A 114,704-nucleotide genomic window follows, 5' to 3' on the forward strand; every position below is an offset into this window, starting at 1 on the left:
TTCGCCGTCAACACCGCCCAGTTGCAGCGCTACATCAAGGCCGATCTGGTGTCGCCGATCGACGTGACGAAACTGGCCAACCAGAAAGAGGTGCTGCCGCGCTTCCGCGATCTGACGGCGGTGAGTGGCGTCACCAAGGACGGCAAGGTCTACGGCATTCCGTTCTGCTTCGACTCGATCGGCCTGATCTACGACACCGACAAGGTCAAGCCGGCACCGACATCGATGTCGGTGCTGTGGGATCCGGCCTACAAGGGCAAAGTCCTGGCCTATGACAATGGCGAGCACAATTTCTCGTTCACCGCACTGACGCTCGGCTACAAGGATCCGTTCAATCTGAATGAAGAACAGATGGCGGCGGTCAAGGCCAAGTTGGTCGAACTCAAGCGCAACGTGCTGAGCTTCTACACCACCGCCGACGAGGCGCAGCAGATCTATCAGAACAATGACGTGGCACTGATCTGGGCCAATTACGGCCAGCAGCAGGTCAAGGCGCTGCAGAAGATCGGCGCCCATGTCGCCTACGTCAATCCAAGCGAGGGCGCGCTTGCCTGGCTCGACAACTGGGTCATCTCCAAGGGCGTCCGCGACAATGCGGCGGCCGAGAAATGGATCGACTTCATGCTGAGCAAGAAGGTCAGCGGCGAGCTTTCCGAGCGCACCGGTTTCGGCAACACGGTGACGGAGACCGGTAGCGCCGGCGGCAATGACAAGCTGGTCTGGCTCAACAATGTCGAGGACCCGCTGAAGCGGTCGGACATGTGGAACGAGATCAAAGCCACGCCCTGATCTTTCCGCACGAAGACTTCGAAGGACCCGGCGGTCCGGACGTTCCGGACCGCCGAAGCGTATGCGAGAATATCTTATGAACCAGAACACCGACCTGCTGACGCTGCGGTCCGTCTCGAAATCCTACGGCACCGTTCCGGTGCTGCACGACATCGACCTGTCGATCAAGGACGGTGAGTTCCTGACCGTTCTTGGACCGTCGGGCTCGGGCAAGACCACGGTGCTGCGGCTGATCGGCGGGCTGGAGCCACTGACGTCGGGCGAGATCCGGCTCGACGGCCAGGACATCAGCCGCATGCCGATCAACCGGCGGCCATTCAACACCGTGTTCCAGGACTATGCGCTGTTCCCGCATCTGACCGTTTCCGGCAATGTCGGCTACGGGCTCTCGGTTCGGCACGTGCCGCGCAAGGAGATTGCGCGCCGCGTCGCGGAGGCGCTGGAGCTTGTCCAGCTCGGGCGTTTCACCGACCGCTTTCCAGCCCAGCTCTCCGGTGGCCAGCGCCAGCGCGTCGCCTTGGCCCGCGCGCTGATCTGCCAGCCACGCCTGATCCTGCTCGACGAGCCGCTGGCGGCGCTCGACCTGGAGCTGCGCCGGCAAATGCAGGAGTTCCTGAAATCCATCCAGCGCGAAATCAAAACCACCTTCCTGTTCGTCACCCACGACCAGGAGGAAGCGATCGGCATGGCCGATCGGATCTGCGTCATGCAGGCCGGCCATATCCGCCAGCTCGGCACGCCGCACGAGCTTTACTACAAGCCGAATTGCGAGTTCGTGGCGCGCTTCTTCGGCGAAAACAATCTGGTGGCCGGAAAGCTTGGATCCGTCCAGGGCGAACTGCGATCGATCGAGACGACGCTCGGACGCCTGGTCTGTTCGATCCGTGACCAGCCGCATTTGAAGTCCGCGGCGGATGGCGCCAGTGCCTTCGCTGCCTTCCGTCCCGAGGCCTTGCACCTTGCCGACGCAAAGGACACCGACAACCGCCTTTCCGGCACGATCGCCGACATGGCCTTCGCCGGCTCGTCGACCGTAGCCACCATCACGGCCGGCGCCGACCATGCTGCGCAACGCTTGCGGCTGCGCATGCCGAGCCGGGTCGACGGCAGCACGCTGAAATCCGGCGCGACGATCCCCCTGGCGTTTGCGCCGCATGAAGGCCACCTGGTGCTGGCATGAGCGGAGCCGGCACGATACCGCTGGCGGAACGGCGATGGTCGCTGCTGGTGACGATGCTGGCTTTCGCCTTGCCGGTGGTCTTCGTCCTCGTGCCGCTGGCGATCTTCCTCGGCTATAGCTTCTTCAGCGTCGACCAGGGCACGATCGTTCATACGCTGTCACTGGGCAACTATGTCCGCTTTTTCACCGATCCGATCTTCCTTCCGGTGTTCTGGAACACCATCGTTTTGTGTCTTTCGGTGGCGGCAATCTGCATTCTGCTCGCCTATCCCGCCGCCTACTTCCTGACGACCCTGAAGGGGCGCTGGCGCTATGCCTTGCTGATGCTGCTGCTGGTGCCGCTGCTGATGAGCTACGTCATCAAGATCTATGCGATCCGCAGCATCCTCGGCCTTAACGGCTTTCTCAACAAGGCGCTGGTCAGCCTCGGCATCTTGCAGGAGCCATCGACGCTTTTCGTGTTCAACATCAACGCCATCCTGCTGACACTGACGCTGCTGCTGATCCCGTTCGCCATCCTGCCGATCTTCCTGTCGCTGGAGCGGATCCCGCAGGTGCTGCTGCGCGCCTCCGACGACCTGGGCGCAAGCGGCTGGCAGACATTCCTGCGCATCACCTTGCCGCTCAGCCTGCCCGGCGTCGCCTCGGCGGCAAGCTTCGTGTTCGTGCTGGCGATCGGCGATTTCCTGACGCCGCAGATGGTTGGCGGGATCAGCGGCTTCACCTTCGGCCGCATCCTCTACAGCCAGTTCGGCACGGCCTACAATTGGCCGTTCGGTGCGGCGCTGTCAGTGGCGCTGGCTGTCGTGGTGATCGCGGCAATTCTTATCGGCGAGCGCTTCGGCCGCAACCGGGGGACAGCGATATGACCGCCCTGCCCCGGCTATCCACTGTCTTTCTGGCTGCGATCACGACATTGGTCGCGGTGCTGCTCTACAGCCCGCTGGCCGTGCCGATCGTGTCGTCGTTCTTCACCATTGCGCATGGCAATGTCGACTGGTCTTCGCCGACGCTTGCGACCTATGTCGCTCTGGCCGAAAACCACGACATTCTGGCCGCCCTGCGCACCACGCTGATCGTCGGTGTCTGCACCGTCATCCTGTCGGTGGTCAGCGGAACGCTGCTGGCGCTCTACTATCACAGCCGCCGTTCCGGGCGTACGCTGCTGCAGTTCATCATCTTCCTGCCGTTCCTGATGCCGCCGATCATCAGCGGTCTGGCGTTGCTGATCTTCTTCCGCGAGATCGGCCTTGAACGCTCGCTGCTGACGGTGGTCATCGGGCATACGGTTTTCGTGCTGGCAATCGTCTATCGCACAGTGCTGATGCGGCTGCAGTCGATGAGCCGCACACTGGTCGAAGCGTCCTACGATCTCGGCGCCACGGGCTGGCAAACGTTCTGGCGCATCGTCCTGCCGAACCTCTCGAGCGCCATGGTCGGCGGCGCCATCCTGGCTTTCGCGCTGTCGTTCGACGAGACCATGATCACCATCCTGGTCACCGGCACCCAAAGCACGCTGCCGGTGAGGCTGTGGGCGATGATGCGGCTTGGCTTTTCACCCGACATCAATGCGCTGGTGGCGCTGATCCTGATGTTCACCGTCCTGCTCTGCGTGCTCGCCGCACGTTTTCTTATCCCCAGGCAAGTCGCGACGGAACGAACCTGAGTGCGCGGCAACCACGGCCGACGGATGTCGCGGTATCGCGTGGATTAAAGGCTGGCCGCTATAATTCTGCGAAGGCAGGCGGGACCAGGTCGAAGACCCGGCCCGGATTGAGGATGTTTCTGGGGTCAAGGGCTGCCTTCAGCCGCCGCATCGTGGCGATCTCGGCATCGCTGCGGACCAGATGCAGCCACCTCTTCTTGTCGAGGCCGATGCCATGTTCGGCCGAAACGCCGCCGCCGGCTGCCGCCACGCCGCGATAGACGATATCGTATGCCGCCGCCGGATCCACCGTGCGGACCTGGTAGTGCAGATTGCCGTCACCGAGATGGCCGAAGACATAGATGTCGGCGCCGGGATCCATGGCATGGATGGCAGCGTCCGCTTCCCGCAGGAAAATACCCATCCGCGCCAGCGGGATGCTGATGTCGACGCCGACCAGACCCTTGATCGAAAACAGGACGCGATTAGCGTCCTCGCGCACCGCCCACAGCGCCCTGACTTCGCGCGGCGACTGCGAGACGACCACATCGTCGACCACGCCATCCTCGACCGCTTGCATCAAGACCTCGGCGAAGCGCTCGCCGTCACGGTCGGGTTCGCTGCCCTGGATCTCGGCCAGCACATAGACAGGCGAACCCGCCGGCAGCGGCGCCGGCATGTCCATGCTGGCGACCATCGCGTCATAGAGCGGCGCGAAGTTGACCTCATAGGCGGACAAAAGTGGGCCGAGCTTTTGCCGCAGCAGTCCGAGCAAGGCGATCGCCGCATCGAGCGAAGACAGCGCGCAGAAGGCGTTCACCTCGGACACCGGTTTCGGATACAGCCTGAGCGACGCGCGTGTGACGACGCCAAGCGTCCCTTCCGTGCCGATGAAGAGCTGGCCGAGGTCGTAGCCGGAATTGTCCTTGGGCAGGCCCTTCAGCGAGGTCAGCACGCTGCCATCGGCAAGCACCGCCTCCAGCCCCAGAACCTGTGCCCGGTACATGCCGTAGCGCAGCACCCGGATGCCACCGGCATTGGTGGCGACATTGCCGCCGATAGTGGCCGAACCGCGTGCGCCGATATCGACCCCGAACATCAGACCGGCACCGTCGGCTGCCTCCTGCACCGCCTGCAGCGTTGCGCCGGCCTCGGCGACGATGCTGGCAGCTTGACGATCCGGTGCATCGAGACCTGTCATGCGTTCCAGCGACAGCACGATTTCGCCCGGCTGCACGCGCGCGGCGCCGGTCAGCCCGGTGCGTCCGCCCTGCACGACAACTGGCTGGCCGAGATCGTTGCATGCGGCCAGCGCGGCAGCGACACCCTGGGTGTCGCGCGGGCGCAGCACTGCTTCGGGCAGAGCGCCGAGCTTGCCATCGGGATCGTCGCGATAGCGCTGGTCCACGTCGGAGCCGGCGAGCACACCGCCCGCACCCAGCCGGTCGCCGAGAGCAGATAGAAGTTTTTCAGTTTCAGGCGACATTGGCCAATCCTGTTGATTGGCCAATCCTATTAGTGATCGCCTGCCGATCAAACCCTTGTCCGTGCAAACGATATGGTTCTCACGGCCATCCATGTGCGAGTCAAACTGACCGGCCGGCGTCGATCGCGATGAGATCGGATCGACGCCGGGCGAGAAGTTGTCCTACTGAAGTTTGGCCTGCAGCGCGTTGACGTCGTCGGTGGTCATTTCGCCGTCGGTCGTCACCTTGCCGTCGACGATCTTCCAGAGCCGGAAGGGGCCGGTGATGTCGCCATATTTGTCGAAGGCGACGGGACCGATGACGCCTTCGTAGCGGATCGGCTTGCCATCCTTGATCAGGCCGAGCGCCTTGGCGAACTCGTCCTTGCCGGCAAAGATCGGCGTGCCGGCCGGGTCGACCGCCTTGTACATCGCGTCCTTGATCTTGGCCGGATCCTCGGAGCCGGCAATGGCGATAGCGAGGCCGACGATGGCGCCCGCATCATAGGAACGGTCGGCCGCCGGATTGGACGGCTCGATGCCGGAAAATTCCTTGTAGTTCTTCGTGAAATAGTCGGTGGAGGCCGTCGGGCTGGTGCCGGACGACGTACCATAGGCGTCCTTCAGATAATCGGCGCCGACGGACTCGATGAAGTCCGGGCTGTTCATGCCGTCATTGAGCAGAAATTTCTGCACACCGCCCTGCGAAATCCAGGTGCGGGCAACCGTCGCGCCGTCGACCGGCGTGCTGACGAGATAGAGCCCGTCCGGCTCGCCGACCATCGCCGCGGTGACTTCCGAGGCATAGCTCGACTGCTTTTCGTTGTAGGGCGTGTCGGAAACGATGGTGCCGCCGAGCGCTTTGTAGGCACGCGAGAATTCGGCCACCATGTTGACGCCGAAGTCGTTGTTGACATGGATGATCGACAGTTTCTTGAAGCCCTTGTCGATGGCGTATTTGGCTGCAGCGACGCCCTGCAGCGCATCCGAGGTGATGGTACGGAAGAAGATGCCATTGGTCTTGCCGTCGCGGCCGAGCGCCGTCAGCGTCGGCGACGACGAAGCCGGCGACACCTGGACGATCTTGGCCGGTGCCGTGACCGAGGTCAGGATCGGGATCGACACCGACGAGATGATCCCGCCGATGATGACCGGCACCTTCTTGACCTGAACCAGCTGGGTGGCGGCGTCGACAGCGATGTTGCCCTGGCTCTGGCTGTCGCGCGTGTCGGTCGCCAGGTCGCACCCGCGCACGCCGCCGGCGGCGTTGATGTCGCGGAAGGCCATCTCGACCGACTTGGCGCCGGCCTGGCCGTATTCGCCGGCCGGGCCAGTCAGTTCCATGACGAGGCCGACGGTGATCTTGCAATCGGCCGCTTGCGCCGCACCGGCCATCGTTACGAGGGCGAGCGCCGTGGTGAGTTGGAGTATCGTCTTTCTCATTGTTGTTCCCCTTTGAGCTACACGAACTGGATTACATGTCTCTTTGTCTGCGCATCGGACTAACTCAAAAACCGCTTCGCACTCTTTTTCCGATGCTCCTGTTCAGCGTTCCGGCACCTGCAGCCAGGTTTCATGCAGATGTCGCCATAGGACGCCGTTGGGCGCCGATGAACTGGTGGTGAAGACGGCGCTCGACTGGCGGCGGCTGTGCTTGCCACCGCGCAGTTGCGCCTCGACGTAGAAAACGACGATCGTCTCGGCATCCTGCCAGCCGGGCCGGATGCCCTCGATGGAGATGGCGAAGCCGTCGTCACAAGTGGCGCGGCTGGTGCGGACATGGCCGACGACTGCGTCGCGATCGAGAATCTGGCCGTCCGGTGCGACCATGGCGAAGCCGTCGCCCATGACGCGCTCGAAGCGGCTGAAGTCGGCTCTATTGGCGCGCGCCGCAACGAACCAGTCGACGAAAAAGCGATGCAGGTCGACGATCTCGGCGCTGGCGCGTGAAAACAGGGAGGGCTCGCCGCTCATTGTTTCCCCGCATTGAGGTTGTAGTGCATGATCGAACCGTGGCGGCCGTGGCGGTCGCGCTCCAGCGTGTAGACATCGCCCTCGAGGCCGGTGCCCTGCGCGATGACGGCGRCAATCCGCGCCCGGTCCTCGGCATCGAGCGTGACGTCCATGATGCCGGCGTTGGCAAGCGCATGTGCCTGGTTGCGAGCACCGACGATGACGGCCGCCACGTGCGGCTGCTCCAGCACCCAGGCGCTGGCGATGGTGGCGATGTCGACGCCGTGGCGGTCGCCGACTGCCTTCAGCGCCTGAAGCAACTGCTGGAACAGGTCCCAGCCGCCGAAGTCGTCGATGATCAGCTTGTATTTGACCAGCGAGCGGTTTTCGAGCGGCGTGGCCGGCTCGGCCACGCCTAGCCATTTGTCGCTAAGGAAACCGCCGGCGACGGATCCGTAGCAAAGGAAGCTAACGCCGTTTTTCGCGGCGAGTGCCGCAAGGCTGTTGCCCGGCCTCTGGTCGAGCACGGAATATTGCAGCTGCTGACTGACCAGCGGGATGCCGGCGGCGAGGATTTCTGCCAGCCGCGGCGTGTCGAAATTGGTGGTGCCGAGATTGCGCACCTTGCCCTCAACGCGAAGCTCGTTGAGCCAACCCATCGCCTCGACATAGCGCGGCTGCGCATAGTCCCACCAGTGGAACTGCACGAGATCGAGCCGCTCGGTCTTCAGCCGCCGCAGCGACTGGTCGACAATACTCCTGATGTAGTCGCGGCTGATGCCGGCCAGCCGTTCGAGGTCGGGCACCAGTTTGGTGTGCACCTTCATCCTGGCGGCGGCGTCGAGGCCGCGCTCGCTGGCCAGCCGCAGACGCGCCGCGCCGATCAGCTCCTCGACGCCGGTGTAGATGTCGGCGCAATCATAGGTCCAGATGCCGGCATCGAAGGTGGCGATCAGATCGGTCACCGCCTGCTGGCGGTCGATGGCGCCGTGGCCGCCGGCCAGTTGCCAGCCGCCGCGGATGACGCGCGAGATGGTGTAGCCGGAGCCGAGTTCGAAAGTTTGAGTACTCATTTGTCGTCTCCCCGCTTCCGCAGCGGCACGGCCGTGGTCTCGGCATGGCTGAACCGCCGCTTGGCCACCCTGACGATCCTCAGCCGACTGGCGCAATTGGGATCGGGACAGGCGATCTCAGCGTCCGAGGTCATCCAGTCGTTCGGGTGGGTCGGGCGCTGCTTGGCTGCCAGCAACGGCAACACGGCCGATATCGAATAGATCGAAAAGCCCTGGCCAGCCGGCATCGACAGCATCTCGCCCTTGAGCTCGAAATAGTCGCCGGCCTTGGCGCCGCAATAGATCGGTTTGCCCTCCGGGATGACCGCCTCGACGCGAAGATCAAAGAGCTCGAAACTGTCGTCCGCCATTTAGCCCTCCACCAGGCTGAAGGTGACGTCGCAGGCGCCGTTGCGGCGGATGACGCCACAGGCGGCGGCGAACCGATCGCGCTCTTCGGCGCGCACTTGCGCCACCACGCTGCCGGCGAGCCAGCCGATCGGGAACAGCAGGCGCGCGCCCTGCCCGTAGTAGAGCCCGATGTCGAAGATCGGATTGGGATTGCCGCCCCACATGCGCGGCGGCACATAGGACAGCACGATGTCACCCGGCTGCGGCGTCAGCGTCGCGTTCTCGGCCGGCAAGGGCCTGGCATAGGCCTGGCCCTCGAGATCGGCAGCGGGAACCGGACAGGAGATTTCCGGCCCCGTCCACATCGCATGGATGCCCGGGACGACGCGTGGCGTGCCGAGATATGCCTTGAGGAAAGCAGCGTTTTCCGGCGCTTTCTGCGGCAGCAACAGCGCCGTCACGGAAAGCTGCGAGCGTGGCTCGGTGATCCTGATGGCGGTCATGTCTGGTCTTTCGCGGCGGCGGATTGCAGCTTGCTGCGCAGGAAGGTGAAGGGCCGGCTGATGTCGGCGGCCAGCGACTCGCGCGCGGCTTGTGCATCCTGGGTTGCCAGTGCCGTGACGATGCGGCGGTGATACTGGGCGGTGTCGACCTCACCGGCTTCCGAGAAGGCGTAGATGGCGACACGAATGCAGGGGCCCGATTGCAGCCACAGGCTTTCGATCATCGGGATCAGCACGGCCGAGCCGCATGAGCGGTAGATCTCGAAATGAAAGCTCTGGTTGAGCGTCACTTCGCGATCGACATCTTTCTTGTGTTTCAGAGCCCGCATCTCGTCCCATTCGCCGAGAATGGTCTCGATGGTGGCGATCTGGCGCGGCCCCATGCGGTCGGCGGCCAGTGCGATGGCCTCGCCCTCGATCAGGATGCGGGCACGCAAGAGATCGTCAAGGCGCTCCAACGTGATCGGCGGCACCCGCACCGAACGGTTGGGCAGCGCCTCCAGAGCCTTTTCGGTGATCAGCCGGCCGAGCGCCTCGCGCACCGGCATGGTCGAGGTGACCAGCGCGTCGGCCAGACCGCGGATGGTCAGCACCTGGCTTGGCTCGAACAGGCCGCCGATCAGGGCACGGCGTAATTCCGAATAGACGCGATCCTGCACGGTCTCGCGGCCGACCGGCGCAAGCTGGGCCGCGATGGCCTCATTGTTCTTTTCGATGGCAGCCTTTTGCATGGAATTCCGTTCTCGGCCGGTTTTCGGCTTGCGGACGAAATTAAAGCCGAATAGCGTGATCAAAGCAAGTGTGATCACAAATCAAAAATCAGCGGTGGCAGCGATCGTCTTCGGCCAGAGGGTTTGATGAGCGAGGCAGTGGAACAGCAGGGGCAAGAGACCCATGCGCCGGTTCTGACGGCAAGGAACGTCGTCAGGCGGTTCGGCGGCCTCGTCGCCGTCAACGATGTCTCGTTCGACGTCAGGGCAGGAGAAATCCTCGGCCTGATCGGGCCGAACGGCGCCGGCAAGACAACGATGTTCGATCTGCTGGCCGGCAGCATCCTGCCGACCAGCGGCGATATCCTGCTCAATGGCACGCGCGTTTCGGGCGAAGCCGCGCATCTGCGCATCGGTCGCGGCCTTGGCCGCACCTTCCAGATCCCACGCCCGCTGCCCAACCTGACGCTGATCGAAAACATCATGCTCGCGGCGCAAGGCCAGGCCGGCGAAAAGCTGCTTGCCAATTTCGTGACGCCATGGCGGGTGGCGGCGCAGGAGAAAGCTGCCAGGACCAAGGCGCTCGAACTGCTGGAGCTGGTCACCCTCACCCATCTCGCGCATGAACCGGCGCGCGTGCTTTCCGGCGGCCAGCGCAAGCTGCTCGAACTCGCCCGCGTCATGATGGCCGATCCGGCGATCATCCTGCTCGACGAACCGGCGGCCGGCGTCAACGCAACGCTGCTCGAAGTCATCATCGACCGTATCCGCGATATCAACGCGCGCGGCATCACCTTCCTGCTGATCGAGCACAACATCGACATGGTGACGCGGCTCTGCCATCGCGTCCTTGTCATGGCGAGCGGCCAGTTGCTGAGCGAAGGCACGGCGGAAGAGGTCGCCAGCGACCCGCGCGTCATCGAGGCTTATCTCGGAGGCGCGGCATGAGCGAGACGGTCCTAGATGTCCGCAATCTCGAGGCCGGCTACGAGCCCGGCGTGCCGATAGTGCGCGGCACCTCGATCACCGTTAGCAAAGGCGAGATTGTCGTCGTGCTCGGCCCCAATGGCGCCGGCAAGTCGAGCTTCATCAAGGCGATCGCCGGCCTCGTCCCGATCACCGGTGGTACTGTGTTTCTGGACGGCAAGGACATCACCGCCGCACCGGCGCACACCATGGTGCGGCTCGGCCTGGCCTTCGTGCCGCAGACCGAGAACATCTTCCCGCTGATGTCGGTCGAGGACAATCTGAAGGTCGCCTGCGGCATTCTCGAGCGGCGCGAAATCCCTGCCCGCATCGACGAAATGTATGCCGCCTTCCCCGACCTTGTCCGCCAGCGACGGACCGCCGCCGGCAATCTCTCGGGTGGGCAACGGCAGATGCTCGCCGTCGCGCGGGCGCTGATCGTCCATCCCAAGGTGCTGGTGCTAGACGAGCCGTCGGCCGGCCTGTCGCCGAAATTCGTGTCGATGGTGTTCGAGATGCTAGCCGGTATCCGCAAATCCGGTGTCACCATCCTTTTGGTCGAACAGAACGCCAAGGCAGCACTCGCCATCGGCGACCGCGCCTATGTGCTGGTCGAAGGCAAAGACCGGCACGAAGGCATTGCTTCCGAACTGTGGAACGACCCGGTCGTGGCCGAACTCTATCTTGGCCGGCGCCCCCTCAAGGCAGAAAAAGCGCTGCACGCCGATAGGGGAGGCGCGGCATGAGCCTGCAATTCATTGTCGACGGGCTTTTGACCGGCTCGATGATCGGCCTCGGCGCCATCGGCGTGACGCTCACCTATTCGATCCTGCGCTTTTCGAACTTCGCCCATGGCGACTTCATGGCCTGGGGCACCTATGCGACGCTGGCCGTCGTCAGCGCCATCGGCGCGACATTCGGCAAGGTAGCACCGATCGGGCCGCTGTCCTTCGGCTGGCCGCTGATCGTCGCACTGATCGTCGGCATGGCCTTCACCGCTTTGCTGGCGCTGCTGCTCGACAAGGTTCTGTTTGCGCGGCTGCGCTCGCAGGGCCAGGCAATCATCGTGGTGATGGCGAGCTTCGGCGCCTCGATGGCCCTCAGAAGCCTGCTCGAATTCACCTTCACCTCTCGGCCGACCTATTTCAGCCGGGCGATCCAGATCGCCATGCCGGTCGGCTTCGGCATCCGCATCACGCCCGACCAGATCGCGCTGCTACTGCTGACCGCCGTGCTGGTGCTCGGCGTGCATCTGTTGATGACGCGCACGCAGACCGGCCGCTCAATGCAGGCGCTCAGCCAGAATGCGGCACTGGCCCGCATCGTCGGCATTGACGTCGCCAGCGTGGTGCGCGTGACCTGGATCATCGGCGGCGCGCTGGCCTGTGTCGCCGGCGTGATGATCGGCATTCTGGTGCAAATTCGCCCGTTCATGGGCTTCGACATGCTGCTGCCGATGTTCGCCGCCGCCATTCTCGGGGGCATCGGCAGCATTCCCGGCGCCGTGCTCGGCGGCCTGATCATCGGGCTCGCCGAAGCTGGCGCGGTGCAGCTGATCGGCGCCGAATGGCGCGCCGCCGTCTCCTTCATCATCCTGATGGCGGTGCTGTTCGTGCGACCAATCGGCCTGTTCGGTGTGAGGGAACGCTGATGGATCTGCTCGGCTACGGCGCCTTCTTCCTGACCACCGCGCTGATCTTTTCGCTGGTCACGCTGGGGCTCAACCTGCAATGGGGGCTGACAGGGCTGTTCAATGTCGGCCTCGCCGGCTTCGTCGCCATCGGTGCCTACACCTCGGCGCTGCTGACCACACCTGACGATGCCGCGCGACTGGGTGGCTTCGGCCTGCCGATCCTTGTCGGCTGGCTCGGCGCCATGGCCGTCGGCGGCATCGCCGCGGCACTTACCGGCATGGCCACGCTGCGGCTGAGATCCGACTATCTGGCGATCACCACATTCGGCGTCGCCGTCGTCGTGCAGTTGGTCGCGCTCAATGCGCAGAGATTGACCGGCGGCCCGTTCGGCATCGGCTTCATCCCGCGCCCGTTCGGCAGCCTTGCCGAGACGCCGCTGCTGTTCAACCTGTCCAACCTTGCCGTCGTCTTGGCCGTGACGCTGGTCGCTTATCTCGCCCTGGAGCACCTGTCACGCAGCCCGTGGGGCCGCGTCTTGAAGGCGCTGCGCGAGGACGAACGGGCGGCGATCTCGCTGGGCAAGAGCGCGCGCTTCTATCGCGTCCAGGCCTTTGCCGTCGGTGGTGCCATCATGGCGCTGGCCGGCGCACTGCAGGCGCATTTCACCGGCTTCATCGCGCCGGACAATTACCTGCCGATCCTGACCTTCCAGGTTTGGGTGATGCTGATCGTCGGCGGCTCGGGCAGCAATCTCGGCGCCGTCATCGGCAGCATCCTGATCTGGGCGATATGGGCCGGATCGGGCACGTTGACCAGCGTACTTTTCCCGCCGGAACAGCAGGCCCGCGCCGCCGCGCTGCAGATCGCCGCCATCGGCGTCATGCTCTGCGTCATCCTGCTGATCCGGCCGAACGGCCTGTTCGGCGACCGGCCGCGGCGGCCATGGTTCGGCAAGCGGGCGAAGATGGTCGCGGGCAAGAGCAGTTCCGGGTCGTGAAGGCCGTGGTCCGGCAGGAAGCGCATGACGCTTCGCTCTGGCATGCCGTCAGCCGCGATCGTCGCGACCGGCCGGTGCTGCAAGGCGGGCTCGATGTCGATCTCGCCATCGTCGGCGGTGGCTTTTCCGGCCTCTCAACCGCGCTGCACGCCGCCGGGAAAGGTCTGTCGGTCGCCGTTCTCGAAGCCGAAATCATCGCCTGGGGCGCGACCGGCAGGAATGCCGGCTTCGTCGTGCCGAACTTCGCCAAGATGGACCCGGACAACATCATCGGCCATCTCGGCCCCGAGCGTGGTGAACGGCTGATCGATTTTGCCGCCGGCAGCGCCGACCTGGTCTTTGGCCTGATCCGCCGGCACGGCATCGACTGCGACGCCTTGCAGAGCGGATGGATCCAGCCTGCGCATTCGCCCGCCGCGTTCGAGAGGGTCAAATCACGCGCCGGGCAATGGGCGCAGCGCGGCCGGCCCGCCATTGCATTGGACCGTCAAAAAGTCGAAGCGCTGACCGGCGCGCGCGGCTATGTCGGCGGCTGGATGGATCGTTCGGGCGGCGTGCTCAATCCGGTGGACTATGCGCGTGGGCTGGCCGATGCGGCCGAGAAGACCGGCGCGCGCATCTTCGAGCATACGCGCGTCACCGCGCTCGATCGCACGACGGATTGCTGGGTGCTGAAAACGCCAGCGGGCTCGGTACGCGCCGGCAAGGTGCTGATCGCCACCAACGCCTATGGTGGAGCGCTCAATCCGCTGCTGCAACGAACCTATGTTCCGCTCAAGGTTTTCCAGATCGCCACCGCGCCGCTGCCCCGCGAAATCCGCACCCGTCTCCTGCCCGGCGGGCAAGGCGTCGGCGACACCAGGCGCAATCTCTTCACCTTCCGCTTCGACCCCGAGAACCGGCTGATCAGCGGCGGCATGCATATCCTTGGCGCCGGAGCCGATGCGCGCGTGCCGCAGACGATCTGGCGACGGCTCGCCAGGCATCTTGAATTGCCTGACCTGCCGCCGCTTGCCTATAGCTGGTCGGGAATGGCCGCGGTCGAGCCGGACTTCCTGCCGCACCTCCTGGACCTCGGGCCGGGGCTCATTGCCGGTCGCGCCTGCAACGGGCGGGGCATTGCCATGACGACGGCGATGGGCAAGGTGCTGGCCGACTGGGCGACTGGAACCGATGCCCGTGATCTGCCGCTGCCGTGTGCGCTGCCGGCGCCGATCCCGTTCCACGGCTTGTTGCGGCACGCACCCAACATGCTGCTCGGCTGGAGCATGCTGCGCGACCGGTTGGACGAAACGAGATAGGCGGACCTTCACCTGGCCGCGTCAAGGTTTGACGACAGAACAGCGGCTGCCATGGCGATGTCTTGTTCGATAAAGGTCCGGACGGCGGGACCGCTGCGCTGCTCCAGCGCGGCGACGATCTTGCGGTGCGCGTCGTTCGACTGTGGAACGTAACGATCAGCCTGCATCAGCAGCTTGAGATACGGCCCGACCCGACCCCAGAGGTCACGGATCATATTCAGCAGGATCGGCGCGCCGGCATGCTGGTAGATGGCGAAGTGGAAGGCCTCGTTCAACGTGAGATAGCCCCTGGCGTCGCCCGCCTCGATGGCGTGCTGCATGCCTGTGAGCGTAGCGTGGATATCGACCAGCCCGCTTTCGGTCATCCGCGATGCGGCCATCTCGCCCGCCAGACCCTCAACGGCGATGCGGATGCGCGTCAGTTCCTCGAAGGCGGGTGCGGACAGCAAGGGCACGATGACCGAGCGGTTGTTCTGCATCTCGAGCAGCCGCTCGGCGACCAGCCTTTGCAGCGCCTCGCGGATCGGCGTGGTCGATATGCCGAACGTCTCGGCGAGCTTGCGGATGACCAGTGTCTGGCCCGGGCTGAAGCCACCGGAAATCAATTCCTGCTTGAGCGCGCCATAGGCGCGGTCGTTCAAGGTTTGATGTTCAAGCTTCAGCATGCGCGGCCCGCTCCGGTCACCAGTTCGACAGTGCGCGGTCGAGGGTCTCGGCCAGTTGCTCGGCATTGTCCCTGGCAAAGGGCAGCGGCGGTCTGATCTTGAGCACATTGCCGCGCGGACCGCAGGAGGAGATCAGCACGCCGTCCTCGCGCATGGCCTCGACGACTGCCGATGTCTTGCTGGCGGCCAAGGCCTCGTCGCCCTCAGCCGTCAACTCGACACCGAAATAAAGGCCGTTGTGCCTGACGTTGGCGACCATGCCGTGCCGGCCCTTCAGTGAGCCCAGCAGATCAGCCGTATAGGCGCCGACCATGCGTGCATTCTCGATCAGCCCCTCGCCCTCAATCACCTCGAGAACGGCAACGCCGACGGCGGCCGCGACCGGGTTGCCGCCGAAGGTGTTGAAGTAACCGGTGTTCGAGCCGAAGGAGGCAACAAGCTGCGGCCGTACCATCACCGCGCCCATCGGATGCCCGTCGCCGATCGGCTTGCCCATCGTAACGATATCTGGCTCGATGCCATAATTGGCGAAGCCCCACATGCCCTGGCCGAGCCGGCCGAAGCCGGACTGGACCTCATCGGCAATGACGATGCCGCCGGCTTTTTTGACGAGACTTGCCGCCTCGCGCATCACGGCCGCATCGGGAAAGAAGATGCCGTCGCTGGAAAACGCCGAGTCGAGAAGCATTGCCGCGGGACGGACATTGCGTGCGCGCATGTCCTCGATGGCCGCGGCGACGTTTTTCGCGAAATCGCGCGCGGCGCGGCCATGATCGCGGAACGTGTCCGGCGCCGCGACAGTGCGGTGCTGCGCGGGCACCGCTGTCACCCCGACCGCGGCCGGCGACAATTGTGCGGTCGCGATCGTCGCGCCATGGTAGGCGAAGTCGGTGATGATCACCCCGGTGCCGCCGCTGGAATGCTGGGCGATGCGGATGGCAAGGTCGTTGGCCTCGCTGCCGGTGCAGGTGAACATGGCATGGCCGAGATGGGGCGGACAGGTGCCGAGCAACTTCTCGGCGTAGTCGAGGATAATCTCGCTGAGATAGCGTGTGTGCGTGTTGAGCGTCGCTGCCTGCCCCGAAAGTGCCTCGACGACACGCGGGTGGCAGTGGCCGACCGAAGCGACATTGTTGTAGGCATCGAGGAATTTTCGGCCCTGCGCGTCATAGAGCCAGACGCCGCTGCCGCGCACCAGGTGGATCGGGTTGCGGTAGAAGGCGCGGTAGGTCGGGCCAAGCAGCCTCGCCCGGCGCTCGAGCAACGCGCGCTCTTGCGCCGAGGCGCCGGCATCGGCAAGGGCATTTGTAGGCGAGGACTGGGACACGGGCATCTACTCCGGATTGGAATGGTCGAGAAAATAGCGGCGGGCATCGGCGGGCGACAGGCCGTCCAGCCGTTCGAGTGAAGCCCAGACCTCGGTGGCGAGGCGCAGGACATAGTCGCGCTTGGCCGGGAAGCGTTCGGCCTGCCAACTGGCGATGTTGGCGATGAGCGTAAGCCGGGCACGGATCAGGTCGAAAAGGATGCCTAGCTCCTCGGCTTCGAGCGGCTGCACCGATTGATAACCGGCGACGAAGCGCGCCGCCGGCGCCAGTGGATGGCCTTGCGACGGCCAGCGATAGACGGCGCCGATGGCGAGATCGCAGATCAGCGGCGAGTGGATCATGTCGCCAAAGTCGAGAATGCCGCTCACGACCTCCGGCCGCGACGCATCCATCACCACATTGTAGGAGTTCATGTCGTTGTGGACGATCTGGGCGCGCAGTTTCGGGATGACCGGCGCCGCATGTTCCTCGAAAGCGTCGATCGCACGCTCGACCATGGCCCGCCGACCCACGTCGGTGATATGCGACAGCATCGGCCGCGTCTTGGCCACCTTGCGGATATCCCAAAGCAGGTCGCTGCCGGCGGCCGGGTGGAAGAAGCCGCGCAGCGCGCGGCCAAGGCGGGCGAGGAAGATGCCGAGATTGCGATCTTGTGCCGGTGATGCAGGCGACCGCGACAGCAACCGGCCGGGCAGATAGGTGACCAGCCGGACGATGCGTGGCGCCGATCCACCGACGCTGACCGTGAATTGCGCCTCTCCTTGCAGGCTTTTGCACACCGAGGGAACCGGCAAGGTCGGGTCGACCGCAAGGATGTGATCGAGTGCCTTGTTCTGGAAGTCGGTGAAGCCCGCTTCTTCCGCCGGATGGGAGATTTTCAGGACGAACTTGCCCTCGACGTCCGTCTGGATGTGGAAATTGTGGTCGCGTTCCCCAGGCAACGGACGCGCGGTGCCGGCAAGGCCGTAGTGCTGGCGCAGGATGACGAGCGCGTCGGCCGTCGAGACGTCCGGAGCGTCCTCAGTAAGTGTCTCTCCGAAAGCATCGGGCACTGACGCGTTCATGGCCTGGCCTCTGGGTCGATAGGCTCAAGGCCGCACCAGTCGGCGATGAACAGCGCGATCGTCTGGGTGACCTTGCGCACCGAGTCCAGGTCGACGGCCTCGTCATAGCCGTGCGGCATGCGGCAGATCGGGCCGTAGACGATCGCCGGCGTGTCGGCATAGAGGCCAAAGAAACGTGCATCGGTGGTCGCCGAGGTGACGTGTTCCGTAAGCGGCTCGCCCCAGACAGCGGTATGGCTGTGGCGCAGCACGGCTTCCATCTCGTCGGCGCCCTCCAGCACATAGCCCTCGGCCATGAAGCCATTGTAGCTCATCTTGGGCGGCCGATTGGCCAGGAACGGATCGGAGCGGGCCGCATCGGCGATGCACGCCTCAAGCTCTGCTCTGGCATCCTCGAGCTTCTGGCCGGGATAGGTCGCGACCCGCATCTCGAAAACACAGCGCGCCGGAACGCTCGACGTCCATTCGCCGCCTTCGATCTTGCCGAGATTGAAGCGGATCGGGTGCGGATGGTCGCAAAAATGCGGGTCATCGACCTTGCGGGCGTTCCAGACGATTTCGAGCTGCTTCAGCGCCTGGATGATCACGAATGCCTTTTCGATGGCATTGGCGCCGGCCGAAAAAGCGCCCGACGCGTGCTGCGGATCGCCGTCGACCTCGACCCTGAACCAGATCGGCCCGACCTGCGCCCGCATCAGCCTCGGCTCCAACGGCTCGGGGATGAAGGCGGCATCGGCGCGGTATCCGCGCTGCAGGCAGGCGAGAGCGCCATTGCCGGTGCACTCTTCCTCGACGACCGACTGCAGGAACAATTTCGCGGCCGGCTGATAGCCGAGGCTGCGCAACGCGGTCAGCGCGTAAAGACAGGCGGACAGGCCAGCCTTCATGTCGCCGACGCCGCGGCCATGCATCCAGCCGTCCTCGATCACCGGATCGTAGGGATCGCGCGCCCAGCGGTCGAGCGGTCCCGTCGGCACGACATCGATATGGCCGTTGAGGATCAGCGAACGGCCGGTCGCGTTTCTTGGCGCATGGGTGGCAACGACATTGAAGGCATCGTCATAGGACACCGCCACGGGTGAAAAACCCGGCAGGTCGCGAATCGCGGCGACATCGACGCGCCACATGTCGACCGCATAGCCGTCGGCCTCATAGGCAGCCGCCATGAACGACTGCGCGGCATGCTCCTCGCCGCGTTGGGAGGGAAAGCGTACGAGATCGGCCAGGAACGCGACCTGTCGCGCGAAGCCGTCGTCGACCGCGCTGAGAATGGCCTCGTCCGCAATCCGCTCAGGCATCATATTTCACTTTCATCCGGATGGTGTATCATATCTCATATGCCATTCTCATGAAATGCAAGAGGCAGTGCCGCCAAAAAATCCGATCCGGGCCCAGGCGATCTTGTCAGACCATTCGCGGGTGTTGGCATCAGCGGTCGTAAGCCGATACTGCTATCGGGCAGCGATGAAGAGGAATGCGTTGATCCCCGAAGACACGATGCCGGCCGAAATCACCGACCTCGCCATTGGCTACCGGCGCCTGCCGGCGGGCAAGCTCGCCAATGCGGTGACATGGATGGAGGCGCGCGCGCCGCAGCCCGACCTCGCGCAACCCCTGGTCATGACCCGGATCACGACGCTCGACTGCGCGTCCTATCGGGCGATCTTCCTTGAGATCGGCGCCCCCTGGCTGTGGGACCGCGTGTCTGAAATGTCCGACGCCGAGATAACGGATCACTTCGCCGATCCGCGTCAGCATCTCTACTACGGCCATGATGAAGGCGGCGTGCATCTCGGCATGGTCGAATTCTTCGTCGCCGACACCAACGAGATCGAGATCACCTATTTCGGCCTGTTCCCGTCCTTGACCGGCCGCGGTTTCGGCAAGCGACTGATGGCCGGTGCGTTCGAGCAGGCATGGCGCCTGAAACCAGGCCGCATTTGGCTGCACACAAGCAGCTTCGATCATCACAGCGTGACAGGCTTCTACGGCGCCTGTGGATTTGTGCCGTTCGCGTCCGGTTTTGAGATCGTCGACGATCCCCGGATAAAGGGCACCTTGCCGCGCAATGCCGCGCCGCAAATTCCGCTGATCGAAACGGAGTGGAACAGCTGCAGTCCGGAGAACCGACAGGTTGCGCGAGCCTAGATGAGAACAGCTCCGCAACCCACCCCGCACGCGTCGCCGCATCACCGCCGATGGGTCCGTCGCGAGACCATCCTGTCGACGCTGAAGCGCCACATCGACACGCGCATCGTGCTGTTCGCCGCGCCGGCTGGCTTCGGTAAGTCGACGACGATGGCGCAATGGGCTGCGGAGGCGGCGCGACTCGGCCGGCTGACTGCGTGGCTATCCTGCGAGGCATCAGACAATGATGAGGGTGCCTTCCTGTCGCATCTGGTGGGTGGGCTGCGCCACCTCGTACAGAGCCCGGCGGAGCTCGACCTTGCCTTCCAGTCGAGCCCGATCCCGCAGCTTGACGTCGTGCTTGCAGCGCTGGTGGCGGGATTGGCGGCGCGCGAGGCCGACATCACCGTGTTCTTCGACGACTATCACGCCATCGAGGCGCCGGCGGTCAAGCGGTTCATGGAGCGCTTGACCCGGCAGGCGCCGGCCAATGTCGCCTTCGTCATTGGCTCGCGCAGCCTGCCCGACCTGCAGCTCGGCAAGCTCAGGGTGCTGGGCGATGTCTGCGAAATCGGCCCCGACGATTTGCGCTTCGCCTCCTCCGAAGCCGAGGCCTTCTTCAACGAGAAGCTCGGTTTGAGCGTCAGCAGCGGCACCGTGGAGACCTTGTGTTCGCGCACCGAAGGATGGGCCGCCGGCCTGCAGCTCGCCTCGCTATCGCTCAGTGCCGCGCATGCGCCCGAAACCGTCATCGGCAATTTCACCGGCGCCAACCGCAACGTCGCTGATTTCCTGATGGGGGAAGTGTTTCTCGAACTGCCGCCTTCTATCGCGAAGTTCCTGCTCTACAGCTCGATCTTCGAACGCTTCAGCGCCGAGGCCTGCCGGGCGGTGATGCGGGCGGCGGATGCCGAGGCGGCGATCACCGAGATCGAGACGCGCAACCTGTTCCTGGTGCCGCTCGACGAGGAGCGGCGCTGGTTCCGCTATCATCATCTGTTCCGCGACTTCCTCAGCCGCGAGATGGAACGACGCGAACCGGAGATGATCGCGCCGCTGCACGTAGCGGCCGCCGAATGGTTCGGCGAACGCAAGATGCTAACTGAGGCGATCGGCCACGCGCTCGCCGCCGGCGACCGGGCCCGCGCGGCGGTGTTCGTCGAGAACAACGCGCTCGACCTCATCGCCCAGTGCCAGCTTCTCTATGTGCGCCAATTGCTGGCGCTGTTGCCCAAAAAGCTGATCGACCAGCGCATCCGGCTGCAGCTTGTCGTGCTGTGGCTGGCGGTGCACAGCAGCCAACCCGAGCTTGCCCAGCAGACGCTGAGCAATGCGCGCAAGCTGGTCGAGACCGGGCCGGCCGACGGCAAGGATCCCGGCACGTTGACCGGCACCACGATCGATGCGGAACTGGTGGTGCTCGCCGCCGCCGTCCACAGCACGCTGGAGCAGTTCGAGCAGGCGCGCGACACCGCACTTGCGGCCCTGCGCGTCATTGCGCCCGACGCCTGGTTCATGGAAGGCGCGACGGCCAATGTCATCGGCTACAATCTCTATGCGCTGGGCGACCTCGACGGTGCGCGCGCGGCGGTGGACGCGGCGCGCAAGGCGCATGAGCGAAGCGGCAGCCTGCTCGGCGTCACCATCGCCAATTGCTACATGGCCGTCATCGAACGCTCGGCCGGCCGCCTGCCCGCAGCCGAACGGCTGCTGCGCGATGCAATCGCCGAAGCCAGGGCGCGGATCGGTCCGAATTCCTATGCCGAAGCGCTGGCGGGCACGCTGCTTGCCGAACTTGCCTATGAGACCAATGCGTCGAGCGAAGCGCTGACCCTGGTCGAGAATCTCGGGCCGCTGATCGAGGGAGCGGCGGTCATCGTCTATCCGCTCGCCAGCGTTCCGACCTATGCCCGCGTGCTGCAGCTGACCGGTCGCACGGAGGCCGCACTCGATATGCTGGAGCGGGTCTACCAGCGCGTGCGCGGTTCCGTATATCGTCGTCTCGCTTCGGTGCTCGTGCATGATCGCGTCAGGCTGCTGCTCGACCAGAACCGCGGCGCCGAGGCGCGCGCCCTGCTGAACGAGCATCGCCGTGGACGGGCCGAAACCACTCCCACCGTCGCCAACGAATTCGAATTCTTGGCCGAGGGCCGCCTGCTGACGGCGGAGAAATCCTATGCCGATGCGGCGCGGGTCTTCGACATGCTTCTGGAGCGCACGAAAAACGGCTGGCGCATGCGCCGCCATATCCTGGCGCTGATCCAGCGCGCCAAGTGTACCGTGCATGACCCACGCGAAGCCGATCGCTATCTGCTCGAAGCGCTGCGCCTTGCCCACCCCTCTGGTTTCATCCGCTCCTTCGTCGATGAGGGAACGCCCGTCGTCGAAGGGTTGATGCGGCTGCGTGCTACCCAGGCAACGACCGATCCGGCACTCTCAGCCTATGCCACGTGCATCATCGATGCCGCGCAGACGATGCCTGTGGCGACGCGCAGGCCGGCCCCGCCAGCCGCAGAGAAGGAACACCTCACCCAGCGCGAGGCCGAGCTGCTGCGCTGCCTGACGGAAGGCATGTCCAACCGCGATATCGCGCTTGCGCTGTCGGTTAGCGAAACCACGGTGAAGTGGCATCTGAAGAACATTTTCGGCAAGCTGGCGGTGAGCAACCGGGTCCAGGCCGTGCGCGCCGCGCAAGGGTCGGCAAACCTCCAAACCCCTCCGAAAGGAGGGGCATAGATAACAGGCACAACCCCTCTTTCGGGTCGGGCCACACCGATGCAAGCCTGTTAGCGTCACCAGGTTTTTAGAGGACGCTGCGGATGGCGACAGGTTACGTTTTTCACGAACAGCTGATGTGGCATGACACCGGCTCCAGCGCCGACATGATGCCTCCCGGCCGTTTCGTGGAACCCGGCCGGCATCTGGAATCGCCCGGCTCGAAACGTCGGCTGAACAATTTGATCCAGGTCAGCGGCCTGTCGCGCCACCTCGTGCCGATCATTCCCGAGCCGGTTTCGGTCGAGGACCTGCTGCGCGTGCATACCCAACGCCACGTCGACGATATCCGCATGCTCAGCGAACGCGGTTCCGGCTTCGCCGGGCCGCAGGCGCCGATCGGCCTCAACAGTTTCGACATCGCCCTGCTGTCGGCCGGCACCACCTATGCCGCCATGCGCGCCGTGCTGACCGGCCGGGTCGACAACGCCTATGCGCTGGCGCGGCCGCCCGGGCACCATGCCGAGCCAGACCAGGCGTTGGGCAATTGCCTGTTCTCCAACATCGGCGTGTCCGTGCGCCGGCTGCAGCATGAATGCCTGCTTGGCCGCGCGGCGGTGGTCGACTGGGATGTGCATCACGGCAATGGCACCGAGACGGTGTTTTATTCCGACCCGTCGGTGCTGACCATTTCCGTGCACCAGGACAATCTCTATCCGACCGGACGCGGTGCACTGGCCGACAACGGCAAGGACGCCGGCGAAGGCTATAACATCAACATCCCGTTGCCGGCCGGCAGCGGTACCGGCGCTTATGAATCGACCTTCGATCGCGTCATCGCCCCTGCCCTGCGCGCCTACAAGCCGGACCTCGTCATCGTCGCTTCCGGCTTCGACGCATCGGGCTTCGACCCGCTCGGTCGCATGATGCTCAACAGCGAATGCTTCCGGCGCCTTGCCGCACGCATGGTGGCGCTGGCCGCCGAGACATCGAACGGACGCCTGATCATGAGCCATGAAGGCGGCTATTCCGAAGGTTATGTGCCGTTCTGCGGCCATGCCGTCATCGAGACGCTGGCCAACCATCGCACCGAAGTGGTCGACCCGCTGTCGGACCATATCGACGAATGGGCAGGGCAGGAATTGCAACCGCATCAGGCTGAAGTGATCGATGCCGCCGAAGGCCTGCTTGCCGGCCTGCGCCAACGCCTCGCCAGTGCGGCCTGACGCGATGGATTTTGTCGTCACCACGCTCCTCAATGCGCTGACGCTGATCAGCATCCTGATGCTTGTGGGGCTCGGCCTGGCGATCAGCTTCGGCCTGATGAACGTGACCAACCTCGCGCATGGCGAGTTCGTCACCGTCGGGGCCTTCGCGGTCTATTTCGTCCAGAGCATCGGCGGTTCGTTCTGGCTGGGGCTGGCCGCAGCACCGATCGCCGGCGCGGTTGTCGGCTGCATCCTCGAGTTCGCCATCATCCGCCATCTCTATTCGCGGCCGGTCTCGACCGTGCTCGCCACCTGGGGCGTCAGCCTGATCCTGCAGCAAGGGCTGGAACTGACCTTCGGTCTCGGCGCCAAGCCGGTGTCGCCGCCAATCGAAGGCACGCTCGACCTCTTCTTCACCGTCTATCCGGCCTACCGGCTGATCCTGATCGCTATTGCCGCGCTGACCCTGCTCGGCGTCGTGCTGCTGATCAGCCGAACATCGTTCGGCCTCGACATCCGCACCGTTATCCAGAACCGCGAGATGGCCGAGGGCGTCGGCATCAACACGCGGCGCACCTATGCCATCGCCTTCACCTTTGGCGCGGCAATCGCGGGGCTCGCCGGCGGGCTGGTCGCGCCGCTGGCGATCGTGCTGCCGCAGATGGGAGTGAACTATCTCGCCAACGCCTTCTTCGTCGTCATCGTCGGCGGCGTCGGTTCGATCGGCGGCCTAGTCGCCGGCAGCGTCTTCGTCGGCGGCCTGACGAGTGTCCTGAACTACCAGATATCGCCATCGCTGGCACAAGCGATCGTGCTGCTGGCGGCCATCGTCGCCGTGCGGCTGCGGCCCAACGGCCTGTTCAACGGGGCATCGCGATGATCGCCCGGGACCGCAACTGGCTGCTGATCTTCGCCGTCTGCGTGGCGCTCGCCGTGTTCTATCCATTCATTGCCGATGGCTATCAGCTGACGGTGATCCGCGACGCACTGATCTTCGGCCTGTTCGCGGCGAGCCTCGACTTCTTCTGGGGCCGCACCGGCATTCTGTGTTTCGGCCACGCCGCCTTTTTCGGCATTGGCGGCTACATCATGGCGCTGGTCACGCTCAATGACGCCATCCCCTTCGCCAGCCTGCTTGGTATCATCGGCGCTGTGACCGGCGCGGCCTTGGTCGCCGCCATCATCGGGTACTTCCTGTTCTTCGGCGGCATCCGTGGCAGCTATTTCACCATCGTCACGCTGGCCATGGGCGTCATCTGCCAGCAGGCCGCGGTCTCCTGGAGTTCGGTCACCGGCGGTGACAGCGGTTTGATCGGCATCCCGCCGATCGAGTTCGATGTTGGCGGGCTGCATGTCGATCTCAGCCAGGACCTGCCCTCCTACATCTTCGTCACAGCCATCGTCGCGGTGGCCGTGCTCACCCTGTGGTCGATCAGCCGCGGGCGCTGGGGCACGGTGCTCACCGCCATCCAGGACAATGAAGTCCGGGCGGCTGCGCTGGGCCACAACGCGCCCTTGCGGCTGCTCGTCACCTTCGTTCTGTCCGCGGCCATCGCCGGTCTTGCCGGCGCCCTCTATGTCTGCATGGCCGGGCTGGTGGCGCCGGACCTTTCCGGGCTGCTTCTGTCGACGGAAGTCATCGTCTGGGTGGCGGTCGGCGGGCGCGGCACGTTGCTTGGTCCGGTGCTCGGCGCCATCTTCATCCAGCGGGCACAACAGACGATCAGCAGCTTCAACCCGAGCCTGTGGCCGCTGCTGCTCGGCTGCGTCTTCGTCATCATCGTCTTCATCTTGCCGGACGGCATCCTGTCGATCTACGCGCGGCTAAAGGTCCTGTTCAAAGGCCGGAGGCGCGCGCAATGAGCGACGTCCTGCTCCAGGCCGAAAATGTCGGCATCCGCTTTGGCGGCCTGCAGGCGCTGGAAGCGCTTGATCTCACGGTGCGCGACAAGGAGCTTTGCTGCATCATCGGACCGAACGGCGCCGGCAAGAGCACCTTCCTCAACGTGCTGACCGGCACACTGCGCCCGACCAGCGGCAGCGTGCGCTTCCTTGGCCGCGACATCGCCGGCCTGCCGCTGCACCGCATCGCCCGGCTCGGCATCGCCCGCAAGTTCCAGATCCCGTCGGTTTTCCCCAGCCTATCGGTTGAGGACAATCTGAAGGTGGCACGGTGGGGGGCGCCGGCGCCGGTCCGCCCGGTCGCCGAGTTGCTGGAACTGGTCGCGCTCGGCAATCGTGCCGCCACACTGGCCGGCGAACTCGCGCACGGCCAGAAGCAATGGCTGGAGATCGGCATGGCGCTGGCGATCGAGCCAAGGCTGCTGCTGCTCGACGAGCCGACCGCCGGCATGACGCCGCAGGAGACGCTGGCGACGGCCGAGATGCTGCTGCGGCTCAAGGGCGAGTTCTCAATCGTCGCGGTCGAACATGACATCCGCTTCGTGCGGGCGCTGAACTGCGAAACGCTGGTGCTGCATCAAGGGCGCCGGCTGCGCAGCGGTCCTTTCCATGACATCGAGACCGACGAAATCGTCCGCGACGTCTATCTGGGGAGGCGCTGACGATGCTGCGGACAATGGCGATCTCGGCTGGCTACGGCCTGCTCCCGGTTTTGAACGGCATCGACCTCAGCGTCGCGCCGGGCCAAGTCGTCGGCCTGCTCGGCCGCAACGGCGCCGGCAAGACGACGCTGCTGCGTGTCATCGCCGGTGCCTTGCGGGCGAGCGGCGGCGCCATGCTTCTCGGCGACCAGGACCTCACCAATGCGCCGGCCTTCCGGCGCGCGCGGGCAGGCATTGCGCACGTGCCGCAGGGACGAGGCATCTTCAACCAGCTGACCGTGCGGCAAAACCTGGACGTCGGCACACGCGCCGCCAAGGGGCGTGGCGACGGCGACATTCCGGCTGACATCTTCGGCTATTTCCCGATCCTGCGTGAGCGCGAAGGGCAGGTTGCCGGAACGCTCTCGGGTGGCCAGCAGCAGATGCTGGCGATCGGCCGCGCGCTGTGCGGCCTACCATCAGTGCTGCTGCTCGACGAACCCTCGGAAGGCATCCAGCCGAACATTGTGCAGTCGATCGCCGAGCTGGTGCCGCGCATCGCGCGCGAGCGCGGCATCGCGATCATTCTCGTCGAGCAGAATCTCGATCTCGTTCTCAAGGCGGCGGACCGCTGCCTGGTGATGGAGAAGGGCAGGATCGTGCATGAGGGCGCGCCGGACGCGTTCGCCGATGAAACGCTGCTGAAGGATTTGTTGGCTTTGTAAGGCGTGCATGGGGCGCGCCTGGACTGGAAGGGAACACAAAAATGATAAGCAGAAGAACTGTTCTGAAATCGGGCGGCGCCGCGGCCGCCTTCGCCATGGTTGGCGCGCCGTCGATCCTGCGCGCCGCCGACACCGTCAAGGTCGGCCTTTCGATCCCGGTCACCGGATTGCAGGCGATCCTCGGCGAGACGCTGCTCAATTGCTACAAGCTGGCGGCTGCCGAACTCAACGCCGCCAATGGCATTGGCGGCCGCCAGGTCGAATTGTTCATCGAGGACAACCAGACCACGACCAAGGGCGCGATCGACAAGGCACGCAAGCTCCTCAACGAAGACAAGGTCGACGTGATCATGGGCACGATCATCTCGCCCGAGCGCAGCGCGACGCTGTCCGTCACCTCGAAGGCCAAGAAGCTGTTCTTCTACCCGACCAATTTCGAAGGCGGCGAATGCAACCGCTACTTCGTCGCCACCGGCCCGATCCCGATGCAGCAGGTCGACCCGATGATGCCCTGGGTAGCCGAGAACCTCGGCAAGACGATCTATGTCATGGCCTCCGACTATGCCTGGCCGCAGAAGATGACCGAGGCGATCACCGCGGCCTACGAGAAGGCCGGCGGCAAGATCATCGGCGCAGACTACTATCCGTTCGGCACCACGGATTTCGGCCCGGCATTCCAGAAGATCAAGTCGCTGAAGCCCGATGTCGTCTGGTCGATGGTGGTCGGCAACGACGCCGTCACCCAGCTCAAGCAGTATCGCAGCTTCGATATCAAGCAGCCGCTGATCGCGCCGCTCGACGAGGTCTTCAACAAGGACGCGCTGCCAGCCGGCGTGGCGGCCGGCACTTACGCGCCGCAGCCCTACTGGATGGCGCTCGACAATCCGGTCAACAAGAAGTTCATCTCGAGCTTCCGCGAAAAGTTCGGCCAGGAGAAGATGGTCAACGGCATCGGCGAGGCCGGCTACAATGGGCTGCATCTCTACGCGCTGGCCGCCGAGAAGGCCGGATCGCTGAAGGACGACGATGTGCTGGCGGCATTGCCATCGATCGAGTTCGACGCACCGCAAGGCAAGATCCGCGTCGACGCCACCAACAACCACACGCTCTGCCATTCCTATGTCGGCAAGGCGGCGGCAGACGGCATCGGTTACGAGATCGCTAAGGATTTCGGCGTCATCGCGCCGGTGACGCCTTACTGCAAATTGTAGTGAAAAGCTGCCCGGCTCAGGCACCGCAAGGTAGCCTGAGCCGCGCAGACGTCCGACGGCGACGCTTGCGATCAGGCCATCGATTTCGGCAAAGCGGCGGCCAGTGCATCGACTGCCAGCCGTACCTTCAACGGCAGATGCGGCGTCTGCAGCCAAAGTGCGTGACAGTCGTAGAGATATCGCGGCTGATCCGGCAGCAGCGCCACCAGCGCGCCGGCCTGAATGCGCTCGCGCACCAGCCAATAGGGCAACCAGGCAAGGCCCATGCCTTCGGCAGCGGCATCGGCGATGGCATCGAGATCGTCGAGCCTCAGCCGGCCGGTCGGTATGAACTCCTGCGCGGCTTGCCCGTCGCGCACGAACAGCCACGGCTGAACGACCTGGCCGAGCCGGCGGTAGACAATGGCCTGATGGTCGGCGAGATCCTCGATCCGCCGCGGTTCGCCGTGGCGTTGGAGATAGGAGGGTGCTGCGCAGACGACCATGCCCTGGCGCGCGACACGACGCGCGATCACCCCTGCCTTGTCGTCCAGAGCGCCGGTGCGGATGGCAAGATCATAGCCGTCCTCGGCAAGGTCGGCGAAGCGGTCGCTGAGCGACAGGTCGAGTTCCAGCATCGGATATTGCCGCGCCAGCCGCAGCAGTGTGGGTGTCACGCAGTGGCGACCGAAATGTGCCGGCATGGTGACGCGCAGTTTGCCCCGCGGTTCGGAAAACTGGTCGGCGGCGAGCGCATCGGCGGCTTCGGCCTCGGCCAGCACCACCCGGCAGCGCTCATAATAGGCGCGTCCGAAGTCGGTCAGGCTCTGCCGGCGCGTGGTCCGATTGAGCAGCCGCACCCCCAGCCGCTCCTCGAGAAACCGGACATGCTTGCCGACCATCGGTCCGGATAGATCGAGCGCGACCGCCGCGGCCGCGAACGAGCCAAGGTCGACCGCCCTGACAAACACGGCCATGCTCTCAAGCCGATCCATATTCGGAACTCCTGGTTTCTACTGTTCTGCCTGCATAGCCATTTATCGCCGATAATCTTGTATGCATAGCTCATTCGGTTCAGATAATTTGGAGTAACCCGAATGGCACGTCTTGTTCGCTTCCACCAGCATGGTGGCCCCGAGGTCCTGCGCATCGAGGATGTCGAGCTTCCCGGACCGGGGCCGGGCGAAGTTCAAATCCGCGTCAAAGCATTCGGCCTCAATCGCGCCGAGGCATTGCTGCGCGCGGGTGCCTATATCGAGACGCCGACGCTGCCCTCGGGGCTTGGCCTAGAGGCTGCGGGCATCATCGAGGCGGTGGGCGAAGGTGTGACGGATTTTGTGCCAGGCGACAGCGTCAGCGTCATCCCGCCGCAATCGATGACCCGCTGGCCCGCCTATGGCGAGCTCGTCACCTATCCCGCCGGGCTCGTCGTCAAGCACCCGCCCTCGCTCGACTGGCCAATGGCGGCGGCGGTCTGGATGCAATATCTCACCGCCTATGGCGCGCTGATCGATATCGCCGGGCTGCACAGCGGAGATTTGGTCGTCATCACCGCGGCATCGAGCAGTGTCGGGCTTGCCGCGATCCAGATCGCCAACAGGACTGGCGCCACCGCGATTGCGGTGACGCGGACATCGGCCAAGAAGCAGGCCCTGCTCGATGCCGGTGCGGCTTACGTCGTGGCGGCGACAGAGGAGGATCTGGCCGCACGGCTCGATGAAATCGCCGGGCCGCAAGGCGTGCGCGTCGTGTTCGATGCGACCGGCGGCCCGATCTTCGAGCCGCTGACGGCGGCGATGTCGCGGGGTGGCATTCTCATCGAGTATGGAGGCCTCAGCCCGGAGCCGACGCCGTTCCCGTTGTTCGCCGTGCTGGCCAAGACGCTGACGCTGCGCGGTTATCTCGTCCATGAGATCACCGGCAACCCGGCGAAGCTGGAAGCGGCCAAAGCGTTCATCCTCGAAGGTCTGGGGACCGGCGCGCTGAGGCCGATCATCGACAGAACTTTCCCGTTCGAGCAAATCGTCGAGGCGCATCGCTTCCTGGAATCGAACCGGCAGTTCGGAAAGATTGTGGTGACGGTTTGAGCAACAATCCCTTGAAGGCGCGCCTCTGCATTCCTAATTGCCTTGTGCGGGCCGGGCCCCTCTGACTGTCGCTTCTTTGGCGATCGTGATGTCGGACCGCTGTAACGGGCCCGTTTCCATTCTTTGCGGTCAAGCGGGCTCATTCTTTTTTGGTTTGGAGCCCCTCATGACATCTTCCCTCCTTGGTTTGGTTTGCCCTTCCTGCCGCGTCGCGCTCGTGATGAGCGAACGCCAGGGGATCGAGATCGATTATTGTCCGCAGTGCCGCGGCGTCTGGCTTGATCGCGGCGAACTGGACAAGATCATCGAGCGTTCCGGCAGGGACGCTGCGCCTGTGCAACAGCCACAGCCGGGAGCATTCTCCCAGCCGCAACATGGCCAAGGGCGCGATGACGATTATTCCCGCTCGCAGGGCCACCGCTATCCGAAGCGGAAGAAATCATTCTTCGAAGAGTTGTTCGATTGACCGCATGACGCCCGGTACCCTGGCGGGTTTGCTGAAGATTTCCGAAAACCACATCGATAAAGGCCAATCCCGATGACTTCTCGCACAAGTCGATTTGCCGCCCTCTTTGCAGGGCTGTTGCTTGCATTCTCCATGGTCGCGATGGATCACGCCGAGGCTCGTCGCGGCGGCAGTTTCGGCAGTCGTGGCACGCGTACGTTCCAATCGGCATCGCCGACCAGAACGGCACCAGCGCCGATCGCTCCGGTCGAGCGTTCGATGACGCCCAACACCGGCGTGAACACTTCGGCACGGCAACCGCAGGCCGGGTTGGAGAGGCCCGGCTTCATGAGCGGTTTCGGTGGAACGATGATGCGCGGCCTGCTGCTCGGTGGCCTGATCGGCCTGCTCGTCGGCCAAGGCTTCGGCGGCCTGGCCGGCATGTTCGGTTTCCTGCTTCAGGCCCTGCTGATAGGTGGCGCAATCATGCTGGCCATTCGCTTTTTCCGCTCGCAATCCGCGGGCGGCCCTGCCTCGGCACTGGCCGGTGCAGGCAATGCCCAGGCTTCCAATGCCCAGGGTTCGAGATTTGAGAACCGCGCGACGCCACAGCAGCAGGCGGACACTCAACGCTCCTTCACCATTCCCGGCTTTGGCGGCGGTTCCGGCGGAGGCTCTCCAGCCACCGGTTCCGAGGAGATTACGCTAGCTCAGACCGACCTCGACGCATTCCAGCAGCTGTTGACTGACGTCCAGGAAGCATTCGGGCGTGAAGACCATGCCGCCCTGCGCCGGGCGACGACCCCCGAGATGGTGTCCTATCTGTCCGAAGAGCTGGCCGACAATGCCCAGAAAGGTCTCAGGAACGACGTATCGGACATCACTTTGCTGCAGGCCGACATCGCGGAAAGCTGGCGCGAGGATGACCGCGATTACGCCACCGCCGCACTGCGCTACGAGTCTCGTGACGTGATGCGCGAACGGGCCAGCGGCAAGGTCGTCGAGGGCGACGGTGAGCATCCGACAGAGACGACCGAGTTGTGGACATTCATGCGTGAGAATGGCTCGAGTTGGAAGCTCTCGGCAATCCAACAGGCTTGAGCCCCGGCCAGTTTTGTTCCGGGGCTTCGACAGTAGTTGCGGGCGTTCAGCGCACGTTCTTGACGCACACCGGCGTGCCGATCTCGATGGCCCGTCCGGTGCCGGTCAGCATGCCGCCGTCGGCATCGCGCCCTGAAAATACGGCACCTCACGATTCAAGCGGCCGATAAATACCAGACAGGCATTGGGCATTGTTTGCTCCCCTGCCCGCCGGCGCTTCGGCGCGCGGGAACGGCCAAGATTTCGCCTGTTCATGCTTGCAACGCAGCCCCATATGTGAAAATACTATTTACAAAAGAAGATTGACCGGAGGAAACGTCGTGCTTTCAGGCGCTTTGATGCGTGCTCCAGCACCTCTGCGGTGCCCGCCACAGGGCCGGCGGAGCCGGCCATGAACGATTTCGCGCCCACCGTCGGCGTCGCCTCGACGCACCCCGCCAACATGCCCGAGGAGCACGCCGCCCTGCCGGTGTGGAATGCCGAAAACTGGTTTTACGAGGACTGGCCGGTCGGCCAGAAAATCCGCTCATTGCGGCGCACCATGGCAGAAGGCGACAGCCACCTTTTCAACACGCTGGTGCTCGACATCCACCCCTATGTGCAGGATCAGATGTTTGCCGAGACGGAAGGCATTTTCGGCAAGCGGCTGATCGCCGGTGCTTTCGTTTTTTCGGCTGGCCTGGGACTGGTCGCCACCAATTGTATCAACGCCTTTTCCTATGGTTACGACAGGCTGCGTTTCATAAAGCCCGTGTTCATTGGTGACACGATCTATTCGATCCGCTCCAACCTCGACAAGCAGCCGCGCTACAAGGAGATGGGGCTGATCCGCGCCAGCTACGAGGTGTTCAAGGGCGAAGGTGAGCTCGTTCTCTACTGCGAGCATCTGCAGACGGTGAAGTACCGTAACCCGGCCGACTTCGTCGGCAAGACGGAGAAATAGCGATGCCGGCAGCAGCCGAATTGCCGCTAGCCGGTCTCGTCGTCGTCGACATGAGCCAATTCCTGTCCGGGCCCTACTGCTCGCTCAGGCTGCTCGACCTCGGCGCCCGCGTCATCAAGATCGAGCGTCCGGATGGCGGCGACCTGTCGCGCCGGCTTTATCTCAGCGACACCGAGATCGGCGGCGATTCGACGATCTTCCACGCCATCAATCGGGCCAAGGAAAGTTTTGCCATCGACCTCAAGAACGAGGCCGATCTCAAGGTGCTGCGCGGCCTCCTGGCCAAGGCCGATGTACTGATCCAGAATTTCCGGCCGGGCGTCATCGAGCGGCTGGGTCTCGACTACGAGGCCGTCCGCAAGATCAACCCGCGGCTGGTCTATGCCTCGATCAGCGGCTATGGCGAGGACGGCCCATGGGTCAAGCGACCCGGCCAGGATCTGTTGGCGCAGTCGCGCTCCGGTGTGATGTGGCTCAACGGCGACGAGGACCAGGGCCCGGTGCCGTTTGGCCTCGCCATCGGCGACATGCTCGCGGGTGCCGCCTGCGCGCAAGGCATCCTGGCAGCGCTTGTGCGGCGCGGCATCACCGGCCAGGGAAGCCATATCGAAACCAGCCTGCTGGAAGCGCTGGTCGATTTCCAGTTCGAGGTGCTGACCACGCATCTCAATGACGGCCGCCGCTTGCCGCGGCGCTCCAGCTTCCGCAGCGCGCATGCCTATCTCTCGGCGCCTTACGGCGTTTACGCGGCCAAGGATGGTTACCTCGCCATCGCCATGACGCCGATCCCCAAGCTGGGCGACCTGCTGTCGCTCGGCGAACTGGCGCCCTATCGCGACAAGCCGGCATCGTGGTTCACGGCGCGCGACGACATCAAGACGATCATCGCACAAAGGATCGCCACCAAGACCATCGACGAGTGGCTTGATATCCTGGAGCCGGCGGACATCTGGTGCGCCAAGGTGCTGACCTGGCCGGAAATGCTGGCAAGCGAAGGGTTCCAGTCGCTCGACATGCTGCAGACGGTGACGCGCGAGGACGACGTCTCGATCCTCACCACCAGTTCGCCACTGAGGGTCGATGGTATCAGAGCCAAGGTCGACCGGGCGGCACCGCGCATCGGCGAGCACAGTGCTGCAATCCGCGAGGAGTTCGGCCTGTGAGCCTGCCCACGCCCGTGCCCGCCCTCAGGGGCATGACCTGGAGCCATCCGCGCGGCTACGATCCGATGGTCGCCTGCTCGTCGCTGTGGAAACAGAAGTCCGGCGTTGCCATAGAATGGGACAAGCGTTCGCTGCAGGATTTCGAGTCCTTCCCGGTCGAGGAACTGGCGCGGGCCTATGACCTCATCGTCGTCGATCATCCGCATGTCGGCCAGATCACGGCGGAGCGCTGCCTCGAGCCGCTCGACGTCGCCGGCCGCGAGGCGGAGCGCGCAGCCCTTGCCTCGGGCAGCGTCGGAAAATCCTATCCGAGCTACAGCTGGCAGGGGCGGCAGTGGGCGTTCCCAATCGATGCGGCCAGCCAGGTCCAGGCATGGCGTCCGGATGCGCTCGATGCGCCGCCATCGCGTTGGAGCGAGGTGCTCGACCTCGCTCGGCAAGGCCGCGTGCTGTTGCCGCTGCGGCCGCCCCACGCGCTGATGGTCTTCTACACGCTTGCCAGCAATCTCGGTCATGCCTGCGCGACCGATCCCTCCCACGATCTCATCGACATTGAGACCGGCAGCGACGTCTTCGAGGCTATGCGCGAGATCGCGGCACTGGTCGACCCGGCCTGCTTTGACATGGATCCGATCGCCGTCTCGGAGCGCATGGCAGAGACGGATTCCAGAATCGTCTGCGCGCCGCTGATCTATGGTTACGTCTCCTATGCGACGGCTGGGTTCCGCCCGCACCGCTTGGCCTTCGCCGATATCCCGGTCATCGGCGCCGGCGGTCCCATCGGTTCGGCGCTTGGAGGCACCGGCATAGCGGTTTCAGCCTTTTCCAAGGCAAAGGATGCAGCGATCGACTTCGCCTACTGGGTCGCCAGTGGCGATGTCCAGCGCGGTGCCTATGCCGCCGCCGGCGGCCAGCCCGGCCACGCCGCCGCGTGGGAAGATCAGACGGTCAACGCCGCGACCGGCAACTTTTATCGCGGCACGCGCGTGACGCTGGAAGGCGCATGGGTGCGGCCGCGCCATGATGGTTACATGGCATTCCAGCAGGCGGCGTCCGACCGCATCGTCGCCGGCCTGACATCCAGGCACCGGGCTGGCCAGGTCGTTGCCGATGTTAATCGCCTGTTCCGGGAGAGTGCTCCGGCGCAGGTGTCCGGAGCGTGAACGAACCCGGCTAGAGCAATTCACAGTTTCACGGAAACGGCGAGCCACTCTAACACTTTGTTTTGACGCAATTCCGGACGGAAAACCGTTTCACACTTTTCCTGGACTTGCTCTAATCGAGCCGCCACAGCTTGCGGGCATTCGCGAACAAGAGCCTGTCGCGTTCATCGACGCTGCAGCCTGACAGCAGCGCATGGGTCGCCGCCGCCCAGGTCGAGAGGCCGCCGCCAAGCGTGCAGACCGGCCAGTCGCTGCCCCAGACGACGCGATCCCAGCCGAACGCATCGATGGTGTGTTCGACATAGGGCCGGAGCGTCCCGGCCGTCCAACTGCCGGGATCGGCATAGGCGACGACGCCGGAAATCTTGGCCATGACATTCGGGCGGCGCGCGATCTCGCTCATGTGTTCGCGCCATGGAGGTTCGCCATTGCCCTTGATATCGGGGACGCCGCAATGGTCGAGCACGAACTGGACATCGGGCGCCAGGTCGGCAAGCGCGATCGCCTTGGGAATCTGGTGCGGCAGCACGACCAGATCGAAGGTCAGGCCGGTGCCGGCAAGCCGCTTGATGTTGTCCCGAAACAGAGCGCCTTCCGAGAGTTCGTCGGGCACGACATGGAGGACGCGGCGGAAACCCTTGACGAAGGGATTTGCCCGTTGCCGGTCGAGATAGGCTGCAAAGTCTGCTTCTTCCGGCCGGCAGGACGCGATCGCACCGGCCAGCATGCTGCCAGGCTGCCGCGACAGCCCTTCGACGCGATCAGTCTCGGCTTCGATGTCCGCTGGATCGACGTCGACCTCCATATGCAGCACGCGCCCGACGCCGACGCGGTGGGCCTCCACGGCGTATTCTTCGTAGGAAAAATCACGGTTGAGCGCCGGCACGCCGGCAAGCCAGGGATAGCGCAGCACCGAACGATCGATGAGATGCAGATGGGTGTCGATGATCACTTTGGCTCCTCCTCTTTGGCTGCTCAAATCATCTCACGGAGGAATTCTTCATTCAAATAAGAATTCATGTCGACGAGCCGACCGCCGATCCTGCCAGGTGCGAGAGCTTTTCGGCCGTGACCAGCAACAGCTCGATGGTCCTGGTGATGTCTGGCGCGGAGGGCGCGTTGACGACGGTGATGTAGGGAATCGACAGTGCCGCGATCGCCTTGCCATCGGAACTGCGCACCGGGGCCGACAGGTTGAAGACACCGGCGGTCTGCATCGAAGCCATCATCTCGTAACCACGGTCGCGTATCTGGTCGAGCCTGGCGAAGAACTCGGCCGACTGCGCCGTCTTGTCGGTGCTGCGGACGTGCTCGGAAATCATCATCTGCCGCTCTTCCTGTGAGCGGAAGGCGAGCAACACATGTCCCGAACCGGTGTCGAACAGGCTAATGTGTGAGCCGACGCGGATCGAGATGCCCCAGTAATTCGGTGCCTCCTGCTGGGCGATCACAACGGCGGAACCACGATCAAAAACAACGAGTTGATTGGCCTGCTGCGATGTCTCTGCCAGCTCGCGCATCAGCGGCGTGGCGTAGGAAACCAGCCGCCGCACCGGCGCATGCAGTTGCGCCAGGCCAAACAGCTTCAGCGTCAGCGAATAACGGTCGCCATCCAACCGGGTGACGTAGCCGCGCCGCACCAGCCGGTCGAGCATGCGATAGAATTCGTTGGGGCTGCGGTCGAGTTTCTTGGCGATTTCGGCTTGTGTCAGGCCACCGTCGACGCCCGCCAGCAGTTCGAGGATGTCGAGCCCCTTGTCAAGCGCCGGCGCGCGATAGCGCTCGTCTTCGCTGTCATCCATGGCGCATCTCTCCAGTGAATTCGATTCTTCATATACGCAGGAACGCGGCCGACGGAAACAAATTTCGCCTTGACGTACCCGTGAATATTTTGTTTGTATATGAATGTGGCACTTCTTGTCATCAGACGAGTTGCAGTCGCCTCTGAGGCGCACCAAGGGAGGATACCAATGAACAGACTGCTTTCCGGCGTGTCCGCCGGCGCATTGTTGCTTGCATTCGGTGCAGGCACGGCCCTTGCCGGCGACCTGCCCGGCAAGTTCGAAGGCGTCACCATCGACGCCAAGCTGATCGGCGGCCAGCAATATGAAAAACTCTATGAGCGCATCCCCGAATGGGAGAAGCTGACCGGCGCCAAGGTAAACATCCTGACCAAGAAGAACGGCTTCGACATCGACAAGGAGCTCAAATCCGACATCGCCTCGGGCAGCACCAACTGGTGCGTCGGCTGGAACCATTCGTCGTTCGCGCCGCAGTATACGAGCCTCTACACCGACCTCAGCAAGCTCCTGCCCAAGGCAGAGATCGACGCTTTCGTGCCTTCGACGATCAAGTCGGCAACCATCGACGGCAAGCTGGAGATGTTGCCGCGCGCGCAGTTCGACGTTTCGGCGCTCTACTACCAGAAGAGCCTGTACGAGAACGCCGACAACAAGACCAAGTTCAAGGCCAAATACGGCTATGACCTCGTGCCGCCGGACACCTGGAAGGAAGTCACCGACCAGGCCGAGTTCTTCGCCAACCCGCCCAATTTCTATGGCACCCAGTTCGCCGGCAAGGAAGAGGCGATCAACGGCCGTTTCTACGAGATGGTGGTCGCCGAAGGCGGTGAATATCTCGACAAGGACGGCAAGCCCGTCTTCAACTCCGAGGCCGGCATCAGGGCGCTCGACTGGTTCGTCAACCTCTACAAGGCCAAGGCCGTGCCGGCCGGAACGACGAACTATTTGTGGGACGACCTCGGCCAGGGCTTTGCTTCCGGCACCGTCGCCATCAACCTCGACTGGCCTGGCTGGGCCGGCTTCTTCAACGACCCGAAGTCGTCGAAGGTCGCCGGCAATGTCGGCGTCAAGGTTGCGCCGAAGGGTTCCTCGGGCAAGCGCACCGGCTGGTCCGGCTTCCACGGCTTCTCGGTGACCGAGAACTGCCCCAACAAGGAGGCCGCGGCTTCCCTGGTGTGGTGGCTGACCAACGAGGACAGCCAGAAGCTCGAGGCCGCCGCAGGTCCGCTGCCGACCCGCACGGCGGTGTGGGACTGGGATCTCCAGCAAGCGGCAAACGATCCTTACAAGAAGGAGGTTCTTGCCGCCTTCCAGGAAGAAGCCAAGCACGCCTTTGCCGTGCCGCAGACGCCTGAGTGGATCGAGATCTCGAATGCCGTCTATCCCGAACTGCAGGCGGCGATCCTTGGCGACAAGACCTCCAAGCAGGCGTTGGATGAAGCAGCCGCCAAGGCGACGCAGATCCTCCAGGACGCCGGCAAGCTCTAGCAATCGCTCCCAAGACGGCCTCCCCCATCAGCGATGGGGGAGGCGATCGCGCCTTGCCGGGGCGCTAACCGATCCATGACAGTTCCCGGCCCGGGCCTCGACGAAGAAGAAGCACCGACAGTTGAATGCAACATCCCACAGGATCTTGATGAAGGGCTTCAAGCCATCCCCGCCATTCCTGCTGCTGCTTCCGGCTGTTATCGTGCTGGCGGCGGTTGTCGTGGTGCCGCTGCTTTTGTCGCTCTATTCCAGCTTCACGCCTTTCCGCCTGACGCGGCCCGAGACTTTCTTCGTCTTCATCGGCTTCAGGAACTATCTTTCGATCCTGTCCAACACCGATTTCTGGTGGGCGTTCGGTCGCACCGTGCTGCTGCTGACGATCGCGCTCAATCTCGAAATGCTGCTTGGCCTCGGCCTGGCGATGCTGGTCGAGAAGGCGACGCGCGGCCAGCGCATCCTGCGCACGCTGATGATGTTTCCGATGATGTTCTCGCCGATCCTGGTCGGCTTCCAATTCAAATTCATGTTCAACGACAATATCGGGCTGGTGAACAATGCCTTGCAGTCGCTTGGGCTCACGCAGGACGCCATACCGTGGCTGATCGAGAGCCATCTCGCCTTCATCGCCATTTCGATCGCCGAAATCTGGTCGTCGACCGCGATCTTCGCCATCCTGATCCTGGCCGGCCTGCTCGCCATGCCCAAGGAACCGATCGAGGCGGCGCGCGTCGACGGCTGCACGCCTTGGCAGACCTTCCGCTATGTGACGTGGCCGTTCGTCATGCCCTTCGCCTACATCGCCATGACCATTCGCTCGCTCGACGTCGCGCGCGCCTACGACATCGTCAAGATCATGACCGATGGCGGACCGGCGGGCCGCACTGAGCTTTTGTGGACGCTGGTGGCGCGCACCGCCTACAGCGACGGGCGCATGGGCATGGCCAACGCCATGGCCTATTTCTCGATCCTGCTGTCGATCGCCTTCACCGTCTATTTCTTCAACAAGCTCGCCGCGGCGCGCACGCAGATCGGTGCTGAGTGGTGAGAATGGACGAGAATTCCTCCGCCCGCCTGAAGCGCCGGCTCACGGGCATTGTCTATCGCATCGGCCTGTTCCTGGCGATGCTGACGATCTGCCTGCCTGGTCTGTGGATCGTGCTGTCGTCGCTGCGGCCGACCGTCGAGATCATGGCCAAGCCTCCGGTGTGGATCCCGCAGGAGATCTCGTTCGACGCCTATGTCGCGATGTTCAGCGGCATCGGCAAGGGCGGCATCCCGGTGATCGAATATTTCCGCAACTCGCTGATCATCTCGGTCACGTCGACGATCATTGCGGTGGCCATCGGCATGGCCGGCGGCTATGCATTTGCGCGCCACCGCTTCCGCGGGAAGTCGAGCGTCTTCCTCGGCCTGATGCTGACACGCACGGTGCCGGGCATCGCGCTGTCGCTGCCGCTGTTCTTCCTCTATGTGCGGCTTGGCATCATCGACACGCATTTCGGACTGATCCTTGCCTATGTCGCGCTCAACGTGCCGTTCACGATCTGGCTGATCGACGGCTTCTTCCGCCAGGTGCCGAAGGACCTTGCGGAAGCCGCGCAGATCGACGGCTGCACGCGCTGGCAGGCGTTCTGGCAGGTCGAGTTCCCGCTCGCCGGGCCGGGCATCGCGTCGGCCGCCATCTTCGCCTTCCTGACCTGCTGGAATGAATTCGCGCTGGCCTCGCAGCTGACCCGCTCGGTGAGCGCCAAGACGCTGCCGGTCGGCCTGCTCGACTACACGGCCGAGTTCACCATCGACTGGCGCGGCATGTGCGCGCTCGCCGTGGTGATGATCATTCCGGCGCTCACCCTCACCTATATCGTCCAGAAACACCTTGTCGGCGGCCTGACCTCCGGCGCGGTGAAAGGCTGACCCATGGCAACCGTTTCCCTCACCAAGCTGACCAAGCGCTACGGCAATGTCGGGATCGTGCACGGCATCGACCTCGACATCGCCGACCGCGAATTCATCGCACTGGTCGGCCCCTCCGGCTGCGGCAAGTCGACGACGCTGCGCATGATCGCCGGGCTGGAGGAGATCAGCGCGGGGTCGATCGAGATCGGCGGCCGCGTCGTCAATGACCTGCCGCCACGGTCGCGCAACATCTCGATGGTGTTCCAGTCCTACGCGCTCTATCCGCATATGACGGTGCGCGAGAATCTCGGCTTTTCTCTGAAGATCGCCGGTGCGGCCAGGGACGACATGGATCGCCGCGTCGCCGAGGCCTCGGCCATCCTCGGCCTCGACACGCTGCTGGACCGCCGCCCGTCGCAACTGTCCGGTGGCCAGCGGCAGCGCGTTGCCATGGGCCGCGCCATCGTGCGCGATCCCGACGTCTTCCTGTTCGACGAGCCGCTCTCCAACCTCGACGCCAAGCTGCGCACGCAGATGCGCACCGAAATCAAGAAACTGCATGCCAAGGTGCAGTCGACGGTGATCTATGTCACCCATGACCAGGTCGAGGCGATGACGCTTGCCGACCGCATCGTCATCATGCGCGACGGCCATATCGAACAGGTCGGCACGCCCGACGAGGTTTTCCGGCGGCCGGCGACGCGCTTCGTTGCCGGCTTCATCGGCTCGCCACCGATGAACCTGCACGAAGCCACGATCGATGACAGCCAGATGGTTTTCGCCAGCGGCGAAAAACTGCCGCTGCCCGGCCAGTTCAAGTTCAATGTCGCCACTGGCGACAAGGTGGTGTTCGGGCTGCGGCCTGACGACATCTATCCGACCGGCCATGGCATCAGTTCCGGCGGCGCCGCCGACGTCCACCAGATCGAGCTGCCGATCACGGTCACCGAGCCGCTCGGCAACGAGACGCTGGTGTTCGTCGAATTCAACGGCACCGACTGGGTGTCGCGCATGCTGAATCCGAGACCACTGAGGTCGGGCGAACGGGTCGCCATGAGCCTCGACATGTCGCAGGCGCATCTGTTTGCCGCCGACACCGGGAAGACATTGCGGAGCTGACTGATGGCCAAGATCGAAAAAATCGAACTGCGGATGGTGGACCTTGTGCCCAAGGTCAAGCGCACCGACGCGATCCAGAGCTTCGTCAGCCAGGAAACGCCGATCGTGACGGTCACCGATTCCGACGGCGCGGTCGGCACCGGCTACAGCTACACGATCGGCACCGGCGGCTCGTCGGTGATGAGGCTGCTGTCCGACCATCTCGCGACGCGGCTGCTCGGCCGCGACGCCGACATGATCGAGGCGATCTGGCACGATCTCGAATTTGCCACGCACGCCACCACGATCGGTGCGATCACGGCCATCGCGATCGCCGCGATCGACACGGCGCTGTGGGATCTGCGGGCGAAGAAGCAGAACCTGCCGCTGTGGAAGCTGGCCGGCGGTGCCAAGGACCGCTGCCCGCTCTACACGACCGAAGGCGGCTGGCTGCACATCGAAACGCAAGCGCTGGTGGACGATGCTCTGGCCGCCAAGGCCAAGGGCTTTCGCGGCTCAAAAGTGAAGATCGGCAGGCCGCACGGCTCGGAGGATCTCGCCCGCCTGTCGGCGGTGCGCAGGGCGGTGGGCGACGGCTACGAGATCATGACCGACGCCAATCAGGGGTTCTCTGTCGACGAAGCGATCCGGCGCGCGGCCAGGCTGCGCGAGCTCGATCTCGCCTGGATCGAAGAGCCGCTGCCGGCCGACGATATCGACGGGCACGTGCGGTTGTCGAACTCGACGCCGACGCCGATCGCCATCGGCGAGTCGCTCTATTCCATCCGCCATTTCCGCGAATACATGCAGAAAGGCGCCTGCTCGATCGTCCAGGTCGATGTCGGCCGCATCGGTGGCATCACGCCCTGGCTCAAGATCGCCCATGCGGCGGAAGCCTTCGACATTCCGGTCTGCCCGCATTTCCTGATGGAACTGCATGTCAGCCTTGCCTGCGCAGTTCAGAACGGCCGCTATGTCGAGTACATTCCGCAGCTCGACCAGTTGACCGGCAAGCATATGCGCATCGAGGATGGCCAGGCGCTGGCGCCCGACGAACCGGGCATCGGCATCGATTGGGACTGGGACGCGGTCAAGGCCATGAGCATCGCCGAATTCACCACGGCGATCACCAGATAGGAGACTGATATGCAGCGGATGGGGATGGTTCTGGGGCTGAAGCCGGAAAAGGTCGAGGAGTATGTCCGCCTTCATGCCGCCGTCTGGCCTGACGTGCTGACCATGATCTCGGCATGCAACATCAAGAACTATTCGATCTACCTGAAGCGGCCGGAGAACCTGCTGTTCAGTTATTTTGAATACCACGGCACCGACTATGCGGCCGACATGGCCAGGATGGCGGCCGACCCGAAGACGCAGGAATGGTGGTCGGTCTGCATGCCTTGCCAGGAACCGCTGGCGACGCGCGGGGAAGGCGAATGGTGGGCAGCGATCGACGAGGTCTTCCATCATGACTGAAAGCGGTTTCGACCCTGCCTCACTCGTCCAATCCTGGCCCAACCCCTCGAAGCCCCGGCCGATCGTCACTTTTGGCGCCGGGTCGATCGTCGGTGACGCGCATTTCCCCGCCTACCGGAAAGCCAGCTTCCCGATCGCCGGGCTTTACGATCCCGATCACGCCAAGGCGGAAAAGCTGGCCAGCCAATGGGGTGTGACAGCCTTCCGCACGCCCGAGGAAGCGGCCACTGTCGAGGGTGCGATCTTCGACCTAGCGACGCCGCCCTCCCGCCATGCCGATGTGCTTGACGCATTGCCTGACGGCGCGGTGGCGCTGATCCAGAAGCCGATGGGCAGCAGCCTTGCCGAGGCAACCGCAATCCTCGATATCTGCCGTTCCAAGAAACTGCAGGCAGCGGTGAATTTCCAGGCGCGCTTCGCACCGATGATGCTGGCGCTGAAGGACGCCATCGCCAAGGGCTGGCTCGGCGAGATCGTCGACTTCGACGTCTGGCTGGCGCTGGCGACACCGTGGCAGCTGTGGGAATTCCTGCTCAAGGCACCGCGCGTCGAGATCGCCATGCACTCGATCCATTATCTCGACCTGATCCGTCAACTGCTTGGCGACCCGCGAGGCGTGCACGCCAAGACGCTCGGCCATCCCAACCATACGGTGGCGCAAACGCGTACCAGCGCCATTCTCGACTATGGCGACACCGTGCGTTGCGCGCTGTCGATCAATCACGACCACAGGTTCGGCCGCCGGCACCAAGCCTCCGAGTTCCGCATCTGCGGCACCGAGGGCGCGGCCTATCTCAAACTCGGCCTCAACCTCGACTATCCGCGCGGCGAACCGGAGGTGCTGGAAATTTATCCGAAGGGCGGAACGGATTGGGTCGCGGTGCCCTTGGCCGGTGAGTGGTTTCCCGATGCCTTCGTCGGCCGCATGGCCAATGTCCAGCGTTTCGCAGTAGGCGAAGACGCAACGCTGGTCAGTCCGGTCGAGGATGCGTGGAGCACGATGGCGCTGGTCGAGGCCGCCTATCAGTCGAGTGCGGCACCGGCGACGCCGATCGCGGAAAGACCCTGATGGAACAGATCCAGTATTTCGAGGACTACGAGATCGGCGCCTCGCGCCTCACCAGCGGCCGCACCATCACCGAAACCGACTTTGTCGTCCATGCCGGCCATACCGGCGATTTCTTCCCGCATCACATGGACGCTGAGTTCATGAAGACGACGCCGTTCGGACAGCGCATCGCGCATGGCACGCTGGTGTTCACGATCGGCATTGGGCTGACGGCGACCATCGTCAATCCCGTCGCCTTTTCCTATGGCTACGACCGGCTGCGCTTCATCAAGCCGGTGTTCATCGGCGACACGATCCGCACACGCACCACCATCGCGGCCAAGGAAGACGATCCCAAGCGGCCAGCTTCGGGACGGGTCATCGAGCGCTGCGAAGTGATCAACCAGCGCGGCGAAGTGGTGCTGGCGGCCGACCACATCTACATCGTCGAACGCAAGCCGGCGGAGCGCTGAAGCTCAGGGCAACCGGCGTTGATCTGGCGCGCGCCGAAACCACGATCGAGGCGCGCGGCGCCGATCCTGTACTGGCGCGCCATCTCGACATCGACGCCGGCAAATCCACTCTGGTGATGCGTCAGCTCATCGTCGATGCGGCCGGCCGGCCGCTGTTGTCGTCGACGATCCGATATGCCGGCGACCGCTATCGCCTTCGCACGTCGTTTTCGCGGACAGGCAGGTCGGCAGGCCGCAATCCGGGCTAGCCCAGACTTTTATGTGACCATCACTGTCGACGCCGGCGCAGCTTACGCCAGCCACTGTTTCACCGCCGGGCGAGCAAGAACCGCACGCATCCGGTCCTCGGCATCGGCAACAGCCAGCGCCATCGGGGCGCGGGTCGGGCCGCAGTCGACGCCGATGACGCGGAACGCCGCTTTCATGCCCGGCAGCACGCCGGTTTCCAACAGCACCTCGACGAAGTCCTGCGACACCATCTGCAGCGCTTTCGCCCGTTCCAGGTCGCCGGCCCGGATCGCCTTGTCCACCGCCACATACAGCCTGCCGAGCAGATTGTAGGTGGTGCCGATGCCGCCATCGGTGCCGAGCATGCCGGCGGCGGCATAGATTTCGTCGAAGCCGTAATAGAACAGTTTCTGCGGCTGCCGCTTGCGCAGCATCGCGTATTTGAACAGGTCGGTGGAGGTGAATTTGATGCCGATGACATTGCGCAGATCGAGCAGCCGGACCAACAAGCCGAGCGGCAACGGCCGGCCGGTGCGCAAGGGGATCTCGTAGACGATCAGCGGCAATTCCGTCGCCGACGCCAGCGCCTGGTAGTAGCCAAAAACCTCTTCGTCGGAGAACGGATAGGAATGCGGCGGCAGCGCCGACAGCGCGTGGTAGCCAAGCCTTTGCGCCTGCCGCGCCAGGCGCATGGAATCGCGCAGGTTTGGCATGCCGACATGGGCGATCAGCCTGGTGCCGGTGCTTTCCGCGCCGGCGAAGACCACCTCTTGCTGAGCCAGCAGTTCGTCCACCGTCAGCAGACCGGATTCGCCGCTGCTGCCGCCGACATAGAGCCCGGCCAGACCCTGGCGCAGGACATAGTCGTTGATGTTGCGCTGGCGCTGCGGATCGAACTCGCCGGCATCGCTCAGTCCGGTCATCAGGGCGGCATACATGCCCGCCAATTCCTTGGTCATTCAGGGATCCTCGGTCTTTCCAGAAGTGTCATAGGGTGCCGGCATGGTGGCAGGCGACGAGATGCTGCCCGGAGACGGGCGACCCGAAATCGCGCACCTCGGGCGTCACCCGCGTGCAGATCTCGCTCGCCATCGGGCAGCGCGGATGAAAATGGCAGCCGGGCGGCGGCTTCGACGGATCGGGCACCGCGCCGCCCAGCACGATGCGCCGGCGTGTTCCGCCGGCCTTCGGATCGGGCACCGGGATCGCCGACAGAAGCGCGCCTGTATAGGGATGCAGCGGGCTGCCGAACACCGCCACGGTGGTGCCGATCTCGACGATCCGGCCCAGATACATCACCGCGACTCGGTCGCTGAGATAGCGGATCATCGACAGGTCATGGCCGATGAAAAGATAGGTGAGCCCGAGGCGCGCCTTGAGATCGTCGAGCAGGTTGACGATCTGTGCCTGGATGGAGACGTCGAGCGCCGAGATCGGCTCGTCCGCAATGATGAATTTCGGATTGGCGGCCAGCGCGCGGGCGATGCCGACGCGCTGGCGCTGGCCGCCGGAGAGCTCGAACGGGTAGCGGTTGCGCAGCGCTTCCCGCAATCCAACCAACGCCAGCAATTCGCTGACGCGGACGTCGCGCGAAGCACGCGTGCCGATCTTCTGGGCGCGCAGCCCCTCGCCGATGATGCGGCCGACGGTCATGCGCGGGTTGAGCGAGCCGAACGGGTTCTGGAACACCATCTGCATGTCGCGCTGGCGCTGCTTGAGCTGCTCGCCCGATGCACCGGCATAGTCCCTGCCCTCGAACAGGATGCCGCCGGCGCTCGGCCGCTCGAGGCCCAGCACAGCGCGGCCGGTCGTCGACTTGCCGCAGCCGCTTTCACCGACCAGCGCCAGCGTCTCGCCGCGCAGCACCTCGAAGCTGACCCCGTCGACAGCGTGGACGGCGCCGACCTGTCGCCTGAGCACACCGCGCCTGATGGGGAAATGCACCTTGAGGTTGGAAACGACGAGCAGCGGTTCCTGCTTTTGCGCCGCAGCCCGCGTGATAACTGGTGCTGCCGCCGAAGGCCGCGGCAAATGCTCGACCTGCCGCCAGCGCCAGCATGCGGTGGTGTGGCCGGCGCCGACCGTTTCCAGCGGCGGCTTTGCCTCGCGGCAGCGCGCCTCGGCATAATCGCAGCGAGGGGCGAAGGCGCAGAAGGTCGGCGGCAGGGTGACGTTGGGCGGCGCGCCCTTGATCGGCACCAGCCTGGTGTTTGCCGCCGTCAGCGACGGAATCGAGTTCAACAGGCCGATCGTATAGGGGTGCGTCGTCGCCGAAAACAGCTCATCGACCGGCGCGCATTCGACGATCGAGCCGGCATACATCACCGCGACGCGATCGACGAAGCCGGCGACCAGGCTGAGGTCATGGCTGATCCAGATGATCGCCATGCCGAGCTGTTTTTGCAGGCGCGCGACCAACTCGACGATCTGCGCCTGGATGGTGACGTCTAGCGCCGTCGTCGGCTCATCGGCGATCAGGATCGACGGCTTGCAGACCAGCGCCATGGCGATGCCGATGCGCTGCAATTGCCCGCCGGAGAACTGGTGTGGAAAGGCGCGCATGCGTTGCGGCGCATTGGCGATGCCGACCAGGTCGAGCATGTCGAGCGCCTGGCGCTCGGCTTGCGGCTGGCTCAGGCCTTGATGTTCGCGCAGCGCCTCGGTCAGCTGCAGGCCGACGGTCAGCACCGGGTTCAGCGACGACATCGGATCCTGGAAGATCATCGCGATGTCGCGGCCGCGGATATGGCGCAATTCGCTGTCGGGCATGGCCAGAAGATCGCGGCCGCGGTAGAGCGCGCGGCCTTGAGTGACGCGGCCGGGCGGCTTGCGGATCAGGCCCATCAATGTCTGCACGGTCACCGACTTGCCGGAGCCGCTCTCGCCGACAATGGCCAGCGACTCACCTTCGGCAAGCTGGAAGGAGACATCGTTGACGGCATAGACGGAGCGGCCTTTTGGACCGAACTCGACGCTCAGCCCTTGCACGTCGAGCACGGGTTGTTGTCCCGGCGCTGTCGTTGGCTTGCGAGCCGCGAGCATATCGAGGCCGGTCATTTCACGCCCCCGCCCATGATGTGCTGCGGGTCGAGCGCATCGCGCAGGCCGTCGCCGACGAAATTGATGCTGAGCACGGCCATCGCAATCATCGCGCCGGGCGGTATCCACATCCAGGGCTGGCTCTCCAGGATCGACAGCGTGCGCGCGTCGCGCAGCATGTTGCCCCAGCTGGCCGCCGGCGCCTGCGCGCCGAGGCCGAGGAAGGACAGCGACGCCTCGAGCAGGATAACAGTCGCCACGTCGAGCGTGATCGCCACGAGGATCGGGCTCAGCACATTGGGCAGGATGTGCTCGAGGATGATGACCGAGGGCGAGGTGCCGAGCGAGCGCGCGGCAAGCACGAATTCCTGGTTGCGCAGCGCTAGGATCTCGCCGCGCGTCAGCCGGGCGATGGACGGCCAGCTGAGCAGGCCGATCACCACCATGGTGTTGAAGATGCTGGGTCCGACCACGGCGACGAAAGCGATGATGATGACCAGGCGCGGAAAGGTCAGAACCGTGTCGATCAGGCCCATCAGCAGGAGATCGACCTTGCCGCCGAAGTAGCCCGCTACGCAGCCGATGAAGACACCTATCGCCGCCGAGATGGCCACGGCGACGAAGCCGACCGTCAGCGAGATGCGCCCGCCATAGAGGATGCGGGCAAAGATGTCGCGGCCGGTGCCGTCGGTGCCGAGCCAATGGACGTCGCCTGGCGGCTGGTTGCGGCCGCGCAGATCGATGTCGTTGGGGCCGTAATGCGCGATCAGCGGCGCCAGCACGCAGGCGAGCACGATGATGGCGAGCATGACCAGCCCAAGCGTCGCCAGACGGTGATTGAGGAAACGGCGCGCCGCCTCGCCCCACAGGCCGCGCGAGGCGCCGGCAGCAACAGTCACGTCGGCGGCGGTGATGTCACTCATAGTTCACCCGCGGGTCGAGCACGCTGTAGGCAAGGTCGGTGGCAAGGTTGGCCAGCATGACGATGATGGCGGTGATCAGCACATAGCCCATGATGACCGGGCTATCCCGGTTCACCACCGCGTCGATGAACATCAGGCCGATGCCCGGCCACTGGAAGATCGTCTCGATCACCACCGAGCCGCCGAACAGCGTCGGCAAAGCAAGGCCGAAGACGGTGGCCAGCGGGATCAGCGCGTTGCGCAGGCCGTGGCGCAGCGTGATCGTGCTCGGCCGCAGGCCTTTGGCCTTGGCGGTGCGCATATAGTCCTGGTTCAGAACTTCGAGCATGCCGGCGCGGGCATAGCGCATGAAGATCGCAGCGCGGAACAGGGCCAATGCAGCAGCCGGCAGGATCAGATGCCTGAGATTGTCGACGAGCGAGAAATTGTCGCCCGCCGTCGAAATGCCCGACGACGGCAGCCAACGCAATTCAAGTGCAAAGACGTAGACGAGCAGCAGCCCCATGAAGAAATCCGGGATCGACACGCCGACAAAGCCGCCAAGCGTCAGCGAATAGTCGGTCAGCCGGTATTGCCTGAGCGCCGAGATCACCCCCAGCGTGGTGCCGATGATGAAGGCTGCGAGCAATGCCACCCCCATCAGTTCCAGCGTCATCGGCAGGCGCTCGCCGATGATCTCGCCGACACTGCGGCCATTGACGAAGGAGCGGCCGAGATTGCCGTGCAGGATCTGGCCGATCCAGTCGAGGTACTGGATGTAGAGCGGCTGGTCGAGGCCGAGTTCGCCGCGCCGCATCGCGATCAGTGCTTCGCTCGACGGCGCCTCCGCCGTGATCATCGCCAGCACGGCATCGCCAGGCATGGCGTGCGCGATGGCGAAGACGATGACGGTGACGCCGAACAGCACCGGGATGCCGAGCAGCAGTTTTCGCAGGAGATAGCTTAGCACCGGCCTCTCCTATGGCTGAAGGCGCTTTTGAGGCCGCGGGTCATGGGGCCCAGACAGAGCCCCATGACCGGCAAGTGAAGACGTTTCCGCAGCGGTTTATTTGGCCACTTCCCACTTCTCGACTTCGTTGTAGACCGGGTGGTTGAAGATCACGAGCGGCTGCTCCTTGAAGTGCTGCGCCAGGCCGACGATGTGGTTGTTGAAGGCCAGCGGCCGCACCTCGTTCCACAGCCAGGCCTTGGGCAACTCCTTGTTGAGGATGCGCGAGGCTTCCTGGTAGCTCTCGGCGCGCACGGCGCGGTCGGCCGATTCCAGCCCCTTGTTGAAGAGTTCGTCGACCTTGGGATTGCAATAACCCATGCTGAGAGGCTTTGCGCCGCAGACGACGACCGGCGAGCCGAGCGAGGGATCGAGCCCCATGCCATTGGCGAAAAAGCCCATCTGAAAGCTGCCGTCGGCATAGGTCTGGTTGATTGCCGCAGGATCGAGCAGGCGCGGCTGGATGTTGACTCCGACAGCGGCCAGATAACTCTGGATGGCGGTGATGGTGTCGACGTTCATCTGGTCGGAATAGTAGTAGATGAAATCGACCGGCTGGCTGCCGTCCCAGCCCGCCTCGGAAAGCAATTGCTTGGCCTTGTCGGGATTGTAGTCGTAGGGCTCGAGGTCCTTGGCGCGCGCCCAGTCCTGCGGGAACAGCGTGTTCGACAATTCGCCGGCACCCTGCTTGACCGTCTCGATGATGGCCTTGCGATCGATGGCGTAGAGCATCGCCTGGCGCACCCGCATGTCGGCGAAGCGCTTGTTCTCCAGGTTGAACTGCAGGTAGGTCGGCAGGCCGGCGGAGAATTTCGGCAGCACCGTCAGATAATCGAGCTTCTGCAGGCGGGCGAGCTCGGAGATCGGCACGCCGCCGCCCTCATAGGACATGGCGTCAACCTCCTGCGTCTCGAGGGCCGCGATGATCGGCGGCACGTCCTTGTAGATCTGGTAGATGATGCGGTCGAGCTTTGGCGCGCCGAGGAAATAGTCGGGATTGCGGTCGACCTCGACATACTGGTCGCTCTCGTATTTCTTCCAGATGAACGGGCCGGTGCCGACGCGGTTGACCCAGAAGGCGTTGCCCTTGATGTCGGCGGGCGCGACCTTGCCCAGAAGGTGTTCAGGGAAGATGCTGATGGCGATAAGCTGCAACTGCACCCAGAGCGGCTTGGCGCTGTCGAGCTCGACCTGGACGGTCATGTCGTCAAGCGCCTTGACCCCGGCAAGCGAGGAGGCAGAGCCATCCTGGAACGCCTTGTATCCGGCCACGGCCGAGAGCTTCTGCGACCATGGCGAGTTGACCTTCGGGTTGGCGTAGAGGTTGAGGCTGAACACCACGTCCTTGGCGGTGAACGGGGTGCCGTCATGCCATTTGACGCCATGGCGCAGGCTGAAGACATAAGTCTTGCCGCCATCCGGCGTCTTCCAGCTTTCGGCCAGCATCGGCTGTACGTCGTCGCCCGTCCACTTAATGTGGACCAATCCCTGCAAAACGGTCTCATCGAGCCGGTGGCCGCACGTGGTGTGGAGCGTGCCCATCTCGATGCAGCCGGTGCGCATGGCCGAGCGGAACGTGCCGCCATCCGCGGCCTTGGCGAGGCCTGCTGCAAACATTAGCGCCAGCGCCGGCACAAGGCTCATCAACAGTCTTCTCATGGAATTCTCCTCCCGTTGCTTTCCGCCGGCCGAAATCGGGCGATGCCCTGCTCCAGGCCGATTTCCGCGCCAAGCCCTCGCCTGTCGCGCCGACCGCCGCGCATCAGCCGGCGGCGGCCTCCTCCAACCCTTCGGTCTCGCAAGTCCTCGCTTGCCGCGACTGGTCTAATAGCTTAAAAGGTAGACCATGCACAATATGCCGGTTCGAAAAAAATTGTCCGATGAAGTCCGCCTTCGCCTGGAGGAGATGATCCGGGACGAGGTCTATCCGGTCGGCGCCTCGCTGCCGTCCGAGCGCGACCTGATGTCGATGTTCGATGTCGGCCGCCCCTCGGTGCGCGAAGCGTTGTTTGCGCTGGAGAAGATGGGCCTGGTGCGCATCAACAGCGGCGAGCGGCCGAAGGTGACGCGGCCGACGCCGCGCAACATGCTGGAGCAACTGACGGGCACGGCGCATCTGTTGATGGACCAGCCCGACGGCATCGGCCATTTCGAGCAGTTGCGGCTGTTTCTCGAAGTCTCGATCGCGCGCCATGCCGCCGAGGTGGCAACGGCCGCGCAGGTCGACGCGCTTGCCGCGGCGCTGGCCGAGAACGAGCGCGCCATTCCCCGCGCCCGCGCCTTCGCCGTCACCGACGTCGCGTTTCACCGCGTGCTGACCGCAATCCCCGGCAACCCGATCTTCCTCGCCGCGCACGAAGCGCTGGTGGAGTGGCTGATCAACCAGCGCATCCACATGGCCAACACCGAGGTCGAAAACCGCAGGAGTTTTGCTGGCCACCAAAACGTGTTCGAAGCCATCGAGCGGCATGATCCGGAAGCGGCCGGGCGAGCGATGCGCGAGCATCTGGAAAACGCCCGCCGCAAGTTCAATGCGGGCCTGGCAAAACCCGACTAGGCACATCCGCCTGCACGGCTGGTCAATAACGGCGCGCCCGAGAACGCCGGGCCGCGTGAAATACTCTTTGCCGGGTGGAAATCCCGATAACACCCGGTACTATCTGCAAAAATATCGAAATCGGGAGGCTCCGGGTGCAAACCAAGAAGATCATCAATGACGGCAATCGCGCCGTCGACGAGATGCTGGAAGGCATCCTGGCTGCGCATCCCCGCCATCTCAAGAGCGTCGACGGCAGTTCACGCTCGATCATCGCCCGTGACGGACCGCGCCAAGGCAAGGTGGGCCTCGTCATCGGCGGCGGCTCGGGGCACGAGCCGAGCTTTCTTGGCTTCGTCGGCAAGGGGCTGGCCGATGCGGCAGCCATCGGCAACGTCTTCGCCTCGCCGCCGCCAGACCCGATCCTTGAATGCGCCAAGGCGGTCAGCGGCGGCGCCGGTGTCCTGTTCATGTACGGCAACTATGCCGGCGACGTGATGAATTTCGACATGGCGGCCGAGATGGCTGATATGGACGACATCGAGGTGCGCACGGTGCTGAGCACCGACGACGTCGCCTCGGCACCGCGCGACCAGCGGCACAAGAGGCGCGGCGTCGCCGGCAATTTCTTCATCTTCAAGGCGGCCGGTGCTGCCTGCGACCGGATGCTGTCCTTCGACGAATGCGAGCGCATCGCCGGGAAAGCCAACGACCACACCTTCACCATGGGCGTGGCGTTGTCGCCCTGTTCGCTGCCACAGACCCGCCGGCCGAATTTCGAGATCGGGCCGGACGAGATGGAGATCGGGATGGGCATCCACGGCGAGCCCGGCATCGCGCGCGGAAAGCTGAAAACGGCCGATGAGATCACCGACGAGATGCTGGACAGGATCCTCGACGAGATGGCGCCGGCGCGCGGCGACAAGGTCGCCGTGCTCGTCAATTCGCTCGGTTCGACGCCGCTGATGGAACTCTACATCATGAACCGGCGGGTGAAGCGCCGGCTTGATGACATTGGCGTATCCATTCACGCAACCTGGGTCGGCAATTACTGCACCTCACTCGAAATGGCCGGGGCCTCGATCACGTTACATCGGCTGGACGGCGAGTTGCAGACGATGTTGGACCACCCCTGCGACTGCGCCATGTTTCGCGCCGGCTAGACCATGATCCCGAAAAGTGGGGTTCCGGTTTTTGGAAAAGATCATGGTCAAACAATAGAGCTTCAGCGGCAAGGGACAAAGACATGACGACAATCGACAGCGCCCGCCTTGCCGGCATGTTCGCGGCCATCGCGGCCGCCGTATCGGCAGACAGGGACCGACTGTGCGCACTTGATGGCATCATCGGCGACGCCGACCACGGCATTGCGATGGATTTGGGATTTTCGGCGGCACGCGATGCGGTCGCTGCTTTGGATGCCGAGACGACCGATCCGACTACCTTGCTGAATACGGCGGCAAAGTCGTTCCTGAATGCCGTCGGCGCCTCCTCGGGTCCGCTCTATGCCACTGCGTTCATGCGCGGCGCGGCAGCCGTGAAGGGCAAGAAGACGCTTGACGACGCCGACACCATCGCAATGTTCCAGGCCATGGCCAAGGGCATTCAGGATCGCGGCAAGGCCGAGCCGGGCGAAAAGACGATGATGGATGCATGGGGTCCGGCAGCGCAGGCGGCGGGCGAGGCGCTGGCGTCCGGCAAGGGTCTCACGGACAGTCTCGAGGCTGCGGCCCAGGCGGCGAAGGCAGGCGCGGAAGCGACCAAGGCGATGATCGCCGCCAAGGGCCGGGCGTCGCGCCTCGGCGAACGCTCGCTTGGCCATATGGACCCAGGCGCCGCGTCCGCCGTAACCGTGATCGAGGCGATGCGGGTCGCCCTGACCGGCTAGGACCACATCTTTCAGCGCTTGCTGTCGAGCTTGTCGATGGCCTGCACGTTTGCGGCGGAGGGGCCGTTCGGATCGAACTCCGAGGCCAGCCATGCGTCGGCGATCGATTTCGCCAGTTCGGGACCGATGACGCGGGCGCCCATGGTGATGATCTGTGCGTTGTTGGACTTGGCGGCGCGCTCGGCGGAATACGTATCGTGGGTCAATGCGGCGCGAATGCCCGGGACTTTGTTGGCGGATATGCTGACGCCAATGCCGGTGCCGCAGAACAGGATGGCCCGGTCGTAGTTGCCGTCCAGAATTTCGTGACCGACCTTGGCGGCGATATCGGCGTAGTATCCGGCCTGGCTAAGATCGATCACCTGCAGCTCCGGCTTCGTGGCGAGATGCTTGGCAATGACGTCGAGCAGCGGCTTGCCGGCGCTGTCGGCTCCGAGTGCAATTTTCATGGCATGAACTCCTTTGCTTCTTATTGTAATGGTCAGCGCCCGATGGCGGCCGACGCCTTTTTTAGGATGTCGATATAGCCTTCCGCTTGCCACGCCGAACGGCCGATGAACAGGCCATCGACATGCGGCTGGCCGATCAGTTCGGCCGCGTTGCCGGGATTGACGCTGCCGCCGTAAAGCACGGGCGGCGCGTTCGCCATCCGGCTTGCGGCGACCTCTTTGATCAGCGCCTGTTGCTTGTCGGCATAATCGGCGCTGGCCGGGATGCCCTTCTCGCCGATCGCCCAGACAGGCTCGTAAGCAAAGAGGATTTCCGCCGACAGTTCAGCGTCCTTCAGACCTTGTAGCGCACCAAGAACCTGAGCAGTCAAAACGTCATCGGCGCGCCCGCCCTCGCGTTCGGTCAACGTCTCGCCGACGCAGATCAGCGGCACGAAGCCGTGCCTGACCGCCGCCGCCGTCTTCAATCCGACAGTCGCATCCGTTTCGCCAAAATGCTCGCGACGCTCGCTATGGCCGAGTTCGATCAGATCGAGCCCACAATCCCTGAGCATCACCGGCGAAACCTCTCCCGTCCAGGCGCCGGCGTCCGCCCAATGCATGTTCTGGGCGCCGACTTTCACGCGGGTCTTGGCCAGCGCCGCCTTGACCTCGCGCACGGCGGTGAACGGCGGAATGACGAACGGTTGTATCGCCGGATCGAAACCAGGCACGAACGCCGCCAGGGCATCGGCGAACTGCAGTGCCTCCGCCAGCGTCTTGTTCATCTTCCAGCTCGTGCCGACCCAATATGGGGCCATTCTTTTCTCCTTCGATCCTTTTGCGGCGGACATCGGCGCCGGCTGTCAGGCGACGTATTCGTTCAGGCTCGAGGCTTGAGACTATCGCGGCCGCTGTCGATGTAAGGCGCCCAGAAATCCACCGACTCGCGGATCATCTCGACAACCTGATGATCGACCGGTTCCCTCTCCCTGAAGGAAAGTTCGAGGCAAATTTCGTTGTCGGTTCCGCCACCCTGCCGCACGGTATCGAGCAGCTTCTGCGGAACTATGCGGCCGTCCTTGTTGTAGGCAGCCGTGAACGGCCAGTGCCCGCCCTTGTTCATCGAAGACTGCTTGATGTGGATGATCGGCGATTGCAATGGAAACGCTTTCGCCCAGGCATAGGGATCGGTGTCGTCGGGATTTGGCGAGGTGACGTCGCCATGGTCGATATCCACCATCATCTGCATCGGGATCGGCAGCTTGGCCGCGTCGATGGCGCTCTGCAGCGTGACGCAGCTTTCGATCGTGTGGCCAAATTCCCGGCCCACCGACATCGGCTCCCAGAACAGATATGTCAGGCCCGCCGCCTTGGCGTGTTCGGCCACCTCGTGCCAGCATTCGAGCGCGATGTCGAGAAGTGCAGCGCGCCGTTGCGGATCGTCAAAGTCCTTGTAAGTGAATATGGCGAATTGCGTGCCCATGCCTGGTGCACCGAGTTCGGCGGAAATGTCGGCGAAGGTCTTGAACCAGTCGACATAGTAGCGCCGGACATCCGGGTCCGGATGGCCGAAATGATTGAGCCGGCCATAGGGTCCGGTCATGCCGGAGGTGATCCTGACACCGGTCCGCGAAAGCGCCTTGTTGAACTGGCGCAGGAATTTGGCAATCGTCGCCGCCGGCCAGCCCGGATTGACGAATTCGTGGGTCAGCTGCACGTCGCGGATGCCGATGCCATAGGCAATGGCATCGATCAGGTCATCGGGATCGGCGAAGCGGTTGACCAGCGGATTGGTGTTGAGGGAAAGTGTGAAAGCCATCAGTCCGCCGCCGCCGCCGCCATGATGTTACCGAACCAGTCCTCGAATGTCTTCCGCTCGGCTTCATTGATGTGCAGTCCATGTTTGGTGCGACGCTCCAGTATGTCAGCTGATGTGCCGGCCCATTCGGTGTCGACCAGGAACTTTGCCTCCCGTTCATAAAAATCGGGTCCGAAGCGGCGGCCGAGATCCGCCTCTCTCTGCGTGCCGCCGAGCAATTGCCTGGCACGGCTGCCATAGTTTCGAGCGTAGTGCTTCACCAGCGACGGGCCGAGCCATGGAAACTCGGTGTGCAAGTCGCTCAGGAACTGTTCGAAGTCCGCATTCGGCAGGTCGCCCCCCGGCAAGGGAATTTTGGCCGTCCAGGGTCTCTTCATCGCCGGAAAGAACGGCTGGATTTTCTCAAGCGCATGTTCGGACAGCTTGCGGAAGGTGGTGATCTTGCCGCCAAACACCGACAGCAGCGGTGCGCCGCCGCTCGGGGCGTCGAGTTCGAAGATATAGTCGCGCGTCACCGCGCTTGGATTGTCGGCGTTGTCGTCATAGAGCGGGCGCACGCCGGAGAAGCTATAGACGACGTCCTGTGGTGTCAGCTGTCGCTTGAAATAGCGATTGACCACCTTGATCAGATAATCGACTTCGCTTAGCTCTGCGGCCACTTCCTCCGGCCTGCCTTCGTAGGGAATGTCGGTCGTGCCGATCAGCGCCAGATCGTTCTCATAGGGGTTGACGAAGATCACTCGCTTGTCGCTGTTCTGGATGAGATAGGCCTGCCGTCCCTCCCAGAATTTGGGCACGACGATATGGCTGCCCTTTACAAGCCGAACATTGCGGGTGGAATTCTGCCCGGCGACGCGGCTGACAATGTCGTTGACCCACGGCCCTGCCGCATTGACCAGCGCCCGCGCGCGGATTTTCGTCACCGCGCCCGTGCGGCCATCCTGCATGTCGATCGACCACAGTCCGTCTTCGCGGCGGGCGGCGACACAAGCGGTCCGCGTGAGCACGCTGGCGCCGCGCTGGCTGGCGTCCAGGGCGTTGAGCAGCACCAGGCGCGCATCGTCGACCCAGCAGTCGGAATATTCGAAACCGCGCTTGAATTCGTCCTTGATCGGCGCCCCTTCCGGCGCCGTTCCCAGATCAAGCGTCCTGGTTCCCGGCAGCCGCTTGCGGCCGCCAAGGTGGTCGTAGAGAAACAGTCCGAGCCGGACCAGCCATGCCGGCCTGTCTTCGGGGCTGTGCGGAAGAACGAAGCGCATGGGCCAGATGATGTGCGGCGCTGCCTCGAGCAGCACTTCGCGTTCGATCAGCGCTTCGCGAACCAGCCGGAATTCATAATATTCCAGATAGCGTAGGCCGCCATGCACCAGCTTGCCGGAGCGCGAGCTGGTGCCTTGCGCCAGATCGTCCTTTTCGCACAGGATAACGGACAGCCCACGACCTGCCGCATCACGCGCAATGCCGGCCCCGTTGACGCCGCCACCAATCACGAAGAGATCAACTGTATCACTCAAGACCTTACTCCTGTGCACCCGAGATGCGGGTGAGCGGCCTGTGCGCCATGGCTTTCCACACCGGCCGAAGCGCCTGGTGCGCCGCAACGAAGGAAGGGAAGAGCGCATCGTAGGTTTGCGAAAGCGCCTCGTCATAGGCATCGCAGTCGCCGAGAAGCGGCGTCACCCACTCGGCGGCGCAGTCGTCCATCGACCGATAGACGCCAAGGCCGACCGCGGCCATCATCGCCGCACCTGCAGCACCTGCTTCCTGGCGGCTGCTCGTTCGCACTTGCGCGCGTGTCGCCGCCGCGATGATCCGACGCAGGGACGGGCTGCGCGCGGCGCCGCCCGACAGCCGGATCTCACCCGGCACCGCGCCCATCGCCTGGTAGCAATCGCGGGCTGCGAAGGCCAATCCCTCGAGGACCGCGCGTGCCAGATCGCCGAAGCCGTGCTTGACCGAAAGGCCGATGAAGCCTGCGCGCGCATCAGGGTCGACGAACGGTCCGCGTTCGCCGGCGAGCGAAATATAGGGCTGGTAGACCAGCGATCCCGGCTCCGATCCCTCCACCCAGACGTCGAGCACCTTCAGCAAATCGTCGCGCGAGAGCTCGGCGCCGCCGGCGGTGAGCACGTCGCGCGCGAGGCCAAGCAGCCAGTCGATGTTGAGCGTCGCCGCCATGTTGGACTGCAACTGCGCAAAGCCACCCGGGATAGGCATGGCGATCGTGTAGCCAGAGCCATCGCCGTTGAGCACGACATCGCCGGGTGTGCGGGCGAAGCGCGTGTGTATGCCGGTCGAGCCGATGACCGTGCAGCCGACATTGCCTGAGGGATCATAGAGGCCGGCTCCGAGCGCTGTCATGACCATATCCACATAACCCAAAACAACCGGCGTACCTTCGAGCAGGCCGGTCTCTCCTGCCGCCGATCGCGAGAGCGGATGATGGTCGGTGGTGCCCTCAATCATGGGAGGCAACAGGCGGCGATGCGTCGTCAGATCCAGAATGTCGAAGACTTCGTCGGAATAGCTGCGCGAGCGAAAATCGCCGAAGGTGAAGGTTCCTTCGGATGGATCGGTGGCGCGCTCGCCCGTCATCCTGAAGTAGAGCCAATCCTTGCAATGCAGTGCGGTCGCCGCCTGCTTCAGCATGTCCGGATTGTTCTTTTTCATAAAGGCAAGCTGCGCGCCCTGCTGGCAGGAGTTGAGACCCGTGCCGGTCAGTTCAAATCGCGTGCGATCGCGGGGATCGGCGCGCATCTCGTCCACCAGATGTCCGGCGCGGGCGTCGAGCCACAGCCACGCGCGCCCGACCGGCAAGCCGTCGCCATCGATCAGCCAGGTTCCGTCGCCCTGCCCGGTGATGGCAACCGCCGCGGTTCGTTGCGCGAGGTCGGGAATTTTGGTCGCCAGGTCGCGAACGGTCCGCGCCATGTCACGCCAGGTCTGATCGAGGTCCTGCTCGGCGCCGCCACCTTCCAGCGTGACGAATCTGTTGTTCACCGACGTCATGGCGAGCTGCCGGCCGGACAGATCGAAAGCGACCGATTTGATCACCGACGTTCCCGCGTCGATCCCGATCAGCAGATCTTTCATGCCGTAAATTCCGGTTGGTTACGAAGGCGGTTCACAGGGACGTTGTTTCGAGCGGTAGAAGAGGCAGGGAGTGTCCGCAAGGACACCCCCTGTGCAGGTTTCATTCCGACAGCACGAAGGGTGCCGTGTACTTGTCGACATTGTCCTTGGTGATGAGAAGGCAATCGAACAGCTGCTTCTCGGTCGCAGCACCGGTGGCGCCCGACTTGATGAACGAGTCCGCCTGCTGCACGGCCTTGGCCGAGAAGATGGCGACTGGCTGAAGCACGGTGTACTGCAGTTCACCGGACTTGATTGCGGCAACCGCGTCCGGAGAGCCGTCGAAGCCGCCGACCTTGATGCCGGAAAGCTTGCCGGCTTCCTTCAGCGCCGCAACCGCGCCGAGCGCCATTTCGTCATTGCCGCTGATCACGGCGATGATGTCGGGGTTGGCCTGCAGCATGCTCTGCATCTTGTCGTGGCCCTTGGTACGATCCCAGTCGGCGACCTGCGAGGCGGCCTTTTCGAGGTCCGGATATTGGCTCAGCACGGTCGCGTAACCGTTCGAGCGGGTGGCGGCGTTGTTGTCCGAGGGGGCGCCGAGGAGTTCGACATATTTGCCCTTTTCGCCAACTGCCTGCACCCATTGCTGGGCGCCCAGAGCAGCACCCTGGGCATTGTTGGAAACGAGCTGCCCCTTGGCGAGACCTTCCTGATTGATCTCGGCGTTGACGAGGAAAACCGGGATGTTGGCGGCAATCGCCTTCTTCACCGCACCGACAGAGCCGTCGGCATTGGCCGGATCAAGGATGATCGCTACGGACTTGTTGGTGATGGCGGTGTCGATCAGGTTGCTTTCCGTGTTGGTGTCGCCCTTGTGGGCAGCGACGTTGGCCGTATAGCCGAGCTTCTCGGCTTCGGCCTTGGCGACATTGCCCTCGGTCAGCCAGTAGGGGTTGGCCGGGTCGTTGACGATGATCGAGATCAGGCCCGCGGCCGACGCGGCGGCCGTGAACCCGACAACCATCGCAGCGGCAAGCAGACTTTTCAGCATGGTTTTCATGTACATTCCTCCAAATGATTTACGCGGTGTTGCTGCCAGTCACCTGGCAGTCTTCCCTTGGGCAGGATTGGCCGGCTCGGCCTTCCCCCGTTGCTGAGAAGTCGGTTGGCCGCCCGTCGAAGCCGGGAGCTTGCTACGGCGGCGATACTGAACGGCATTGAGAAGCACGGCGAGCACGATGACGGCGCCAGTGAACACTGTCTGCCAGTAGGACGAGATACCGATGATCACCAGACCGTCGGAAAGGAAGCCGATGACGAAGGCGCCGAGCAGGGTTCCGCGGATGTTACCGCGCCCGCCGGTCAGCGCCGCGCCGCCGATGACGACGGCCGCAATGGCCGTCAATTCGTAGGTGGTGCCGGCGGTCGGACCCGCCGACGTCAGCTGCGAGGACAGGATCAGGCCGGCAATGGCTGCACAGATGCCTGACAGCACATAGACGGAAACCTGCACCGTCTTGACCGGAACACCCGACAATTCGGCCGCGCGCTCGTTGCCGCCTGATGCATAAAGCCAGCGCCCGAAAGCGGTGCGGTTCAAGACGATGCTGCCGATGAGCGCGATGACCACCAGAACCACCACGCCGGTCGGCACGCCGAACAGGCGGTTGAAGCCGAGCGCGTCGAAGCCGGTGTTTCCCAGCTCCGGCTTGCCTCCAAGGTTGTTGTAGGTCAGGCCGCTGGTCATCAGCAGCGCCAGGCCGCGCGCCATGTACATGACGCCCAGCGTGGCGACGAAGGCCGGAACCTTGAAGCGCGCGATGAGCACGCCGTTGATCAACCCGACACCGGCGCCCAGCATGCAGGCAATCACCGCGACCACCCAGACCGGCGGGTAGAGAACGATGCCCAGCCAGGTCAGCGTCACGCCTTGCATCAGGAATCCGGCAACGACGCCGGCAAGGCCCAGCGTCGACCCCACAGACAGGTCGATGCCGCCATTGAGGATGACGAGCAGCATGCCGACCGCCAGAATTCCGAAGATGGCGACATGCGAGGCCATGGTCAGGAAGTTCGCCACCGAGAGGTAGTAGGGCGACAGGATCGAGAAGACGACGATGATGACGATCAGGGCAAAGAACGCCCGGCCCTCGAGCAACAGCTTGGCGAGATCGAAGCCTTCGCCGCGCGCGCTTGAACTGGACTGTTTTCTGGCCTGGCTGACGTCGGTCATGATCGGGGCTCCGATATTCATGGTGATCAGGCGACCACGGCTTCGCCGGAGGCGGCCATGATCTGCTCTTTGGTGGCGCTGGCGCCGAATTCCGCTGAAATCCTGCCCCGGCGCATCACCACGATCCGGTGCGCGATGCTGAGGCACTCGTTGACCTCGGAGGTCGAGAAGACGACCGCCAGACCCTGCGCGGCGCGTTCGCTCAGCAAGCGGAAGACCTCCGCCTTGGCGCCGACATCAATGCCACGGCTCGGCTCGTCGAGGAGGATGACCTTGGGGTTGGTCGTCAGCATCTTGCCGATGACGACCTTCTGCTGATTGCCGCCCGACAGCGATCCGATCATGGCATTGCCGCCCGCGGTCTTGACGGTCACCTTGCGGATCGAGTCCTCGACCAGCTCCCGCTCCCTGGAGCGGGACAGAAACAGCCCTTTTGCAAACGCCTCGATGCTGGCAAGCGAGAGATTGCGGCCGACGGTCATGGTCTGCACCAGCCCGTCGCGCTGGCGGTCCTCGGGGACGAGCACAAGACCTTTGGCGATGCGCTGGGCAATGCTCAGTCTCGATACGTCCTCGCCTTCCAGCAGCGCCCGGCCACCCGCCATCGGCATGCGTCCGGCGACGGCTTCCAGCAATTCCGTGCGTCCGGCGCCCATCAGCCCATAGATGCAGACGATCTCGCCTGCCCTGACATCCAGCGACAGATGATCGACGACGGAATAGCCCGAGCCCGAAGCGTCTATGACGCTGACATCCTCGATCGACAGGGCGACCTCGCCGAACGCATGGCCTGTCGGCGGCGAGCCGAGATCGAAGTTCTCGCCCACCATGTTGCGGACGATCCACTCGAGATCGATGTCCCTGGCTTCGGCCGTAGCCGTTATCGCGCCGTCGCGCAGGACAACGGCGTAGTCGGTGATCTGCAGCGCCTCTTCGAGGTGATGTGAAATGTAGACGATGGAAACGCCGCGGCTGGTCAGGTCACGGATCACCTTGAACAGCACCTCCACCTCGGTCGCGCTGAGCGCCGAGGTCGGTTCGTCCATGATGAGGATGCGCGAGTCGACCGACAGCGCCCGCGCGATCTCGACGATCTGCTGCTGGCCGAGGCGCAAATCCTCGACCAGGGTCATCGGGTCGATGTCCTCTTCGAGATCGGCCATCAGCGCGCGCGCCTGGCGCGATTCCTCGGCGAAGTCGATGCCAGTCCTGGTGCGCAGTTCACGGCCCATGAAGATGTTGTCGCGAACGCTGAGGTTCGGCGCCAGGCTGAGTTCCTGGTGGATGATCGAGATGCCGCGATCGCGCGCGTCCGAGGACGAGGAGAAGCTGACGAGATTGCCGTCGAGCACGATGTCGCCCGATGTCGGCGTGACGACGCCGGACAGGATCTTCATCAGCGTCGACTTGCCGGCGCCGTTCTCGCCGAACAGTGTGGTGACCTTGCCGCGATGGATGTCGAAATTGACGCCCTTGAGCGCATGAACGCCACCATACGACATGACGATGTTGCGCGCCGAAAGCACGGCGTCGCCATTCCCGGGCGCGGTGTCGGCAGCCGGTTTCATTGCACCTCCAGCCTCACCGGAGTGACCAGCCAGCTCTTCGGATTGACCAGCTTGAACGCGCCGACCACCGATATGGTCTTGCCGGTCAGGGCGCTCGTATCGACCTTTGCCAGGACTTCCTTCTTCATCTCGTTGTTCAGCGCCGAGCCGGCGTCCTGGTATTCGATCTGATTGGTGAACTGGCCAAATGTGATCTTGCCGGTGGCGTCACGCAGCTCGGTGCCGTTGATCGCCGGCCCCGTCTGTACGCGAACCTGCAGCGTGTCCGGCACGCCCTCGACGGCGACCTTGTAGATGCCCGATTTTCCCTCGCCGAAGACGCCGGTGAACTTGACCGAGATGACCGGTCCGACGCCCGCCGGCACGCCGTATTCCTTCTCGGCGGTCGCCCTGTCCTTGGCGATCGCCGTTGCCACCGTCACCGCGTCGGCAGCTCGCGCTTCGACATCGGCCTGCACCTTGGGAAATTCCGACTTGCCATAGTCGGCCGCCGAAAAGACGGCGCTGCGAACGTCGCCTGCGGATCCGATCCTGACCACCTTTGTGTCGAGCGCCATGGCGCCGAGCAGGACGACAACCGCGGCGCCGGCAAGGATGCGGCGCAGGCCGGGCGAGACCTGCCGGGCCGATGCGGTGGTGGCCTTCGCGCTCATGATGCAAACACCGGCGATGCGGGTTTTCCGTTGTCACGCATTCGACGATCCTCCGTTCACATGGCGCTTCGCCGCGCCGGCCGCTCCATTGGATTGGTTCAGTTCCACAAGGGCACGGGCGGTGCATTCATCGGTGATCAGGCCGCTCAGGTAACGGCTTTCGAGCACTGCTTTGATCGCCCGCACTTTCACCTTGCCGCCGGCGACGGCGACAATCCTGCGACCTTTCAATTGGTCCCGCGGCAGAGCCAGGATTCTTTCCGACAGCGCCGTTTCCACAGGACGCCCCTTGTCGTCGAAGAAATGGGCGAGCAGCTCGCCGACGCCGCCATCGCGCTTGACCTCATCGATTTCGGAATGCTCGATCATGCCGGTTGCGACCAGCGAAGCTTCCCGCTCGGCGGTCCCTATGCCGACGAACATCAGGTCGGACCGGCCTGCCAGAGCGAAGACATCGCTGATGCCGCGCTGGCCGAGCAGCACCTCACGGTCCTCGGCGGTGTTGGCGACGAAAGGCACCGGCATCACATAGGCCTGCGCGCCGGTCCGTTCGGCCAGCCGATGCATGACGTCGTGCGGGTTGGCCGCAAATTTTCGCGTCACGCCGCCAAGCAGCGAGACGAAACGGATATGGGCGGCAGGGGTGCGCGTCAGATATTCGACGCTGGCCGCAAGGGTGCGGCCATGGCCGACGCCGATCAGCATGTCTTCGCCACGATCGATCTCGCGCTTCAGGAACTGCGCACCGGCGATGCCCAGTCCCCTGAGCGGCAGGTCTTCCTGATCCAGATCCGGAACCACCTCGCAATAATCGAGCCCGTATGCGGCGGTGAGGCGCTGCTCCAACTCCACACACTCGGCGACGTCGCCGTCGATAAAGACCCTGACCAGACCTTCCTGGTTGGCCTTGGTGATGAGCCGATGCGCCTTGAGGCTGGTGAGGCCAAGCCGCTTGGCGACCTGGGCCTGCGTGAGACCCCCGGCGAAGTGAAGCCACGCCGCGCGTGTGGCGAGGCTGGACTCGTGGTCGCGGTTAGCGGTTCCGCCAGATTTCAAGCCATCTCCTCCCCGAGATGATATTATTATCTTTGTGTGCAAAAATTTTCATACCTTTGCATCGCTGTCAATCCCTCCGCCAATTGGCCCCCAACCCGTTGCGGGGAATCCACGGGCCTCGCCCCTCGCCGATACGTCGCCCTCTCGGTCGGCGTCGGTCCATTAGGAGGTCGGCATGTTGGCCGATCATATGGCGATGTTAAATTAACGTCAATTGATGTTATTTAACGTCCTTGTTGGCGACAACATGAAGGCGATCGTCGCCTATTTGCTAATTAAGTGTATATTTTTATTATGAAATTATCATCGGGATAAAAATCCCAATTCATCTGTGAGCTGGGACCTTTTGGGTGCGCGGCGCAATCAGGAGCAAACCGATCGGATTTGCCCAGAAAAGGGTATCGGCATTGTCGATGACGCGCTCAGTCCAGCCGCATCAGATTCCTGCCTTCGAGCTCCACGACAGCGGCCTCGACTTCCTGCGCAATGCGCCTGGCGTTCCAGCCCAGCGCGCGCCCGGCGATCATGGCAATCTCCTGCAGATCACGGCTTGTCAAGGTACCGCCTATGGCGAGCGTGCTGCGACGCATGACGATGTCGGCCAGATGTTCGACGAACTCCTTGCGGACGATGTAGTCGATTTCCGACCTGCCGTAGCTGTTGGAGTCCGGCAGATCGCCCTCACCATCTGGCCCATACGTCGCAATCTCCAGGGCCTTGGTCCCGTAGCGCGACAGCAATTGGTCGAGACGTCGTTCCTCGACGTCAGTCTCCGTCCGGGCCTGGGCTAGCCAGCTTGCGCGCGCCGCCGCATTGGCCGGGAAGTCCTTGCCGCCGCCGATCGGCATGGATTGCGTCGTTACCTTACGGCTGCGCCGCAGACGGTCGAGTATCGCGTCCGCGACTTCCTCGGCAAAGCCGCGAAACGTCGTCCATTTGCCGCCGACCAGCGAAATGACCGCGAAGGGCCTGTCCCGGTCCGGCTCGGCGACCGGAGCGGAATGATCGCGACTGATCAGGCCCGGCAGCGATGCTTCCGAGGCCGGCAGCGGCCTGATGCCGCTATAGGCGTAGACGATCTGGGCGTGTTCGAAAATCATGCCCGGCAACAGCGTCCGCACGCTCTCGAGCAGATAGTCGACTTCGTCGGGTTCGCAGCGGACCTCGTCGGGGTTGTCGGCCTTGATGTCGGTCGAGCCGACCAGCGCCAAGCCGAGATAGTCGTAGACAAGGCAGATGCGGCCGTCATCGGCCTCGAAATAAAGCATCCGCCCGGCCAGGCTTTTTACCAGTTCGTCATGCTTCAGCAGGATGTGCGAGCCCTTGGTGCCGCCAATCATCTTCGACGGTGTGCCGAGCAAGGCGTTGACATCGTCGATCCAGGGACCGGCGGCATTGACCACCAGTTTGGGCCGCACCGAGAATTCGACGCCGCTTTCCGCCTGGAAGCTCAGCATGCCATTGGCCGAACTCACCAGCGCCGTGTAGTTCGCGCTGGCGGAGGCTGCATTGGCCTGCAGCCCGTCTAGGATCAACTCGAGCACCAACCTTTCGGGATGGCTTATCTTGGCATCGTAGTAGGTGCCGGTGGCGACGATCGAAGGGTTGAGCGCCGGCATCTCACCGAGAGCCTGCCGCCGCCCAATCATGCGGTGGCGCGGCATGACCTGGTTTCGCGAGCCATAGAAATCATAGATCATCAGGCCGATCTTGATCAGGAGGGCGCCGCGGCTGCGCGGCGCGCTGGTCGAGCCGAACAGCGTTCGCAGCGCCGCCAGCATGCCCTTGCTCCACGAAAAGATCGGGATGACCGTCGGCAGCGGGCTGACGTAGTGCGGCGCGTTCTGCAAAAGCAGGTTGCGTTCGAGCGTCGACTGCGCAACCAGCCCGAACTCGCCGGTTTCGAGATATTTCAACCCGCCATGGATGAGCCGCGAGGGCGCGGCACTGGTGCCGGAGCCGAAATCCGCCTTGTCGACGATCAGGCAGCTGACGCCTTGCGCACACAGGTCGCGAAACAGCCCTGCCCCGTTGATGCCGGCGCCAAGAATGACGACGTCAACCTCGCCGGCCGCGGCCATGGCGGCGAGACGCCCGGCAGCATTTTCCGAACCTGCTGCGTCGGCTGGGCTCATTGTGCCGTCGTCTTGACGATGCGCAGCTTCACGCCGGCCCGTTCAAGGTGCTGCGCCTGTGCATCGCCCAGCCCTTCGGTCGTCAGCACGGCATCGAAACTGGTCAGATCGTCAAAGACATGCAGTGCGATCCGGTCGAATTTTGCATGGTCGACCAGCAGGATGCGCTTCACCGATGCGGCCATCATCGCCTGCTTGACCCGCACGACGTTGGGATCCTGGATGAAGGCTGTGGTTCCGGTGATGGCCGAAGCCGAACAGATCAGGATATTGGCGCGAAGCTGCGCCACGGCATTCTCGCAGACGATGCCGATATAGGCATTGTAGGTGCCGTGATACTTGCCACCGAGACAGATGAAGTCGATGTCGTCGACATTGGTCAGCAGCGAAGCCGTCGCCACGCTGTTGGTGATGACGGTGAGCGGCTTGACGTCGAGCAGCAGCGTGGCGACGGCGTTTGCCGTCGATGAATCGTCCAGCATGACCACCTGTCCGGCTTCGACATAATCCAGTGCCGCCCGAGCCAGCATATCCTTCTCGACTCTGTTGACAGTCACCCGGTAGCGAAAGGCGCTTTCGTAGAGGCCGGAAGGCTGAACCGTCACCGCGCCGTGCAGTTTGCGCAGCACGCCCTGCTGCGCCAGCCGGTCGATGTGCCGGTGGATGGTCATGCGCGATACGCCGAAATGCTCGACCAGATCGTCGATGCGCACCTGGCCGAGCTTGATTACATATTCGGCGATCTCTTCGCGTCGTTCGTCGGCCTTGATCATGCGGTCCCCCTGGTGTCTGGCCGCGCCAGCCTTTCGATCTCAGGCCATTGCGACTTCAGCTGCTCGGCGATGCGGCAATAGAGGGAGAACCGCTCGCTGAACACAGCACTGGAGGCAGGCACAGGCTGATACTGGCGCGCCGTCATGCCGACCTGCCTGGCGCCCTGTTGCGGCGTCGCAAAGATGCCGACCGCGGCGCCGGCGCAAAGGGCGGCACCAAAGGCGGCAGCCTCATCGGTCGAGGTGATGGTGACCGGGGCGTTCAGCACGTCGGCAAACATCTGGACGAAAGCCGGATTGCGCGAACCGCCGCCGGTCAGGCGTATTTCGCGGACGGTGAAGCCCTCGCGCAAGGCTTCGACATGGGTGCGATGATTGAAGACAATGCCTTCCAGAACCGCCTTCAGCATGTCGCCGCGATCGTGCCAGCCGTGCAGGCCAACAAAACTGCCGCTGGCAACGTCGCCATAGGGGGAGCCGAACAGATAGGGATGAAACAGGATGGTCGAAGGCTTCTTCAGCGCAGCGTCGATCTCTGCTGCCAGCAATTCGTGGATGGAGCCGCCATCGGCGTTTGTCCTGTCCTGCTCCGAGCGGCAGAAGGTGTCGAGAAACCAGTCGTAGTTTGCAGTCGAGGCCGGCGAGATCGCCATGTTGTTCCAGCAGCCTGCGTCGATGGCGTTACGACAGAACCAGCGCCGGTCGACGCGCGGTTTCGAAGAGACGACTTCGTTGATGGAATAGGTGCCGGCGACGATGCTGAGCACGTCCTCCTCATGGCCGCCCATGCCAAGCGCCGAAGCGGTCACGTCGTGCAGGCCGCACGCGACCGGCGTTCCCTTGCGAAGGCCAGTCATTTCGGCGGCATCGGCGGTGACCTGGCCGACGATGTCGGCCGAATGCGCCACTGGCGGCAGCGCGTCGAAAAGGTCGCCCAATCCGAAGACCTGCATCGCTTCCGGCGCGTAGGCCTGCGTGCGGAAATCGGTGAACGACGTGCTGGCCTCCGTACGATCGGTGCCGATCGTGCCGGTCAGGCAAAAGCGAAGCCAGTCCTTGCAGGCCAGTATGTGACCGATGCGAGCATAGCGATCCGGATCGTTCTTCTTGAGCCATGCAAGCAGCGCTGAAGGCGCCGAAACATGCGGCGCCTGGCCGGTGCACGCAAGCGCTTCGTCGAAGACCTGATCCGCCGACCATTTTTCGACAATCTCGCCGGCGCGGCTGTCGAGCGACAGGATTCCGGGCCCTAGCGGCCGGCGATCCTTGTCGAGCAGATAGAGACCATCGCCATGCGCGGTCGCCGCCACCGCCCTGATGTCGTCCGCCGGCCGGCCACAGAGCGCGATCGCTTCCTTGATGGCGTCGGCGGTCGCTTGCCAGAGGCCTGCCATGTCGCGCTCCACCCAGCGCGCATGGGGCATCGACTGCGGCACCCGCCGGCGCGCCACCGACAACTGCGTGCCATCGGCGTCGAAGATCACCGCCTTGGTGACCGTGAGGCCGTTATCGATTCCGAGCAAACTGGGCATGATCACCGCCTCTTTCGGCAACTGGCGATGCGCACTGCGCGACAATCCTGCAGGCTGGGGCAAGGGCTACAGATATGGCGACAGTCAATGGACAACGGCGATACAATGCACTGACACCTTGCGGATTGAACGGACCATATAGCGATGTGAATTTAACGTCAATATGTGAGACAATGCCACTGGCATCGCTGAAATTGAGCGATATCGAAAATCAGAAACTTACTAACTTCCTGATTTTGTTTAAATTTTTTGCTACAAAAATATCCCATCGAGATCGTTCATTCCGTCAGATCGGCCATTCCATTCGAACTCGAAATCTCCGTGGACGCCATGGGATCAAGCCGACGGATTCAAGACCTCATGAATCGCTTCGACAACGAAGTCCTGCGTGGCTTCGTCCCAGTAGGGGTGTATGGCAGGCTGAAGACTTCATGTGCCAACCCTTCGGTGACAGGAAGCCGCCCTGCGCTACTCGAAAGAATAGGTGAAGCCCTCCTTGGAGGCGCCGACGGTCACCTTCGTCATCTTTTCGCCTCCGAGCGACCGGTTCAGCACGCCGCGGCTCAATTCCGGCAGAAGCGTGTTGGTCAGGATGGCATCGATCATCCGCCCGCCGGATTCGATCTCGGTGCAGCGAGCCTTGACCAGGTCCATGACGCCGTCGCCGATCACCAATTCGGCGTCGTTGGTTGCACGCAGCCGACGCGCGATCTTGGCGAACTGGTGGCGGGTGATCGCTTCGATCATCGAATCCGAGAGCGGATAGTAAGGAATGGTCACCACGCGGCCGAGAAAGGCCGCGGGGAAGACCTTCAGCAGCGGGCTGCGCAAGGCGGTGTCCAGATCGTCGAGCCCGGCGCGCAGCGTACCGTTCCTGGTCCGGTCCATGATGACCTCCGAGCCGACATTCGAGGTGAGCAGGATCAGCGTGTTCTTGAAATCGATGCGCCGGCCTTCGCTGTCGTCCATCATGCCCTTGTCAAAAACCTGGAAGAAGATTTCGTGCACGTCCGGATGGGCCTTCTCGACCTCGTCGAGCAGGATCACCGAATAGGGTTTGCGACGGACCGCCTCCGTCAGGATGCCACCCTTGCCGTAGCCGACATATCCGGGCGGAGCGCCCTTCAAGGTAGAGACGGTATGTGCCTCCTGGAACTCGGACATGTTGATCGAGATCAGGTTCTGCTCACCCCCATAGAGCGTTTCGGCCAGCGCCAATGCAGTTTCGGTCTTGCCGACGCCCGAGGGGCCGCAGAGCAGGAACACGCCCACTGGTTTTTCCGGCGCGCCGAGCCCGGCGCGACTGGTCTGCACACGCTTGGCGATCATCTCCATGGCGTGATCCTGGCCGACCACGCGTTCGGACAGGGTCGCGGCGAGCCGCAGCGCCTTTTCGGTCTGGCTCGACAGCATCCGCCCGGTCGGGATTCCCGTCCAATCCTGAACGACCGCCGCGATGGCGTTGCGGTCGACCGACGGCAGGATCAGCGGCGTCTCGCCTTGCGCCTCGGCGAGTTCGGCCATCAGCTCGCGCAGCCGGGCGAGATCGGCGGCCGGTTCCGGTGGAGGGGCTTTCGCCTCCGCTGGTGTCTCCACGCCGGCCTTGGCCGTTTTGGACTTGGCTGTTTTGGCTTTGGGCGCTTCAGTCTTTAGCGTTTCGGTTTGGGGCGTTTCGGTCTTGGGCGGCAGAGTCTTAGCGGCGTCCGAGCCTGCCGTCTCGGCATTGGCCCCAGGCGTCTCCACCGCATCGAGCGGCACACCTTCGCCGCGCAGCCGGGCACGCAATTCGAGTATCTCGCCAACCAGTGCCTTTTCCCGATCCCAACGTTGTTGCGCTGCGGCCAGCGTGACCTCGGTTTCGGCAAGGCCGGTGTCGACCCGCGCCTGCCGCTCGGCCACCTCGATGCCGATCGCGGCCTCGCGGCCGATGATGCCGTTCTCGACCTCCAGCGCCTGGCGGCGACGCATGATGTCTTCGACCTCGGCCGGCGTGGCATGCTGCGATATGGCGACACGGGCGCAAGCGGTGTCGAGAAGGCTCACCGCCTTGTCCGGCAATTGGCGTGCCGGGATGTAGCGATGCGACAGGCCGACCGCTGCCTCGATCGCCTCATCCAGTATCTGCACCTTGTGGTGCTGTTCCAAGACGCCGGCCACGCCGCGCAACATGAGAACCGCCACCGCCTCCGACGGCTCGTCGATCTTCACCACCTGGAAACGGCGGGTCAGCGCCGGGTCTTTCTCGATGTGCTGCTTGTATTCGGCCCAGGTCGTTGCCGCGATGGTGCGAAGTTCGCCACGCGCCAGCGCCGGTTTCAGGAGATTGGCGGCATCGCCCGTTCCTGCCGCGCCGCCGGCGCCGATCAAGGTGTGGGCTTCGTCGATGAACAGGATGACCGGCGTTTCGGACGATTGAACCTCGTCGATGACAGCCTTCAGCCGTTTTTCGAATTCACCCTTCACGCTCGCACCCGCCTGCATCAATCCGACATCGAGCATGCGGACACTGACATCCTGCAGTGTGGGCGGCACGTCGCCCTGGGCGATACGCAAGGCAAAGCCCTCGACGACCGCCGTCTTGCCGACCCCGGCCTCACCGGTGAGGATCGGGTTGTTTTGCCGGCGTCGCATCAGGATATCGACGATCTGCCTGATCTCCGGATCGCGGCCGACGACCGGATCGATCTTGCCGTCGCGGGCGCGCTGGGTCAGGTCGGTGGCGTATTTCGCCAGGGCAGAATCCCCGCCCGGAGCCCGCTTCGGCGTTTCGGCCGTGGGAACCGCGATCGCTGCACCGGCTTCGAGCGAACCTTCCACGACATCGGCGAACCGCGCGATGACCGCGTCGGCGTCGATCTTGTCGAACTCGCCGCTGATCTTCGACAGCAGGCCTTCCAGCACCGGCGTCTTCAGGCAAGCAAGGAGGATATGTGCGCTGCGGACTTCCTCCGTCTTGAATTGAAGCCCTGCTAGGCTCCAGGCTTCCTGGATGGCATGGAAGATGTGGTCGGAAAATTCCTCGATTGAGGTGGCGCCATAGGGCAGTTTGTCGACCGCGCGGCTCATGTCGCCGGCCAGTTGGCCCGCATCCACGCCGGCATCGGCAAGGATCATCTGAACGTCGCTGCGCTCCGAAAGCACCAGTTGCTCGATGAAGTGGACCAGTTCGACATAGGGGTTGCCACGAAGCTTAGCTGCAGCCGCGGCGGCGCCAAAGGCCCGCCTACCGGTCGGATTCAGTTTGTCGACCAGTTCACTGCGTTTGACGCTTTGCGACGATTTACGCCGCGGCGTGCTGGCTGGTTCCATCGAACGTGCTCCTGCAATCAGGGCTGCCGGTTACCAACCTGCCACAGAAGCCGCCGATTGACAAAGTGCGTGATGGACGGGGCTAGATGCGCAGTCAGCCGGCACTCAAGAACGTCGCGTTTAGCTTCTGTTAATTTTTGAGCAGTCGTTGAATTGTGGTAAAGTACAACGGTGTGATAACGTCGCGTCACGTACGGTTTGACGGCCGGTCGCTGGGGGTTGGTGTGATTGATCTCGCACTCTGGCTTACTCCGCTCGACGGTGAAAATCCGTCCGGGGAGGATTTGCGCAACGACCCGGCTTTTCATGAGCTGGAGCGCCTGACGGAAGCCCAGATCAAGGTCCTCCACGACGGCAACAACAAGGCCACTTCGCAAAGCACCATTCCGGCCGACTGGGCGGCGGTGCTCGCCAGTGCGGATAAATTGCGCGCGCATGGCCGGGACCTGCGCCTGCTCGTCATCGTCACGCGCGCGCTGGCCAATGAAGAGGGCCTGGCAGGGCTCGCGCAGGGCCTGACCCTCATTGCGCAGACTTTCGATCAGTATTGGGAAACCATGCATCCGGCACTGCGGCCCAGCGCTTCGCCACGCGATGCCGCCTTGCGCCGCATCAACGCGCTGCTCGACCTGCAGAATGGTCAGGACGGGTTGTTGGCGAACTTGCGGCAAATGACGTTCTTTGCGCCACGCGCAATCGGCCCGATTCAGGGCGTAGACTTGGAAAAGGGTGCGCTCGACGACCGCGTCATGCTCCAGGAAGCCGCCTCGGGGTTGAACGCGGCAGAAAAGGCGGCGCTGGTCAGTGCGCACGGACAACTCTTGAACCGGGTGCGTGCCGGATGCGCGGCACAGATGGATCAAGCCAACGCAGAGATGGTCTTGCTGATCGCCGACACCCGGGCAGCGATGGCGGCCCTCGATGCGGTCGAGACCGCCCTCAACGCTCGTCTCGATGGCGGCGGCGCTCCGGTTCCGGAATTAAAGCGGTTTCTGCAGCGTTTGCTGACGACCCTCGAACGGAATTCGGCCGCCGGCGCCGTGGCCAATGGCGCGGCCAAGCCATCCCCGCCGGCAGAACCGGCAACGCCTGCTCGAAACGGTCATGGAGCCGATACGATGGCAAGTATGGCAAGCTACGCGGACTCAAGCACGGGGCTTCCCGACCGGATTTCCTCGCGTGACGACGTGGTGAAATGCCTCGACCTCGTCGTCGCCTTCTATGACCGCACGGAGCCGTCGAGCCCGATCCCGCACCTGGCTCGGCGTGTGCGCCGGATGGTGCACATGGATTTCGTTGAACTTATGGAAGATCTCGCCCCGTCGGGGCTGAAGGAATTCCGGCTCCTCGCCGGCGTTCCCGATGCCAAGAAGGCGGCTCAGAAGGATGAAAGGTAACAACACATGCCAGCCGAAAGCAAAGCGAAGGTCATCGAACGAAATCGCGCGCCGCGGGTGCAGATCGCCTATGATGTGGAAACCTATGGCAGCCCGACAACGATCGAACTGCCGTTCGTGATGGGCGTGATGGCCGATCTTTCCGGAGCTTCGCAAACCAAGGAAGCGTCAAAGTCGGTGCTGGACCGCTCCTTTGTCGAGACCGACGCGAACCGCTTCCCCAAGTTCATGGAGGCGCTCGGGCCCCGCGTCAAAGCCCGGGTGAAGAACACGCTGCCGCAGGCCGAAGGCCAGGAGCGCGACGAGGAACTGGCGCTCGATCTCACCTTCACCAAAATGGGCGATTTCGCCCCGGACAAGATCGCCGCGCAAGTTCCGCAACTGGCCGAGATCCTCAAGATGCGTCGTCAGCTCGAGGAATTGCTAGGCTTCATGGATGGCCGCGTCGACGCCGAAAAGCGCATCGCGCAGCTTCTGAACAACGAGCCGCTTCTTGGCAAGATCGCCAGTCAGGCGCTGACCGACGACGACAAAGCAGGGGAGTAGATCATGGCCGAACAGCAAAAGACCGCTACCGTCGCCGCCGAGGCTGAAGCCATAGACCTTGGAGAATTCAGCGGGCTCCTCGAGAAGGATTTCAAGGTCAAGAAGGACGACAGCGAGAAGCTGCAGCAACTCGTGCGCAATCTCGCGCTGGCGGCACAGTCCCGTTCCGACACCACGACCATCTCGTCCAATGCAATCAAGTCGATCAAGTCGCTGATCGCGGGCATCGACAAGATGCTGACGACGCAGGTCAACGAGATCCTGCATGCGCCGGAAGTGCGCGAAATGGAAGGCACATGGCGCGGCCTCTGGTACCTCGTCAACAACACCGAGACGGATCAGAAGCTGAAGATCCGGGTGATGAACATTTCCAAGGAGCAACTGGCCGACACGCTCGAAGACTTCGAAGGCCAGATGTGGGACCAGAGCCCGATCTTCAAGAAAGTCTATACGGACGAGTATTCGATGCTTGGCGGCGAGCCGATCGGCTGCGTGATTGGCGCATACGAATTCTCCAACCACCCGCGCGACGTCGGTCTGCTGCGCAACATCTCCGGCATCTGCGCCTCGGCGCATACGCCGTTCATCGCAGCCGCCTCGCCGCGCCTGTTCCGTATGGACAGCTGGCAGGAATTGCCGAACCCGCAAGACCTACAGCAGATCGTCTCCAACCCGGCCTATGCCTCGTGGCAGTCGCTGCGCGAGAGCGAGGACGCTCGCTACATCGGCCTGACCATGCCCCGGGTCCTGGCCCGGCTGCCCTACGGCACCGATACCGTTCCGGTGAAGGGCTTCACCTTCGAGGAAGAGGTGCAGGGCGATCACAACAAATATGTCTGGATGAATGCCGCCTTCCCGATGGGCGTCAACATCAACCGCAGCCATAAGCTGTTTGGCTGGGGCACGCAGATCCGCGGCGTCGAGAATGGCGGCACGGTGCTGAACCTGCCGGTGCACAGCTTCCCGACCGACGATGGGTCGATCGCGATGAAATGCCCGACGGAAGTCGCCATCGACGACCGACGCGAGGCCGAACTTGCCAAGCTCGGCCTGATGCCGATCCTGCACCGGAAGAATACCGATCTCGCGGCCTTCATCGGCGCACACTCGCTGCAGGACGACGAGACGCGGGCGGGACGGCTGGTCGACCCGGACGCACAGTCGAACGAGCGGCTGAGTGCCAACCTGCCCTATCTCTTCCCGGTCTCGCGCTTTGCGCACTACCTCAAGGCCATTGCGCGCGACAAGGTCGGCTCGTTCAAGGAGCGCGCCGACATGCAGATCTGGTTGACCGAGTGGATCAACCGGTACGTGCTGGCCAACCCGGCCTTTGCCGACGACAAGGCCCGCGCCAAGCGCCCGCTTGCCGCCGCGGAGGTTCAGGTGGACAGCGTGGAGGGGCGTCCCGGCTATTACGCTGCCCGCTTCTATCTGCGCCCACATTACCAGCTGGAGGGCATCAATGCCTCGCTCCGACTGGTGTCGGAACTACCGTCCGTGAAGACTTGATTTGCAGCAACCAGACCTTGTTTTTGTTTGAAAGCGGTGGAGAAAGACAATGCCAGTGAAGATTGACGGTTTTCTGAAGGTTCCCGATATCAAAGGCCCGAGCACCCGCGACGGCCACGATGACGAGATCGAAATCCATGGCGTCGACTACAAGATGGTCGCACCGTATGATCCGAATTCGCTCTCACGCCGTGGCCGCGTGTCCATGGGCATGATCAAGTTCATAAAACATTACGACAAATCCTCGCCCTATCTGAAAAAGGCTTTGTTCGAGAACAAGGCCCTGGATGAGGTGGTGTTCTCGGCACGGCGGACCATCGATGGCGAGACCAAGGATTACCTGGTCGTTACCCTCACCGACGCCTCTATCATGGAATACGACATGTCGCAGGCACCGGATGAGGAAGACCTGATCCAGGAAGAGGTCAGCTTCGCCTACAAGAAGATCAAGTTCGTCTATGACGGCAATGATGAAGCCGAAATGGATGTCTATGTCGGCAAGTGAGGTTCGGCGACCCGGCGCGGGCAAGCAGCAGACTACCGGCAGCTTGCGGGCCAAAAGCGAGGCTGTCCAGCCTTCACTTTGGGATCGCCTCGTCAATGACCTGCCGGGCCTGACCTCGGAGATAGACGGGCTGCGCCATGTCTTGCTCGACGAGCTTGGCGCGGACCGTCTCGACACACTCGTCGCCGGCAGTGCGCGGACAATAGACGCCGATGCGGAACTGACACCCGATCAAAAACGGCGTCTGCATCGATTGGCTTTTCAGACCCAGCACCGCGTCGAGATCGAAAGCCGCGGCGTGGTGGTTTCGGCTCGCGTGCTCAGGGAAGCGGTCCGGCGTGACATCGAGGCGCTTTTCAACACCGAGCGCTTCGAGGCCACACCGCTTCTTTCCGATCTGGAATACGAACAGGTGTCGGACAATCCACCTTCGCTCGCCGATTTTCCGGAGGTGCGTCGAAGCGTGGTCAATTACGGCGTGCCTTCCTTCTCGGGCCGGTCGTCCCGCGACTTTGATCGCGACGTGCTGGCGCGTGAGATCCGCGCGGTGCTCGCCACCTTCGAGCCTCGCCTCAAGGAGAGCGAAACAAAGGTTACGGTCACCCTTGGCGACAAAACCGTTGGCCTGAAGATCGAGATAGACGCCGTGCTGATCATGACGCCGACGCCGGAACGCATGCGCCTGCGCACCACGATCAATCTCGACAACGGCTTGGCGCGGACCGAAATTAGGGACGCCTGAGATGGATCGGGTCTTCGTCGAATATTACGAGGAGGAACTGACCCATATCCGTGGCCTTGCGGCGGAATTTGCCGACATGCATCCGGCGGTGGCGCGTAACCTTTCCCTCGATACGGTCCCGTGTCCGGACCCGTATGTCGAGCGGCTGCTGGACGGCGTCGCCTTCCTCGCCGCGCGCACCCGGCTGAAGGTCGATGCCGAGCGCTCGCGATTTTCACGCAGCGTGCTCGAGGTTCTCTATCCCGATCTGGTCACGCCGGCGCCGGCAACGGCGATGGCCGTGCTGAAACCCGGCCAGCAGGTCCAGACCATGCTCGCCGGCCACGTCGTCAAGCGCAACACGCGGCTGGTTTCCAGCCTGCAGCCCGGCCTGTCGACGCGCTGCACGTTCTCCACCGCGCAAGAAATGACCCTGTGGCCGATAGCGATCACTTCGGTCAGCTATTTTCAGGATCGCAGTGCGCTGGCGATGGCCGGCATAGGGCCGATCGGCGGCGTTAGTGGCGCGGCGGCGCTCCGCATCGTGCTGGCCCGGACCGGAAAAGGCAGGCTCGACGAATTGGCCCTCGACCGGCTCGACCTCTATTTTGCTGGACGCACCAAGGCGCCGCTCCTGTTCGACGCGATTTTCGGCGCCTGCTCGGCCGTTGGCGCACGCGCGGAAAGCAAGGCCAACCCATTGTCGCCCCTGCCGGTCCCCGAAATGGTCGGCATAAGCGACGACGAGGCCCTGATGCCTCGTACCCGTCCGACGTTCGAGGGGTACCGCCTGCTGCGCGAATATTTCATGATGCCCGAGCGCTTTCACTATGCGCGGGTTTCCGGACTTCAGCCCGTCGTGCGCCGATGCGCCGCCGGTCTCGAGATCATCTTCTTGTTCAGACGCGCGGTGCCCGAGCTGGCCGACCTGACACCCGCGGACTTCGAGCTTTTCGCGACGCCGATCATCAATCTGTTCGAACGTGAGTGCAACGTCATCGAGGTCGATGCGCGCAGGACGCGGCAGGTGTTGCATGCAGACCGAACGCGGGCGCGCGACTTCGAGATCTATCGGGTCATCCGCGTCGAGGACGCCGACACAGAAGGCAATGACGCCGAAATCCCCGAACTCTTCAGCCTGGGGCAGAACCGCGGCAGTGGCTGGGTTTATTCGACCGAACGGCGCCCTCGCCGCGCGACGGAGGAGGAACGGCGCGACGGCCTGACCCGCACCTCATACACCGGGGACGACGTTTTCCTGGCCATATCCCGGCCGCTCGGAAGCCCGGCGAACCGGCCGCTGAAGCGTCTCGACGTCATGGCGCTTTGCACCAATCGTGATCTGCCGATCCTCGATGACAATCCGACATTGACGCTGGAGGCCGGCGACCCGGTCGAAACTGTCAGGCTGCTTGGTGCGCTGCGTCCGCCGCAGCCGGCCATCCCCGCGGCACTGCCGGCTGGGGCCGACGGTGAATCGCGGGCCGACGATCTTGCCTGGCGGCTGGTGGCGCAGCTCGCGCTCAACTTCCTCAGCCTTGCCAAGGAAGGCCGCGGCATCGACCCTCTGCATGCTCTGCTCGACCTCTATGCCGACCGCGGCGATCCGAGCCTCGCCCGCAATGTGCATTCTATCGTGCGTATTGACTCGCAGCCGGTCATCGAACGGCTGCAGATCGATGGGCCAATGTGCTTCGGACGCGGTACCGAAGTGACGTTGCACGTTGATCAATCGGTCCTGGCCGGCCAAAGCTCCTTGCTGCTTTCGGCCTTGCTGGCGCGGCTGTTTGCCCGTCACGCCGGAATAAACGGCTTCGTGCGAACCCGCACGCGGCTGCTGCAGAAGCAGGAGGATGTGCCATGGCCGATGACGCCCGGCAATCGCTACCTGATCTAGACAAGCCTGGCCCGAACCGGGCCCAAGGTCTGTCCGAGACGTTCGACTTCTTCGAACTGCTGCGTCGCCTCGAACAGCGGAGCGGTCTGTTCGGCCATTCCGGCCGCCCGGACCGTGAGCCGGCTCGGCTCGGCCAGCATGTGCGTCTCGCCTTTTCGGCGCGGGACCTGGTTCAATTCCGCGAAGCCGATGGCGAGGCGCCGGCCCGGGTCACGGTCGCAAATCTCGGCCTGCTGGGACCCGAGGGTCCCATGCCGCTGCACCTTACGCGCTGGGTGCTCGACCGCCTGTCGCAGCGCTGGTTCGCCGGCACCGACGCACAGCTGACCAGCGACACGACGTTCGTGGACTTCGTCAACATTCTGCAGCACCGCATGATTGCCCTCTACTACCGGGCGTGGGCGGACGCGCATCCGGCCGTACAGGTCGAACGCGCAGTCGGCGGGCGCGTTCGCGCCATGCTGGAAGCCATGGCTGGGATCGGACTTCCCGGCACCCAGGACGCCGATCTCGATACGGTGAAGCTTCGACAGGCGGCCTCGCTCGCCAGCCAGGTCGACGGCCCGGAACGGCTGACACTGTTCCTGGCGGAAGCATTCAAGGTGCCGGTCCAGATCAGGGAGTTCATCGCTGCCTGGATAACCGTGCCGACCGGCCTCCAGACCCGCCTTGCAAAGGCCTATGCGGGGCTCGGCCGGGGGGCGACGATCGGCCCGCGGGTCTTCAACCGCCAGAGCAGGATCGAACTGCGCGTCGGCCCGCTGGGGTACGAGGACTTCAAGGCCTTCCTGCCTGGCGGCCAGCGGCTCAAACTGTTCAAACAGGCCGTTCGCGACATGATCGGGGAATCGCTCGACGTCGACCTGCGCATCGTGCTTGCGCGCGAAGCAGTGCCGCCGCCGCGTATCGGATCGGCACAACTCGGCCGAACCACCTGGCTTGCGCGGCCCGCCGAAAGGGGCGATGCTGACGACATGCGGCTGCGGACAATCGTCGGATGGCGGCCGGAAATCGCGGGGGTCGCGGCATGAGTCTGCTGCTGACGCTGGAGCAAGGGCCACGCACCCAGGCGGTACGGCAGACCCGGCTGGACGAGGGTGAGCTGGTGATCGGCCGCAGCGCCGACGCGGGCTGGCAGATCGAAGATCCCGACATGTTCGTTTCGCGAGCTCACTGCAAGATTTCCGGCGGGCGAGACGGGTATTTTGTAACCGACACGTCGAGCAGCGGATTGTTCATAAACGGCTCTGACAGCCCGCTCGGCGCCGGCAAGTCGACGCGCCTGCAAAGCGGCATGCGGCTGAGGCTGGGCGACTACATCGTCTATGTCGACCTGCAAACACCAGTCGCTCAGGCACCCGCAGCCGGCCAGCCGCTTCCCGAACGCGTGCCGCAGCCATCTCGGGCGCCGGTGAGCATCGGCCGCGATGATTTTTTTTCCGCCAAGGTCGAGGAAGAGCCGCGACGGCCACGTCCGGCCGATCTGCCGAACCCGTTCGAGCAGCCGGTTCCGGGCGCGTTCGAGCGTGCCGCATCCCAGCGCAACTCGCCTGCTTTCGATGACCCGTTCAGCCTCGATCCGGTTTCAACGCCTGTGTCGACAAATGCCGCCCCTTATTTCGAACCGGGCGGCGTGGCGAGCCAGGCGGACCCATTCAGCCTCGACCCGGTGCCGTCACCCAGCCGCGGAGCCGAACCGGCTGCCGGAAAGCCGTCCGATTTCAATGATGATTTTGGTTTCGGACCGGCGGCAGTGCCCAGTTCGGCAAACGGCGGCGGCACGACCGAACAGCGCGAGCGCGCCGCCCAACGACCCCAATCCGCCAATCCCTGGGATTTGCCCGTGCAAGCTGCCGATGCCCCTCCCCCACCACGTGCGGTCGCTGCTGCCAAACCCGCACGCCCGCCGGCCGCGCCACAGCCGGGGGAGTCGGCGCTTCGCTCGGCATTCCTGCACGGCATGGGCGTCGAGGAAGCCGATTTCCCCGGACGCGACAGCATCGCGGAAATGGAGAAGTTTGGCCGCGAATATCGGCTGATGATGGAAGGCCTGATGCAGCTTCTGCGCAAGCGGGCCGAGGAAAAGGGAAACGCCCGCGTCGCGCAAACCATGGTCGGAGCCTCCGAGGTCAATCCGCTCAAGTTTCTGCCAACTGTCGATGATGCCATCGTCACGCTTATCGCCGAGCGCAGCCCCGGATTTCTCGCCGGCGAAGCGGCAATCGCCGACGCGGTTCGCGATCTCGCGCAACATCACGTGCGCGCCTGGCGCGGCATACAGGCGGCCTTGCGGCGGATGATCGACCGTTTTGACCCGGCCGAGATCGAGGAAGAGCTGAAATCGAATTCGGCGATCGGCACCCTGCTTTCAGGCGGGCGCGGCGCCAAGCTGTGGGAGCTTTACCAGAAACGCCATCGTGAAATCGCCGAGAGCGCGGAAAAAAGCTTCCTTGGCGAAATCGGCGCTGATTTTCGGGATGCTTACGAGGAGGAGTGAGAGATGATCGATCGACGTGAATTTGTCGTTGCCCTGGGCGCGACGGGGTTGCTTGCGGCCTGCCAGAGTGGTCCGCCAAAACCATCGGTGATCACCGTCAACGTGACCGGCGGGGCCGGCATGAACCCAGGACCAGGTGGCGGCGATCGGCCGGTGACGGTTCTCGTGATGCGGCTGAAAAGCGCCGGCAAATTCAATTCCGCCGACTATTTTGCACTGCAGGGGGATGCCGGCACGGCGCTGGCAGGCGATCTTATCGGGTCCGACCAGATTGCTGTCGGGCCGGGGAAATCCGCATCCAAAACCATCACCGTCGAGCCGGACGCGACGGCGCTGGGCTTCGTAGCACTGATCCGCGAGCCTGGCGGCAGGAACTGGCGGACAACCAAGTCAGTGTCGCCGGGATCGAAATTCACGATCAATGTCACGCTAGGCAGCGGCGGCATTTCCGCCTAGCGGCCAGGGCAAGGGGAGCTCAATGCAGAGAGCAGCGGCATGAGCGATGCAAACAGGGTGCTATGGTCCGAGGGGCTTTTCCTGCGGACCCAGCATTTCCAACAGCAGGATCGCTTCTTCGAGGCGACGGTGCGCGGCGCATTGCAGGCCGGGCAACTGCATACGTTCGGCTTTCAACAGCTGACGCTGGACCAGGCATTGCTGGACGCCGGCCAGATTTCGATCCTGTCCGCACGGGGCATCTTCCCGGACGGAACGCCTTTTTCCATTCCAGACATGATGGACGCGCCGCGACCGCTGCCGGTGACCCCGGACACTGGCGCCGGACCGGTGCTGGTCGCCTTGCCGCTGGAGCCTGCCGGCGGTGTCGGCTTCGATCCGGCGCACGCCGCCGCCTCGGGAGCCCGATATCATGGGCGGATCGTTTCGGTGCGTGATGCAGTCCAGGGCGGTTCAGACCCTGAAGAAATCGAAATCGCCCGCCCGCAGGCGCTGTTGCTTGCACCCGGCAAGTCGGTCGGTGGCTACACGGCCTTGCCGATAGCCGACCTCAAGGGCGTTCGAGCTGATGGCGGCGTCTCCCTGGACGAGACCTTCCTGCCGCCGACACTGATTACCGGCGCGGTGGCCTGGTATCGGCAATTGTTGCTGGAGGTTGTCACCGGTCTCGACCAGATCGCCGAGGCGCATGGCAAGATGGTCATGGGTGGGCCTGGGCGCAGCGTTGAAGATCTGCTGATGCTCAATCTCGCCAATGCGGCGCGCCCGCGGCTGGCCCACATACTGGCCCAGGATGTCTTCCATCCGGCCGAGCTTTACCTGGAGCTAGCCGGGCTTGCCGGTTCGATGGCTACCTACGGATCGAGCGCACGGCGGCTGGGCGAGTTGCCGGCCTACGATCACATGGCCCCCGGCCCCGCCTATTCGGCGCTAGCGGATGCGCTGCGCTCGCTCATCCTCAGCCTGCGTTACATCGAGCCGAAATCGCGTGCGCTGCCTGTCATGAGGCATTCGACCAATGTCTGGAAAATCCGAATCGACAACCCGAAGCTGCTGGTGGCCAGCCGGATCGTCATCCGGGTCGGTTCGGAGCTGTCGGAGGACGCGCTGCGCAAGATTTTCGTCAACCAGGCGACCGTCGGCTCGGCCGACCAGTTCGAGGGCCTGTGGAAATCGCGCTTGCCCGGCATTCCGCTGAAACCGCTTCATTCGCAGCCGCGCGAAATCCCTTACGATGGCGATCGGCTATGCCTCGAGCTGGACCAGAAAAGCGAGTACTGGGCGTCGCTGCTCGATGCTCCCGGCTTCGTCATCGGCGTTTCGGGCGTGTTGCCAAGCGAGCCGCAGGTGGACTGCTATTCGGTGAACAGGTGAGATGATGAGCCGCGATGATCCTTTCGGACTGTCGGAGGATCGCGAACGCACTCGCATTCGATTGACCGGCGCGCCGATGCCGCGGCCCATGGCGCCACTCTTGCCGGGCGCGGTTGTCAAGCGGTCCCGCACCCACCCGAACGCGCTCGTCAACGCATTCGCGCCGTTGCTCGAGTTCGCTCCCGAGCTTGAAAGCGCGCTGGCGCCGGACAATCCGGAAGCATTGCGTACCCGGTTGCTCGAAGAGCTGGTGCGGGCCCGCGACACGGCAATGACGGCGGGATCCTCAATGGAACGGGCCGACCAGGCAGCCTGGGCCGTGGCGGCGCTGCTCGACGACCTGGCCCTCAACACGCCATGGGGCGGGGCCAGCGCCTGGCCACGGCAGCCGCTCGTGGTCACGCTGCGCGGCGATGTCGATGCCGGAACGCAGTTCTTCACACGTCTCGACGAACTCGAGCGCCATCCGAACCGGGATCGCGAATTGCTGGAGTTGCAGTATCACTGCCTGGCGCTTGGCTTCCGTGGCAAATATCGTGTGGCAATCCGGTCAGGCGACCGCTCGATCAATGCCGTTCGCGTGGCGGCGGCACGCTTCCTGCGCGATGTCGACGCCGAAGGCGCGCCCTTGTCGCCAAACTGGAAGGGCGTGATCGCATCCGACGAGCCGCAGCGGTTCATCGTTCCGATCTGGGTCATGGCGCTCGGTGCGGCGGTCGTTGCCACGGCAATCCATGTCGGGCTCTCGACGGGACTGAGCAGCCAGGCGGTCGAGCTTTCCGCACTTGTTCGCGCGTTGCCGCCGCCCGCACGCGGCGACATCACCCGTGCATCGCCCAAGGTCGATGCCCCGCCGCCGGAGAAAGTGGATTTTGCGCTGTTGCCGGAATTTCAGGCCGGGGCGCCAGCCGAGCTGAAATCCGCCCTCAGCGGCACCGAGAGCGTTTCGGTGGCCAAGCTGATCATCCAGGCCTCCAACCCCGAACTGTTCCAGTCTTCGAGGCCACAGCTGACCGAGGGCTTCGAGCCCCTGATCGGATCGATCGCCAAGGTGATCCTCGCCAATCAGGAGCTCATCGGAAAGATCACGGTGATCGGTCATACGGACAGCGTTCCGCTGCAGAAGACCAATCCGCTGTCGACCAACCAGCGATTGTCCGAGGCTCGCGCCCGGACGATTGCCGACATGCTGGTCCAGAACGGAGTGCCCCAGGACCGCGTCCGCTCCGAAGGCCGCGCGGCCACCGATCCAGTAGCCAGCGACAGCACGCGCGAGGGGCGGGCCTTGAACCGCCGCGTCGAGGTGCTCGTCGAAAAGAGGCTGTGAGATGTTCATCCTGCGCTTCCTCTGGGCGGTCCTGACATCTCGCTGGCTGTGGACGCTGATCGGCATCACGCTGCTCTCCCTGGTCATCTGGGTGTTCGGTCCGATCGTCAGGGTCGGTCCCTACGAGCCGTTCGCCTCTGAAAATGTGCGCATCGTCATCATCGCGCTGCTGGTCATCTTCTGGCTGATCTGGCTGATCGTCGCCCAGCGCCGGGCGATCCGCGCCAACCGCATGTTCGTCGCCGAGATTGCCGCACCAGCAGTGGAAAAGCCGCTCAGCCCCGGCGAAGAGAATGTCGCAGCCGTGGGCGCCAAGTTCGCCGAGGTGATGGCCGAGCTGAAGCGCCGCAAGCTCGGCGGACGCAAGTTCCTGCGCGAGATGCCGTGGTATGTGATCGTCGGGCCGCCGGCCACCGGCAAGACCACCGCCTTGCGGCAGTCCGGACTGAATTTTCCGATCGACCTCACCGACGACCTGCAGGGGGTCGGCGGGACGCGCAACTGCGACTGGTTCTTTTCCGAAAACGCGGTTCTGATCGACACCGCCGGCCGCTATGTCCAGCAGGAGAGCCAGCCCGATGTGGACGCGGCGGAATGGCTGGGCTTCCTCGACCTTTTGAAGAAGCACCGGGGCCGCCGCGCGCTCAACGGCGTGATCGTCGCGCTTTCAATCGACGTGCTTTCGGAAGGCGACGAAGCCATCAAGGCGCACGGTCGCAAGATCCGCCGCCGGTTGGCCGAGCTCAACGACCGCCTCGAAATCCGCCTTCCAGTCTATCTGATGCTGACCAAGGCCGATCTGATCAAGGGGTTCGAAGCCTTCTTCGGCGGCTTGTCCACCGCCTCGCGCGAGCAGGTCTGGGGAACGACCTTCGCGCTGGATGCGCGCGTGGATGCCAAGACCATCGAACGAGAGATTTCGACGCTGGCGACGGAACTCGAGCGGCGGCTGGTGCCGCGCCTGGAGGATGAGGACAAACTCGCCGCCCGTGCCGAGATCTTCAGGTTTCCCGCCCAACTCGCAAGCCTGTCCGAACCGATCCAGGTGCTGGTCGAGGCGATGTTCGGCGAAAGCCGGTATGAAGAGGTCGCCTGGCTGCGTGGGCTCTATCTGACATCGGCGACGCAGGAAGGGGCACCCATCGACCGGCTGACCGCGGCGCTGTCTTCTTCCTTCGGCCTACCGCCGCGGCGGGCCCTGCCCGCACCACGGGTCGAGAAGCGCAGCTTCTTCCTGAAGAACCTGCTCACCGAAGTCATCTTCAAGGAAGCCGGCCTCGGTACGTTCGACCCGCTGGCGCAACGCCGCCGCGCCTGGATCTGGCGCGGTGCCGCGGCTGCATGTGCCGTGGCGGGCTTGCTGGCCAGTGCGGTGTTCACCTGGTCCTACTACGACAACCGCAATGCGATCTCGGCCCAGGCAGGCCAGTTCGAAGCGCTGCAATCGCCGCTGACCTCTGTTGCCGCAACCCCGGCATCGGTAGAGCAGCCTGCCATGGACGGCGCGCTCGGTGCGATGGACGCGGTCGCAACTGCCCGGACGGCACCGCCGGGCGCCGCCCATGACCTGCTGGGGCCATCGGCCTCGGCGGAAATGGTGCGGGCACAGACCGACACCTACGACCACGCCCTGCGCAACGTCCTCGAGCCGCGCATGGTCGCACTGCTCGAGGCGACCATGTGGCGGCAGATCCGCGATCCGGATTTCATGCTCGGGGCGCTGAAGACCTATCGCATGATGACGGGCCTGTCGCAGATGGATGCCGATTACGCCCAGAACTGGTGGGTCAACAGCTTACCCGAATTCGCCGCCGCGGCACCATTTCCGACCGCCGATGCCGAAGAGCACCAGCTTGCCGCCATCCGCCGGATGACGGTCGACGATAGCTATATCGCGCCCGACCAGGCCCTGGTTGCCGAAGCGCTGAAAACGGTGTGCACGATTTCACTGCCGGCGCGTGCCTATAAGCAGTTGCTGGCCGATCCGGCAGTGGCCGAGCTCAAGGAGTGGATCCCAGCCAATTTCGCCGGCCCCAACGGGGGCAAGGTGTTTGCGCGGCGTTCCGCCAAGACACTTCGCGTCGGCGTTTCCGGAGCCTTCACCTATTCCGGCTTCCACGACGTCATTCTCGACCGCATCGACGATGTCGCCGCCCAGGCGGCGCTCGATCGCGCCGTTTTCGCCGGCGGCTGCTCGGAAAACTCCGAAACCTCGGTCTCGGCGCTGTCCGAGGATATTCTGAAGCTCTACTACGACGACTATATCGCGCAATGGGACAGCTTCCTGCGCGACATGAGACTGGCGCCACTGACCGATCTCAATGTCGCCGGCGAGAATCTGAAGGACCTCTCGAGTGCAGACTCGGCGCTGAAGCGGCTGCTTACGGCGGTCGTTCAGGAGACCGAGTTGACGCGCTCCGACGAGGAGCCTGCAGACAACAAGGCGGCCACCAAGGGCGCCTCGAAACTGCTCGGCAAGCTTGGCAAGCTCGGCAAGCTGGCAACGAGCGGTGCGAAACTGCTTCCCCGCGCCGGGTCGGCCAGCGAGGTGGACCTGACCGGCAATCTGGTGGCCGAACATTTCAAACCACTCAAGAGCACCATCGCCGAGGTCGACGGCCAGCCGCCGGCACTGGATGCCGCCGTTGTCGCACTGACCGCGCTTTCCAATGTGCTGCAGACGGTCACCGCGAACCCCAATCCGCAGGATGCCATCAAGAAGCAGGGCGGCCTTGCCGAACTGACAGGTGCGGTCGCCAGGCAGGCGCAGATCCTGCCCGACCCCATCAACACCTGGCTGGGCGGGATTGCCGGTGACACCAGCAATTTGACCCAGAAGGCGGTCACGTCGGAGCTCAACGCCATCTGGCGGGCCGACATACTGCCTTTCTGCCAGGCGGCGCTGACCGACCGCTATCCGTTCAGCGCCGAGAGCGCGGTGGACGTCAATGTGCGTGATTTCGCCCGCCTGTTCGGACCGGCCGGGATGATCGACGGTTTCATCAACGACCACCTGATCAACTATGTCGACACGACCAGCCAACCATGGAAATGGCGCGCCGATTTCGGCCTCGATCCCGCAGCGCTGGCGGCGTTCGAGCAGGCCAGGCACATCCGCGACGATCTCTTTCCCGGTGGTACCGGACCGGTGATGAGCTTCACGCTCGAGCCGAAGGACCTGTCTCCCAACGTCACGCGTGTCACGCTCAATCTCGATGGCCAGAGCCTCGTCTACTACAACAACGCGACGCGGCCGCAACCCATGACATGGCCCGGCAAGGACGGCACCGGGGTCATTTCGCTGGCCTTCCAGCCGATCGACGGATCGCCCGAAATCCTGCTCAACGAGACCGGCAGCTGGGCGTGGCTGAGGATGCTGCGCAGCGGCCGCTTCGCCGGCACTTCGCTGACCGATGTCTACAGCCTGCGCCTGGGCACGAAAGGCATGTACGCCGATTTCGAGCTCAAGGCCGCCAGCGTCGAAAACCCCTACAATTTGGAAATGTTCAAGAAGTTCACATGTCCGCCGCAGATATGACCCTGCCCGGCTTTTACGGGAAGATGCCCGCCACCGGCGATTTCGTCACGCGGCGCCTGCCGGGGGATTTTGTGCGCGTCTGGGACCGCTGGCTGGCGCAGCATCTCGTCCCGCTGTTTGGTTCGGAATTTTGGCCAAGCACAACCGCGTTGCGCTTCCTGGCTGGCCCGGCTTCCTTCGGCGCGTCGGCAGGTATCATTTTGCAGAGTGCCGACAGAGTTGGCAGACAATTCCCTTTGACCATCGTTGCGCAGCTTGCTGAAGTGCCCGTTCAGTTGGCCGACGCCGAGGCCTGGTTTGCCAGCATCGAAGAGGCGGCCATCGCTGCCCAAGGCGGCGAGCTGACGCCCGACGAACTGGATGCCGCGCTGAGCGCCCTGCCCGTGCCGATTGTCGAGCCAAGCGAAGAGCTCATCAGCGACATGGTGATGTGGACCGCCCGTTCGGACATTTTCGACATCGATCCGCAATCGCCGCAAACGACGCTGGAGCGGATCTTTGCGGCTAGCTGGGAGATCAGCTGATGCAGATCTGGAACCAGACCGGCTTTGCGCATGAATTCACCATAGGCATGGACAAGGAAGCCCGTGAGTACATCGTCGTTGTCGTCAAGGGCACTTACGATTTCCCTACGGAGCCGGGCGCGCCTGTGCGCAAGTCGGCCGAGCAGGTGCCGCTGGTCATGGCTGATACCCAGACCGGCGTGCCCGGCTATTCGGCTACGCTGTGGGAAACAGACTTCGCCTTCCGCAAGCCGCGCTGCGACGTGATCGCCAATGGCTGTGCCTACGCGCCGGGCAGGCGTCCAGCCGAGCGCGTACCGGTCGGCATCAAGGTTGGCAATTGGTCAAAACTGTTCGAGGTCGTCGGCCACCGCGAATGGCGCTCCATCGGCCCGGTCTTTACCGCCACGTCGCCGCAACCCTTCCTGAAACTGCCCATCTCCTATGACGTCGCCTGGGGCGGAGTCGACAGGCTGGATCCGGAAGACCAGCTCCCCGCCAGCTACAAATACAATCCGGTCGGAACCGGCTGGTCGCGGACCAGGAACCAACGGCTCATTCCCGGCCTGCGGCTGCCGAATACGCAAGCTGTCGGCGAGGATATCCGCACGCCGTTCGGCGACTACAAGCCGCTGAGTCTTGGCCCGATGGGCCGAGGCTGGCCGGGACGCATCGAATATGGCGGCACCTACGACCAGAACTGGATCGACAATATTTTTCCGTTCCTGCCGCCGGATTTCGACGAGCGCTATTTCCAGATGGCGCCGCCAGACCAGCAAATCGACCATCCCAGAGGCGGCGAGGAGGTGCAGCTGGTGAACCTGACACCGGAAGGGCGGATGAGTTTTCGGCTGCCTTCGACGGCGTTGCCGATCACCCTCTTCAAGGGCAGACTCAAGGCCTACGAGGCCGACATCTATCCCGACACCGTTCTCTTCGACCCCGAGAAGCGCCGTTTCTCGCTGGTCTGGCGCGTCTCGCAGCCGATTCGCCGTACTGTCCTCGACTTTGCTGAATGCTGGGTTGGCTCCCCAACGCCCGGCATGTTGCACGCAAAGACCACTGGGAAGCGTTACATACGCAAGTTTGATTTGCCTCCGACTGATTAGAATGAGGAAGCCGCGTGAGCGCGAACCTGGATGTTATCTCGGTAGGTATGGTAACGGCCGTCGGTCTCGATGCACCTTCCAGCTGTGCAGCTATGCGAGCGAAACTCGACGGCTTTCAGGAGACCAAATTTCATCGGGTCGGCGACGAGTTCGTCATAGGCGCGCCCGTGCCGTTGCCGCGGGAGTGGATCGGCGAGAAGAAGATGGCGCACCTCGCTGCTGCCGCGCTGACGGAGGCTATAGGAGATCACGAATGGCTTCCGGACAAGACCGCCGTTCTGCTTTGCATTGCAGAGGAAAATCGTCCCGGCAGGCCAATCAGGGATGTGCCCTCGTTCCTCTCTCATGTTTCCAGAATAACCGGGTATGACATTAGTCAAGGCTGTATGACAGTTGCTCATGGCCGACCTTCTGGACTTGTTGCGTTGGACAAGGCGCGCAAAATACTTAAAGAAGGGAATGCGTCGAGCATCCTTATATTAGGAGTCGATAGTTACCTCACACCGGCAACAATCACCCATTACATCGCTAAGTGGAGACTTTTAACGTCGGACAATCCGAACGGATTTATCCCTGGTGAGGCCGCCGCGGCAATATTGTGCAGCAACGTCGAGCGAGGGCAATTGCAATTGGCAGGGGTCGGATTAGCCCGAGAGCGAGCGTCGATCTATAATAACGACGATATTCCGCTTCGTGGCGACGGAATGACCTCGGCATACAATATTGCCCTGACGGAAGCCCGCATCCAAATGAATGATATCGGGTACCGGATTTCCGACCTGATCGGGGAAAAATACTGGTTCAAACAGACCGCTCTTGCAAATCTGAGACTCTCAAGGGGCCCGCGGGACTTCATTGATCTGTGGTCGCCTGGCGAATTCTTGGGAAATGTGGGTGCGGCCGCGGTGCCAGCTATGATTGCGATGGCGCGGACGGCGGCCTGCAAAGGCTACAGCTTTGGCAAATCCGTTCTGGTGGAAGCGTCAAACGATGCCGGCGCATGCGGTGCCGCAGTCTTGACGTCGCGTGTTTTATAGATGGCCAATGTTTTCGCCAACAGTTTGGAAATTTCCGGCAAGGCAACCGATGGGAAGACCATCGCTGCGTTTCCAGACGTTTGCTTTACGCCGCCGGAAAATCCGGCAACCCCGCCTGGTGTGCCGATACCGTATCCGAGCTTCGGATTCGCAAGTGATACCGAGAATGGGACAGGTACCGTAAAAATCTCAGGAAAAACAGTTAATATTAAGAACCAATCCGATCTGTCTAAGACAAGCGGCACTGAAGCGGGCAGCGCAGCCAAAAAGGGAGTTATAACTTCCAAGAATACAGGAAAGGAATATTATAGATCTTGGTCAAATAATGTCAAATTTGATGGTGAACCTGTTATCCGTTTTACGGATATGGCAACGAATAACCACGCGTCCGACGTGGCCAACACGCCCCCTTGGATACACGTACTTTCCCCGGCTCCTCCTGGGCTGAATTGCGCGAAGATCTTGACCGACTGCGGTCTTCAGCTGCACGCACACAAGGACAGCCCCTGTGTGTCCCCGGATCAGTCGGAACACATGATGCAGAACGCGTTATTTCAAAACACACGAGGCGGATCGGCCGGTTCGATTGCGGAGTTTCCGAAGTATTCCGCCAAGGAAGCACCGTGTATTTGTATGAAGGGGCCAGGTAATATAAACGCAGCCTCGCCCCACGGCGCCAAGACGACTGCGCAGCACGCATTCGCGATGGGCTGCGGGCCGACGCGACCAACAGTCGACGCCGCGATCAAAAACGAGCTAAAAAGCATCAAAGAGCACCATCCCAAGATCAACGCCAACGCTACACACAAAAGCGCTCAGGATCAGCCAATAGCAGACGAAGAGACGCGCAAGCTCGCGCTTGAATGTCTGGAGGCGATCATTCGAGCCTACCTCGAACATTGTTCCGGAAAGAAGGGGGACGATCTTAATCAGACGAAGTGCCGCGTTCCTTGGGGCGACAAGGTGCCCGGCGCAAGTGTTTCGTCGCCTTCAAGCCTATAGGAGGTATAGATGGACAGGAAGTTTATTCGCGAATGCATAACGGTCATAGCCCATGGGGGTGGTGCCGCCAGCGTTCTAGTTGTGTCGACAGACGAGGATCGCCAGAGCTTCAACAGCGAATTATTTCGTTTTTCCGATATAGAATTTCCGCCAACTCAAACCTTTCAGGTCGATGACTGGATATCATCTATGTGGGCATCACCGGCTGGCACATATTTTCTCGCAGGTGTCCTCGGCGACTGCTTCACCAATCTGTCCGGGAGCTTCGCGCGCCAGCAGGCCACGACCAATCGCCTTTTTCGAATATGGGGGCTGCATGACCACGCGGTCTATGCTGTTGGTGCTGACGGCACATGCGTTCGCTTTGACGGTGCCAGGTGGCTGCCGATGAGCGAAGGCCTTTCAGGCCACCTCTACGCGATATCGGGTAGGCGGGAGGATAATTTGGTGTGTGCCGGAGACGGGGGCTTTGTCGCGAGATACGACGGAGTACGATGGCAGCAGATAGAACTGCCAACCAACGCCGCCTTCCGTGCCGTTCATGTGATCACCCGAGAAGACTTATATCTTTGCGGACTGGACGGTGCTTGTTATCGCCTTCGTGACGGTGAACTCATTTCCATCGATGCCGGAGACCACGATTTATATGCGGTTGAGGATTTTCAAGGCGAGACCTATTTCGCGTCGGCCGCATCGGGCGTCTTCAAGATTAAGGGTGATCGCCTCGTCTTGGTAAAAGACAAGGCAAAGGGTTATAGTTTATCTGCAACGGAAAGGTTCCTTTGGTCATGTGGCCTGGAACAAACTGCGAGATTCGACGGAGAAGGCTGGCGGAAGGTTGACTTTAACTGACGTTTATTATTTCTGCATCGAAGTATAAATTTATTATATCTTCCTGGAGGGCCTGATTATCGGTCGCGCTTGTGCCAATGTATCGAGCAAGTATGCTCGCACCCCCACTGGATCGAGTTCATGCAGCTTGGGCGGATTGTCGACCGACAGCATTCTCACGACGAAGAGTTCGCCGCTATCGGGAAATTCCTGGTATCGCTCCAAGGCGATCCGCTTGCCGTCTTCCTCGGCTACCCGAAGCCCATCCAGGTGCGCCTCCAGCCTAGCGAGCAGCCGCGCGACACGGAGTTCGTCCATGTCCGGGTTTTCGTCCGGATACAGCAGATGACGGTCATATACCGTCCACAGGAAGGCTGCCATCTCGGCGTGCTGGCGCACGATCTCCGGCAAGATGGGCGCGCGCGACATCAGTTCAGATTCACCGAGCCGCCGCGGATGCGATTGGTTGCGCTGGCGTGGCTGGTGACATAGGTGCCGCGGATGGTGATGTGCCCGTCCTTCTCCATGATGATTCGCGCCTTGCCGCACTGCAATTCGATCCGCTCCTTACCGGTGATCGTCACGTGCTCGCCGTCGCGGATCACTTGGGCCGGGCCCGAGGCGTGCGCAATGCGTGCAGGTACAACAATCCGTCCGACAATCAGTGGCCTTTCGGGATCTCCCTCTTGGAACAGTAGCGCCACCTCCGCCCCGATCGCCTCGCGTGAGAGTTCGACAAGACTTCGCGCCGGCAGTGCCGTCTCCTTCGGATTGCCGGAGAAGACAACCAAAGGTGTGCTCGCGTCGAAGCCGAGCAGGATGCCGATCACCACGCCATCGATTCGATCCCTGACGTCGTTCATTGCCACGTCCCTCAGTTCTGCTTGATCTGCGAGCCCTTCATCGTGATGTCGCTCGACGCTTTCACGTTGATCTTGCCTGAGCCATTGATTGAAATGTCCTTGCCTTCGATTGAAATCGTCCCGTCTTTCTTCAAGCCGATCGCTGCCGATCCGCACTTTATCATGATGGAATCGCCGGCCTCTATAACGAGATCCTTGCCGATCTTGATCAGGCCATCCTCGCCGGCTTCGATCTCCGTTCCCTTGGCGATCTTGAGCCCGTGTGAACCGCCGATTTCCGTTACGTCGTCCTTGCCGATCGTGGCGCTGCGGCCAGCGCCGACTGCGAAGGATTGATCCGCGCCAATCGTGACATCCTGGCCGGCGCCAACCGTCACGTTCTGTCCGGCCCCGATGTTCCAGGTATCGCCTGCCCCGATATCGTGGCTCTGGCTGATGCCGACCGTGACCGATCGTATGGCACCAATCGTGTTCATCTGTGCCGCGCCGACTGTTCGGGTCTCGGCGGCGCCGACCGTGTCGATGCGTGCTGCGCCCACTGTGATGGTCTGGACGATCCCCACCGTCTGGGAATGGTTGGCGTCGATGTTCTCCGTCGAGTTCGACACGACATGAATGGTCTCGTTGGCCATGACCGTCAGTGAACGGTTGGCGCCCACCGTCTCGGTGTCGTTCGAGCCGATGTTCGTGGTCTGGTCGACGCCGACCTTGACGGTCTTGTTGTTGCCGACGTCCTCGTCGAGGTTGTGGCCGACGGAGTGCTTGGCGTCGTGGTCGATGCGGTCGGACTGGTCGTGCTGGACGAGCTTGGTGCGGTCGTGCTTGATCAGAAGGTTGTGGTCCTTCTGCGCCTGGAAATTGACCAGCTCGGAGCCGGCCTTGTCCTCGAACATCAGCTCATTGTAGCCGCCGCCGCCTTTGGAGGAGTCCGACTTCCAGCCGGACTGCGTGGCGCTGCCCGGCAGTCCGTAAGGCGGCATCTGGGAAGCGTTGTAGATCCTGCCGGTGATGATCGGCAGGTCCGGGTCACCCTCGATGAAATCGACGATCACCTCCTGGCCGATGCGCGGTATCTGGATGAACCCCCAGCCGCTGCCGGCCCAGGTCTGCGAGACGCGCACGAAGCAGGAACTGTTCTCATCCTTCTTGCCCAGACGATCCCAATGGAACTGGACCTTCACGCGGGCATATTTGTCGGTGAATATTTCCTCGCCGGATGGACCGACCACCGTCGCGGTCTGCGGCCCGCGCATGATTGGCCGTGGCGTGATCCGTGGCGGGCGATAGGGCACGGCGGTCGGCGCCACGCCGAGGATCACCTGGAAGTTCTCGCTGTCGACGTCGGCAAGGGCTCTGTAGCCCGGGTCGAACAGCCTGTATTCGGCGCTGACCACCAGATATTCCTGGTTCTGGTCCTCGCGTGGAAAACCGTCCAGCGTGAACTTGCAGCCCGAATAGAGGCCGCGAACGGTGCCGACAGCGGCGATGCGCTGGTGCACGGCCTGGATTTCCTCGCGGCGGATCGCGGCCAGGCTGTCGCCCCGGCCCACTTCGAGATGCGCACCGGGCTGGCGGTAGTTCTCGCCCGCGGCCAGCTTGTGGCTGAACGGCTGGGCCGACTTGGCCATCAGGTCGGCGCCCGGCTTCTTGAAATCATAATCGGTATGAGCGTAGGCGCCCGGGCGCACCGAACTGCCCGGTATCCATTCGGTGATGTATTCGACATCGCGCCGGGAGCCCTGACCTTCAAAATGATAGGGCACTTTCTCGTAGCCCGGCGCAGGCTTCAGCTTGCTCATCGCGTCGACCAGGACAAGCGTGTGCTTGCCCTCGTCATGCTCGAAGAAATACAGGATCCCTTCATGCTCGAGCAGTCGCTGCACGAAATCCAGATCGGTCTCGTCATACTGCACGCAGTATTCGCGCGGCGGGTAGGATCCCTGCAGGCGCAGATCGAATTCCGCCACGCTGTATTTCTTGAAGATGTCCTTGACGATGTCGACGACGCTCTTGTTCTGGAAAATACGGCAATCGGTGGTGTTGCCGAGAAACCAGAACCACGGCCTGACGACCGCTTCGTAATAGGCCAGCCGGTCCTCGATGCGGGTGAGCCGGAACTCGGATACGATGCCGCTGAACCAGCGTTTCGGATCGGATTCACCTTCGACCGAAACCGGACCACCCAGCATCTTCAGCGGATCGATATTGGCGTCCGTACTTACGAACCCCGCCGTATAGGCGAAACAACGGCTGATCTCATCGCGCCCGATGAGATGCGTGAAGGTCAACAGGTCGGCGCCAACCGGTGTCTGCACAACCGTGGCACGTTCGTTCGGCATGGGTCGTGCCCCTCCTGGACGCGGCCGCCGGCGCGATGGATTGAAGTTCCCGCACGCTGTTCAGGAACTTTTTCGACCCGCCGCACCAGGCCACCCGGAGCCTACCACATGTTGCCCTGCGGACCAAAGAGGGCCGGTGGCGCCTGAAACTTGCCCTGTCGAAGCAACGGCTCGGAACGCGGCTGTGCTGTTCTACGCGCAAACTGCTAGAATGGTGCAGTATCGATCAACGATCTGCGGCGATCCTGGATGTACATCAGTCTGCAAATCAGCAATGTCGACGCCCTGCCCGCCGGCATCCCGACCGGCTACGCAGCGCGCGATCGCGGCTTCGAGATCGGACGCGATGCTTGTGACTGGACCTTGCCAGATCCCGACAAGTTCATCTCGGGCCGTCACTGCGAGGTTCTGTACGAGGCAGGCGCGTTCTGGCTGCACGATGTCTCGCGCAATGGGACCTTCATCAACGGGTCGAGCCAGCGCATGACCGGCCCGCATCGATTGGGCCATGGCGACAGGATGCTGATCGGCCGTTATGTCATCGTCGTATCGATCGACGAAGAGCGCGCCACGGCGGGCTATCCTCAAGCCAACCAAAATTCGACGCCGCGGGAAATGCCGGTCGCGACGGGCCGGCCGCTGGAATTCGGAGGCGGGGCCTTCTTCGAGCCTGCGCAGCAACGGCCGGGGCAGCGCATTCCAGTGTCGGCGTCCTCGACGTCCCCGACACCGCTGCCCTCGACCAGGGACGAGGTGCTGAGGGAGATCGCTATCGGAGCCGGCATTTCGCCGGAACTGCTTCAATTGCGCGACCCGCATGAAGTTGCCGCCGAAATCGGCGCGGTTCTGCGGGCGGTGGTCGAAGAACTGACCTTGCTGCTGAAAGCCCGCGCGGCCGCGAAAACGTTGGCAAAGAGCACACAACGAACGATGATCAGCGCCGCGGACAACAATCCGCTGAAGTTCGTTCCTGGGACCGACGACATCCTCGAAATCATGTTTGCCCGCCGCAGGGCCGGCTATCTTGATGCCAGGCGCAGCATCGAAGATGCATTCCGCGATCTCAAGACGCACGAATTTGCCACCTATGCAGCCATGCAAGCCGCGCTCTCCCGGCTGCTTGACGACCTGTCGCCCGAGGCGATCGGCAGGAAACTCCCGCCTACCTCGTTTACGTCGAAGAAGAGCCAGGCCTGGGACGCCTATGTCGCGACATGGCGGACCATGGAGGAAGCACACGAAAACGGCATGCTGGACATCTTCCTGGCCTATTTCAGCGAGGCGTACGCCAAAGCCGACAAGCAAAAATAGGCGATCCCAAGAAACGCGTGGCCAGGAAACGCGTTGCCGGGAAACGCATGGCCAAGTAACGCATGGTACAGCAGTCGGCGAAGAAAAGTCCCTTCGACGCCCGGCATCCGGTTCCAATCGACGATTTCTGAGATTACGATCACATACGACAGTTCGCCAAGCGGGTAAGACTCATTGAGCTGGGGGTCTGCGGCAAATGTCATGTGACGGCGGGATAGCGTTTTCCAGTCAATCGTCCTCCGGACACCGCCACAGCCGGCGGGGGTCGTATTTCCATTCCCCGACCAGCAACCGTTTTGCGCCCATATCGCCCGATCGTGAGCACACCGCCTGCACGGACGGTCGGCGATGAGCTCGAAGGACGATCCCTTCGGCCTGGCGGGCAAGACCGTCATTCGCGCAAGTCCACGGCGCGAAAAAAAATCGCCACCAGTTCCTGAGCTACCTACCGCTGACGGAGGCCAACCCACTCCGGTCAAGGATTCAACGGTATTCGATCCTGGTGTCGGGCGGCATACACCGCCGGGTTGGGCATCCGGAACCGTGATTTATCAAGGCGCGGCTTTGGGTGCCGTGGCAGGTGCTGCCTCTTCCGCTGCCGCGCCGACACCGGCTGTCGAGCAGGCGATCCTGTTCGGCGCCGCGGACACGGTCAAATACGCCGCGGCAAACCCCATTCTCGCGGCGGCGGCACCTTTGCTGATGCTGTTCGGGCAGCTCAGGCTGATGCCCGTTGAAAGACAAGCGGAGCCGCTGGCGCAACACGTCGCCGACGCGATTGAAAAATTCGACCGAACGATGGAGAAGACCGGCGTTCCCGAAGAGGATGCGCGGATCGCGAAATTCGCTCTGTGCGAAACCGCCGACGATCTCATCGGCAACCTGCCTTGGCCCAAGAGCGACGACTGGGCGCAAAACGGCATGCTGCGGCAGTTCTTTCACACCGAGATCATCGGCACAGGCTTCTACGAAGCCCTGAACACGATACTGGCCAATCCCGAGACGCACTACGATCTGCTCGAACTGATGCATGCCTGCCTGTCGCTGGGTTTCGAAGGCCAGTACCGAGGCGTGAGGCGCGAAGACAACAATCTCGAACGCGTTCGACGCGACGTCTACGAGACGCTTCGCTATTTCAGGGCGCGTGCAGGCGAGGACATCTCGCCCCGCTGGCAGGGCCTGGCGGCGACGATGGCGCAGCCGTCGGCCCGCCTGCCGCTCTGGGTCGTTGCGGCAGCGGCGACGGCGCTGCTGACAGCGGCGTTCTTCGCATTGCGGGTCTTCATAACCAATGAGGGCGACGACGCCGCCGGTGAATTGCTGGCACTCAACCCAACGACACCAGTCGCCATCGAGCGCGCCACCGTGGCGCCGTTGGCCGAGCCGGTGAAAGCCACCCCACCTGCAGCCACCGTGCAGATTGATCGCATTCGTTCGGCACTGGCGAAGGAAGTCGAAGGCGGCGGGCTGACCATCGGCACGAAGGGCAACTTCATCGTGGTGGAAATCAACAATGTCCTGCTGTTCCAGTCCGGCAGGGCCGAGGCGAAGCCGGAATTCCAGCCCATTGCCGCCGACATCGCCGCGGCGCTGCAGCCCGAGCCCGGGCCAATCCGGATCGTCGGCCACACGGATAATGTGAAACCGCGAAAGTCGAGCCCGTTCAAATCCAACTTCGACCTTTCGGTCGCCCGGGCCAAGGCTGTCGAAACGATAATGGCACCGAAATTCAGCGATCCCTCGCGACTGACGGTCGATGGCAAGGGCGAGGACGAACCGATCGCCGACAATGCGACGCCGGAAGGCCGCGCCAAGAACCGCCGTGTCGATGTGATGATCCCCAGGGAGGAAACATTGTGAGCACGGCCTGTTGGAAGCGCCCATGACGCGTTGGCTGCTGCGGATGTTCAGCCTTATCGCGCTGGCCGGCTTCGCGGCCGCAATGTGGTTTGGCGGGCCCTTGATCCGCTTCGCCGATACCCGCCCGTTGGGACCTGCCTGGCTGCGCGCAGCCATCATTGGCGTGATCGTGGCGGCGCTGGCGCTGTTCTACGGGCTGCGCTTCTGGCAAGCGAGAAAGGCGCAAAAGGCACTCGAGACCGTCGTCGCACACAATGATGACCGCGATGACGATTCGCGGGTGCTGGAAGCTCGCATGAATGAGGCGGTGGCGGCGCTCAAACGGTCGAGCGGCAAGCGCAACTTCCTCTATGAGATCCCCTGGTACGTCGTCATAGGCCCGCCGGGTGCCGGCAAGACAACGGCCCTGGTCAATTCGGGTCTGAACTTTCCGCTTGCCGGTTCGGGGGAGGCCCAGCCGGTGGCTGGCGTTGGCGGAACACGCTCCTGCGATTGGTGGTTTACCGACCAGGCCGTGCTGATCGACACCGCCGGACGCTACACGACGCAGGACTCCCATGCCGAGAGCGACAAGAAGAGCTGGCTCGCCTTCTTGTCGCTGCTCAAGAAATACCGCACCAGACAACCGATAAACGGCGTCATCCTGGCCATCAGCCTTGCCGACCTGATGAGCTTCGACGATCAGCAGCTCGACGCCCACATCGTCGAGATACGCAGCCGCCTGAGGGAAATCCACGAGACGCTGAAAATCCAGTTTCCAGTCTACCTGCTTTTCACCAAGGCCGATCTTGTTTCCGGGTTCATGGATTACTTCGGCGATTTCGACGAAACGCGCAGGCGAAAAGTGTGGGGCGCGACGTTCCAGACGGCGGAGCGCGACAGGAACATGGCCGCCGAGGCTCCCGCCGAATTCGACATGCTGGCCAACCGACTGGCAGACGAGATGGCCGACCGCCTCCAGGACGAGGCGGATCCGGTCACGCGCATCTCCATCTTTGGCTTTCCGGCGCAGTTCGGCGCGCTACGGGGGCGAATTACCGGTTTTGTCGCCGGCCTGTTCGACCCGGCCCGCAGCCAAGTGAATGTCAGCCTGCGTGGACTCTATTTTTCGTCAGGCACGCAAGAGGGAACGCCGATCGATCAGGTGCTGGGCGCAATCGGCCGCGATTTCGGCAGCAACTCCCGACCTCACCTTTCCGGAACCGGCAAAAGCTTCTTTCTGCATGATCTGCTGACGAACGTCATTTTTGCCGAATCCGGATGGGTTTCGTACGACAAAGCGGCTGCAAGGCGCGCAGCGATCGCCAGATTTGGCGGCCTCGGCGCAATAGCTTTGGTCGCTGCTGCTGCACTGGGTACGCTCGGCCTGAGCGTCGCGGCCAACCGGTCGCTGATCGCCTCCACAAGTCTGGCCATGGGCCAGTACCGCCAAACGGCGGCACCCTTGCTCGAAAGCACGACGGTCAACGATGTCGACCTCGAAAACGTCATCGGCCCGCTGGACCAGTTGCGCGATCTGCCGGCCGGGTTCGAAACCGGTGACTTACCGACTCCGATCGAAGAGACGTTCGGCCTCAGTCAGCGGGAGAGACTTCTTTCGGCATCCAAAACGGCTTATCGGCAAGGGCTGGAACGAATGTTCCGATCGCGCCTGCTGATCCAGGCCGAGCGGACGATCCAAGCCAAGATGGCTGATCCCGTCGCGCTCTACGAACCGTTGAAAATCTATCTGATGCTTGGCGGCAAAGCGCCCAAGGTCGATGACGCGTTGATCGTTTCCTGGATGAAGCAGGATTGGGAGCAGAACCGATATCCAGGCGAAAACAACCGGGAGGGACGGGAGCAACTCGAAAAGCACCTGCGCGCAATGCTGGCATTGGACGACGCCTATGATCCGGTTTTCGAACTTAACCAGCCGCTCGTCGAAGCCGCTCAACGCTCTCTCGGGCGCATGAGCCTTGCCGATCGAGCTTCCGCCTTGATCAGGTCGGCGATATACGCGGCAGCACTGGACGATTTTTCTGTTTCCTTGAAAGGTGGCCCGGAAGCGCAAGTGCTGTTCGAGCGCATCAACGGCAGCGATCTGTCAGGCCTTCGTGTTCCCGGTATCTACACCTATGCCGGCTTCCACACCTTCTATCTCCGGCAACTTTCGCGCATTGCGCAGATGCTGGTCGACGAGCAATGGGTTCTCGGCGGCGGCGGTGAACAAGGCGACATCGATCGGCAATTGCTCAAGCTCGGCCCCGAACTTCTCGATCGCTACGGGAAGGAGTTCGCAGCAGCCTGGAACAGCGTTCTCGACCAGTTGAAGTTCAAAGAGATGTTGACGGACAAGCCGCACTACATCGCGCTTTCTGCCGCTGCCTCCCCGACCTCGCCGATAAACCAGCTCTTTGCGGCGATCGCCAACGAAACAGCGCTGACGCGAGACCCTGGTGACGGCAACGGTCCTGGCGCCGAAGACGCAGGCACGGCCCAGAACCAGCCGCGCAACGTCGCAGATCTAAGCAAGGGTCTGGCCCGCATCGGCATACAAATCGCCAGTGGCAAATCGCAAAGCCGCGCCGGCACAAGGGCGGCCGACACTCAGAACCTGAATCCGGGTGCAAACATTGAAGCGCGGTTCAGACCTTTCCAGGCCCTGGTGAACGGCCCCGCCGGACACCGCCCAATCGATGCCCTGACCCAGAACTTCAGCGATATCTATCAGAGCCTGCAACTGGCAGCCGAAGTTCCTTCGCAGACGGAGCGCGTCAACTCGAACCTGCAGCTGCAGATAGCCACCCTTCGCGCCAATGTCTCGCGTCTGCCCAAGCAACTCGGCCGGATGGTCAACGCAACGGCGGATGAGTTTGAAGGCAACGTCGCCGAAACCTCAGTGGCAAACTTGAACCAGATGCTCGACCAGACGGTCACGGCTCCCTGTGAGGCGGCGATCAACGGCCGTTATCCCTTCGCCGGGGACGGCACCGAGGATGTTGCCATGGCGGATTTCGCGAAACTTTTCGCGCCGGGCGGCTTGATGGACCGGTTCTTCGCACAAAATCTCGCATCGCTGATCGATATGACCGGCCAGGACTGGAGCTGGAAACAGGATGCGCGCTTTGGACGCGACCTGTCGAAGTCAACCCTGAAGGACTTCCAGCTGGCTGCGGACATCCGCAACGCCTTCTTTCCATCGGGCGGTTCGGTGCCCTTGGTCAGCGTCACCTTCACCCCATTCTCGCTGCATGGCGATGCCGATACGGCGATACTCGATGTCGATGGTCAGATCGTCCAGAGCAACCAGACGGGCAACGCGCCGACCACTGTGACCTGGCCGATCGGCACGGCGTCCGCGTCGGCCAGTCTAAGCCTGACGCCGGAAATGCCAGGCCGCGAATCCGCCATCAAGTTCGAAGGGCCGTGGGCGCTGAAACGACTTCTGGACAAGGCTGCCGTCACCGGCAGCGACAGCAACATGCAAGCACGCTTCGTGATCGGCGGCCGCGACGTTACCTATACGATCCAGGCAGGCTCCGGCACCAACCCCTTCTTGCTCCCCGCGCTTTCCGGGTTCAGCTGTCCGAAAGCGTTTTGAGATGGGGATCCGCAGACCACGCAGAGACCTTAGTTTTCGATACTTTAATGTTCGAGCCTGTGGCAAAGTAACACGAGCGAGCGCCTGAAAGTGCGCCGCAGAGGACGCTTGAAAAGCGCTTGGTGGCAAAGTGAACACTGTCGCCCTTCCCTTTGAGAGCTTCGGGGTAAGCCACAAAGGCTGTGTCCGTGAGCTCAATGAAGACAACTATCTGGTCGAGCCACAAACTGGTCTCTGGGTGGTAGCCGACGGAATGGGTGGACATGACGCGGGAGAGGTCGCTTCGGCCAGTATCGTCGATCATCTGGCGACGATCGGCATTGCCAGCTCCGCACCTGATCTTCGGGCGCGCTTCGAGGACAGGCTGAGCAGGGCCAATGCCGAGATCCGCGGCATATCCGAATCTCGCGGCATAACCATCGGCTCGACCGTTGCCGCCCTGCTGGCGATGGATGGGCGGTTTGCCTGCCTGTGGGCGGGTGACAGCCGCGTCTATCTGATCCGCAACGCCTCGATCTCGCAGATCTCGAAGGACCACACCGAAGTTCAGGAGCTCGTCGACAGAGGTATGATCAGCGAAAGCGAAGCCCGCACCTGGCCGCGCCGCAATGTCATTACGCATGCAGTCGGCGTCAGGGACGAGATCGTCATCGATTTCCAGCAAGGCGAAATCATGCCGGGGGACATTTTTGTGCTGAACACCGATGGGCTGACGGCGCATGTCACCGACGCCGAGATCGAGGCGGCGACCGTGTCCGCGACACCTCAAGCGGCCTGCGAAAAACTGCTGGAAACGGTGCTGGCGCGTGGCGGCACAGACAATGTGACGATCGTGCTTGTGAAGATCGGCGACGGGCGCGATGGGCAATCGCCCCCTCCAGATCTCTACAAAGCTGGGGGTTGAGGCCGATGAGCGCCGACGACAAAACGCGAATATCGGGGGGCATGGCCAACACGGCCGTAGGCACGCAACTCAGCGGCATATACGAGCTTGACGAGCGGATCGCATTCGGTGGCATGGGGGAGGTCTACCGTGGCCATAACATCCAGACCGGCGACCACGTCGCGATCAAGATCGTCCTGCCCGAGTTCGCCCGTGACCAGACGATCCTTTCCCTGTTCCGCAAGGAGGCATTGATCCTCAATCGCCTGTCGCATGATGCGGTCGTGCGGTATCACGTCTTCACGATCGATCCCGGGATCGGCCGTCCCTACCTTGCCATGGAATTCGTCGACGGCGAGTCGCTGTTCGACATCATGCGACGTGGCGCGATGCCGACGGCAGAGGTGCGCAAGCTCTGCCATCGCCTCGCGTCCGGTCTGAGCGCGGTGCATCAGGCGGGCGCGATACACCGCGACCTGTCTCCTGACAACATCATCCTGCCGGGGGGCCGGGTCGACCGCGCAAAGATCATCGATTTCGGTATCGCACGATCGGCGACCGTGGGTGGCGAGACCTTGATCGGCGGAAAATTCGCGGGAAAGTACAACTACGTTTCACCCGAACAGCTCGGGCTCTACAGCGGCGACGTCAGCGAGCAGTCCGACATCTACAGCCTGGGACTGGTGCTGGTGGCCGCCTTGCGCGGCAAGCCGATCGACATGAGCGGGTCGCAGTTCGAGGTCATCGAAAAGCGTCGGACGGTGCCTGATCTCTCGGACATCGACGATGATTTTCGCGACATTGTCGAAGCCATGCTGCAACCGGATCCGCAAGACCGGCCGATCAGCATGGCGGAAATCGCCAGGATGACTCGTGACGATAATGAGGAGACAACGCCGCCGACTTCGGTCACACCCCGCGATCGGCCGGCTTTGCCGCGAACCGGGGAAACCCTTTCGCCCGCCACCAAGACCCAGGGCCGGCCATCCAACGTCGAGAGGCACGACGCCGCATCGGCGACGGGTTCAGGTGGGCAGCCCTTCGTCCCGCATGTGCGGCCGGCGCATTTGTCCCAACCGCGGTCTCCGGCGCTCGCCGGCTCACCACGCCCGGTCACGGCTGATGTCCCTGGAAAATCCACAAAGACCCGAACCATTGCGCTCGCTGCCTTGGCGACGCTGGCTGTTGCGTCCGGCGCGGGCCTGTATCTCAGCGGCTTCATGACGCCAGCGATGCCGACGGCCGGCAAGCCATCGCTTTCCGCACCAGAGCCATCAAAGCCCGCACCAGAAACGTCAAAGCCGGCACCCACGGACAATGCCGCGACCGCTCCTGAGCCGGCAAAGCCAGTTCCGCCCGTGCAGCCGGAGGCCAGCGCACCACCGGCTGAAAACCAGCAAGATGTCGCGGCAGCCCAAAAGCCGCAGCCGGCCAAGCCCGCCGAAGCCCCCTCGCAGACCGAAGAACCCCCGAAGCCATCCGCAACGGCGGCGCAGCCGCCACCCGAAAAGGCCTCGCCGGCAGTCCAGCCCGATACGATGGCCAGCGACAGTCAAACGTCGGCTCCGCCGCCTGTCTCGACCGCTCCGGCCCCGCCAACAACCGAGAAGGTCTCGACGCCGCCGCCGGCCCAGCCAGAGGTCGTCGAGAGCCAAAAGCCCGAGCCGCAGATCAGCCAGCCGGCAGCGCCCAAGGCGACCGTGCCGGCGCCAGAGGCGACCGTGCCGGCGCCCAAGCCCACTGCAAGCCAGCCGGATGTCGTGAACGCCGAGAGCCAAAAGCCTGCGTCACCGGTAGCCAAACAGCCGGACCAGCCTGTCGTCGTGTTCGACGTGCCCAAGCCGGAGGTTCCCCCGACCGTCGACGAGATCGCGCAACGAGTCTCTTGGGTTCGCGACTTCGGCGGCGGCGACTGTTTCTATGCCACCATGACGTCGGCAACGGACAAGGCCGCCGCGATCGAAGGATTTGGAACGGAGGTTCAGCCATTCGAGCGGATGCTTGGCGATTTCCAGGCAAGATTCCATGTCGAGCCGGATATCAGCGTCCGCCTCATTGAACCAAGCCAATGCGAAGTCACCAACTTTCTGCGCTTTCTGGGGCAGACGGCGGCAGACAAGCCGCAGCTTGTTCTCGATCGGACATCGGTGCCGAACGGTACGCCGATCAGCGGCACCCTAGTGACGCGTGGCGGGCTCATTTCCAGCGTGCTGCTGATCGATCACAAAGGCATGGTGTTCAATCTCGACGAGCGCGTCGTCGTAAAACCGGACAAGGTCACCTTCAGAATCCCGATCGGTCTCGGCGCCGCCGACCAGGCCGCCGGAAAGGCGGTGCCGCAGATCATAATGGTGATCACCGGCCCCAAGGATATTCGGGCGGCTGCGTTCTCCACGCCCACACCAGCCTCGGTGCTACTCCCCAAGATTCTCGAAGAAATCGAGACCGACGGATCTCAGTTCTCAGCCACCGCCAAGTATTTCAGGCTCGGCGGATAGCATGGGCGCCCGATGGAACGCCGCCGCTCGTGTTCGCCGCAATCGTCTGCCGACCTGCCGATAAAGCAGCGTGGTCCGATTCGACCCGCCCTGCTCGCCCTGACGGGCCGCATGAGGCTTGCGGTCTTGTCAGGCGCCGCACTGCTGGCCGTGCTGTCATCCGGCGAGGCGCGCGCCGAATTCACGGTCTGCAACCAGACGCTTGACGTCGTCAATCTCGCCGTCGGCCAGAAGGTCGACAATGCGGACCAGACCGACGGCTGGTGGACCATCGGCGCAAATCAATGCGTGAACGTCATCCGCGAGGAGCTGACGAACCGCTACATCTACATCTATGCAACGGACGTGTTCGGCCATGCGATCCTCACCGGATCGACCGAAATGTGCATCGAGCGCCGGCGTTTCTCGATACGCGGCATCGACGAATGCTGGCAGAGCGGCCACATAGCGGCGCAATTTCTCGAAGTCGATACGCTTGAACAGCCGCGGTGGACCTTCTTCCTGACTGGAAGCAATCCGTGACGCACAATATCGACACGAGCTTCAGGCAGAAAAAGCAGGCGCGCGCTGCCCTTCGCAGGCGCACGCTTTGGCGCAGGCTCCTGGCCGGCCTCGCAGTGGTTGTCCTGCTTTCGATCGCCGGCGGTTTCTACCTCACCACGGACTATTGGTCGTTCGGCGACGAAGACGAGGAGTTGCACGCGGTCGAAGGCGTGGACGATGTGCCGGCCGATGCGTCAGTCTACGTGCCCGCCATTATCGACCTGGCCGGGGACCCGATGTGGATCACGCTCGCGCCCGATGCCGGCGCCGCAACGAAGGGCCGCGTGATCCCGCGCCCGGCGGAACTCGATCAAGCCGACGTTTCGCCCCAGATCGAAATCCTGTCCGACGTCATGCTTAGCGCCAGCGAAAAATTCATGACGACGATACCGTCGACGCAGGAGGATTTCGCCTTCTTCCAGGCGCAGCGAAAGACCACTGCCGCGCCAACCGGCGATCTGCAGAACGATCTTGAGCCATCGCCCGCGGCGGGGGAACCCGCGCCAGCTTCGGACCAGAAGGCGGATGCCGACGATCCCGAAGCCGGCTGGGGTGAAACGATCGATGCGGGCGACGCCGCCCTTCCCGCATTCCAGAAGACCCAGATCGAAAACAACACCAGCGTCGCAGTCGTCACCAATGAGTATCAGCGGTTCGAGGCGACCGAGGACACGTTCGTGAAGATCCTCAACGACCGCAGCCTGGACAGCGTTGCGCTCGATGCACATTTCTCCGCCGACGATGCCAAGCTGGCAGGCGAGGCCTTGAAGGCGCTTTTCAACCGGGACGGTCTGGAACCGGGTTATGTCGTTGCCATGCGCGGTTTCAGGCCGACGCGCGAGACGACCACGATGTCCCTCATGCAGGTTTCGATCTATGCCAAGAACGTGTTTGTCGGCACGCTGACGCGCAATGCCGCGGGCGCGTTCGTGTCGGGCGTCGATCCCTGGGTCCGCGAGGATCTGTTCAACTATTCGGGCGCACAGGCGGAAGGCACGCACAAAAGGCAGTACCGTCTGCTTGACGCGATCTACTCGACAGCAGCCCGCAACAGTGTTCCGACCGGGGTGATCGGCGAAGCGATCATGTATCTCTCGAGAGGACAGGACCTGGACGCCTTTGCAAGCGAGGACCAGCGTCTTGTGCTGATCTATTCGCAGACGCCGCGCGGCAAGGAGGAAGGTGCCGGGCGAGTGCTGTATGTGGGCGTCCAGGGCACCGAAAAGAGCCTGGACTGTTTCGTCTTCCAGCAGAGCGACGGCCAGTTTGCGTGCGTCACGGGTGACGATCTGGTTCGTTCGCTGACAGTCACCAACGGCATGGTCACGCCGGTCAACGGGGTCATGACCTCCACCTTCGGGCCACGCAAGCATCCAATCCTCGGGACCGTTCGCATCCACAAGGGCGTCGACTGGGCGGCGCCCGTCGGCACGCCGATCGAAGCGGCCTTCGATGGCGAGATCACCTTCCAGGGCGATGGCGGCAGCTATGGCAATCTGGTGAAGATCTCGCATGGAAACGGGCGCGAGACGCGCTATGCGCATATGCAGAAATTTGCCATAGCGGCCGGTGTCGGCACCAAGGTGAAAGCCGGCGACATCATTGGCTACATCGGTACCACCGGCCTCTCGACCGGGCCTCACCTGCATTTCGAACTTTATCAGAACGGCGAGGCCATCGACCCTCTGGGCACGGTTACCGCGATCGCTTCGGACGATTCCGCTGTCGAAACGCTCACCGACCGTATCGTGCATGTCGAAAGTGGTGGCAGCGCTCGCGCCAAGAATCCAAACTCTTCAGCGACCGGCGCCGGCCAGTTCATAACCAAGACCTGGATCAGGATGATGAACACCTACCGCCCGGAACTGGCGCGCACGCTGTCGACCGCCGACCTGCTCGCTCTGCGCTACGACGCCACGATCTCGCGTGAGATGGTGCGCAATCTGGCGCGCGAAGGCGAGGCCTATCTTCGGGCGCGCGGCCACCAGATCACGGCCGGCCGGCTGTATCTCTGTCATTTCCTGGGCATGGAAGGCGCACATCAGGTGCTGTCGGCGACAGGTTCGGCGCAGCTGAGCGCGGTGCTCGGCTCGGCCGTCATCCAGGCCAACCCGTTCCTCACCGGCAAGACAGCCAGTTATGTGGTGGACTGGGCCGAAAGGAAAATGGGCCAAAGGCTGAGCCGTGTGGCCACAGACGCCGGCCCACAGACAACGACCACCGAGATCCGCCAGACATCGCCGGAGTTCGAAAAATACAAGCAGGCCATCACCGCCCTCATAAGCTCGGCACAGAATACGCTTTGAAGCCGTCGCGCGGCACGCGCCGCTCAGGTATTCCCGCTGCCAAGTGATACCGTAGACAAATTTTTTCGGGCCGTTTGTGAACCAGGACTGCGGTCAGGATCACATACGCCCAGGAGCCATTTTTGGCACAGGCGACTCTGTCGCTGACGAAACTTGGCATGTGCAGACATCAACAGCGCGCCCCGGTGGGCGGAGGGCTGATCCATGAAAGCGTTCGCCGTCAATCTGAGCGGGATTATCCTGCTTTTCCTTGCCGCATTCGGCGCCCAGGCTGCCGCCGGCGCGGAGGCTGCCGCGCCCAACGCCAAGCGCGTCGCTCTGGTGATCGGCAACAGCAATTATGTCCATGCGGTTACCTTGCCCAACCCCGCCAACGATGCCCATCTCATCGCATCGACGCTGCGCAATGCCGGGTTCGAGGTGATCGAAGGGGTCGACCAGGACAATCAAGGCATGCACAGCCTGATCAGCCGGTTTACCGAACAATCCTATGACGCGGACCTCGCGGTCATTTTCTATGCTGGTCACGGCATGCAGGTCGACGGCAAGAACTACCTGATACCGGTCGACGCCGACTTGACGTCGCCGGCCTATCTCAAGACCCGTACCATTCAGATCGACGACTTCATGGCTGCGTTGCCGCCCGACCCGGGGGTCGGCGTCATCATCCTCGATGCCTGCCGCGACAATCCGCTGGCAAGAACGCTGGCCGCCTCGATGCCGAAGAGCCGCTCCACCTCATTGGGTATCGGTCTGGCGCCGGTCGAAGCAAAATCGGACGGCATCGGAACCGGCGGCCTCCTGATTGCCTACGCAACGGATCCCGGCGCCATCGCTTTCGACGGCAACGGGGTCGACAGTCCTTACTCGACGGCGCTCGCCAGGCATCTGACCGAACCCGGCGTCGAAATCCAGGGCGCGCTGACGCGCGTGCGCGGCGAAGTGACCGAAACCACGCAAGGTCGCCAGAGGCCCTGGCACAACGCATCGCTCGGACGCGAGGTTTTCCTGGGAAAACCCGTCGCGCCAGCGGCGCCTGCTGCAAATCCCGTGGCCGGCGCATCGAGCGCCGCGGCGACATCCGCTCCTGTCCCTGCTGCCAGTGATCCTCCTTCCTGGGAAGTCGAGCAACGCCTTTGGGACGAGGCTTCCAAGCGCAGTTCCATCCCGTTCTACGAGGCCTATCTCGACCAGTTTCCGAACGGTCGCTTCGCCACCGTGGCCCGGTTGAGCATCGACGAATTGAACGACCCACCGGCCCAAAACCGGCAGGTCGCGGCACGCGATACGGACCAGGCGAACGCCAGTTCCGGTTCGACCGTGCGCACCTCGGTCGGCGTTCCGGATGCGATGGAGCAAACACCGGGCACGGAGTTGACGGAAAGTGCGATCGGCCTCGATCGACAGGGGCGCATCGACCTGCAACTGCGCATCGAAGCGTTGGGCAATGAACTTGGGCGCATCGACGGAAACATGGGCCCACAGACCCGTCAGGCGATCGGCCTCTGGCAAGCGAAGAACGGTCTCCCACAGACCAGCTATCTGACGCGCGAGCAACTTGCGTTCCTCGTGATCCAGACAGATCCGATGATGGAAGGCGTGCGCGCCAGATACGCCGCCGATCAAGCCCGCGCGGCGCAGCTGAAAAAGCAGGTGGTGCAGAAGGTCAGCACGCCGAGGCCGGTGGCGCAAAAGCCCCGCAAGCAACAGAAGGTTGTTCAGAAGCGGCGCAACCGTGAGACCGTAGCGCGGGGGGATTATCTTCCGCTGCGCCAGGACAACAACAACTTCCTCACCAAGGCGCTGATTTTCGGCACCGGTGTGGTCGTGGGCGGCGTGCTCAAGAACTGAGAGCCGACATTCGAAGGACCGCCATATGGTTTTGGGCGGCTATTGCGTCTTTATCCGCATTTCCACGCGGCGGTTCACCGGATCGTACGGATTGGGGCTGCGCGGATTCTGTTCGCCCATGCCGATCGCGTTGAGCCGTGCTGTCTCGATGCCGTTGGCCGTCAGGAAGGCTGCCACCGATTGGGCTCGTCGTTGTGACAGGCCCTCATTGTACTGCACCGTGCCAGTGGCGTCGGTGTAGCCTTCGACAACGAAGTTGAACTTGCTCAACCGGTTGTCCTTCAGGGCCTTGGCGAACTCGCCGAGTTCAGCGCGCGCGGTCGGGTTGAGTTCGGCCGAATCCAGGCCGAAATTGATCATCATGTCGAGGCCGGTTTTTTCCCCCGGCGCGTCACCTGCCTTGCTCTTGCTTTTGCACTCCTCCTCGGAGCCGACACAAATTCCTCGCGACTTGCCGAGATCGGCCGCACCGGCAAAAAACTTCACAATGTCTTCTGATTTCTGAACGGGGTCGGCGAAAGCGTGGGTCGAGCAAAACACGACCGCCAACACAAAGGCTGAACTGCTCCACTGCATAGCGGCTCCTCCTGTTTGAGCACCAGATTTCGAGCGGCTCCGATCATACCAAATTCCCAGGCAATTGTCTGTCGACAAACGCTGGGGGCACGACAATGCCGAGAGTTGTTGCCGCGTCACGGGTTGAGACTTGACCCGCGCCGCGCCTGGGGCTTGAGTGGCCAAAGCTCCTCGATGAAAGCGTGGCGGTCATGGCCAACGGGCTCCGATTCAAAACGGCACGGGATCTTTTCATTGCTTGTCCCGCTATTGCCCGGGACATGAGAACCCCTCCAACCGAACAGCACTCGATCGAGTTTTGCCGCGGCCTCCTCGCCGGACGCGTTCCCGAGGAAGCGATTACATTCTGTGCCTACCTGCTTCCCGAGCGAGCCGCGGTCTGGTGGGCCCATGAATGCCTGAGCCACCTGACCGACCTATTCGATGAGAGCGATCACGAAATGCTCGCGCTTGTTCGGGACTGGGTAGGTGAACCGGACAGTCCCCGCCATCGGGCAGCCGTCAGCACAGCCGCGGCGATACTGCCAACAACGCCGGTCGGCTGGATTGCCCTGGCCGCGGGATGGCGTGACAATGGTTCGGCCAGGGCCGCGACGATGGCATCGGCCCTGCAGCCATTTCCCGCCGCCCATGCGGTCAATGCCGGGATTCTGGCCGGACTGGCACGCGTCGCGCTCGCGGACCGGTTTTCCGTTCTTTCGGCATTTGTCGAAATGGGCATCCAGATGGCCGAGATCGAGGCGCTGCGCCAATCAGCGGATGCATATTAATTTAGAGCGTCAGAGCGTCCGTCACCCGTCCTGCCTTACTTGCAGCCGCCTTGAGCCCATTTGGCCAGCGCCACCTTGAAGCGCGTTCCAAGCGGATGCTGCAGGCGCAAGACAGACACGTCGTTAGCGGCGAAATTTTTCGCCTGTTCGCACAGCCGCTCCTCGTTCCATTGGTGGCAGCCGTCGCAGTGCTTGCCCTCCCATACCGATTTGTCCAATCCCTCCACCGGACTGAAGCGCGGTTTGCTCTTGATGAGCTCGGCAATGCTCTTGCCGTCGATTTCGGGATCACCGAAATCGATAGGGTGGTTGAAAAAGATAGGATCGTCCGAGGCAAGCTTCGGGATTTTCTGACGCAGCACATTGAGTGCCAGCTGGGCGTCGTCACCGGAGCCCGACGGATTTGCCGTGGCGTTGCGCACCTCCGAGCCGCCTTCAGGTTGCGGAGCGGTCGCCTCGCCGACGATCAGCGGCGCGTTGAGATCGATCTTGTGCAGGACGACCTCGGTGGTCAGCGAGACGTTGATCCAGGGACGCTGCTTGCCGGCCGTTGCCTTGAAGACATCGGCTGTAACACGGTTCATCGCTTCGGTGATGGAAACATTGGCTTCGCCCATATGCGCGAGCAGCGCCGAAGCGAACGGCGAATGTTCGCCCGACCCGTCATAGGCCACCTGGCTGGGACTGGTGGCGAACGCGACAAGCGTGCCGGCGCCACCATTCTCGATCGGGATTTCGGCAAGGCCGCTTTTTGCTCCCTTGACGCCGGCGGTCTTTGCCAGCACCTCGGCAAGCGGGTTGTCACGACAGGCATCGAGGAAAATCAACCTTATGCTGGTCTCGCGCGACATCTGCCGCAGAACGAAATCCACGGGCACCGCCTCGAAGTCGAGGGAGGTCTCGTCCTCAAGCGCTGCATCGACCGGAAGAAGATAATTGCTGCCTGAAACCTGCAACCCGTGGCCGGCATAGAAGAAAAGGGCGATGTCGGCGCCGCGAACCTGCTTTGCAAACTGTGCAATCGTCGTCTGGGTCTGCAATTTTGTCAGATCGAAGCCGGAAACGACTTCAAAGTCCAGGCTCTTCAGGCGTTCGGCCATGGCCTGCGCGTCGCGTACCGGATTGGTCAGCGCTGGTGCATGCTGATACTGGGAATTGCCAAGGACCAGCGCAACACGGCGTTCGGCACTGGCAGCCGACAAAGTCAAAAGTAGTGCCAGCGCGACAAGCCCGATGCCGCGCATAAGGCCAACGCAACGGGCAATCAGATCGAAACTCACCGGGACAACAGATCCTTCCTCAATTGACGAGCTTGGTGGCGGAAAACTCGATCCGCCGATTGAGCGCCTTGTTCTTCGGCGTGTCGTTGGCGGCAACCGGATGATCCTCGCCGTAGCCGGTCGCCGTGATCTGCGTGCGAGGTATGCCCGCAGCGACGATGGCGTCGGCAACGGCTTGAGCCCTGCGCTCCGACAAGAGCTTGTTCTCGACAGGCGACCCATCGGAATCGGTGTGTCCGGACACCTCGACCTTGAGGCCCGGGCACTTGCCAACGACACCGACGACCTCCGCAAGCAGCGGGCGGCTTTGGCTGTCGAGTCGCGCGCTCGCCGTTCGAAAGTAGATAGCTCCGGTGCGCGACAGCACCGCGAACCTGTTGAGGCACTCCTCGTCGCTGAAGTTGGTCTTCGCCGCATCGGTGGCGACAGGGCCGACGTCGGCAGCACTCGCCACGACGGTTTGCACAGTGGCAGGTTTGCTGCCGTCAGCGGTGAACACGAAATCGAACGACACCGAAGCCGTCGGAACAATATTGGTCACATTGGCCGCCTGCTGGAGTTTGTCGACGTTCGGCAGCAGCCCGAAATCTTCCACATGCACGGCAACAGGAGCCTCCGACGCGACCGACACCATGTTGTCGCTAATCATGGTCACCACGATGTTGGCCGAGAGATCCTTGTCGACCCCGTGAAGATTGAGACGGAATGGAAGAACGGCCTTCACGCGCCGCTTGGTCGCGAGGTCGGCAAACGCCGCGGGATCCACCTTCGCGGTCAATTCAGCGGTCGGAAATTTGAATGTCTCGAAGAAAAGGAACCGCATGCGGACATTGCGAAGGTCGACCCCTGTATCGACCGAATTGAGGTCGAAGGAGACTTTGGCATCGCCCGCCGAACTGAGGCTGCCGGAAATATTCCTGATCTTGTTGGTTTCGACGATCGTGTTCTTCTTGACCGACTGATAGGTGAGTACCGAAGCGGTCGGATCGAGCGTCCAGTTCGGCTGTGCGTTCGCGCTTCCCAGTCCGGGCAAAAGCAACACGGAAAGCGCAACGATCAAGCCAAGCGTATCTACGGCGAGCCAACTTCTTGACCGTGATTTCCACCAGAATCCGACGACTTCGAACATGGAACCCCCCTGCCTATGACAACAGACTTCCGTATCGACATCACGACCATGCGGTGTCGATGGAGAGCATAGAACACTTGCTCTCGCTTGGCGAGCATCTGCTGATTGCGCGGCGCGCCATTTCCAGGTGACACGAATTTCGGATCCGCCACACGAAAGCGCGTCGTCTGAATGGATTCAGAC

101 protein-coding genes (1 of these 101 cut by a window edge) are annotated in these 114,704 nt (G+C 63.1%); 61 read left to right on the plus strand and 40 right to left on the minus strand.

The window, feature by feature from the left end; translation table 11 throughout:
• The 4 genes from AC1DZU_RS09740 to AC1DZU_RS09755 form a co-directional block, all read left to right on the plus strand.
• A protein-coding gene (locus tag AC1DZU_RS09740; protein WP_457150976.1) for an ABC transporter substrate-binding protein crosses the window boundary here: on the plus strand, positions 1 to 789 show its 3' portion. 237 nt of this gene lie to the left of the window's left edge; 789 of the gene's 1,026 nt are visible here — the last part of the coding sequence; its start codon lies off the left edge, out of view; it ends in the stop codon at positions 787 to 789.
• Positions 790 to 865: 76 nt separating this feature from the next.
• Positions 866 to 1,969, plus strand: coding sequence for an ABC transporter ATP-binding protein (locus tag AC1DZU_RS09745; RefSeq protein ID WP_477284017.1), 1,104 nt, complete (start codon positions 866 to 868; stop codon positions 1,967 to 1,969).
• The gene (locus AC1DZU_RS09750; RefSeq protein WP_477284019.1) at positions 1,966 to 2,838 is read left to right on the plus strand and encodes an ABC transporter permease; all 873 of its coding nucleotides are present in this window, start codon (positions 1,966 to 1,968) and stop codon (positions 2,836 to 2,838) included. The genes AC1DZU_RS09745 and AC1DZU_RS09750 overlap by 4 nt, the downstream gene beginning before the upstream one ends.
• Positions 2,835 to 3,635: an ABC transporter permease gene (locus AC1DZU_RS09755; protein WP_095080914.1), complete on the plus strand. Its 801-nt coding sequence runs from the start codon at positions 2,835 to 2,837 to the stop codon at positions 3,633 to 3,635. The genes AC1DZU_RS09750 and AC1DZU_RS09755 overlap by 4 nt, the downstream gene beginning before the upstream one ends.
• Before the next feature lie 58 nt (positions 3,636 to 3,693).
• Here AC1DZU_RS09755 and AC1DZU_RS09760 read toward each other — a convergent pair whose 3' ends face one another.
• From AC1DZU_RS09760 to AC1DZU_RS09790, 7 genes are all read right to left on the minus strand, one after another.
• Entirely contained in the window at positions 3,694 to 5,100 is a 1,407-nt protein-coding gene (locus AC1DZU_RS09760) for an FAD-binding oxidoreductase (RefSeq protein ID WP_477284021.1), read from the minus strand.
• Positions 5,101 to 5,262: 162 nt separating this feature from the next.
• Positions 5,263 to 6,522, minus strand: a complete 1,260-nt coding sequence (locus AC1DZU_RS09765) for an ABC transporter substrate-binding protein (RefSeq protein WP_477284023.1) — start codon at positions 6,520 to 6,522, stop codon at positions 5,263 to 5,265.
• 102 nt (positions 6,523 to 6,624) lie between these two features.
• Complete coding sequence (locus AC1DZU_RS09770; RefSeq protein WP_477284025.1) at positions 6,625 to 7,053, minus strand: DUF4440 domain-containing protein; 429 nt, start codon at positions 7,051 to 7,053, stop codon at positions 6,625 to 6,627.
• Positions 7,050 to 8,105 carry an aldo/keto reductase gene (locus tag AC1DZU_RS09775; RefSeq protein ID WP_477284027.1) on the minus strand — a complete coding sequence of 352 codons (1,056 nt, stop codon included), beginning with the start codon at positions 8,103 to 8,105 and terminating at the stop codon, positions 7,050 to 7,052. The genes AC1DZU_RS09770 and AC1DZU_RS09775 overlap by 4 nt, the downstream gene beginning before the upstream one ends.
• A complete protein-coding gene (locus tag AC1DZU_RS09780) occupies positions 8,102 to 8,455 on the minus strand; it encodes a TIGR04076 family protein (protein WP_477284029.1) in 354 nt (117 codons plus the stop codon). The genes AC1DZU_RS09775 and AC1DZU_RS09780 overlap by 4 nt, the downstream gene beginning before the upstream one ends.
• A complete protein-coding gene (locus AC1DZU_RS09785) occupies positions 8,456 to 8,938 on the minus strand; it encodes a DUF3830 family protein (protein WP_477284031.1) in 483 nt (160 codons plus the stop codon).
• Complete coding sequence (locus tag AC1DZU_RS09790) at positions 8,935 to 9,669, minus strand: GntR family transcriptional regulator (protein WP_477284033.1); 735 nt, start codon at positions 9,667 to 9,669, stop codon at positions 8,935 to 8,937. Before AC1DZU_RS09790 ends, AC1DZU_RS09785 begins: the two co-directional genes overlap by 4 nt.
• A gap of 126 nt (positions 9,670 to 9,795) precedes the next feature.
• Here AC1DZU_RS09790 and AC1DZU_RS09795 point away from each other — a divergent pair, with 126 nt between their 5' ends.
• The 5 genes from AC1DZU_RS09795 to AC1DZU_RS09815 are packed head-to-tail and all read left to right on the plus strand — an operon-like array spanning position 9,796 to position 14,546.
• On the plus strand, positions 9,796 to 10,596 hold the full coding sequence (locus AC1DZU_RS09795) for an ABC transporter ATP-binding protein (protein WP_477284035.1): 801 nt from the start codon (positions 9,796 to 9,798) through the stop codon (positions 10,594 to 10,596).
• Positions 10,593 to 11,360 carry a branched-chain amino acid ABC transporter ATP-binding protein gene (locus AC1DZU_RS09800; protein WP_477284037.1) on the plus strand — a complete coding sequence of 256 codons (768 nt, stop codon included), beginning with the start codon at positions 10,593 to 10,595 and terminating at the stop codon, positions 11,358 to 11,360. The genes AC1DZU_RS09795 and AC1DZU_RS09800 overlap by 4 nt, the downstream gene beginning before the upstream one ends.
• A complete protein-coding gene (locus AC1DZU_RS09805; protein WP_477225871.1) occupies positions 11,357 to 12,265 on the plus strand; it encodes a branched-chain amino acid ABC transporter permease in 909 nt (302 codons plus the stop codon). The genes AC1DZU_RS09800 and AC1DZU_RS09805 overlap by 4 nt, the downstream gene beginning before the upstream one ends.
• A complete protein-coding gene (locus tag AC1DZU_RS09810) occupies positions 12,262 to 13,245 on the plus strand; it encodes a branched-chain amino acid ABC transporter permease (RefSeq protein ID WP_477284219.1) in 984 nt (327 codons plus the stop codon). The genes AC1DZU_RS09805 and AC1DZU_RS09810 overlap by 4 nt, the downstream gene beginning before the upstream one ends.
• Positions 13,242 to 14,546, plus strand: a complete 1,305-nt coding sequence (locus AC1DZU_RS09815) for an NAD(P)/FAD-dependent oxidoreductase (protein WP_477284040.1) — start codon at positions 13,242 to 13,244, stop codon at positions 14,544 to 14,546. Before AC1DZU_RS09810 ends, AC1DZU_RS09815 begins: the two co-directional genes overlap by 4 nt.
• A gap of 8 nt (positions 14,547 to 14,554) precedes the next feature.
• Here the strand turns inward: AC1DZU_RS09815 and AC1DZU_RS09820 are convergent, their stop codons facing one another.
• From AC1DZU_RS09820 to AC1DZU_RS09835, 4 genes are read right to left on the minus strand one after another with little or no spacing between them, the layout of a single operon-like run.
• Positions 14,555 to 15,211: a GntR family transcriptional regulator gene (locus AC1DZU_RS09820; protein ID WP_477284042.1), complete on the minus strand. Its 657-nt coding sequence runs from the start codon at positions 15,209 to 15,211 to the stop codon at positions 14,555 to 14,557.
• A gap of 16 nt (positions 15,212 to 15,227) precedes the next feature.
• Positions 15,228 to 16,544: an aspartate aminotransferase family protein gene (locus AC1DZU_RS09825; RefSeq protein ID WP_477284044.1), complete on the minus strand. Its 1,317-nt coding sequence runs from the start codon at positions 16,542 to 16,544 to the stop codon at positions 15,228 to 15,230.
• Positions 16,545 to 17,603 (minus strand): phosphotransferase, encoded by a 1,059-nt coding sequence (locus AC1DZU_RS09830; RefSeq protein ID WP_477284046.1) that lies wholly within the window; start codon positions 17,601 to 17,603, stop codon positions 16,545 to 16,547. It abuts the gene before it with no gap.
• Positions 17,600 to 18,901 carry an ArgE/DapE family deacylase gene (locus AC1DZU_RS09835; protein ID WP_477284048.1) on the minus strand — a complete coding sequence of 434 codons (1,302 nt, stop codon included), beginning with the start codon at positions 18,899 to 18,901 and terminating at the stop codon, positions 17,600 to 17,602. The genes AC1DZU_RS09830 and AC1DZU_RS09835 overlap by 4 nt, the downstream gene beginning before the upstream one ends.
• Positions 18,902 to 19,082: 181 nt before the next feature.
• Here AC1DZU_RS09835 and AC1DZU_RS09840 point away from each other — a divergent pair, with 181 nt between their 5' ends.
• From AC1DZU_RS09840 to AC1DZU_RS09875, 8 genes are all read left to right on the plus strand, one after another.
• A complete protein-coding gene (locus AC1DZU_RS09840; RefSeq protein ID WP_477284050.1) occupies positions 19,083 to 19,751 on the plus strand; it encodes a GNAT family N-acetyltransferase in 669 nt (222 codons plus the stop codon).
• The gene (locus AC1DZU_RS09845) at positions 19,752 to 22,466 is read left to right on the plus strand and encodes a winged helix-turn-helix domain-containing protein (RefSeq protein WP_477284052.1); all 2,715 of its coding nucleotides are present in this window, start codon (positions 19,752 to 19,754) and stop codon (positions 22,464 to 22,466) included.
• Positions 22,467 to 22,549: 83 nt separating this feature from the next.
• Complete coding sequence (locus AC1DZU_RS09850) at positions 22,550 to 23,671, plus strand: class II histone deacetylase (RefSeq protein WP_477284054.1); 1,122 nt, start codon at positions 22,550 to 22,552, stop codon at positions 23,669 to 23,671.
• Between the two features lie 4 nt (positions 23,672 to 23,675).
• The gene (gene urtB / locus AC1DZU_RS09855) at positions 23,676 to 24,533 is read left to right on the plus strand and encodes an urea ABC transporter permease subunit UrtB (RefSeq protein ID WP_184871602.1); all 858 of its coding nucleotides are present in this window, start codon (positions 23,676 to 23,678) and stop codon (positions 24,531 to 24,533) included.
• Positions 24,530 to 25,516, plus strand: coding sequence for a branched-chain amino acid ABC transporter permease (locus AC1DZU_RS09860; RefSeq protein WP_477284057.1), 987 nt, complete (start codon positions 24,530 to 24,532; stop codon positions 25,514 to 25,516). The genes urtB and AC1DZU_RS09860 overlap by 4 nt, the downstream gene beginning before the upstream one ends.
• Entirely contained in the window at positions 25,513 to 26,217 is a 705-nt protein-coding gene (locus AC1DZU_RS09865; RefSeq protein WP_477284059.1) for an ATP-binding cassette domain-containing protein, read from the plus strand. Before AC1DZU_RS09860 ends, AC1DZU_RS09865 begins: the two co-directional genes overlap by 4 nt.
• A gap of 2 nt (positions 26,218 to 26,219) precedes the next feature.
• Positions 26,220 to 26,921, plus strand: coding sequence for an ABC transporter ATP-binding protein (locus AC1DZU_RS09870; RefSeq protein ID WP_477284061.1), 702 nt, complete (start codon positions 26,220 to 26,222; stop codon positions 26,919 to 26,921).
• 41 nt (positions 26,922 to 26,962) lie between these two features.
• The gene (locus tag AC1DZU_RS09875) at positions 26,963 to 28,132 is read left to right on the plus strand and encodes a substrate-binding protein (protein WP_477284063.1); all 1,170 of its coding nucleotides are present in this window, start codon (positions 26,963 to 26,965) and stop codon (positions 28,130 to 28,132) included.
• A gap of 71 nt (positions 28,133 to 28,203) precedes the next feature.
• Here AC1DZU_RS09875 and AC1DZU_RS09880 read toward each other — a convergent pair whose 3' ends face one another.
• A complete protein-coding gene (locus AC1DZU_RS09880) occupies positions 28,204 to 29,106 on the minus strand; it encodes a LysR family transcriptional regulator (protein WP_477284065.1) in 903 nt (300 codons plus the stop codon).
• A gap of 102 nt (positions 29,107 to 29,208) precedes the next feature.
• On the opposite strand from AC1DZU_RS09880, the gene AC1DZU_RS09885 reads away from it, so the two are divergent.
• The 6 genes from AC1DZU_RS09885 to AC1DZU_RS09910 all read left to right on the plus strand — a co-directional run bounded on the left by AC1DZU_RS09885 (position 29,209) and on the right by AC1DZU_RS09910 (position 35,013).
• Entirely contained in the window at positions 29,209 to 30,198 is a 990-nt protein-coding gene (locus tag AC1DZU_RS09885; protein ID WP_477284068.1) for a zinc-dependent alcohol dehydrogenase family protein, read from the plus strand.
• A 166-nt stretch (positions 30,199 to 30,364) separates the two neighbouring features.
• A complete protein-coding gene (locus tag AC1DZU_RS09890) occupies positions 30,365 to 30,664 on the plus strand; it encodes a TFIIB-type zinc ribbon-containing protein (protein ID WP_477284070.1) in 300 nt (99 codons plus the stop codon).
• A gap of 72 nt (positions 30,665 to 30,736) precedes the next feature.
• Positions 30,737 to 31,744, plus strand: coding sequence for a Tim44 domain-containing protein (locus tag AC1DZU_RS09895; protein ID WP_477284072.1), 1,008 nt, complete (start codon positions 30,737 to 30,739; stop codon positions 31,742 to 31,744).
• Between the two features lie 391 nt (positions 31,745 to 32,135).
• Entirely contained in the window at positions 32,136 to 32,687 is a 552-nt protein-coding gene (locus AC1DZU_RS09900) for a MaoC family dehydratase (protein WP_477284074.1), read from the plus strand.
• A 2-nt stretch (positions 32,688 to 32,689) separates the two neighbouring features.
• The gene (locus tag AC1DZU_RS09905) at positions 32,690 to 33,850 is read left to right on the plus strand and encodes a CaiB/BaiF CoA transferase family protein (protein ID WP_477284076.1); all 1,161 of its coding nucleotides are present in this window, start codon (positions 32,690 to 32,692) and stop codon (positions 33,848 to 33,850) included.
• A gap of 32 nt (positions 33,851 to 33,882) precedes the next feature.
• Entirely contained in the window at positions 33,883 to 35,013 is a 1,131-nt protein-coding gene (locus AC1DZU_RS09910) for an extracellular solute-binding protein (RefSeq protein WP_477284221.1), read from the plus strand.
• A gap of 112 nt (positions 35,014 to 35,125) precedes the next feature.
• On the opposite strand, the gene AC1DZU_RS09915 is transcribed toward AC1DZU_RS09910, so the two are convergent.
• A complete protein-coding gene (locus tag AC1DZU_RS09915) occupies positions 35,126 to 35,965 on the minus strand; it encodes an amidohydrolase family protein (RefSeq protein WP_477284078.1) in 840 nt (279 codons plus the stop codon).
• A 64-nt stretch (positions 35,966 to 36,029) separates the two neighbouring features.
• The gene (locus AC1DZU_RS09920; protein ID WP_184871614.1) at positions 36,030 to 36,815 is read right to left on the minus strand and encodes an IclR family transcriptional regulator; all 786 of its coding nucleotides are present in this window, start codon (positions 36,813 to 36,815) and stop codon (positions 36,030 to 36,032) included.
• Positions 36,816 to 36,983: 168 nt separating this feature from the next.
• Between AC1DZU_RS09920 and AC1DZU_RS09925 the strand changes: the two genes are divergently transcribed.
• The 9 genes from AC1DZU_RS09925 (at position 36,984) to AC1DZU_RS09965 (ending at position 44,542) form a co-directional block, all read left to right on the plus strand.
• Positions 36,984 to 38,303 (plus strand): ABC transporter substrate-binding protein, encoded by a 1,320-nt coding sequence (locus tag AC1DZU_RS09925; RefSeq protein WP_477284080.1) that lies wholly within the window; start codon positions 36,984 to 36,986, stop codon positions 38,301 to 38,303.
• Positions 38,304 to 38,451: 148 nt separating this feature from the next.
• Positions 38,452 to 39,348 carry a carbohydrate ABC transporter permease gene (locus tag AC1DZU_RS09930; RefSeq protein WP_095080847.1) on the plus strand — a complete coding sequence of 299 codons (897 nt, stop codon included), beginning with the start codon at positions 38,452 to 38,454 and terminating at the stop codon, positions 39,346 to 39,348.
• 2 nt (positions 39,349 to 39,350) lie between these two features.
• Positions 39,351 to 40,217, plus strand: a complete 867-nt coding sequence (locus tag AC1DZU_RS09935) for a carbohydrate ABC transporter permease (RefSeq protein WP_477284083.1) — start codon at positions 39,351 to 39,353, stop codon at positions 40,215 to 40,217.
• A 3-nt stretch (positions 40,218 to 40,220) separates the two neighbouring features.
• Positions 40,221 to 41,318 carry an ABC transporter ATP-binding protein gene (locus AC1DZU_RS09940; protein WP_477284085.1) on the plus strand — a complete coding sequence of 366 codons (1,098 nt, stop codon included), beginning with the start codon at positions 40,221 to 40,223 and terminating at the stop codon, positions 41,316 to 41,318.
• Positions 41,319 to 41,321: 3 nt separating this feature from the next.
• Positions 41,322 to 42,434 (plus strand): mandelate racemase/muconate lactonizing enzyme family protein, encoded by a 1,113-nt coding sequence (locus AC1DZU_RS09945; RefSeq protein ID WP_477284087.1) that lies wholly within the window; start codon positions 41,322 to 41,324, stop codon positions 42,432 to 42,434.
• 9 nt (positions 42,435 to 42,443) lie between these two features.
• Positions 42,444 to 42,773, plus strand: coding sequence for an L-rhamnose mutarotase (locus tag AC1DZU_RS09950; RefSeq protein ID WP_477284089.1), 330 nt, complete (start codon positions 42,444 to 42,446; stop codon positions 42,771 to 42,773).
• Positions 42,766 to 43,842, plus strand: a complete 1,077-nt coding sequence (locus AC1DZU_RS09955; RefSeq protein ID WP_477284091.1) for a Gfo/Idh/MocA family protein — start codon at positions 42,766 to 42,768, stop codon at positions 43,840 to 43,842. Before AC1DZU_RS09950 ends, AC1DZU_RS09955 begins: the two co-directional genes overlap by 8 nt.
• A complete protein-coding gene (locus AC1DZU_RS09960; protein WP_477284223.1) occupies positions 43,839 to 44,294 on the plus strand; it encodes a MaoC/PaaZ C-terminal domain-containing protein in 456 nt (151 codons plus the stop codon). Before AC1DZU_RS09955 ends, AC1DZU_RS09960 begins: the two co-directional genes overlap by 4 nt.
• On the plus strand, positions 44,291 to 44,542 hold the full coding sequence (locus tag AC1DZU_RS09965) for a UTRA domain-containing protein (RefSeq protein ID WP_477284225.1): 252 nt from the start codon (positions 44,291 to 44,293) through the stop codon (positions 44,540 to 44,542). The genes AC1DZU_RS09960 and AC1DZU_RS09965 overlap by 4 nt, the downstream gene beginning before the upstream one ends.
• 42 nt (positions 44,543 to 44,584) lie before the next feature.
• On the opposite strand, the gene AC1DZU_RS09970 is transcribed toward AC1DZU_RS09965, so the two are convergent.
• From AC1DZU_RS09970 to AC1DZU_RS09990, 5 genes are all read right to left on the minus strand, one after another.
• Positions 44,585 to 45,481 (minus strand): dihydrodipicolinate synthase family protein, encoded by an 897-nt coding sequence (locus AC1DZU_RS09970; RefSeq protein WP_477284093.1) that lies wholly within the window; start codon positions 45,479 to 45,481, stop codon positions 44,585 to 44,587.
• Between the two features lie 28 nt (positions 45,482 to 45,509).
• Positions 45,510 to 47,579: an ABC transporter ATP-binding protein gene (locus tag AC1DZU_RS09975; RefSeq protein ID WP_477284095.1), complete on the minus strand. Its 2,070-nt coding sequence runs from the start codon at positions 47,577 to 47,579 to the stop codon at positions 45,510 to 45,512.
• Positions 47,576 to 48,484: an oligopeptide ABC transporter permease gene (gene opp4C, locus AC1DZU_RS09980; protein ID WP_477284097.1), complete on the minus strand. Its 909-nt coding sequence runs from the start codon at positions 48,482 to 48,484 to the stop codon at positions 47,576 to 47,578. The genes AC1DZU_RS09975 and opp4C overlap by 4 nt, the downstream gene beginning before the upstream one ends.
• The gene (locus tag AC1DZU_RS09985; protein ID WP_477284099.1) at positions 48,477 to 49,433 is read right to left on the minus strand and encodes an ABC transporter permease; all 957 of its coding nucleotides are present in this window, start codon (positions 49,431 to 49,433) and stop codon (positions 48,477 to 48,479) included. The genes opp4C and AC1DZU_RS09985 overlap by 8 nt, the downstream gene beginning before the upstream one ends.
• A 96-nt stretch (positions 49,434 to 49,529) precedes the next feature.
• Positions 49,530 to 51,131 carry an ABC transporter substrate-binding protein gene (locus AC1DZU_RS09990; RefSeq protein ID WP_477284101.1) on the minus strand — a complete coding sequence of 534 codons (1,602 nt, stop codon included), beginning with the start codon at positions 51,129 to 51,131 and terminating at the stop codon, positions 49,530 to 49,532.
• Positions 51,132 to 51,327: 196 nt separating this feature from the next.
• Here AC1DZU_RS09990 and nanR point away from each other — a divergent pair, with 196 nt between their 5' ends.
• From nanR to dhaL, 3 genes are all read left to right on the plus strand, one after another.
• A complete protein-coding gene (gene nanR, locus AC1DZU_RS09995; RefSeq protein ID WP_477284227.1) occupies positions 51,328 to 52,029 on the plus strand; it encodes a transcriptional regulator NanR in 702 nt (233 codons plus the stop codon).
• Positions 52,030 to 52,163: 134 nt separating this feature from the next.
• Complete coding sequence (locus AC1DZU_RS10000) at positions 52,164 to 53,171, plus strand: dihydroxyacetone kinase subunit DhaK (protein ID WP_477284103.1); 1,008 nt, start codon at positions 52,164 to 52,166, stop codon at positions 53,169 to 53,171.
• Between the two features lie 83 nt (positions 53,172 to 53,254).
• On the plus strand, positions 53,255 to 53,896 hold the full coding sequence (dhaL, locus tag AC1DZU_RS10005; RefSeq protein ID WP_477284105.1) for a dihydroxyacetone kinase subunit DhaL: 642 nt from the start codon (positions 53,255 to 53,257) through the stop codon (positions 53,894 to 53,896).
• 11 nt (positions 53,897 to 53,907) lie between these two features.
• Here dhaL and derI read toward each other — a convergent pair whose 3' ends face one another.
• The 14 genes from derI to tssH form a co-directional block, all read right to left on the minus strand.
• Positions 53,908 to 54,345, minus strand: a complete 438-nt coding sequence (gene derI, locus AC1DZU_RS10010) for a D-erythrulose-4-phosphate isomerase (protein ID WP_095080806.1) — start codon at positions 54,343 to 54,345, stop codon at positions 53,908 to 53,910.
• A gap of 32 nt (positions 54,346 to 54,377) precedes the next feature.
• On the minus strand, positions 54,378 to 55,145 hold the full coding sequence (locus AC1DZU_RS10015; RefSeq protein ID WP_477284108.1) for a triose-phosphate isomerase: 768 nt from the start codon (positions 55,143 to 55,145) through the stop codon (positions 54,378 to 54,380).
• Between the two features lie 62 nt (positions 55,146 to 55,207).
• The gene (locus tag AC1DZU_RS10020; protein WP_477284110.1) at positions 55,208 to 56,146 is read right to left on the minus strand and encodes a sugar phosphate isomerase/epimerase family protein; all 939 of its coding nucleotides are present in this window, start codon (positions 56,144 to 56,146) and stop codon (positions 55,208 to 55,210) included.
• Positions 56,146 to 57,660 (minus strand): glycerol-3-phosphate dehydrogenase, encoded by a 1,515-nt coding sequence (locus AC1DZU_RS10025; RefSeq protein WP_477284112.1) that lies wholly within the window; start codon positions 57,658 to 57,660, stop codon positions 56,146 to 56,148. Before AC1DZU_RS10025 ends, AC1DZU_RS10020 begins: the two co-directional genes overlap by 1 nt.
• Before the next feature lie 4 nt (positions 57,661 to 57,664).
• Positions 57,665 to 59,239 (minus strand): FGGY family carbohydrate kinase, encoded by a 1,575-nt coding sequence (locus AC1DZU_RS10030; protein WP_477284114.1) that lies wholly within the window; start codon positions 59,237 to 59,239, stop codon positions 57,665 to 57,667.
• Between the two features lie 100 nt (positions 59,240 to 59,339).
• Positions 59,340 to 60,281, minus strand: coding sequence for a D-ribose ABC transporter substrate-binding protein (locus AC1DZU_RS10035; protein WP_095081092.1), 942 nt, complete (start codon positions 60,279 to 60,281; stop codon positions 59,340 to 59,342).
• A 39-nt stretch (positions 60,282 to 60,320) separates the two neighbouring features.
• The gene (locus AC1DZU_RS10040; protein ID WP_477284116.1) at positions 60,321 to 61,454 is read right to left on the minus strand and encodes an ABC transporter permease; all 1,134 of its coding nucleotides are present in this window, start codon (positions 61,452 to 61,454) and stop codon (positions 60,321 to 60,323) included.
• A gap of 26 nt (positions 61,455 to 61,480) precedes the next feature.
• Positions 61,481 to 63,022: a sugar ABC transporter ATP-binding protein gene (locus AC1DZU_RS10045; protein ID WP_477284118.1), complete on the minus strand. Its 1,542-nt coding sequence runs from the start codon at positions 63,020 to 63,022 to the stop codon at positions 61,481 to 61,483.
• Entirely contained in the window at positions 63,019 to 63,675 is a 657-nt protein-coding gene (locus AC1DZU_RS10050) for a DUF2291 family protein (RefSeq protein ID WP_477284120.1), read from the minus strand. Before AC1DZU_RS10050 ends, AC1DZU_RS10045 begins: the two co-directional genes overlap by 4 nt.
• A gap of 33 nt (positions 63,676 to 63,708) precedes the next feature.
• Positions 63,709 to 64,731, minus strand: a complete 1,023-nt coding sequence (locus AC1DZU_RS10055; protein WP_477284122.1) for a sugar-binding transcriptional regulator — start codon at positions 64,729 to 64,731, stop codon at positions 63,709 to 63,711.
• A 422-nt stretch (positions 64,732 to 65,153) separates the two neighbouring features.
• The gene (locus AC1DZU_RS10060; protein WP_477284124.1) at positions 65,154 to 66,866 is read right to left on the minus strand and encodes a glycerol-3-phosphate dehydrogenase/oxidase; all 1,713 of its coding nucleotides are present in this window, start codon (positions 66,864 to 66,866) and stop codon (positions 65,154 to 65,156) included.
• Entirely contained in the window at positions 66,863 to 67,639 is a 777-nt protein-coding gene (locus AC1DZU_RS10065) for a DeoR/GlpR family DNA-binding transcription regulator (protein ID WP_477284126.1), read from the minus strand. Before AC1DZU_RS10065 ends, AC1DZU_RS10060 begins: the two co-directional genes overlap by 4 nt.
• Complete coding sequence (locus AC1DZU_RS10070) at positions 67,636 to 69,171, minus strand: FGGY-family carbohydrate kinase (protein ID WP_477284128.1); 1,536 nt, start codon at positions 69,169 to 69,171, stop codon at positions 67,636 to 67,638. The genes AC1DZU_RS10065 and AC1DZU_RS10070 overlap by 4 nt, the downstream gene beginning before the upstream one ends.
• A 468-nt stretch (positions 69,172 to 69,639) precedes the next feature.
• Positions 69,640 to 72,480, minus strand: a complete 2,841-nt coding sequence (gene tssH, locus AC1DZU_RS10075) for a type VI secretion system ATPase TssH (RefSeq protein ID WP_477284130.1) — start codon at positions 72,478 to 72,480, stop codon at positions 69,640 to 69,642.
• Between the two features lie 224 nt (positions 72,481 to 72,704).
• On the opposite strand from tssH, the gene tssA reads away from it, so the two are divergent.
• The 17 genes from tssA to AC1DZU_RS10160 are packed head-to-tail and all read left to right on the plus strand — an operon-like array spanning position 72,705 to position 92,750.
• A complete protein-coding gene (gene tssA, locus AC1DZU_RS10080) occupies positions 72,705 to 73,877 on the plus strand; it encodes a type VI secretion system protein TssA (protein WP_477284132.1) in 1,173 nt (390 codons plus the stop codon).
• A 6-nt stretch (positions 73,878 to 73,883) separates the two neighbouring features.
• The gene (tssB, locus tag AC1DZU_RS10085) at positions 73,884 to 74,423 is read left to right on the plus strand and encodes a type VI secretion system contractile sheath small subunit (RefSeq protein WP_095080775.1); all 540 of its coding nucleotides are present in this window, start codon (positions 73,884 to 73,886) and stop codon (positions 74,421 to 74,423) included.
• Positions 74,424 to 74,426: 3 nt separating this feature from the next.
• Positions 74,427 to 75,932: a type VI secretion system contractile sheath large subunit gene (tssC, locus tag AC1DZU_RS10090; RefSeq protein WP_477284135.1), complete on the plus strand. Its 1,506-nt coding sequence runs from the start codon at positions 74,427 to 74,429 to the stop codon at positions 75,930 to 75,932.
• Positions 75,933 to 75,981: 49 nt separating this feature from the next.
• Positions 75,982 to 76,437, plus strand: coding sequence for an Hcp family type VI secretion system effector (locus AC1DZU_RS10095; RefSeq protein ID WP_095080773.1), 456 nt, complete (start codon positions 75,982 to 75,984; stop codon positions 76,435 to 76,437).
• Entirely contained in the window at positions 76,424 to 77,179 is a 756-nt protein-coding gene (tssE, locus tag AC1DZU_RS10100; RefSeq protein ID WP_477284229.1) for a type VI secretion system baseplate subunit TssE, read from the plus strand. Before AC1DZU_RS10095 ends, tssE begins: the two co-directional genes overlap by 14 nt.
• Before the next feature lies 1 nt (position 77,180).
• Positions 77,181 to 79,055 carry a type VI secretion system baseplate subunit TssF gene (gene tssF, locus AC1DZU_RS10105; RefSeq protein WP_477284137.1) on the plus strand — a complete coding sequence of 625 codons (1,875 nt, stop codon included), beginning with the start codon at positions 77,181 to 77,183 and terminating at the stop codon, positions 79,053 to 79,055.
• The gene (tssG, locus tag AC1DZU_RS10110) at positions 79,019 to 80,086 is read left to right on the plus strand and encodes a type VI secretion system baseplate subunit TssG (RefSeq protein WP_477284139.1); all 1,068 of its coding nucleotides are present in this window, start codon (positions 79,019 to 79,021) and stop codon (positions 80,084 to 80,086) included. Before tssF ends, tssG begins: the two co-directional genes overlap by 37 nt.
• Positions 80,083 to 81,552 (plus strand): type VI secretion system-associated FHA domain protein TagH, encoded by a 1,470-nt coding sequence (gene tagH / locus AC1DZU_RS10115; protein WP_477284141.1) that lies wholly within the window; start codon positions 80,083 to 80,085, stop codon positions 81,550 to 81,552. Before tssG ends, tagH (AC1DZU_RS10115) begins: the two co-directional genes overlap by 4 nt.
• 3 nt (positions 81,553 to 81,555) lie before the next feature.
• Positions 81,556 to 82,008 (plus strand): type VI secretion system lipoprotein TssJ, encoded by a 453-nt coding sequence (gene tssJ, locus AC1DZU_RS10120; RefSeq protein ID WP_184871654.1) that lies wholly within the window; start codon positions 81,556 to 81,558, stop codon positions 82,006 to 82,008.
• Positions 82,009 to 82,047: 39 nt separating this feature from the next.
• Positions 82,048 to 83,382 (plus strand): type VI secretion system baseplate subunit TssK, encoded by a 1,335-nt coding sequence (tssK, locus tag AC1DZU_RS10125; RefSeq protein WP_095080766.1) that lies wholly within the window; start codon positions 82,048 to 82,050, stop codon positions 83,380 to 83,382.
• A 4-nt stretch (positions 83,383 to 83,386) separates the two neighbouring features.
• Entirely contained in the window at positions 83,387 to 84,709 is a 1,323-nt protein-coding gene (icmH, locus tag AC1DZU_RS10130; protein ID WP_477284144.1) for a type IVB secretion system protein IcmH/DotU, read from the plus strand.
• A 1-nt stretch (position 84,710) separates the two neighbouring features.
• A complete protein-coding gene (tssM, locus tag AC1DZU_RS10135; protein WP_477284146.1) occupies positions 84,711 to 88,247 on the plus strand; it encodes a type VI secretion system membrane subunit TssM in 3,537 nt (1,178 codons plus the stop codon).
• Positions 88,229 to 88,771 (plus strand): type VI secretion system-associated protein TagF, encoded by a 543-nt coding sequence (tagF, locus tag AC1DZU_RS10140; protein WP_477284148.1) that lies wholly within the window; start codon positions 88,229 to 88,231, stop codon positions 88,769 to 88,771. Before tssM (AC1DZU_RS10135) ends, tagF begins: the two co-directional genes overlap by 19 nt.
• On the plus strand, positions 88,771 to 89,859 hold the full coding sequence (locus AC1DZU_RS10145) for a DUF2169 family type VI secretion system accessory protein (protein WP_477284150.1): 1,089 nt from the start codon (positions 88,771 to 88,773) through the stop codon (positions 89,857 to 89,859). Before tagF ends, AC1DZU_RS10145 begins: the two co-directional genes overlap by 1 nt.
• A 14-nt stretch (positions 89,860 to 89,873) precedes the next feature.
• A complete protein-coding gene (locus tag AC1DZU_RS10150) occupies positions 89,874 to 90,896 on the plus strand; it encodes a 3-oxoacyl-ACP synthase (RefSeq protein ID WP_477284152.1) in 1,023 nt (340 codons plus the stop codon).
• Positions 90,897 to 91,898, plus strand: coding sequence for a DUF4150 domain-containing protein (locus AC1DZU_RS10155; RefSeq protein WP_477284154.1), 1,002 nt, complete (start codon positions 90,897 to 90,899; stop codon positions 91,896 to 91,898).
• Positions 91,899 to 91,907: 9 nt separating this feature from the next.
• Positions 91,908 to 92,750, plus strand: coding sequence for a beta propeller repeat protein (locus AC1DZU_RS10160; protein WP_477284156.1), 843 nt, complete (start codon positions 91,908 to 91,910; stop codon positions 92,748 to 92,750).
• Positions 92,751 to 92,783: 33 nt separating this feature from the next.
• On the opposite strand, the gene AC1DZU_RS10165 is transcribed toward AC1DZU_RS10160, so the two are convergent.
• The 3 genes from AC1DZU_RS10165 to AC1DZU_RS10175 are packed head-to-tail and all read right to left on the minus strand — an operon-like array spanning position 92,784 to position 95,931.
• Positions 92,784 to 93,158: a hypothetical protein gene (locus AC1DZU_RS10165; RefSeq protein ID WP_477284158.1), complete on the minus strand. Its 375-nt coding sequence runs from the start codon at positions 93,156 to 93,158 to the stop codon at positions 92,784 to 92,786.
• Positions 93,158 to 93,592 (minus strand): DUF6484 domain-containing protein, encoded by a 435-nt coding sequence (locus AC1DZU_RS10170; RefSeq protein ID WP_477284160.1) that lies wholly within the window; start codon positions 93,590 to 93,592, stop codon positions 93,158 to 93,160. Before AC1DZU_RS10170 ends, AC1DZU_RS10165 begins: the two co-directional genes overlap by 1 nt.
• Before the next feature lie 11 nt (positions 93,593 to 93,603).
• On the minus strand, positions 93,604 to 95,931 hold the full coding sequence (locus AC1DZU_RS10175) for a type VI secretion system Vgr family protein (protein ID WP_477284162.1): 2,328 nt from the start codon (positions 95,929 to 95,931) through the stop codon (positions 93,604 to 93,606).
• 249 nt (positions 95,932 to 96,180) lie between these two features.
• Between AC1DZU_RS10175 and tagH (AC1DZU_RS10180) the strand changes: the two genes are divergently transcribed.
• From tagH (AC1DZU_RS10180) to AC1DZU_RS10215, 8 genes are all read left to right on the plus strand, one after another.
• On the plus strand, positions 96,181 to 97,242 hold the full coding sequence (gene tagH, locus AC1DZU_RS10180) for a type VI secretion system-associated FHA domain protein TagH (protein ID WP_477284164.1): 1,062 nt from the start codon (positions 96,181 to 96,183) through the stop codon (positions 97,240 to 97,242).
• A 348-nt stretch (positions 97,243 to 97,590) separates the two neighbouring features.
• On the plus strand, positions 97,591 to 99,102 hold the full coding sequence (gene tssL / locus AC1DZU_RS10185) for a type VI secretion system protein TssL, long form (protein WP_477284166.1): 1,512 nt from the start codon (positions 97,591 to 97,593) through the stop codon (positions 99,100 to 99,102).
• A 22-nt stretch (positions 99,103 to 99,124) separates the two neighbouring features.
• On the plus strand, positions 99,125 to 102,685 hold the full coding sequence (gene tssM / locus AC1DZU_RS10190) for a type VI secretion system membrane subunit TssM (protein ID WP_477284168.1): 3,561 nt from the start codon (positions 99,125 to 99,127) through the stop codon (positions 102,683 to 102,685).
• 130 nt (positions 102,686 to 102,815) lie between these two features.
• Positions 102,816 to 103,589, plus strand: coding sequence for a PP2C family protein-serine/threonine phosphatase (locus AC1DZU_RS10195; RefSeq protein WP_477284170.1), 774 nt, complete (start codon positions 102,816 to 102,818; stop codon positions 103,587 to 103,589).
• A 5-nt stretch (positions 103,590 to 103,594) separates the two neighbouring features.
• A complete protein-coding gene (locus tag AC1DZU_RS10200; RefSeq protein WP_477284172.1) occupies positions 103,595 to 106,066 on the plus strand; it encodes a serine/threonine-protein kinase in 2,472 nt (823 codons plus the stop codon).
• A 111-nt stretch (positions 106,067 to 106,177) separates the two neighbouring features.
• Positions 106,178 to 106,588, plus strand: a complete 411-nt coding sequence (locus AC1DZU_RS10205; protein ID WP_477284174.1) for a DUF1036 domain-containing protein — start codon at positions 106,178 to 106,180, stop codon at positions 106,586 to 106,588.
• Positions 106,585 to 108,915, plus strand: coding sequence for a M23 family metallopeptidase (locus tag AC1DZU_RS10210; protein ID WP_477284176.1), 2,331 nt, complete (start codon positions 106,585 to 106,587; stop codon positions 108,913 to 108,915). Before AC1DZU_RS10205 ends, AC1DZU_RS10210 begins: the two co-directional genes overlap by 4 nt.
• 204 nt (positions 108,916 to 109,119) lie before the next feature.
• Complete coding sequence (locus tag AC1DZU_RS10215; protein WP_477284178.1) at positions 109,120 to 110,766, plus strand: caspase family protein; 1,647 nt, start codon at positions 109,120 to 109,122, stop codon at positions 110,764 to 110,766.
• A gap of 39 nt (positions 110,767 to 110,805) precedes the next feature.
• On the opposite strand, the gene AC1DZU_RS10220 is transcribed toward AC1DZU_RS10215, so the two are convergent.
• Complete coding sequence (locus tag AC1DZU_RS10220) at positions 110,806 to 111,342, minus strand: OmpA family protein (RefSeq protein WP_477284231.1); 537 nt, start codon at positions 111,340 to 111,342, stop codon at positions 110,806 to 110,808.
• Between the two features lie 191 nt (positions 111,343 to 111,533).
• Here AC1DZU_RS10220 and AC1DZU_RS10225 point away from each other — a divergent pair, with 191 nt between their 5' ends.
• Positions 111,534 to 112,112 carry a DUF6931 family protein gene (locus AC1DZU_RS10225; RefSeq protein ID WP_477284180.1) on the plus strand — a complete coding sequence of 193 codons (579 nt, stop codon included), beginning with the start codon at positions 111,534 to 111,536 and terminating at the stop codon, positions 112,110 to 112,112.
• Positions 112,113 to 112,147: 35 nt separating this feature from the next.
• On the opposite strand, the gene AC1DZU_RS10230 is transcribed toward AC1DZU_RS10225, so the two are convergent.
• The 3 genes from AC1DZU_RS10230 to AC1DZU_RS10240 all read right to left on the minus strand — a co-directional run.
• Entirely contained in the window at positions 112,148 to 113,392 is a 1,245-nt protein-coding gene (locus AC1DZU_RS10230) for a caspase family protein (protein ID WP_477284182.1), read from the minus strand.
• Positions 113,393 to 113,411: 19 nt separating this feature from the next.
• Positions 113,412 to 114,521, minus strand: a complete 1,110-nt coding sequence (locus AC1DZU_RS10235) for an OmpA family protein (RefSeq protein WP_477284184.1) — start codon at positions 114,519 to 114,521, stop codon at positions 113,412 to 113,414.
• Positions 114,464 to 114,704: hypothetical protein (locus AC1DZU_RS10240; RefSeq protein WP_477284186.1), on the minus strand; the 241-nt coding region annotated here is incomplete at its 5' end. The genes AC1DZU_RS10235 and AC1DZU_RS10240, both read right to left, overlap by 58 nt.

The sequence above is a fragment of the Mesorhizobium sp. P2_A12 genome, assembly GCF_056405075.1.

Coding starts and splice junctions, on each gene's coding strand:
- AC1DZU_RS09745 (WP_477284017.1), top strand. CDS start 866: ATGAACCAGAACACCGACCTGCTGACGCTGCGGTCCGTCTCGAAATCC.
- AC1DZU_RS09750 (WP_477284019.1), top strand. CDS start 1,966: ATGAGCGGAGCCGGCACGATACCGCTGGCGGAACGGCGATGGTCGCTG.
- AC1DZU_RS09755 (WP_095080914.1), top strand. CDS start 2,835: ATGACCGCCCTGCCCCGGCTATCCACTGTCTTTCTGGCTGCGATCACG.
- AC1DZU_RS09760 (WP_477284021.1), bottom strand. CDS start 5,100: ATGTCGCCTGAAACTGAAAAACTTCTATCTGCTCTCGGCGACCGGCTG.
- AC1DZU_RS09765 (WP_477284023.1), bottom strand. CDS start 6,522: ATGAGAAAGACGATACTCCAACTCACCACGGCGCTCGCCCTCGTAACG.
- AC1DZU_RS09770 (WP_477284025.1), bottom strand. CDS start 7,053: ATGAGCGGCGAGCCCTCCCTGTTTTCACGCGCCAGCGCCGAGATCGTC.
- AC1DZU_RS09780 (WP_477284029.1), bottom strand. CDS start 8,455: ATGGCGGACGACAGTTTCGAGCTCTTTGATCTTCGCGTCGAGGCGGTC.
- AC1DZU_RS09785 (WP_477284031.1), bottom strand. CDS start 8,938: ATGACCGCCATCAGGATCACCGAGCCACGCTCGCAGCTTTCCGTGACG.
- AC1DZU_RS09790 (WP_477284033.1), bottom strand. CDS start 9,669: ATGCAAAAGGCTGCCATCGAAAAGAACAATGAGGCCATCGCGGCCCAG.
- AC1DZU_RS09795 (WP_477284035.1), top strand. CDS start 9,796: ATGAGCGAGGCAGTGGAACAGCAGGGGCAAGAGACCCATGCGCCGGTT.
- AC1DZU_RS09800 (WP_477284037.1), top strand. CDS start 10,593: ATGAGCGAGACGGTCCTAGATGTCCGCAATCTCGAGGCCGGCTACGAG.
- AC1DZU_RS09805 (WP_477225871.1), top strand. CDS start 11,357: ATGAGCCTGCAATTCATTGTCGACGGGCTTTTGACCGGCTCGATGATC.
- AC1DZU_RS09820 (WP_477284042.1), bottom strand. CDS start 15,211: ATGCTGAAGCTTGAACATCAAACCTTGAACGACCGCGCCTATGGCGCG.
- AC1DZU_RS09825 (WP_477284044.1), bottom strand. CDS start 16,544: ATGCCCGTGTCCCAGTCCTCGCCTACAAATGCCCTTGCCGATGCCGGC.
- AC1DZU_RS09830 (WP_477284046.1), bottom strand. CDS start 17,603: ATGAACGCGTCAGTGCCCGATGCTTTCGGAGAGACACTTACTGAGGAC.
- AC1DZU_RS09835 (WP_477284048.1), bottom strand. CDS start 18,901: ATGCCTGAGCGGATTGCGGACGAGGCCATTCTCAGCGCGGTCGACGAC.
- AC1DZU_RS09845 (WP_477284052.1), top strand. CDS start 19,752: ATGAGAACAGCTCCGCAACCCACCCCGCACGCGTCGCCGCATCACCGC.
- AC1DZU_RS09850 (WP_477284054.1), top strand. CDS start 22,550: ATGGCGACAGGTTACGTTTTTCACGAACAGCTGATGTGGCATGACACC.
- urtB (WP_184871602.1), top strand. CDS start 23,676: ATGGATTTTGTCGTCACCACGCTCCTCAATGCGCTGACGCTGATCAGC.
- AC1DZU_RS09860 (WP_477284057.1), top strand. CDS start 24,530: ATGATCGCCCGGGACCGCAACTGGCTGCTGATCTTCGCCGTCTGCGTG.
- AC1DZU_RS09865 (WP_477284059.1), top strand. CDS start 25,513: ATGAGCGACGTCCTGCTCCAGGCCGAAAATGTCGGCATCCGCTTTGGC.
- AC1DZU_RS09870 (WP_477284061.1), top strand. CDS start 26,220: ATGCTGCGGACAATGGCGATCTCGGCTGGCTACGGCCTGCTCCCGGTT.
- AC1DZU_RS09875 (WP_477284063.1), top strand. CDS start 26,963: ATGATAAGCAGAAGAACTGTTCTGAAATCGGGCGGCGCCGCGGCCGCC.
- AC1DZU_RS09880 (WP_477284065.1), bottom strand. CDS start 29,106: ATGGATCGGCTTGAGAGCATGGCCGTGTTTGTCAGGGCGGTCGACCTT.
- AC1DZU_RS09885 (WP_477284068.1), top strand. CDS start 29,209: ATGGCACGTCTTGTTCGCTTCCACCAGCATGGTGGCCCCGAGGTCCTG.
- AC1DZU_RS09890 (WP_477284070.1), top strand. CDS start 30,365: ATGACATCTTCCCTCCTTGGTTTGGTTTGCCCTTCCTGCCGCGTCGCG.
- AC1DZU_RS09895 (WP_477284072.1), top strand. CDS start 30,737: ATGACTTCTCGCACAAGTCGATTTGCCGCCCTCTTTGCAGGGCTGTTG.
- AC1DZU_RS09900 (WP_477284074.1), top strand. CDS start 32,136: ATGAACGATTTCGCGCCCACCGTCGGCGTCGCCTCGACGCACCCCGCC.
- AC1DZU_RS09905 (WP_477284076.1), top strand. CDS start 32,690: ATGCCGGCAGCAGCCGAATTGCCGCTAGCCGGTCTCGTCGTCGTCGAC.
- AC1DZU_RS09910 (WP_477284221.1), top strand. CDS start 33,883: ATGACCTGGAGCCATCCGCGCGGCTACGATCCGATGGTCGCCTGCTCG.
- AC1DZU_RS09920 (WP_184871614.1), bottom strand. CDS start 36,815: ATGGATGACAGCGAAGACGAGCGCTATCGCGCGCCGGCGCTTGACAAG.
- AC1DZU_RS09925 (WP_477284080.1), top strand. CDS start 36,984: ATGAACAGACTGCTTTCCGGCGTGTCCGCCGGCGCATTGTTGCTTGCA.
- AC1DZU_RS09930 (WP_095080847.1), top strand. CDS start 38,452: ATGAAGGGCTTCAAGCCATCCCCGCCATTCCTGCTGCTGCTTCCGGCT.
- AC1DZU_RS09935 (WP_477284083.1), top strand. CDS start 39,351: ATGGACGAGAATTCCTCCGCCCGCCTGAAGCGCCGGCTCACGGGCATT.
- AC1DZU_RS09940 (WP_477284085.1), top strand. CDS start 40,221: ATGGCAACCGTTTCCCTCACCAAGCTGACCAAGCGCTACGGCAATGTC.
- AC1DZU_RS09945 (WP_477284087.1), top strand. CDS start 41,322: ATGGCCAAGATCGAAAAAATCGAACTGCGGATGGTGGACCTTGTGCCC.
- AC1DZU_RS09950 (WP_477284089.1), top strand. CDS start 42,444: ATGCAGCGGATGGGGATGGTTCTGGGGCTGAAGCCGGAAAAGGTCGAG.
- AC1DZU_RS09955 (WP_477284091.1), top strand. CDS start 42,766: ATGACTGAAAGCGGTTTCGACCCTGCCTCACTCGTCCAATCCTGGCCC.
- AC1DZU_RS09970 (WP_477284093.1), bottom strand. CDS start 45,481: ATGACCAAGGAATTGGCGGGCATGTATGCCGCCCTGATGACCGGACTG.
- AC1DZU_RS09975 (WP_477284095.1), bottom strand. CDS start 47,579: ATGACCGGCCTCGATATGCTCGCGGCTCGCAAGCCAACGACAGCGCCG.
- opp4C (WP_477284097.1), bottom strand. CDS start 48,484: ATGAGTGACATCACCGCCGCCGACGTGACTGTTGCTGCCGGCGCCTCG.
- AC1DZU_RS09990 (WP_477284101.1), bottom strand. CDS start 51,131: ATGAGAAGACTGTTGATGAGCCTTGTGCCGGCGCTGGCGCTAATGTTT.
- nanR (WP_477284227.1), top strand. CDS start 51,328: ATGCCGGTTCGAAAAAAATTGTCCGATGAAGTCCGCCTTCGCCTGGAG.
- dhaL (WP_477284105.1), top strand. CDS start 53,255: ATGACGACAATCGACAGCGCCCGCCTTGCCGGCATGTTCGCGGCCATC.
- derI (WP_095080806.1), bottom strand. CDS start 54,345: ATGAAAATTGCACTCGGAGCCGACAGCGCCGGCAAGCCGCTGCTCGAC.
- AC1DZU_RS10015 (WP_477284108.1), bottom strand. CDS start 55,145: ATGGCCCCATATTGGGTCGGCACGAGCTGGAAGATGAACAAGACGCTG.
- AC1DZU_RS10020 (WP_477284110.1), bottom strand. CDS start 56,146: ATGGCTTTCACACTTTCCCTCAACACCAATCCGCTGGTCAACCGCTTC.
- AC1DZU_RS10030 (WP_477284114.1), bottom strand. CDS start 59,239: ATGAAAGATCTGCTGATCGGGATCGACGCGGGAACGTCGGTGATCAAA.
- AC1DZU_RS10035 (WP_095081092.1), bottom strand. CDS start 60,281: ATGAAAACCATGCTGAAAAGTCTGCTTGCCGCTGCGATGGTTGTCGGG.
- AC1DZU_RS10040 (WP_477284116.1), bottom strand. CDS start 61,454: ATGACCGACGTCAGCCAGGCCAGAAAACAGTCCAGTTCAAGCGCGCGC.
- AC1DZU_RS10045 (WP_477284118.1), bottom strand. CDS start 63,022: ATGAAACCGGCTGCCGACACCGCGCCCGGGAATGGCGACGCCGTGCTT.
- AC1DZU_RS10050 (WP_477284120.1), bottom strand. CDS start 63,675: ATGAGCGCGAAGGCCACCACCGCATCGGCCCGGCAGGTCTCGCCCGGC.
- AC1DZU_RS10060 (WP_477284124.1), bottom strand. CDS start 66,866: ATGAGCCCAGCCGACGCAGCAGGTTCGGAAAATGCTGCCGGGCGTCTC.
- AC1DZU_RS10065 (WP_477284126.1), bottom strand. CDS start 67,639: ATGATCAAGGCCGACGAACGACGCGAAGAGATCGCCGAATATGTAATC.
- AC1DZU_RS10070 (WP_477284128.1), bottom strand. CDS start 69,171: ATGCCCAGTTTGCTCGGAATCGATAACGGCCTCACGGTCACCAAGGCG.
- tssH (WP_477284130.1), bottom strand. CDS start 72,480: ATGGAACCAGCCAGCACGCCGCGGCGTAAATCGTCGCAAAGCGTCAAA.
- tssB (WP_095080775.1), top strand. CDS start 73,884: ATGCCAGCCGAAAGCAAAGCGAAGGTCATCGAACGAAATCGCGCGCCG.
- tssC (WP_477284135.1), top strand. CDS start 74,427: ATGGCCGAACAGCAAAAGACCGCTACCGTCGCCGCCGAGGCTGAAGCC.
- AC1DZU_RS10095 (WP_095080773.1), top strand. CDS start 75,982: ATGCCAGTGAAGATTGACGGTTTTCTGAAGGTTCCCGATATCAAAGGC.
- tssE (WP_477284229.1), top strand. CDS start 76,424: ATGTCGGCAAGTGAGGTTCGGCGACCCGGCGCGGGCAAGCAGCAGACT.
- tssF (WP_477284137.1), top strand. CDS start 77,181: ATGGATCGGGTCTTCGTCGAATATTACGAGGAGGAACTGACCCATATC.
- tssG (WP_477284139.1), top strand. CDS start 79,019: ATGGCCGATGACGCCCGGCAATCGCTACCTGATCTAGACAAGCCTGGC.
- tagH (WP_477284141.1), top strand. CDS start 80,083: ATGAGTCTGCTGCTGACGCTGGAGCAAGGGCCACGCACCCAGGCGGTA.
- tssJ (WP_184871654.1), top strand. CDS start 81,556: ATGATCGATCGACGTGAATTTGTCGTTGCCCTGGGCGCGACGGGGTTG.
- tssK (WP_095080766.1), top strand. CDS start 82,048: ATGAGCGATGCAAACAGGGTGCTATGGTCCGAGGGGCTTTTCCTGCGG.
- icmH (WP_477284144.1), top strand. CDS start 83,387: ATGAGCCGCGATGATCCTTTCGGACTGTCGGAGGATCGCGAACGCACT.
- tssM (WP_477284146.1), top strand. CDS start 84,711: ATGTTCATCCTGCGCTTCCTCTGGGCGGTCCTGACATCTCGCTGGCTG.
- tagF (WP_477284148.1), top strand. CDS start 88,229: ATGTCCGCCGCAGATATGACCCTGCCCGGCTTTTACGGGAAGATGCCC.
- AC1DZU_RS10145 (WP_477284150.1), top strand. CDS start 88,771: ATGCAGATCTGGAACCAGACCGGCTTTGCGCATGAATTCACCATAGGC.
- AC1DZU_RS10155 (WP_477284154.1), top strand. CDS start 90,897: ATGGCCAATGTTTTCGCCAACAGTTTGGAAATTTCCGGCAAGGCAACC.
- AC1DZU_RS10160 (WP_477284156.1), top strand. CDS start 91,908: ATGGACAGGAAGTTTATTCGCGAATGCATAACGGTCATAGCCCATGGG.
- AC1DZU_RS10165 (WP_477284158.1), bottom strand. CDS start 93,158: ATGTCGCGCGCGCCCATCTTGCCGGAGATCGTGCGCCAGCACGCCGAG.
- AC1DZU_RS10170 (WP_477284160.1), bottom strand. CDS start 93,592: ATGAACGACGTCAGGGATCGAATCGATGGCGTGGTGATCGGCATCCTG.
- AC1DZU_RS10175 (WP_477284162.1), bottom strand. CDS start 95,931: ATGCCGAACGAACGTGCCACGGTTGTGCAGACACCGGTTGGCGCCGAC.
- tagH (WP_477284164.1), top strand. CDS start 96,181: ATGTACATCAGTCTGCAAATCAGCAATGTCGACGCCCTGCCCGCCGGC.
- tssL (WP_477284166.1), top strand. CDS start 97,591: ATGAGCTCGAAGGACGATCCCTTCGGCCTGGCGGGCAAGACCGTCATT.
- tssM (WP_477284168.1), top strand. CDS start 99,125: ATGACGCGTTGGCTGCTGCGGATGTTCAGCCTTATCGCGCTGGCCGGC.
- AC1DZU_RS10200 (WP_477284172.1), top strand. CDS start 103,595: ATGAGCGCCGACGACAAAACGCGAATATCGGGGGGCATGGCCAACACG.
- AC1DZU_RS10205 (WP_477284174.1), top strand. CDS start 106,178: ATGAGGCTTGCGGTCTTGTCAGGCGCCGCACTGCTGGCCGTGCTGTCA.
- AC1DZU_RS10215 (WP_477284178.1), top strand. CDS start 109,120: ATGAAAGCGTTCGCCGTCAATCTGAGCGGGATTATCCTGCTTTTCCTT.
- AC1DZU_RS10220 (WP_477284231.1), bottom strand. CDS start 111,342: ATGCAGTGGAGCAGTTCAGCCTTTGTGTTGGCGGTCGTGTTTTGCTCG.
- AC1DZU_RS10225 (WP_477284180.1), top strand. CDS start 111,534: ATGGCCAACGGGCTCCGATTCAAAACGGCACGGGATCTTTTCATTGCT.
- AC1DZU_RS10235 (WP_477284184.1), bottom strand. CDS start 114,521: ATGTTCGAAGTCGTCGGATTCTGGTGGAAATCACGGTCAAGAAGTTGG.